Below are 115,343 nucleotides of genomic sequence, written 5' to 3'. Positions count from 1 at the left end.
GGTGTTCCCTGGAGGAAGCCGTCGCGTCGATTCCCGATGGCGCTTCGCTGGCCACGGGCGGCTTCATGCTCGGGCGCGCGCCCATGGCGCTGGTGATGGAGCTGATTGCCCAGGAGCGTCGTGGGCTGCGCCTCATCTCCCTGCCCAACCCGCTGCCCGCCGAGCTGCTCGTCGCGGGCGGTTGTCTGGCACACCTGGACATCGCCTTCGGCGCGCTGAGCCTGGAGGGCCGCGTGCGCCCCATGCCCTGCATCAAGCGGGCGATTGAGCAGAACACCCTCTCCTGGCGCGAGCACGACGGCTATCGCGTCGTCCAGCGGCTGCGCGCGGCCTCCATGGGACTGCCCTTCATCCCCGCGCCGGACGCGGATGTCTCCGGGCTGGCGAGCGCGGAGCCGCCGCGCACCGTGGTGGACCCGTTCACCGGAGAGCGCGTCCCGGTGGAGCCCGCGTACTTCCCCGACGTCGCGCTGATCCACGCGCGAGCGGCGGACGAGCGCGGCAACCTCTTCATCGAGGACCCCACCACGGACCTGCTCGTCGCGGGCGCCGCACGGCGGGTGATCGCCACGGTGGAGGAGCGCGTGAAGCGGCTGCCTCGCGCCACGATTCCCGGCTTCCAGGTGGACCGCATCGTCCTCGCACCGGGAGGCGCGCTGCCCACCGGCTGCACCGGACTGTATCCCCACGATGACGACATGCTGTCGCGCTACCTGGCGCTGGCGGAGACGGGCCGTGAGGCGGAGTTCCTCGCCTCGATGAAGACGCGGAGGGCGGCATGAGCACCACTCTCGACGCCACTCCCGCGGAGACCGTGGTCTCCCTGCTCGCGCTCCAGATTGAAGACGGCGCCGTGGTGGCCACGGGCGTCGCCTCGCCGCTGGCCATCCTCGCCATCGCGGTGGCCAGGGCCACGCATGCGCCGGACCTGACGTACCTGGCCTGCGTGGGCTCGTTGGACCCGGACATCACCACGCTGCTGCCCTCCTCCGAGGACCTGGGCTACCTGGAGGGCCGCTCGGCGGAGATCACCATCCCCGACCTGTTCGACCATGCGCGGCGCGGCCGGGTGGACACCGTCTTCTTCGGCGCGGCCGAGGTGGATGCCATTGGCCGCACCAACATGACGGCCAGCGGAAGCCTGGAGCGTCCCCGCACGAAGTTCCCGGGTGTGGCGGGCGCGGCGACGCTGCGGCAGTGGGTGCATCGGCCCGTGCTGCTGGTGCCTCGCCAGTCGCGCCGCAACCTGGTGCCGGAGGTCCAGGTGGCGACGACGCAGGACCCGCGTCGCACGGTGCGCCTCATCTCGGACCTGGGTGTCTTCGAGCTGGGCGCCTCCGGTGCGCGGCTGACGGCGCGCCACCCGTGGGCGACGGCGGAGGACATCGCCGAGCGCACGGGCTTCGAGTTCACCGTGGACGACGCCCTTCCCGTCACGTCGCTGCCGGATGCGCGCACCATCGCCGCCATCCGCGCGTTGGATCCTCGCGGCTACCGCGAACAGCTCGTCGGTCGCTGACCCTCGACATCACCCGTGTCTGGAATTGCTCTCGGAGGTATGGAGATGAAGGCTGTTGTTCTGCGCAGTTTTGGTGAAGCCGGGAATTTGAAGATGGAGAACGTCCCGGTACCCACTCCGGGCCGGGGCGAGGTGCTGCTCAAGGTGCACGCTTGTGGCGTCTGCTATCACGACGTCATCAACCGCCGAGGCAACCTGCCCCGCACCAGCGTGCCGGCAATCCTCGGCCATGAGGCCGCGGGCGAAGTCGTGGCGGTGGGCCCTGATACGCCAGGATGGAAGACAGGCGACCGCGCGGCGACGCTGCAAAGGCTCTCATGTGGCGAGTGCGGGCTGTGCCGCAGCGGGCGAAACAGCTTGTGCAAGGGAGACAATCGCTTCTTCGGCGAGGAGCTGCCCGGCGGCTATTCACAGTTCATGGTGGCGCCTGTCGCGGGCCTGGGCCGTGTGCCCTCATCGCTGCCCTGGGAGGAGGCCGCCACGGTCTGCTGCACCACGGGCACGGCGGTGCACACGCTGCGCACGCGAGGCAAGGTGCGTGCGGGTGAAACAGTGCTCATCACCGGCGCCAGCGGTGGCGTGGGAATGTCCGCGGTGCAGCTCGCGAAGCTGGACGGCGCGCGCGTCATCGCCGTGACGTCCGGCGAGGCCAAGGTGCAGCCGCTGAAGGAAGCGGGCGCGGACGAGGTCATCCTCTCGCGCGGGCTGGACTTCGCGGCGGAGGTCCGCAAGCGCACCAAGGGCGCGGGCGTGGACCTGGCGGTGGAGATCGTCGGCAGCGTCACGTTCGACCAGACGATGAAGTCGATGGCGCCGGGGGGCCGACTCGTCATCGTGGGCAACCTGGAGTCGGGGCTCGTCCAGCTCAACCCGGGGCTCGTCATCGTGAAGGAGCTGGAGATCATCGGTGCGTACGCCACGAACCAGGCGGAGCTGGACGAGGCGCTCCGGCTGACGGCCACCGGTGGAGTGCGGCAGTTCGTCACGGACAAGGTGCCGCTCGCCGAGGCGGCGCGGGCGCACTTCCGTCTGGAGAACCGGGAAGTGGCGGGCCGGCTGGTGCTGGTACCGCCCGAAGCCTGAGCAGCGGTCGAGACAGCACAACGAGGTTTGAGGCACGAATTGGAAGCGAGGAGCCCCATGAAGAAACGGGTTGGAATCGAAGCGCTGGCGGTGGCCGTGCCGTCCCGATACGTGGACATCGAGGACCTGGCGCGCGCGCGCGGGGTGGACCCGGCCAAGTTCACCGCGGGCCTGGGCGCCAAGGAGATGGCCGTCACGGACCCGGGCGAGGACACGGTGTCCCTGGCCGCCTCTGCGGCGGCGCGGCTCATCCAGCAGCAGGGCGTGGACACGTCCCGCATCGGAATGCTGGTGGTGGGCACGGAGACGGGCATCGACCACTCGAAGCCGGTGGCCTCGCACGTCCAGGGCCTGCTGAAGCTGCCGCGCACCATGCGCACGTATGACACGCAGCATGCGTGCTACGGCGGCACCGCGGGCCTGATGGCCGCGACGGAGTGGATTGCCTCCGGTGCGGGCGCGGGCAAGGTGGCCATCGTCGTGTGCTCGGACATCGCGCGCTACGGCCTGAACACGGCGGGCGAGCCGACCCAGGGCGGCGGCGCGGTGGCGCTGCTCGTCTCCGAGCAGCCGGACCTGCTCGCGTTGGACGTGGGCCTCAATGGCACGTGCACCATGGACGTCTACGACTTCTGGCGGCCCATTGGACGACGGGAGGCGCTGGTGGACGGGCACTACTCCATCAACTGCTACCTGGAAGCCCTGTCGGGCGCGTACCGGGGCTGGCGCGAGAAGGCGCTGGAGCACGGGCTGGTGCGCTGGTCGGGTGCCCTACCCGGCGAGCAGCTCGCGCGAATCGCCTACCACGTCCCCTTCTGCAAGATGGCTCGCAAGGCGCACACCCAGCTTCGCCTCTGTGACTTGGAGGACGCGGTGGGTCCAGGGCCCGGCACGCCGGAGGCTCGCGAGGAGGTGGCGAAGTCGGCGGCCAGCTACGACGCGCAGGTGGCGTCGTCGCTCGGGCTCAACTCGCGCATCGGCAACGTGTACACGGCGTCGTTGTATCTGGCGCTGGCGGGGCTGCTCCACCGCGAGGGCGCGCAGCTCGCGTCGCAGCGCATCGGCCTGCTGTCCTACGGCAGCGGCTGCATGGCGGAGTTCTTCTCCGGCGTCGTCGGTGAGAAGGCAGCGGAGCGGATGGCGCGCGCGGACCTGGACGGCGTGCTGGCCCGGCGCGAGCGCGTCTCCATCGAGGAGTACGAGCGGCTGATGAAGCTGTCCTCGGACGCTCCCGAGGCCAAGGCCCCGGCGCCCGGCGCGTTCCGCCTCGCGGAGATTCGCGACCACAAGCGCCTGTATGTCGAGGGCGGCGCGGCCTGATAGCAGCACCGTGACGGCCGCCCTGACTCCCGGGGCGGCCTGCTCAGGGCGTGAACTCCTCCACGCCCCCGGACACCCTGCGGCCCCGGTGCCACACGCCAACGATGCGGTGGACGTCCTGGATGTCCTCGGCCGGGTTCCCCTCTACGAGGATGAAGTCAGCGCGCTTGCCAGCGGCGAGCGTGCCCCGGTCCTGGAGCTTCAGCAGGCGGGCCGCGTCCCGCGTCGCATGGGTCAGCGCTTCGAGCGGCGTGAGCCCCGCCTGCACCATCAACTCCAGCTCATGGTGCTCCGCGAAGCCGGGGATGCGCAGCGGGTTCGCGCCGGAGTCCGTGCCGAAGCCGATGGACACGCCAGCGTCATGGAGCGCCTTCAGGTTTCGCAGGTTCATCGCCACGGAAGCCTTGTTCTCGGCCAGGGCCTTCGCGTCTGCGAGCGCCTTCGCGCGCCAGGCGGGGTCCGCGAACTGAGCGGCGAGCGCGGGCTGCACGGAGTGCTTGAAGAAGGGCGTCCGCATCCACTCGGGCTGCTCGGCGAAGATGTAGAACGTCTCATCCAGGCCGAGCGTCGGCACGTACCACGTCCCGCGCGCCTTCATCTCCCGCACCAGCTCCTCGTCCACGGGACTGTCGCGGATGCCGTGCGCGAGGATATCCACGCCGTCGCGCACCAGTCGCTTCGCGTCCTCCAAATAGTAGACGTGCGCCGCCACGCGGAGCTCCCGCTGGTGGGCCTCATCGATGATGGCGGCATAGATGTCTGGCGACATCTTCGTGGACAGACTGCCGTGGAAGTCATCCACCCAGATCTTCAGCAGCGCGGGATTGCGCGAGGCGGACTCTCGCACCGCCGCCCTCGCCTCTTCGACGGTGCGGGGCCGGTAGAGCTGGTCCTCGCCCACGCTCACCGGCGGCGCCGCCGATGGCACACCGAGTCCCCGGTCCGCGCCCAGGAGGTCCGCGCCTCGCGGTGCGCCCGCGTTGAACTCCTCCTGGAGCGACGAGAAGAGCGTGGTGTTGAAGCCCAGCGACATGACGGTGGTGACGCCGTACACCTCGTACTGCCGCGCCTGTCGCTCCACGTTGTCGCGCGTGTAGTGACCCGCGCCGGACTGCGTCCCATCCACCACGCCCAGGTGCGAGTGATTGGCGATGAGCCCCGGCAGCACGCTCTTCCCGCTCACGTCGATGACTCGCGCCGCCTCGGGCACCGCCACGTCGCGGGAGGGCCCCACCGCGCGAAGCGTCTCGTCCTCGATGACGAGCGTGACGTCCTCGATGGGCGGACCGCCCTCCCCGTCAATGAGCCTCGCGCCCTTCAGGACGACCACGGAAGGGCCCGAAGTGCCCTCGCCGCCACGCACCGCCTCCGGTGCATGGCGCGCGCAGGCGAGCGTCCCGAGGAATCCAACGAGCCACCAGGACTTCGGGCGGAAATGAAGCGTCGACCAGGACACGCGGGCCTCCGGAGCGTCAGCAAATTGGAAGGCCAGGGGTAGCGCGCCCGAGAGGGCTTGGGCGAAGGGGAATGCAGGCACACAGTGAGGAGCGTTCAACCCTCGACATCGGCCCGCGGTGGACCCTGGCGGCGCGGAGGCCCGAGCGCCTTGCATTCTCCGCTGCGCCCACGAGCACGCCCCGCTACCTTCGCCCCTCCAGCTGACAGGAGCCAACACATGACGCAGATGACCTACCGCCGCCTGGGCCGCTCCGGCCTCACCGTCTCCGCCGTGGGGTTGGGCTGCAACAACTTCGGCCTGCGCATCGACGCCAAGAGCACTCGGGCCGTCGTGGATGCCGCCATCGACGCGGGCATCACCCTGTTCGACACCTCCGACTCCTACGGCACCTCGGAGGAGCTGCTCGGAGAAGCCCTGGGCACCCGTCGTCAGGACATCATCCTGGCCACCAAGTTCGGCAGTGACTTGAAGGGTGAGAACGGCCCGGACTGGGGGGCGCGCGGCTCGCGGCGCTACATCCGGCGCGCCATCGAACGCTCCCTGCGGCGCCTGCGCACGGACTGGATTGACCTCTATCAGCTCCACTGGCCCGACCCCGCGACGCCCATCGAGGAGACGCTGAGCGCGCTCACGGAACTGGTCCGCGAGGGCAAGGTCCGCTACCTCGGCTCGTCGAACCTCCTGGGCTGGCAGGTGACGGACGCGGAGTGGACGTCCCGCACGCGCGGCCTGGAGCGCTTCATCAGCGCCCAGAACGAATACAGCCTGATTGGCCGGGGCGTCGAGCAGGACCTGGTGCCCGCGCTGCAACAGCACGGCATCGGCCTGCTCCCCTACTTCCCGCTCGCCAGCGGCCTGCTCACCGGCAAGTACAAGCGCGGCGCGGCGGCTCCGGAGAACACCCGCGTGAAGCACTGGAACATGGGCGGGCTGCTCACCGATGCGATGTTCGACGCCGTCGAGCGCCTGGAGGCCTTCGCTCGCGAGCGCTCCATCTCCCTCATCGACGTGGCCATCGGCGGGCTGGCCGCGCGCCCCACCGTGGGCTCCGTCATCGCGGGCGCCACCTCCGCCGAGCAGGTGAAGACCAACGCCAAGGCCGGCGCCTGGACGCCCACGACCGAGGACCTCACCGCGCTCGAGAAGCTCCTGCCGCGCGGACGCGGCATCAGCGTCAACGACGTGCTGTACAAGTAGCCCCGCCCCCTGGGGGACCGCGGGCTACAGCTTGATGACCTCGGTCCCTCGGCGCGGCAGGCTCACCCGGAACTCGGTGTAGAGGCCGGAGCCCGACTCCACCTCCACCTGACCGTGGTGGGCCTGGATGATCTGCTGGACGATGTAGAGGCCCAGGCCCAGGCCGCCCGTGCGCCCGCGCCGCTGGGCCCCGCCCCGGAACGGGTCGAAGAGGTGGGCCTGGATGGCCTGCGGAATCACGCCCAGGTTCTTCACCGAGAAGCGCACCGCGTCCGCATGCGTCCCATCCAACCGGAGCTGCACGGGCGCGCTCGTGTCCCCGTGCTGAATCGCATTGCCGATGAGGTTGGAGGCCACCTGCGCAAGCCGGTCCGAGTCCCAGTCCCCCACCAGGTCTCCCTCCTGGAAGACCTCGATGGGAGGCCTGGGTGACGCGGACTGGTGCTCCTGCACCATGCGCTGGACCAACGCGCCGAAGTCCGTCTCCCCGCGTCTCAAGGGGATGCCTCCCGCGAGCCGGGCGCGCGCCAGGTCCAACACGTCTTCAATCATCCGGCCCATGCGCTTGCCGCTGGCCAGCATGCGGCCCGCCGTCTTCTTCACCGCCTCGTCCTCGGAGCGCCGCTGGAGCAGGTCGGCCGCCGTGAGGATGGCGCTCAGGGGATTGCGCAGGTCATGCCCCAGCACCGCGGTGAACATCTCGTTGAGCCGCAACGTCTCCGTCAGCTCGTCGAGCTGGCGCGCGAGCTGCTGCTTCTGGCGGTGGAGCTGGAAGAAGACCTCCGCCTTGTTGCGCAGCACGAGCGGCTCCAGCGGCTTGTAGAGGAAGTCGACCGCGCCGGAGTCGTAGCCCTTGAAGAGGCGCCGCTTGTCGCTGGAGCCCGCCGTCACGAAGATGATGGGGATGTGCCGGGTGCGCTCCATGCCTCGCATGAGCTCCGCCAGCTCGAACCCATCCATCTCCGGCATCTGCACGTCGAGGAACGCCAGCGCGACGTCGTCGTGCTCGAGCAGCAACTCGAGCGCCGCGGCACCCGAGCGCGCCTGGAGCAACTCCACGTCGTCGCTCCGCAGCAGCGCCGCGAGCGCGATGAGGTTCTCTTCCAGGTCATCCACGAGCAGGCACTTCACCCGCGGCGCCGCATCCACTGCTTCCTTCCCGGTAGCGTTCAACGTCTACCCCTTCTGGAAGATACGGTCGTCCCGGGAGATCACCGAGAACGCCGTTTCATGCTGAGAGAAGCGCAGGGACTCGCGGGCGCCCAGGCCCAGGAACCCCTTGCGACACAGAGAATCCTTGAACAACCCCAGCGCCCGCTCCTGCAAGTCCCGGTCGAAGTAGATGAGCACGTTGCGACAGGAGAGGAACTGGACCTCGGCGAACACGCTGTCGGTGGCCAGGCTGTGGTCGGAGAACACGATATGTTTCTTGAGAGCGCGGTCGAACACGGCATTCCCATACGCCGCCGTGTAGTAGTCGGAGAGCGAGCTGCGAGCCCCCGAGGCGATGTGGTTCTGCGTGAAGGTGGCGATGCGATCCACCGGATATACCCCTGCCTCCGCCTTCTGGAGCGCGCCGGGGTTGATGTCCGTCGCGTAGATGAGCGTGCGCTCCAGCAACCCTTCCTCCCGCAGGAGGATGGCCAGCGAGTACACCTCCTCGCCGGTGCTGCACCCCGCCACCCAGAGCTTGAGGGACGGGTACGTGCTCAAGAACGGCACGACGGACTCTCGCAGCGAGCGGAAGTACGTCGGATCCCTGAACATCTCGCTCACCTGCACCGTGAGGTAGTCGAGCAGGGACGGGAAGATGAGCGGCTCGTGCAGCAGCCTGTCTTGGAGCTGCGACAGCGTCCGGCAGCCGAAGTTCTCCGCCGCCAGCAGCAGTCGCCGCTGCATCGACACCGTCGCGTACTGCCGGAAGTCGTAGTGGTACTTCAGGTAGATGGCGTCGAGCAGGAGCTTCAGCTCGATATCCAAGGCGTTGGAGTCCATGAGTGAAGCGATGACCTACGCCTTGGGCATCCAGACGCGGATGAGCGAGAGGAGCTTCTCCACGTCCAGCGGCTTGGCGATGTAGTCGTTCGCCCCCGCGGCCAGACACTTCTCCTGGTCGTCGCGCATGGCCTTCGCCGTCAGCGCGATGATGGGCAGCTTCTGCCACTCGGCCCGCTTGCGAATCTCCCGCATGGCGGTGAGCCCATCCATCTCCGGCATCATGATGTCCATCAGGACCAGGTCCACGCCTTGCGACACCTGGGCCAGGCTGTTCGACAGCCGCTCCAGGGCTTCCCTGCCATTGCGGGCGATCTCCACCTTCGCGCCCCGAGGCTCCAGCACGCTGGAGAGGGCGAAGATGTTCCGCACGTCGTCCTCCACCACGAGGATGCGCCGACCATCCAGCGCCGCCTCGCGATCTCGCGCCACCTGCAACATGCGCTGCCGGTCCGGCGGCAGCTTGGACTCCACCTGGTGCAGGAAGAGTGAGACTTCGTCCATGAGCCGCTCGGGAGAACGGGCGCCCTTGATGATGATGGACTTGGAGTAGCGCCGCAGCCGCTGCTCCTCCTCGCGCGTGAGCGATCGCCCCGTGTAGACGATGACGGGCGGGAAGGAGACCGTCTCCAGCTCCGCCATCTGCTCCAGCAGCTCGTAGCCGCTCAAGTCCGGCAGGTTGAGGTCCATCACCATGCAGCCGAAGGTGTTGTGCTTCAACAGCTCCAGCGCCTCGGTCGCCGTGGCCACCCCGTCGATGCGCACGTCCTCGCTCTCGAGCAGCTTCTCGATGCTCTCGCGCTGCCGGGCGTCGTCCTCCACCACGAGCACGCGCTGCACGCCCGGGGTCAGCCGCGTCTCCAGCTTCCGCACGGCCTCCATGAGCTGCTCGCGCTTCACCGGCTTCACGGCGTAGCCCACCGCGCCGCGCTCCAGCGCCTCGCGCGAGGCGTCCGTCACGGAGATGACGTGCACGGGGATGTGCCGTGTCCGCGGGTCTCTCTTGAGCTGGTCCAGCACCATCAACCCCGACTGGTCCGGCAGGTTCATGTCCAGCAGGATGGCGCTCGGCTGGTAGGCGACTGCCGCCTCGTACGCCGCGCCGCCCTGGTCCGTCGCGACGCACAGGAAGCCCAGCTCCCGCGCCAGGTCGCGGAGGATCTCCGCGAAGCGCGCGTCGTCCTCCACCACGAGGATGAGCCGTGCCCCAGGGACGAGCCGCTCCCGGTCATCCTCGATGGGCGCGTGGAGGGTCCTCATCGGCGCCTCCGCGAGGTCCGGCGCCGGCAGCTTCGCCACGGCCCGCGCGGCCCGCTCCGTCGGAGTGGGGGCGATGAGCTCGCGCTTCGGGAGCGTGGGCAAGGAATGCGACGTCGAAGCCTGAGCGGCGGCGGAGAGCGCCACCGGCACCGTCACGGTGAAGGTGCTGCCCTGCCCCGGCTCGCTCACCACCGACACGTCGCCGCCCAGCAGGCGCGCCAGGTCGCGGGAGATGGACAGGCCCAGTCCCGAGCCTCCGTACTTGCGGTGGGTGCTGCCATCCGCCTGACGGAAGGCCTCGAAGATGAGGCCCTGCAGGTGCGTGGGAATGCCGATGCCCGTATCCCGCACGGAGAAGGAGAGCAGCCCCGGGCCTCCGGGCGAGACATGCAGCGACACCTCGCCCTTCTCCGTGAACTTCAGCGCGTTGGCGAGCAGGTTCCTGACCACCTGGCCCAGCCGCTGGGGGTCGGTCTCCAGCGACTCCGCGCTGGCCGGGTCCACCTTCGTGGAGAAGCCAATCTGCTTCTCGCGCGCCAGCACGTGGAAGGAGCGCGACACGTTCTCCACGAAGCGCGCGACGCTGACGACCTCGGGCTCTATCTCCACCTTGCCCGCCTCGATGCGAGACAGGTCCAGGATGTCGTTGATGAGCGCGAGCAAGTCGTTGCCCGCCGAGGTGATGGTCTGCGCGAACTTCACCTGCTCCTCGGTGAGGTTGCCCGTCTTGTTGTCGGCCAGCAGCTTCGCGAGGATGAGCGAGCTGTTGAGCGGCGTGCGCAGCTCGTGGCTCATGTTGGCCAGGAACTCCGACTTGTAGCGGCTGGTGCGCTCCAGCTCCGTCGCCTTCTCCGTCAGCTCCGACTGGGCCACGGTGAGCGAGTCGCGCTGGCGCTCCAGCAGCCGCGTCTGAGTCTCCAACTGCGCGTTGGTCTGCTCCAGCTCCGCCTGCTGCTGCTCCAGGCGGCTCTGCGAGTCGCGCAGGACGCGGCTCTGCTCCTCGATCTCCTCGTTGGAGGCGCGCAGCTCCTCCTGCTGGGCCTGCAGCTCCTCGGACTGACGGCGCGTCTCCTCCAGCAACAGCTCCAGGCGCGTGCGGTCATTGGCCGAGCGCACCGCCATGCCGACGGACTCGGACACTCGCTGGAGCAACTCCAGGTCCGACGCATGCACCGGGTGGAGGAAGCCCAGCTCCACCACCGCGTTCACCTTGCCGTCCACCACGGTGGGCACCACCAGGAGGTGCCTCGGCTTGCCCTGCCCCAGGCTGGAGTTGATGGGCAGGTAGCCTTCCGGGACGTCGCGAAGATGGAAGACGCGGTTCTCCTTGATGGCCTGCCCCACCAGTCCGTCACCCGGCCGCGCCTGGGCCGCGGGGTCCAGGAACGAGGGCGGCAGCGCGTAGCCGGCGAAGCGGTGGAAGTTGTCCAGGCTGTCCGCCAGGTAGATGGCACCCACCTGGGCATCCAGGTACTGGGCGAGGAACTGGAGGACCTGGTCCCCGAGCTGTTCCAGTCGAGGGCCGCCTTGAATGCGCGTGGCCAGCAGCGTCTGGCCTTCCTGCATCCAGGCATGGATGGAGCGCGCCCGGAAGTCCCGCGACGTCATGAACGCGGAGATGCTCACCAGCGCCAGCAGCAGGGCAGAGCCGAGCCAGGTGACGATCAGCGACGTCGTCGCGGAGCTCTGGAAGGCGCCGCTGCGTTCCGCCAGCAGCCGCCGCTCCTCGTTCTCCATCTGCTCGACGAGCAGGCGCATCCGGTTCATCAGCTCGATGCCCTCGTTGGTGCGCACCCGCGTGAGCGCGGCTTCGGACTGGCCCGCTGTCTTCAGGTCGATGGTCGCCTGGAGTTCGGCGAGCTTGGCCTCGACGAGCGGCTTCAGGGCCTCCAGACGCTGGAGCTGGGAGTCGTTGTCGGACACGAGCTCCCGGATGCGCTCGAGCTGCGCGGGGAGCGCGCGACTGGCGCTGGCGTAGGGCTCCAGGTAGGTGCGCTCGCCCGTCAGCAGGAAGCCTCGCTGCCCCGTCTCCGCGTCCTTCAGCGTCGACAGCAGCGTCTTCATCCGCTCGCTGACCTCCATCGTGTGACGGACCAGCTCCGCCGCGTCCGAGTGCGACTCGAGCGAGCGGTAGGACAGGATGGCGATGACGAAGATGGCGAGCGCGGCGACGATGAAGCCGGCGAACGTCCCGGGAGGAAGCGGCGGTCCGAAGCGCGAGGCGCGCGCGGGCCTGGCCTCATGGGGAGACGGAGTCACTGGAGAACACCTGTCATGAAGAGCGCGTCCAAGGCGGGGGGGCGAGACGCAACGACGCTCACCTACCATGGCCTCCCAGCCACCTCGTGCGCACGGGGGCACGCCTCCATGCACGATGTCAGCTTTTCTACGTTACGCGACACCGCCGGGCACGCGGCCCCGGTCCGCTCCGACTCGGAGTGCTTGCCGCCGATGCCTCGCGTGCAGCTGGGTACTCCCGCGGTCGTTCCTCTGGACTCTCCCGGACTGACATAGGCTGCGGGTCGATGAAACTCACCCGGCTCCGGGTCTCCGGCTTCCACTCATTGCGCGACGTCGACCTGCGCCTGAACGACTTGTGTGTGCTGGTGGATTCGGAGGAGACCGCCACCCGGAATCTCTCCGCGCTGCTCGCGCTGGTCCAGGCGCTCTCGGAAGGACGACTGCAACAACACCTGAGCGCCTCCGGGGCGCTCGCGGAGACCCCCGCGACGCAGGCCGTGAAGGTGGAGCTGAGCTTCTTCGACGACCACTACGGCGTGGAGCTGCGGCGGCAGGCGGACGGCACGTGGCGGGTGACGTGGGAGTCCGTGGACCTCAACGTCGGCCTGTCGGCCCTCCTCATCGACCCCGGCCTCGACGCGCCCCGCTCGGAGGCCTCGCTGTCCGAGCTCGCGCCCCACGAGCCCCCCACCGAGCCCCCCAGGGGCGGCGGCCAGGCCGATCTGGAGGGATGGTACGTGGGCAACGTGCTGGAGCGCTGGCTCTGGTGGATGCGGCGCTTCCTGCGTGGCATCCAGTTCGACGACGGAGTGACGCCGGACGAGCCGACGCTGCGCTTCCGCGTGGCGCCCGAGCGGGACCCGCCTCCCAACGCCATCTGGGAGAATGCCCGAGGCGCACAGGCCGCCGCGCGCCTGTCGCAGGTCATGCTCTGCACGCCGTCGGAGTCAATGGCGGAGTCCTTCGACCCGCGCGAGGTCATCCGCGTGGACACGCACGAAGGCACGGCGCGCTTCACGCCGCTCATCCGCTCCGAGCCCACCTGAGCCGGAGCGGAGCCCTGGCCCTCACGGCGTGAAGTGCCAGACGCGCAGCGCGGCATCCCCTCCACCGGTGGCCACGACGTTCCCATCGCGCCGCCAGGACACGGTGGAGACGTTCTCGTCATGGAAGCCGATGACGGTGGCCGGCAGCGAGGGCAGGCTCGTGTCCCACACGAAGACCTGGCCTCCCAGCCCTCCGCCCGCGACGCGGCGCCCATCCTCGCTCCAAGAGAGCCCCTGCGGAGAGAACGCGAACGGCGTCTGAGCGAGCAGCTTCCCCGTGGAGACGTCCCACAAGGACAGGCCCGGACGCCCGCCGAAGGCGAGCTTCGTTCCATCCGGGCTCGAGGCGGCGGCCAGCGACGTCGTACCCGCCACGGACGCCACCGGCGTGATGGCCCGCGTCAGCGGATCCCACACGTCCCAGCTCATGTCGAAGTAGGCGACCAGGAGCTTTCCCTCCGGAGTCCACGCGAGCGACAGCACCCGCCTGGAGCTCCCCGGGAAGCGGAACAGCTCCGTGCCACCGGGCACCTGATGAATTCGGATGACGCCGAGCTCGGAGACGATGGCGGTGGAGCCCATGACGCTCGCCACCCATCTCCCATCCGGGCTCGGCGCGACGCGGTAGAGCTGAAGGGAGGAGGTCGGCTCCCGACGGATGGGGAGCTGCGCGAGCGTCCCGTCGTCCGCGCGCCAGATGTTGAGGACCCCATCGTCTCCGCCAGTGGCCAGCCGAGCTCCATCGGCGGTCCACCCCAGCGCGCGAACACGCTGCCCACCATGTCCTGAAATCAGCCTCCGAGGTTCGCCATCGCGACCCCAGAGGCGCACGTTGCCCTCGTATCCGCTGGAGGCCAGCACGTCACCCGTCGGGCTCCAGGCCGTCGCCTCGACGGAGTAGTCGTGAGCCAGCAGCTCGCGTCGAACGTAGGTCGCCGCATCGGCTGCCACCGTGAAGATGTCGAGGGTCATCGGCAGGTCATCCACGACGACGAACTGGGGCTTCGTCGGATGGAATCGCAGCGCGTCGTACCCTCGGGTGGTCCCCGGTACGGCGGGCTGGCTGACATCCACCACGACAGCGCCGGAGGCCGCGTCGAGCACGAAGAGCTTGCGCGAAGCTCCGCCCACTCCGAGCCAGCGACCATCCGGGCTCCAGTCCACCTGCGTCACCACCGCCCAGCTCCCGGGGTACGTGGCCTCCACGCGGAAACCGGCGGTGGAGTACACCTTCACCTCGTCCTCGAGCCCCACCGCGAAGCGCGTCCCATCCGGGCTCCAGGCGAAGCCCGCCGCATCCAGCAAGAGCTCTTCCAGCGCCTGCGTCTCCACGGAGTGGAATTCCACACGCTGCAAGAGGCCGCCGCCTTGCCCTGTCTGTAGCGCCAGCAGTGAGCCATTCGGGCGCCACGCCATGCCGCGCACCCTGTCCACCGCCACCACCGGCGCGCCCTCCTTCGCCCCCGTGGCGGCATTCCAGAAGTGGACTTCGTTGCTGGTGTCCGTCGCGGTGGCCAGCCGCGCGCCATCCGGGCTCCACGCGAGGGCGCGGACGACGCCGGCCTGCACGGGCCACTGGCGAAGCGTCTCTCCCGTCGTTGAATCCAGCAACACCACACCGCCTGTCGACAACCCAGCGGCCAGCACCCCTCCGGCCCCGGGCTTCCAGGCCAGCGTGCTGAATCGACCCGGGGGCGGTGGTGCCACCACCCGCGCCACGCCTCCCGTCTCCGCGCCCCAGATGCGCAGCAGGCCGATTGGCGACACGCTGCCATCGAGGGCGGCGAGCAACGTGCCATCCGGGCTCCACGCCGGCGAGGTCGGCAAGCGAGCCCCCGTGCGCTGCCAGGACAACGCCGAGTCGAGCGCCGGCGCGAAGCGCACCGTGACGACCTTGTCGGCCTCGAGCAGCAGCTCACAGTGACTGACGGCGCCCTGGCACGCGGAGGTCCCCAGCAGTTGCCAGCCCGGCGCGGGAACGGCCGCCAGCGTGAGCCGCGTCCCGGAGGGCTGCCGGACGGTACAGGCGCCAGGGCAGTCCACGCCCGAGGGCGTGCTCGTCACCCGCCCCTGTCCCACGACCTCGACCTGGAGCCCCCAGGTACCATCGGGCCGAGGGTCACCGACGATGAAGGTGAGCTGCGGCGACCACGCGCCCACGGTGCCGGCCGAGTCCACCGCGCGGCACCGCGCCTGATAGGTGCCCTCCCGGGAGATGGGCACGTCCACGCCGGATGTCGTCCCGCTGTCGACCTGGGGAGACTGGGGCAGCGTTCCACCCGAACCCCAATCGAAGACATAGACGAGCCGGTCTCCGTCCGGGTCCTCCGCCGTGCAGCGGAAGCGAACGGGCACACCGGACGCCGCCTGCGCGTTCTCTATCTGGAGCAGCGCCACCCCGGGCGCGCGTGACGAAGGCCCGGGCGGCGGTTTCTCGTCGGAGGTACACGCGCCCAGGACACAGGTCAGGACCAAGCCGAGGGACAGGGATGCGATGCGGGCGGTGCGCAGGGACATGCGACGCGAAGTCATGGGCATTCTCCCGCGCGTCCCGGCCCCCCAGATGCGCGTGAGCGCCTTCCCTAATCTTCGACCCACGCGGTGTCAAAGCCTGTCTGGGTCTCCCATGGAGAAGTCCTCTCCGGGAAACCATCGCAGGCAGCCTCACGAGAAGTTTCCCACGCACACCTCGCCGAGGCTGTCATTGCGACTTCATGTAGGGGCCCGACTCACGCCAGCCCTTGCTGACGAGGGCCTCCGGCGCCCTTGAAGTAGTCCGCGAGCTTGCCGCTGTTCGCCGATGCGCCAGGATTGCCCATCGCCACGACGGGCTTGGCTCCGGCGACGACCTCCACGGCCTTCTTGAAGATGAGGGGCAGCGCGGCGCCCAGGACCAGGTACTGCCGCATGGGAATCTCGCCGTCCCCCCCGAACCACGCCCACACCGCCACGCCGGAGCCGATGATCATCAGCGCGGTGATGACCCAGTAGGGAGCGGACCGCATGAGCGCCTTGTAGCGCCCCGTGCCCAGGTGCTCCCGCAGTCCGTACCAGTGCAGCAGCTCCTGCAGCGCGCTGCCCAGCATTCCAATGAGGATGATTTGAATGGCGCTCATGTCGGCCCTCCCGAGGTCTGGTCTCCACGAGGCAGGAGTCCCCTTCGTCGGGATGTGACGTGGAGCAGCCGGGCGCGCGGCCCCCCTTCCGTTCGCCAGCCCTGGCGACACAGCGACTGGCACACCTGGCACACCTGTGTCAGGCGCCGACGGGATGCGGGACACAGTGCTTTCAGCTGCTTGCCTTTGAGCGACCTGGGCGGAATGAACGGCATTCGCGTTGCACATGCGGTCCTGGGCACCAAGACGGTGCTTCTTGTGAAAAAGGACCCGCTGAACATGAAGAAGACCTCGCTTCGCGCGCTGTTCTCCGCGCTGCTGCCCGCGCTCCTGCTGGCCCCCTTTGCTTCGGCCGTCGCCGCCGAGCGAATGACCTCCACCTTCGCCTGCTTCCAGAGCACCGAGGACCGGCCCGAGGCGGACTTCGACGGGACGTCGCACGGCGTGCGCAACCGGTCGGAAGGCATCAACTGGCAGTGGATCGACCTGCGCTGCCCCGTGGTGACGGACACGACGTTCGCGATGAACAACATCTACCAGGTCAACGTCCAGGGGTTCGACGGCCACAGCGGCCACGACGTCTATGCGATGGCCTGCACTTCCTGGAAATGGGCCACGGGAGGCCGCTGCGGCAACGCCGTGCGCAGCGCGGCAACGGGCTATTACAACGTGACCATGACGAGCGGCTCGGGCGTGGACGCGCTGTACTTCTGGCGGACGGCGCCGTGGGACTATCCCTACGTCCTCATCCAGCTCCCGGGCCGTGGCGACGTCGGGTTCACCTCGTCGGTGGGCTACACCCTCTACACGCCGTGAGTTGAGGGCCCGGCCATGAAGACTCGCACCGTCCCCTTCCTTTCCGGACGCGTGCTCCTCGCGCTGGCGGCATGTGCCGTCGGCGCGGCGGGAGCCACGCTCACCCTCCGCTCCACTTCCGGCGTGAGCCACCCCGACGCGGCACCGCCCGCGCTCCAGCAGGAAGTCACCGTGCGACCTTCTCCGCCGGCCCCGGTGGACCCCGCCGAGGAGCAGCGGCGGGTGCTCGCCGAATACGAGGGCGAGCTCCAGCGCCACGGCATGCAGCCCATCCAACCCGGCTGGGCCGTGCCCACCGCGACGGGGCTCCGCGCCGACCTGGACACGCTGCGCACACGCCGACCGTTCTCCGTGCTGGGCGTCGATTGCAGGACACGGACTTGTGTCATGACGTTGGAGTGGTCCAACTACGAGCGGGCCACGGAGACAGCATCGGCCCTGCTGCACCACCGCTTCGTGGTGCCATGTGCTCGCACGGTCCTGATGCCGGAGCCGCCTCAACGGGACAAGCCCTACCGCACGCAGGTGCTGCTCGACTGCATGAGCGGGTGACGACTGCTGGAGGTCAGGAGCGCTAAGAGCCTATTTCGGTAGGGAAGAAGTCGGCCAGCCTGCTGCGTTCTGACGGCAGGAGGGCAGACGTATGGGGCTGGTGAAGAAGGACGATGGTTGGAGGATGCCGGACGAGCTGTGGGCGAAGCTGGAGCCGTTGCTTCCCCGCCGGCCTACTCATCCGCTGGGATGCCACAACCCGCGAGTGCCCGACAGGCTGGCCATGGACGCCATCCTCCTGGTGCTGCGTACAGGCATGCAGTGGGGCGCCCTTCAGGCCACCGGCCTATGCCACCCCTCTTCCGCCTACCGGCGCTTCCGCGAATGGCTGGCCGCCGGTGTCTTTCGAGAATTCTGGCGGCAGGGGCTGCTGGCCTACGACGGCCTGGCGCGCATCAACTGGAGTTGGTTGGCATTGGATGGGGCGATGGGGAAGGCACCGCTGGGTGGGGGAAAAAACCGGCCCCAACCCCACCGACAGAGCGAAAACAGGAACCAAGAAGAGCCTGCTGACGGACTCGCGGGGCGCCCCCCTCGGCCTCGCGGTCGGTGGCGCCAACACGAACGATTTCAAGCTGGCGCGCACCACGCTCGAATCCATCCCAGTCGCCAGGCCCACGCCCACTGAATCCGCACGTCAGCACCTCTGGGTGGACAGAGGCTATGACTACGACGTGGTGCGCCAGCTGGCGGAAGAGTTCCACTTCACGCTGCACCTGCCTCGACGCGGGCGCGGCGTGCGCACCAGGACAAGCAATTCTCGGAAGAAAGCACGACGGTGGATGGTGGAGCGCGGGCACTCCTGGCTGAACCGCTTCCGTCGGCTGCTGGTGCGGTGGGAGAAGCGCGAGGACACCTACCTGGGAATGCTGCACTTCGCGCTCGGCATCATCACCTGGTTCCACGCGCTCCTACCGAAATAGGTTCTAAGCTGGGGGAGTCAGGGGCCGACGCGCCAGCCTCCCCTGGCGTCGTCTCCGGAGAACAGCCCTTGACCGCCCAGATCAGCGACACGGTCCTCTATCGCGACCAGACCTTCAACCTCGCCGGAGTGAAGGGCACCGAGCTCTTCGTGCCCAACCAGCACGGACTCAAGCCCGTCGGAATGTCGACCGCATGCTGGCGCGGCTTCTTCTGCATCTACCGCGTCTCCGAGGAACGGCTGTTCCTCGAGAGGCTTCATATCGGAGTGCACCCGGACGACCAGCCGTCCGTCCGGGACGGGAAAGGCGCTCCCTTGTTCGGCAACGCGCCCCGGTATGACCCGGCATATGACGAGTGCGCCGTGTACGAGCCACGCCATGCGCGAGTCACCTTCACGGGGAACCTGCTCATCGGCACCGGCTTCATCCGTGAGCTGGCGGTCCACATGGGCTTCGCGCCCGCCTGGAAGTTCCGCGAGGTCCACGAGCTGACTTTCGACGCGGGCCACCTGACGAGCGCCCAGGACCACTCCAAGGCCATCGCCCACACGCGAGAACAGCACCTGGGTCGCCCTCTCACACCGGGGCCTTCCGCCAGTCACCAGGAGATCGAGGCGTGGATCGAATCGACCTTTCGCCTGGACCATGAGTAGCCATCGAAGGGAGCACGGAGCCTCGGAGTCTCCGCGCTCCTCCGTGGGTGGCACGTCTTCTCACGCCTTCTTCGGGTATCGCGCCTGGTACTCCGCGTAGAGCGTCCGCTCCTCCCGGAACGCCTGCGCGATGCTCGGCCGCTCCCGGAGGCGCGAGACGTAGGCCACCAGCGACGGCCACTTGTTCAGGTCCACGGGGGTCGCCACGCACCAGCCCAGCACGGCGACCAGGTAGGCGTCGGCGACGCTGAACTCTTCCAGCAGGAACTCCCGACCACGCAGGTGCTTCTCCAGCAAGTCCATCCGCGAGGTCGCCTTCCCCAGCGCATAGGACTTCGCTCCTTCCGGAGCCGTGGCGTCCAGCAGCGGCGTGAAGACCGCCTTGTGCAGCTCCGTGCCGATGAAGCACAGCCATTGCTGGAGCCGCGCAAGGGCCTTGCGCTCCGTTGGAGCGAGCTTCGCCTCCGGCCAGCGGCCCGCGACGTGCTGGAGGATGGCGGCGCTCTCCGTGAGGATGTCGCCCTCATCCGTCCGGATGGTCGGCACGGAGCCCAGCGGGTTGATCTCCCGGTAGTCCTGACCGTCCTGAGTGCGCTTCGTCTTGGGGTCCACCTCCACGAACGAGGCCTCCGCACCGGCTTCGTAGAGGGAGATGCGGGTCGCCAGCGAGCAGGACAGCGGTGAGAAGTAGAGCTGCATGGTCATTCCTCCAGGACATCGAGCACGTTCCCCTCTGGGAACGCCGATGACTCTGGTCCTCGCCCCCCTATGCGTCCAACGCATCGTTCGCATAGGCTCGATGCATGAGCGACATTGCCGGCCCGCCCAACACCCGCCTCGACATCAAGGACCTGCGAGTCGTCGTCGCCCTGGCCTCGGCGGGAACGACAGCACAGGCCGCCACCCTGCTCCACCTCACCCAGCCAGCGGTCAGCCGCGCCCTGCTGCTCGCGGAAGACAAGCTCGGCACCCGCCTCTTCGACCGCACACACCGCGGACTCGTCCCCACCGACGCGGGCAGGCAGCTCGTCACCGGCGCCACGCGATTGCTCCTCGAACTGGGCGACCTGGAGCGCTCTGTCCTCACTCCCGCCACCCCACCCGTCCGCCTGCGACTCGTGTGCGAGTGCTACACCGCGTACCACTGGCTCCCCTCCCTGCTCGTCGACCTGCGCAGGAGCATGCCGGGGCTCGAGGTCGTCCTCGCCGTGGAGCACACGCGCAACCCCATCCCGGCCCTCGAAGCGGGAGACATCGACGTCGCCCTCCTCACCCAGGCGACCATCCCGCGCGCCACGCTCGGGGCTCGCAAGCTCTTCTCCGATGAGATCGTCTTCGTCGTGTCCTCATCCCATCCGCTCGCGGGACGCAAGACGCTCACGCGCGATGACCTGCGCGAGCACACCCTGCTCACCTCCCAGACGCCGCCCGCGGAGGCCCACTGGTTCATCACCCAGGTCTTCGGCCGGGAGCGGCCCCGCCTGCGCTACGAGCGACTCCCGCTGACGGAGGCGATGTTCGACCTCACGCGCGCCGGCCTGGGCGTCGCCGTCATCTCGGAGTGGATCGCAGGGCCGCACCTCGGCAAGGGAGACCTGGTCGCGAAGCGGCTCGCGTCAGGGCCACTCCAGCGCTCCTGGCGCATCGCCTGGCGACGAGAAGCCAGCGAGGCCGCGCATCGCCTGGCGACAGCCCTGGAGGGACTCGCGCCCCGCCGACTCGCGGCGGGGTGAGCCACACGCTTCAGCTCACTCCACCGTGGGCGACGGCGCGTTCACCGGCTCCGGCGGCTCGATGGCCGGGCGGACGCTGAGCTGGTCGATGGACGGCCGCTGGCGCCGCTCGAAGGGCTCCAGCTTCACGGCCTGCCCCGTGCGCGCGGACTCCTGGAGCGCGACAATCACCCGGAGGTCCGCCAGCCCCTCCCAGCCCGACGGCTCGGGCTCGCGGTTCTCCAGGATGCACCGTGAGAAGTAGAGCAACTCCGGCGCGAACTGGTCCTGCTTCGCGAAGGTCCGCTCCTCCGTCTTCCCATCGACGGTGATGAAGTGCTTGCGCTCGGAGTCGTACCCGAACCCCGGGTCCGCGCGCAGGTCGCCCTTCGAGCAGATGACCCGGTAGCTGGAGACCGCGGACGCGGCGTGGCTGATGCCGAACTGGCCCATCCGCCCCTCGGAGAAGCGCAGCAACGCGAACGCCGTGCCGTCAACGCCCTTGAAGCGCGCGTCAGGGTCCTCCTGCGTGAAGCACACCACCTCCGTGGGTTCGGCCCCGAAGAGGTAGCGCGCGGCGTTGATGGGATACGGCCCCTCGTCGAGCAAGGCCCCGCCCCCCACGTCGGCGCGCGTGCGCGTGTCTCCCGAGCGCACCTGCTGCGTCATCACCGCGGAGAACATCCGAGGCTCGCCCAGCTTGCCCGAGCGCAACAGCTCGATGGCTCGCAGGTTCGCCTCCTCGAAGTGGAGCCGGTAGGCGACCATCAACCGGACGTCATGCTCGTCCGCGACGCGAATCATCGCCTCGCAGTCCTCCACCGTCGTCGCCATCGGCTTCTCGCACAACACATGCAACCCCGCCCGAGCGGAGCGCTCGGTGAACTCGCGGTGCAGCGTGTTGGGCAACACGATGTAGACGGCGTCGACCTCCGCATCCCGGCAGACCTGCTCGAAGTCCTCGTAGCCCGCGCAGTGTTCAACACCGTACTGCTTGCGCAGTGCCTCACGCTTCGTTCGGTCCGACGAGAAGATGGCCACCAGCTCGGAATTCTCTCCCGCGTTCTGGAACGCCGGGAGGATGGCCACCTGCGCCAGATTCCCCGCTCCCACCACCGCATAACGAATCCGCCGCGAGCCACGCTGAGCCATGGGCACACCTCCTCTGGAGGACACGCTGTGCGCCAGGGAGCAGGGTCACAAGTCCCCACCAGGGCTCCGGGCTTCCCGCACGACTGGACGGTGGGCTGACCAGCGACCAGGTCGCCGCGACGAAACGCGGTGAGGGAAGAAAAGGGGGCAGTGCCGTTCAGCCAGGGCAGGCCTCGGAATTCGCAGCCAGCTCCGCCGCTCGGGAGTGCCGTCTGTCGTTGTCGCACCTCCTTCCCCTGGACGACCCATGCGTAGAAATCCGCGGTTGACCCTTGTCCTCTCCGTCGCCATGGCGGTGAGCCTCTTCGGCTGCCAGAGCGCTGAGCCTCCCGTGAGCCCGGAGCCCTCTACCGAGGAGCGCGTCGTCACCTACGGCCACGGTGCCTTCATCGGCGAGGGTGGAAAGGTCCTCACCGCCGACCTCGGACTGGTGCGGCGCACCCAGCAAGAATTCCTGGAGACCTTGCGGCGTCAGGCCCTGGAGAAAGGTGGCCTCGACCTCGACGGCCCGCGCAAGGTCATCACCAGTCAGGTGGAGGACCAGGTCCTCGCCAACGCGCTGTACATCGACTGGCTGAACGACACCCTGCACTCCGAGGACTTCACTCGCATCCGCGCCCTCAACGGGGCCCTGCGCACGCACTACCTCAAACGCCTGAGCACCTCGAAGGTGGGGCGAGACGAGCAGCACGAGACGAAGGGCGTGGGCTCCGACATCGCACGGAAGCTGGAGGCCCAGGGCATCACCACCTTCTCCATCACGGAGAACAGCGGAGCCGCCTACATCCGCGAGTGTGCCGCCGCGGGAGTCCCCATTCCTCCGCCCATGTTCTCCGCGGGCTGGGTCAACCGAGGCGTCATCGAAGACGAGTTCATCAGCACCTCCGAGAAGGCGGAGCTGATGCACTACACCAGCGACAAGCCGCCGGGCGTCTGCCTCGCGCTGCCCCGCTACCTGCGTGACGACAAGTCCATCGATCTGCTCGGCATCATCTGCCTCGGCACGCTCAGCAACAAGGCGTGCTTCTGGGACAACCCCGCGAGCAAGACCTTCATCCGAGACGTGCAGGTGGACATCAAGGACTTCGTCGGAGGCTATGCCCTCGAAGCCAACGGCCAGGGCACCTGCTCGGATTGCCACGCGGGCGAGAATCCCTTCGTCGTCCACCCCGAGAAGCCGCCCTTCATCGGCTTGGACCTGTTCGGGACGGGCTGGTACGAGCCCATCGTCCATCCGAACTGGCCGCAGAACCCGGGCCCCTCGTATCTGCTGGAGGCGGTGTCCTCCGAGGGCCGCTGCGACACCTGCCACCGCGCGGGCGGCTCCGGTCGCCGCTTCCCCGCGCTCTCCAAGGAGCTGCCCGGCTACTGCGGTGTCGTCCTCGAGACGGCCGTGAGCGCTCCGCTGCCCGGGACGATGCCGCCTTACGGCGCGAACCGCTCGCAGTTCAACGCGCACGTGGATGCGCTGCGCAAGGCCTGCAAGGCGCCGAAGCCGACGGGGACCACGGTGCCCGGCAACATCCCGGATGACACGGGCTACCTCTCGCCGCCCGTGGTCATCGACCCGTTGTATGGCTGCGCGACGCAGGTCGCGGTGCGCGGCGCGGTGCTCGACGCGAAGGTGACGCTGACCATCAACGGCACCGACGTGGGCTCGCTCATCGCCAGGAACCCCGACCACGAGGTGTTCAACGTGCCGGCGCTGGTCGCGGGCGACAAGGTCACCGCTCGGCAGGAGAGCGGCGCGGCGGTCTCCGGCCCTTCACCGGAGATCAAGGTCCGCGACCACAAGGTCGACTACCCCGCGGGACTGCCCGCACCCGTCATCGACCCGGCGCTCATCTACGAGTGCGCGGAGGTCATCTCCGTGCGCCACGTCCCGGGCGCGAAGCTCACCGTCACGGTGAACGGCGGCTCGGCGGTGTCGTCGTCGACCAGCACGGACTGGACGGCCATCCGTCCGGGCAAGACGCCCTTCGTCGTGGGCGACGAGTACAAGGCGGCCATCAGCCTGTGCGGCGACAAGAGCCCGGAGTCCGCGCCCCAGAAGGCCGTGAAGGCGCCCGCGAGCATCCCCGCGCCCTCGTTCGACCCGCCGCAGACCTTCGCGGGACAGCAGCTGGTGAGCCTGGGCTCGCTGACGAACGGCGCCCGCACGAGCATCGACGTGCAGGGTGTGGGCTCCGCGGGCGGCTTCTCCACGCCCATCTCCTGGTTCCCGAACTACGACTTCGCCACGCCCCTGGGCCGGGCCCTGAACTCCGGCGAGGTCCTGGTCGCGCAGCAGAAGCTGTGTCAGGCGGGACCGCCGAACCAGACGCCTCCGGCGGGAAGCTGCAAGGAGCTGCAGGCGCCGCGCATCCTCCAGCCGCTCGCGGGCACCCACTTCGTCATCGTGTCGCAGGCCATCCCCGGCGCGCGCATCCGAGTCTATGACGCCAGCAACAAGGAGATCGGCGATGGCAGCGGCAACGTCATCCTGCTGAGCCGCGACCTGGTGGCCACGGACATCCTCACGGTGGTCCAGCAGGTCGGCAAGTGCACCAGCAGCACCGCGTATCGCATCAGCGTGCGCGGCGGGTAGTCACCGCTCGAAGCGAGGGAGGCCCGGTCTCGCCAGCCAACGGGCGTGGGCCGAGCCTCCCTGCTTCCCCGCCGAAAGCGGCGGGCAAGACTCCTCTCCCTGCCGGGGCATCCGTACCCTAGCCAGGACCGGCATCGAGGGGAGAGAGCCAATGAGTGAGCAAGCCCAGGCCAGGGCGGCCGTCGTGTGGAAGAAGGGCGGCCCCTTCCAGCTCGAGGACGTCACCATCGAGGCCCCCGAGGCGGACGAAGTGCTCGTCCGGATGGTCGCCACGGGCATGTGTCACACGGACATGGTTGTCCGTGACCAGCACTACCCCCTGCCGTTGCCCATCGTCCTCGGACATGAGGGCGCGGGCGTCGTCGAGCGCGTGGGCAGCCGGGTGACCAAGGTCGTGCCGGGCGACCACGTCGTCATGGCCTTCACCTTCTGTGGGAAGTGCGACCTGTGCCAGTCGGGGCGTCCGGCGTACTGCCGGGAGTTCTTCGCCCGGAACATGGGGGGTGGGCGGATGGACGGGTCCACCTCGATTCAGAAGGAGGGCAAGCCCCTCCATGACCACTTCTTCGGCCAGTCCTCTTTCAGCACCCTCGCCATCGCGACCGAGCGCAACATCGTGAAGGTGCGCAAGGACGTCCCGCTGGAGCTGCTCGGGCCCCTGGGGTGCGGCATCTCCACGGGTGCGGGCGCGGTGATCAACTCCCTGCGCATGACGGCCGGGCGCACGTTCGCGGCCTTCGGCTCCGGTGCGGTGGGGCTGAGCGCCGTCATGGCCGCGCGGCTGGTGGGGGCCACCACCATCATCGCCGTGGACACCAGGCCCAACCGCCTGCAACTGGCGCTGGAGCTGGGGGCCACGCACGCGGTGAATGGACAGAACGAGGACGCGGTGGAGTTCGTCAAGCGCGTCACCGGAGGCAAGGGCGTGGACTTCACCCTGGAGTCCACGGGGCACCCGAAGGTGCTGCGGCAGGCCATCGACTCGCTCGACATCCTGGGGACGTGCGGCGTCGTCGGCGCGCCGCCCGTCGGCACCGAGGCGAGCTTCGACGTGAATGACTTCATGATTCCCGGCAGGAGCGTGCGCGGAATCGTGGAGGGCGACAGCGTGCCGGATGTCTTCATCCCCCAGCTCATCGACCTGTACGCCCAGGGGAAGTTCCCGTTCGACAAGCTGGTGAAGTTCTATCCGCTGGAGCAGATCAACCAGGCGGCCATGGACTCGGAGAAGGGTGACACGCTCAAGCCCATCATCCGGATGACGCGGCCTGGCTGAGGCCCGCGCGTCACATCCCACGGAAGGAGACGTCATGGCGGACACACCGATTGCCGTCACCGGCTGCACGGGCCGACTCGGGGGACGTATCGCCCGACGGCTCGCGGACCAGGGAGTCGCCCAGCGGCTCATCGTCCGCGACGCGAAACGGGCCCCTTCCCTCCCTGGGGCCGAGGTCCGTGTCGCGACGTACCAGGACCGGGACGCACTCGCCCGCGCGCTGGAGGGCACGCGGACGGTGCTCTTCGTGTCCGCGAAGGAGGCTCCGACGCGGCTGGAAGAGCACTTCGCGTTCATCGAGACGGCGGCGGCGGTGGGCGTGGAGACGCTCGTCTACACGTCGTTCTACGGCGCGGCTCCGAACGCGACCTTCACGTTCGCCAGGGACCACTGGGCCACCGAGCAGCGCCTGCGTGAACAGCGCTTCTCCTCGGTGATGTTGCGCGACAACCTCTACCTGGACTTCCTTCCCATGCTGGCGGGAGCGGACGGGGTGATTCGAGGTCCCGCTGGCAATGGACGTGTCGCCGCGGTGGCCCAGGATGACATCGCCGACGTCGCCACCGCCGTGCTGATGAACGCTCGCGAGCACCGGGGCCGCACGTACTCGCTGACCGGCCCCCAATCACTGACGCTCGAAGAGGTCGCCGCCGTGCTCAGTCGCAAGCTGGGGCGCCCCATCCGCTACTACGCGGAGAGCATCGACGAGGCCTATCGCTCGCGCGCCCGCTACGGCGCCGAGCCGTGGCAGGTGGACGCGTGGGTGAGCACGTACACAGCCATCGCCGCGGGGGAGCTGGCGGAGGTGACGACCGACGTGGAGCGGCTCGCGGGACATGCGCCCATGAGCCTGGAGGCCCTGCCGGTGACGTGAGGTCAGGGCGCGGGCTTGCGAGCCTTCACCACCCGCCGCAGCTCCTCCGCGATGAGGTCGAGCTTCTGCTCCGTGTCGAAGCCCTCGCAAGTCGCGCGGTACTCGGTCTCCTTCGCGTCCGGGCTCGGGATGACCCAGAGCTTCTCGCAGTCACAGCGGAGCTTCGCGAGCAGCTTGCGTCCCTTCTTCGCGCGCAGCTCCGCGACCCAGCACGAATCCGCGCAGCCACATGAGCGGTACTCCAGCACCTGGGACTTGTTCTCCCAGGGAAGCGTATAGAGGGGGTGTTGCGCCACCGCGCGTCCTGGAAGCCCCAGGAGCGCGACACCCACCAGGCCCAGCCACGACACGGCACTCCGCTGCTGCATGGTCCACCCTCGGCCGAACAGCGCGCGCCCGGGAACGGGCTCGCACGGGCATGGAGCATAGCCGCTCGGGCTGTCGCGGCTCAGCGCCGTGGTGCGGGAGGAAAGCCGTGGCGCTTCGCCGACCAGACGACGAGCAGCGTCGGCACCAGCAGGATGACCAGCAGCCAGGGGAACGCGGTGGCGCCCAGCGTCTCGAGGAGCACGCCTCCGGCGATGCCACCGCCCGCGATGGCGATGTTCCAGGCGGTGACGATCATCGACTGGGCCACGTCCGCGGCCTCGCCCGCCGCCTTCGCGGAGGCGGTCTGGAAGAGCGTGGCGACCCCTCCATAGGCCAGCCCCCAGATCGCCACCCCCACGTAGACCACGGCGGGAGTGCTCCCCCAGAGGCCGAGCGCGAAGGACACCCCCAGGAGCAGCGCCGTGCTGGCGAGCACCAACTCGCGCAGCCACCGGTCAATCAACACACCGATGACCCAGATGGCGACGAGCGCGAACACACCAAAGACAAGCAAGACGACGTCGATGTCCTTCGCCAGGCCCGCCGGAGCGAGGAACGGGGCGATATAGGTATAGAGGACGTTGTGCGCGAGCACGAAGGCGAGCGTGGTGAACAACACGGACCGGATGCCCGGAAGCATGAAGACCTTCTGGATCGACATGTGACGCTCCCCGCGCTGGCCTGGGAAGTCCGGGAGCCGGGCGAAGGCCCAGCCCGCCAGAAGGAGGGACAGGACGCTCATGATGCCGAAGGTGACGCGCCAGCCGACAGCGGCGCCCAGGAAGGTCCCCGCCGGGATTCCGAGCGAGAGCGCCAGCGGAATCCCCACCATGGCGACCGCCATCGCCCTGCCCTGCTGGTGCTCCGGCACCATCCGAGCCGCGTAGCCCGCGACGAGGGCCCACAGCAGTCCCGCGAACATGCCGGCGAAGAACCGGGCGCCGAGCGTCAGCACGAAGTTCGTCGACACCGCCGTCACGGTGTTGACGACGGCGAAGCCCAGGATGGCGAAGAGCAACACGGGTCGCCGTCGCAAGCCCTGCGTCGCGGTCGTCAGCGGAATCGCCGTCAGCAAAGTGCCCAGGGCGTAGAGCGTGACGAGCTGGCCAACCAGCGCCTCCGACACCGCCAGGTCCGCGCTCATCCTCGGCAACAGGCCCGCGGGCAGCGCCTCCGTGAGCACGGTGATGAAGGCCGCCATGGCCAGGGCGAGCAGCCCGGCGATGGGCAACCGCTCGGACTTCTCGGGTGTTTCGTCATCGGAACGGAGGGCGGGCGCCACCTGAGCGCCGGTCGGAGTCGTCGAAGTCATGGATGCCGCCAGTCAGTGAAGTGGAAGGACGGGGCTGCCCACGCCCTCGGGGCGCGGCGACGCCCGTCAACGTCGATGACGGAGACAATAGATTCGGGATCTACGCGCGACCATCGCGCTACAGTTCCGAGCACATCGGACAAAATTGTCCGCAATCGAGGTATGGTGCATGGACAGTCTGGGGTCGCTCAACGCCTTCGTGCAGGCCGCTGACGCGCGCAGCTTCACGCAGGCGGGACGGCAGCTGGGGGTGTCGTCTTCGGCGATTGGAAAGGCCGTCGCCCGACTGGAGGAGCGGCTGGGCGTGCGCCTCTTCCATCGCTCCACCCGCACCATCACCCTGACGCCGGAGGGCTCGCTCTTCCTGGAGCGCTGCCGCCGCATCTTCTGTGAAATCGAGGCCGCGGAGCTGGAGCTGGCGCAGACCCAGGGCGCGCCGCGAGGCAGGCTGCGGGTCAGCATGCCCATCGTCGGCATGTTGATGATGCCGACGCTGAGCGCCTTCATGCGTGCGTATCCCGATATCGAGCTGGACCTCGACTTCTCGGATCGGCTCGTGGACGTGATTGATGAGGGCTTCGACGGTGTGGTGCGCGCGGGCGAGGTGAGCGACTCCCGGCTGATGGCGCGCGTGCTGGGCAGCTTCCGGCTCACGCTCGTCGGCTCGCCGGACTATCTGGCGCGGAGGGGAACGCCGCGAAAGCCCGAGGACCTCCAGTCCCACGCGTGCCTCCACCACCGCTTCGCGACCAACGGCAAGTTGGAGCGCTGGCCGCTGAAGCGCGGGCGCAAGGAACTGGAGCTGCCGACGACGGCGGTCGTGAACACCATCGAGCCACTCATCTTCATGGCCGAGCAGGGACTTGGCATCACCTGCCTCCCGGACTTCGCCATCCGCCGCCAGCTCGCGGACGGCTCTCTCGTGGCGGTGCTTGAGCAGCACACCCAGCACCAGGGCACGTTCCGGATGCTGTGGCCCTCCAGCCGCTATCTGTCCCCCAAGCTGCGGGTCTTCGTGGACTTCATGGCGAAACACCTCTTCGCCAGCAGCCGGTAGACTGGATCGACATGCGCACCGATGAGACCACGTTGCAGCGACTTCGCGAGCGGCTCCTGGCGGGCTCCTGGCGCCACATCGTGGTGCTCACCGGCGCGGGCATCTCCGTGGCCTCGGGACTGCCCACGTACCGGGGGCCTGGTGGCCTGTGGACGCGTCCCGGAATGGAAGAGGTCCCCGACGCGGAGCTGTTCGCAAGAGAGCCTTCGCGCGTCTGGAAGCTCTTCGGCTCGCTGCGCGGACTCGTGGCGAGCGCCCAGCCGAACGCGGCGCACCTCGCGCTCGCGGACTGGGCGCGCCGGTTATCGAAGGACCAGACCTTCACCCTCCTGACGCAGAACGTGGATGGGCTCCACACCCGCGCGGGAAGCCAGGAGGTCGTCGAGCTGCACGGCTCGTTGCTGCGCACCTGCTGTTCCCAGCCCACGTGCACGCAGAGTCCCTTCGTTGACGCGTCACAGCCTGATGAGGCCCCGGCGTGTTCCGTGTGCGGTCATGCCCTTCGTCCCGATGTCACCCTCTTCGGGGAACCCCTCCCCGTGGATGCCGAGTGGACGGCCAAGAAGGCACTGCGCGACTGTGACCTCTTCCTCGCCATTGGAACCTCGGGGACGGTGGCGCCAGCGGCCAACTTCGTCAGGGGCGCGAAGTACGCGGGGGCCTGGACGATCCTCGTCAACCTCACACCCATGGAACCTCGCCATCCCGACTTCGACGACGAGGTCTTCGGGCCCGCGGAGCAGGTCCTCCCGGTGCTGCTCGGGCACTCTTGAAGGGGCTGATCGTCTCCCCCCACGTGGGCGTGGTGATTCAATGAGAGAGAACATCCCGATCATCCGTCTCGAGACAAAGCGTGGCGTTCTGGTGGCTCGCGACGGAACTGGAGATGCAACGCGTCAGGTGCCCCCAGCAGGGTTGTCCGTTTGGACCCTTGAGGAAATCAGAACTCGGATGCCCCAGAATGGCGGGCATGAACTATCCGAGTCGTCTTGCCGCGCTGTCATGGATGACCACCGCCCTGCTCCTCACCGCATGCGGTGGAAGGGACGCCACGGGGGAATGTCGGGGCAATCACCTGGGCGAGTCCGTGAACTGGCCCATTGATGGTGAGAACTCCTGGGTGTCGGACGACTACTCGGCCAACACGGTGTACTTGACCTACCTCCCGCGCGGACAGGCGGGCCTGACGGGCTTTGGCGCGGAGATCGGCCTGACCGGCGGATCGATCAGCAGCTCGCGGACGGTGGCGCTCATCAGCACGGAGAGCGGACTTGAACTGGCGGAGAACTCGCTGGTGCTCGACTGGGATGGCACCGTGAGCACCTCGTCGGGTTACGGGACAGGCTTCCACGAAGTGTCCGGGATTCCGGCGGGGGGCTCCGTGACAATCGACGTGGTGGACGACGAGCGCGCCGCGGGGCGCTTCGTCTACCGCTATTCGAATGGCGACGAGCTGACCTGCACCTTCGACGCGCCGACGCCCGCCGCGGCCGAAGGCATCTTCGGCGGTGGTGGTGGCGACGATGATGACGACGACTGACCCTGCCCGGCCCCGGACGGCGTGAAGGCGCTCAGCCCGCGGGGAACCACCACGTCAGCTTGAGCGCGAAGGTGTGGCCCCCCGAGCTGAGCAGCGCATCGCCAAGGGCCCGCGGTGCCAGCGCATTTCCCAGCAGCGCGCTGGCGGAGCGGTCCTGCTGCCACACCGCGAAGAGCGTGCTGCCCGGGTGCCACTCCCAGCGCAGCACCACGTTGCTGCGGAACGAGCGCACGTTGAAGTTCTGGTTGTCCAGGTAGAACGAACGCGCGCCGTCCGTCACGTCCCAGCCGCCGTCGTCGCCTCGCACGAGCGTGGTGCCATCCTCGCCATAGCCGCGCAGGAGGCGCCCCCTCGCCCGGGCCAGCTCGCCCGGCGCGCTGTAGACGCCACTGGACGCGAAGGGCTCCGCGTAGGCCTCCAGGCTCAGGTCCGGCGTGAGGAAGAGGTTGGCGCGCAGCCGCAAGGCCAGCTCGCGGCGCCGCACGGTGCCGAAGACATAGCGCCGCCCATACGTCTCCTCCCGCCCGTCCTCCAGCGTGGCCATGTATTGGCGGGCCTCCGTGTAGAGCGAGCCCACGGGCTCTAGCGACAGCCGCAGGTTGCGCAGGGGCTGCACCGTGACGGCGCCCGTCACCGTGACGCCACGACTGCCGTCCTCGTACGTCCACCCCAGCGCGTCCAGGCTCCAGAGCTGGGTGCTGGAGACGTTGTTGTTCAAGAGGAGGTTCGCCTCCCAGCCCTGGGGCGTCTGCATCAGCGGCCCACCGCGCGTCAGCGCGTCCGAGAAGGCTCGCGGCAGGTACGTGAGCGACAGGCTGGCCTCCCAGAAGTTGAGGAAGGTCACCTCGCTGGAGAGCACGAATTGATTCACCGTGCGCACGCCGCCGTGGTTCCAGTTGCCGTAGCCCAGCAGGCTCAGGCTGTAGGCTCGCAGCAGCGAGCCCGGGTTCGTCTCGCGGTACGTCAGCCCCAGGTTGACGTCCAGGTCGTCCGTGGTGCTGAGCCGGCCCAAATCGTTCAGCTCGAAGCCAGGGGACTCCACACCCACGCTGCCGTTCCACAGCCAGTGCTCGCCACTCTGGCGAAGCACCTTCGCACCCACCGCATAGCCGGACATCGAGCGGGCCTCCGGATCCAGGTGGACATAGGTCTGGTCCGGACGCTGGAAGTAGCGGGCGCTGGAGCGCTGCAGGCGGAGGAGGGCCTCCGGCTCGCCTCGCACCAGGCTGCCACCCGCGAAGCCGGAGACGATGTACTCGCCCCCGAGCAGTCGCAGCCGGAAGTCCGCGCCGCCCGTGTACGCCTCGCGGGTCAGCTCCCGCGTGCGGCCCTCCCCTTCACCGATGTCGCGGTGGAGGGTGGTGAGGGTGGCACCCACCGTCGAGCCCTTGCTCAACTCCTGCTGCGCGCGCAGCACGCTGTAGCCCGTGCGCGAGTCCAGCTTCACCCGCGCCTGCTCGCGGGTGTCGTAATCGTAGGTGTCCGCGTAGCCATCTCCCGTGACGGCGCCGAGGACGCCCAACGACAGCCCCGAGGACAGCCGCCCGGTGAGCTTCGCCGCGCCCCAGATGGTGCTGGCCTTGAGCGGCTCGACGTACGCCGCGCTCGCGCCGAGCCGGGGCGCCGCGCCGATGCGCCGTGAGTAGAAGTACGCGGGCCCCGCGTTGTTCGTGTTGTTGTTGTTGAAGAGCTGCCGCCCCTCGGTGAAGAAGGGCCGTCGCTCGTCGAAGATGGCCTCGAAGTCCGTCAGGTTCACCTGGGCCGGGTCCGCGTCGATCTGCCCGAAGTCCGGGTTCACGGTGACGTCCAGGTTGAGATTGGGCCCGAGGCCCACCTTCCCATCCAGGCCCACGCGGGCCGAGTACGGGCGCCGGTTCTCGAACGGCGTCCCGGCGCGCGGGTTCTCCCCCGCGTCGGCGCGCAGGTCTCCCGCCACGTAGGGCAGCAGCTCGATGCGATGCGAGGGTGCCACGCCGCGCAGCCCGGAGAGCTCTCCGAAACGGGAGGACCAGCCGGTGATGTCGCGCGGCACCACCACCCAGAAGTCCTCCTCGTTGCGGCGAGGGATGACGCGGTTGATGTTCAGCCCCCACACCTGCTCGTTGGCGGCATCGAAGCGCAGTTGCGAGAAGGGGATGCGCAGCTCGGCGACCCAGCCGTCGGAGGTCTGCGTGGTGCGCGCCTCCCACACGGGGTTGAAGGACAAGTCCCTCACGTACTCGTGGTCATCCGGGTGGTACCAGTCCACGCGCACGCCGGCGGCTGTGACGGCGAAGCTGTAGGCGGTGCGCCGGTCCCGATAGGTGTCCAAGGAGATGATGAGGCGCTCGGCGGAGCCGCTCTCATCCCGCCGGGTCATCACCGTCTCGATGTCGTCCAGGCTCATGCTGGACATGCGCGCGCCCACATAGAGGGCGTCCGCGTCGTAGACGAAGGCCACCTCCGTCTTCAGCGAGGCGGGCAGGCCCTGCTCCGGCTCCTTCTGGAGGAAGTCACTGGTGAAGACGGCGCGCTTCCAGACCTCGTCGTCGAGCACCCCGTCCAGCACCGGTCCCTTCTCCACCTGCTGGGCCTGGAGGTGGCGCGAGTCGAGCGGTGCTCCCTCCTGCGCCCGCGCCGTGAGGGCCACCCACCCAAGCACCCACAGGCCCCTGGCGGCTCGCGCACCGACACCGCGCACTGTTGAAAGGAGGGCTCTCATGGTGAAGGCGCGAACCACGCATCCGCTCACTTCGCGCCGACGGCGGCCGGCGCGGGCACGGGTGCCTCGGCGACCGCCCCGGCGCGCAACGCGACCACCGCGCGGGACAGCCGACTCCCCGTCACCAGCGCCGCCACCAGCAGGATTCCCCCGGCGAGGCCGGTGACGTGCCGGGTGTCCACGTGGGCAATCAGGTAGCCCGCGCTGCTCGCGCCCAGCAACAAGCTGGCCGTGCTCACGGAGCGGAAGACGCCCATCACCCGCCCCAGCAGCCCCAGCTCGACATGGGTCTGCATGAGCGGCCCCAGCCCCACGTTGAGCAGCACGTTGCCCAGGCCAATCAGCACCATGCCGCCCATGGCGACCGCGAGCGAGGGCGCCACGGCCATCGTCAGCACGCCCGCGCCGCAGATGCCCAGCCCCAGGCCCGGCAGCCACTCCAGCCGCAGCCGGCGATGCAGGATGCCGGCGACGGCGAAGCCCGCGAACATCGCCACGCCCAGCGTCATCCCCAGCCAGGCCAGCCGGTCCTCCGGCAGCCCCAGCTCCCGGGTGACCAGGTAGATCTGCACCACCTCGATGAGCCCGGAGGCCGCCATGGCCATCGCCCCCAGCCCCAGCAGGCTGCGCACGAAGACGCTGCCTCGCACGTAGGCCAGCCCCTCGCGGGCCTCGCGCCACACCGAGGCCACCGCCTTCCCCGGCGTGCTCACGCAGCGGGCACGAATCGCCAGGTTGATGCACATGGCGACCAGGAACGACGCCGAGTCGAGCGCGAAGCTCACCCACGGCCCCAGCATGAAGAAGATGCCGGTGCCCAGCGCCATGCCCAGAATCATGATGGCGCTCGACGTGGCCTGGCGCAGCGAGCTGGCCGCCATCAGGTCCTCGCGCGGCACCGTCGTGCGAATCAGCGCCACGCGGGCCGGGTCATAGAGCTGCTCCACCGCGCTCGAGCAGAACGCCACCACGTACGCCAAGGGCAGGCTCTGCTTCGCCACCGCCACCAGCTGCAGCAGGCTCAGCACGCAGCGCGCGGCATCACAGAAGACCAGGACGCTTCGCCGCTCCCAGCGGTCCGCCAGGGTGCCCGCCGTCAGGCCCAGCAACAGCGCGGGGGCGGTGGTGGCCACGGTGATGGCCGCCGTGGCCACCGGCGACTCGCCCCCGGTGACGGAGAACACCCAGTACAGCAGCGCCATGTTGCGCAGCCAGTCCCCGAGTCCGGAGACGAGCTGGCCCGACCAGATGAGCGCGAAGTCACGATGTCTCAGGACCGCGAAGATGGAAGCCTCCTGCCGCTCAGCGCTCGGTGCGCATCTCGCCCATCGCCACGACGACCCGACGCGCTCCCACGAAGGGCGTCCGACCATGGGTCACGAGCATGTTGTCCAGCATCATCACGTCACCCGCCTGCCAGGCAAACGCGAACGTCGTCTTCCGGTACGCCTCTCGCACCTCGTCCAGCTCCGCGTCGGAGATGGGCGTGCCATCCCCATACAGGCTGTTGCGTGGCAGGTCCTGCTCCTTGAAGACCAGCCGCATCGCCGCGCTCACCCGCGCCCCCAGGTTGGACACGTGGAAGAGATGCGCCTGGTTGAACCAGACGGCCTCTTGCGTCTCCGGGTGGCAAAGGACCGCGGGCCTCACCGAACGCGTGCGCATCCGCTGGCCCCCCAGCCACTCGACCTCGATTCCCACCCGCCGACAGTATTCATCCACCTGGCCCCGGTCCTCTGTCTGGAAGACCTTCTGCCAGGGCAGGTCCACCCCTGTGCCGTAGTTCCTCACATACATCACCCGCTGCCGGGCGAACCGCTCCCGCAACGCGGGTGACAGCAGCGTGTAGACCTCGCGACTGTCGGCGATGGGTGTCGCACCGCCCTCCGCGGACGGCTGCACACAATGAAAGAACAGCTTCATGGGCCACGCGGACGCGTAGGACATTTCATTGTGTTGCGGAATGGTCTCGTTGGCGGGGTACTCGGTGGAGGTGTAGACCTTGCCACTCACCTCCGTGCGCGGCGTGGAGCGCTCCTGGTACTCGGCCAGGGTCGGCTGGATGGCCTCCGCGAAGCGCTCGAAGGCCTCTACGCCGTCCACCCGAAAGCCCCGGAAGAGCATGGCGGGCCGCTCTCGCAAGAGGTGCCTCAGCGCCTCGGCGTGCGCCCGTCCCCACTCCACCAAATCCGTGCCCTCCCGCTCCGGACTCATCACCAGGAGACAGGCCGGAGCACCGGCCAGGGGCCGCTGCACCACGTCCGACAGAATCCGCGAATCCACCACCAGCTCCTACTCGTGCCAGAGCCTTGCGGCTCCGCCGATACGGAGGACCCATTGGCACCCAGGCTCGGGAGAGGCGCCACGGACCCCACTTGACTTCCTAGCTATACCACTTAAAAGATTTAAAAAAGATTAGCAAGAATCACCGAGACTGAGTTGGACAAACACCGACTCGGGTCCCTACGGACGGCGTTGTCACAGCTCCGTCTTCGACTCAATCCACCAGGGAGTTCGCTTGGCTTACGCCAGCCATCAGCACCGACCCATCGCGGGTCGGTCTCACGCCGTCTTTGTCTCGCCTGGACAGAAGCGTTTCTGGTTTCTGGATCAACTGGAGCGGCGCAATCCCTTCCATAATCAAGTCGTCCAGGTAGAACTTCACGGTCTCGTCGAAACAAATGAGCTCAAACGACACCTGTCGGTCCTGACCTGGCGACATGAGGTGCTCCGCACCCGCTTCACGGCACGCGGAGGTAAACCCATACAATCCGTCCAGGCCGAGTTGCCCCCCGCCTTCAATCAGGTCGACCTGTCGGGTCTGTCCGCGGGCGAGCGAGAGGCGCGCGCAGCGGAGCTGGTGAACGCGGAGGCGCTGTACCCCTTCGACCTGGAGCAGGGTCCGCTGCTGCGCGCGACCCTGGTGAAGTGGGCCGAGCAGGAGCACCTGCTGGTGCTCGGCCTGCACCAGATGGTCTGCGACCCGGGCTCGGTGCCGGTGCTGGTGGATGAGCTGGCGGCGTTGCTGAGCGCGCGGGAGGACGCGCCGCTCCCCGCCGTCCCCCAGTACGCCGACCTGACGGAGCGGCAGCAGCACTGGCTGAGCTCCGGGGAGGCCCGGGAGCAGGTGGAGGCCTGGCGCGAGGTGCTCGACGGCGCCCCCCAGGTGCTGCTCCTGCCCACGGACCACGCGCGCACGGCGGTGCAGACGTACAACGGCGCCACGCTGAAGGCGGTGGTGCCCGGCGAGCTGTCACACGCGCTGGAGTCACTCGCCCGTGACACAAAGGTGACGCTGTCGGACACGCTGCTCGCCGCGTTCCAGGCCGTGCTGCATCACCACACCGGCCAGGACGAGCTGTGCATCGGGACGCCGGCCAGCTTGCGAGACGCGGACGCGGGCGGCGCCCTGGGCTGGTTCGGAAACATGCTCGTGCTGCGCGGAACGCCGCGCGGGGACTCGCCGTTCAGTGCGTTGCTCGCGCGGACGCATGAGACCCACCAGTGGGCCCTGCGCCACGCGGCCGTGCCCTTCGAGCATCTGGTCGAAGCGCTCCAGGTGGAGCGCAGCCTGGTGTTCACCCCGTTCTTCCAGGTCACCTTCGAGCTGGAGTCCTCGCCGCCTCCCGTGAGGATGCTGCCGGGACTCCGGCTGCACCAGCGGCCCCTGGAGTCGCGCTTCGCCCGGTATGACCTGTCGCTGGCCGTGACGGTGACGGAGCCGGGGCTGGAGCTGGCCTTCACCTTCAACACGGACCTGTTCGAGCCCGCCACCGTCGAGCGGCTCCAGCGGCACTTCGTGAACGTGTTGCGGCAGGTGGTGGCGACGCCGGACGCGCGCATCTCCGAGCTGACGTTGCTGTCGCCGGAGGAGCTGGAGGTGACGCTGCGTGCCTGGAACGCGACGGCGGCGGAGTACCCGCGCGAGCGCTGCATCCAGGACCTCATCACCGAGCAGGCCCGCGTGCGGCCCGAGGCGGTGGCCATCACGCTCGGAGCGGAGCACCTGACGTACGGGGCGCTGGAGCAGCGCTCCAACCAGGTGGCCCACGCGCTGGCGCGCCGGGGGATGGGCCCGGGACGGCTCGCGGGCATCTGCATGGAGCGCTCGCTGGAGCTGATCGTCGGACTGCTCGGAGTCCTCAAGACGGGCGGTGCCTTCCTTCCGCTGGACCCGGGCTACCCGCGGGAGCGGCTGCGCTACATGCTCCGGGACTCGGATGCGCGCGCGCTGTTGACCCAGGAGCGGCTGCTGGAGCGGCTGCCCGTCCAGGACACCCTCCAGGTGCTCGTGCTGGACCGGGAGCGGCTGGACGCGGAGCCCTCGGCGCCGCTGGACTCGCGCGTGACGTCGGACCATCCGGCGTACGTCATCTACACCTCGGGCTCGACGGGCAAGCCCAAGGGCGTGCTGCTGCCGCACCGGGGACTGGTCAACCACGTCACCTCGGTGCGGGGCGCGTATCGGCTCACGCCGGAGGACCGCGTCCTGCAGTGCAGCTCCATCAGCTTCGACATCTCGCTGGAGGAGATCTTCCCCACGCTGGCCAGCGGGGCCACTCTGGTCCTCCTGCCGTTCGAGCGACTGCCCTCCGTGGCGGAGTTCCTGCGGCTGGTGGAGCACGAGCGCCTCACGGTGCTGAACGTGCCCACGGCCTACTGGCACGAGTGGGTGACGGACGCCACGCTACGGCAGGTGCTCCCGCCGCCCGACGTGCGGCTGGTCATCGTGGGCGGCGAGCGGGCCTCGCCGGAGCAGCTCGCGTCCTGGCGGGCGCTCACGGGAGACCGGCTCGGGTGGATCAACGCCTATGGCCCCACCGAGGCCACAGTCACCTCCACCCTCTTCGCGCTGCCTCCGGGCGGCCCCGCGCCGAACGCGCACATCGGCATCCCCATCGGTCGGCCCATCGCCAACACGCAGGTCTACTTGCTGGATGCGCATCAACGGCCGGTGCCCGTAGGGGTACCCGGGGAGCTGTACATCGGCGGTGACGGCCTGGCCCTGGGCTATCTGGGCCGCGCGGAGCTGACGGCCGAGCGCTTCGTTTCGGACCCCTTCGGTGGCCGGCCCGGAGCGCGGCTGTACCGCACCGGAGACCTGGCCAGCCACCTGCCGGACGGGACGCTGCGCTTCCTGGGACGGGTGGACCACCAGGTGAAGGTGCGCGGCTTCCGCATCGAGCTGGGAGAAGTCGAGGCACGCCTGTCCGAGCACCCCGCGGTGCGCGAGGCCGTGGCGGTGGCGCGCGAGGATGCGCCGGGCCAGACGAGGCTGGTGGCCTACGTGGTGCCCGCGCCTCCGGGCGAGTCCTGGGGTGAGGCCGTCGACGAGGAGGTGCTCAACGCCGAGCAGATCTCCCAGTGGCAGACGCTCTATGACGACGCGTACAACCGCGCCGCCGACGAGGAAGACGCCGAGTTCAACACCGCGAGCTGGAACAGCAGCTACACGGGTGAGCCCATCACCGCCGAGGAGATGCAGGAGTTCGTGGACCACACCGTCCAGCGAATCCTGGAGCTGAAGCCCCGACGGGTGCTGGAGATCGGCTGCGGCACGGGCTTGTTGCTGGTGCGAATCGCGCCGCACTGCGAGCGCTTCACCGGCGCGGACTTCGCGCGGGGCGCGCTGCGCGGGCTGCAACGTTTCGTGGACCGGATGAAGCCTGGCCTGGGTGAAGTCGAGCTGCTGCACCGGGGCGCGGACGACTTCACGGGCATCGAGCCCGGCTCTCACGACACCGTCGTCATCAACTCCGTGCTGCAACACTTCCCCACGGTGGAGTACCTGGTGAAGGTGCTGGAGGGCGCGGTCGCCACGGTGGGCCAGCAGGGCCGCGTCTTCGTGGGTGACGTGCGCAGCCTGCCGCTGCTGGAGTCCTTCGCGCTGTCGGTGGAGTTGTTCCGGGCGCAGGACTCGATGACGCTCGAGCAGCTGTCACGCGATGTGCGACGTCGGGTGTCCCACGACAACGAGCTGGTGGTGGACCCCGCCTTCTTCCTCGCCTTGCAGGCCCACCTGCCACGAATCCACCGCGTGGACCTCTGGCCCAAGCGGGGCCAGCACCACAACGAGCTGACGTGCTTCCGCTACGACGTGGTGCTGCACGTCGGCGACCCCGCGGCGGCGGTGGAGCCAGACGGCGGACGCGTCCTGGACTGGAAACGCGACGGCTTCACGGTGGAGACGCTGCGGCGGATGCTGGAGGCCGAGCGGCCCGACCAGGTGACGGTGCACCGCATCCCCAACTCCCGCCTGGAGGAAGTGCTCCGCGTGCGGGAGGTGCTCGCGCGCGACGAGCCCCCGGCCACGATAGGAGCGCTGCGCGCCGAGGTGCGGGGTCAGCCCGCGGCGAGCTGCGTGAACCCCGAGGAGCTCTGGGCGCTGGCGGAGGAGCTGCCCTATGCGGTGAGCCTGCACTGGTCCGGCGGCGAGGAGGACGGAGCGTTCGAGCTGCGCCTGCTCCGGCATGGCGCGGTGGCCCCCGCCCGTGCGTCCGGGCGCGCCTTCACCCCGAAGTCCTGGCGCGCGTACACGAACCAGCCCCTGCAGGCGGCGCTGACGCGTCAGTTGGTGCCGCTGCTCCAGGAGCACCTGCGGCAGCGGCTCCCCGAGTACATGGTGCCCTCGGCGATCCTGAGCCTGGACGTGCTGCCGCGCACGCCCAACGGCAAGGTGGACCGCAAGGCGCTCCCCGCGCCCAGTCAAGCGAGCCTCGCGCGCCAGGACACCGCCGAGGCCCCCCGCACGCCCGTCGAGGAGCTGCTCGCGGGCATCTGGGCGGAGGTGCTGGGCGGCGGCGCCTTTGGCATCCATGACAGCTTCTTCGATCTGGGAGGACACTCGCTGATGGCCACGCAGGTCATCTCCCGCGTGGGCAGGGCGTTCGGCGTGGAGCTGCCGCTGCATGCGCTGTTCGAGACGCCCACCCTGCGGGGGCTCGCGGAGAAGGTCTCCACGGAGCTGAGGAGCCATCGGGGCGTGAGCGCGCCTCCGGTGAAGCCCGCTCCTCGCGGCGAGATGGTGCCCGCGTCCTTCTCGCAGCGGCGGCTGTGGTTCATGCAGCAGCTCCATCCGTCGAGCGTCTCCTACAACACACCCTTCGCCATCGGGCTGGAGGGACGCGTCGACGTGTCGGCGCTGGAGCGGAGCCTGCAAGCGCTCGCGCAGCGGCACGAGTCCCTGCGGACCACCTTCACCGAAGTGCAGGGCGAGCCGGTCCAGGTCATCCAGGCGTTCCAACCGCTGTCGCTGTGGGTCGTGGACCTGCGTGATCTGCCCGAGGCCGAGCAGCAGCGGCGACGCCAGGAGACCCTCGACGCCCAGGCGCGGACGCCGTTCGACCTGGAGCGGGGTCCGCTGCTGCGACAGGCGATCATCCACCTGACCGAGGACCGCCACGTCCTGCTGCTGACCCTGCACCACATCGTCTCCGACGGCTGGTCCATGGGCGTCATGCTCCAGGAGTTGGGGACGCTGTATGCGTCCTTCAAGGACGGGAATGAGTCGCCCCTGGGGGCGCTTCCACTTCAGTACGCGGACTTCGCCCTGTGGCAGCGGCAGTGGTTGCAGGGTGCGCCGCTGGAGAAGGGCCTCGCGTACTGGAAGGAGCAGCTGGGGTCGGCGCGTGGAGCGTTGGAGCTTCCCACGGACCGGCCTCGCGCGGCGGCGAGGCTGCACCCCTCCGCCATCGAGCGGGCATGGTTGTCCGCACCGCTCGTCGCGCAGCTCCAAGCGCTGAGTCGCAAGGAGGGCGTCACGCTGTTCATGACGCTGCTGGCCGCGTGGCAGACGTTGTTGCGGCGCTACAGCGGGCAGGAAGACATCAGCGTCGGCACGCCCATCGCCAATCGCAACCGCGCGGAGCTCGAAGGGCTCATCGGCTTCTTCGTCAACTCGCTGGTGATGCGCGCGGACCTGTCGGGCGCACCGACATTCCGAGAGCTGCTGGGCCGCGTGCGAGAGGTCGCCCTGGGTGCCTATGCCCACCAGGACATTCCCTTCGAGCAGATCGTCGAGACGGTGAGCCCCGAGCGCCGGATCGACCAGCATCCCCTCTTCCAGGTGATGTTCGCGCTCCAGAACGCGCCGCTTCAACTTCCACGGCTCGACGGGCTGAGCATGTCCTTCGAGGAGCTGGGGACTGGCACGGCCAAGTTCGACCTCATCCTCACGGCCGAGCAGGCCGGGAACGAGCTGGCCGTCTCACTGGAGTACGACACGGACCTCTTCGACGCGGCCACCATCGAGCGCATGCTGGGCCACTTCGAGACGCTGCTCTCCGCCGCCGTCCAGCAGCCCGACACCGCCATCACCGCGCTCCCCTTGCTCTCGGATACCGAGCGTCGGCAACTGCTCGTCGACTGGAACGCCACCTCCACCGACTTCCCTCGGCGGCAGTGCATTCACGAGCTGTTCTCCGCACAGGCCAGTGCCACTCCCGACGCGCTCGCGCTTCGCTTCGGTGACGACAGCCTCACGTACGCGCAGCTCGAGGCCCAGGCCAATCAGCTCGCCTGGCACCTCCAGTCCCTCGGCGTCGTCCCAGACACGCTCGTCGGCCTCTACCTGGAGCGCTCTCCTTCTCTCATCGTCTCCATGCTCGCCTGCCTCAAGGCCGGCGGCGCCTACCTCCCTCTCGACACCTCCTACCCTCCCGAGCGCCTCGCCCTCATGCTCCGGGACTCTCGCGCTCCTCTCCTCATTACCTCTCGCGCGCTCTCCCAGAGCCTCTCGCTTCCGAGCGACGTGCGCCTGCTGGAGCTGGAGGCCGAGTCCTCCGCAATCTCCCAACTCCCCACGCACGCGCCAGACAGCGCCGCGACGCCGGCGAATCTCGCCTACGCCATCTACACCTCCGGCTCCACCGGCCAGCCCAAGGGCATCGCCGTCCCCCACCTCGGCGTCGTCCGCCTCGTCCGCGACTCCGACTACGTCCAGCTCTCTCCCGCGGACAGCGTCGCCCAGGTCTCCAACGCCTCCTTCGACGCCGCCACCTTTGAAATCTGGGGCGCCCTCCTCAACGGCGCTCGGCTCGTCGGCATCCCTCGCGACGTCTCCCTGTCGCCATCGCTGTTCGCCGCGCGGCTTCGTGAAGAGGCCATCTCCACCCTCTTCCTCACCACCGCCCTCTTCAACCAAATCGCCCACCACTCCCCGAGCGCCTTCGCCACCCTCTCCTCCGTCCTCTTCGGTGGAGAACTCGTCGACCCCGACGTCGTCCGCTCCGTCCTCCTCCACGGCCCTCCCTCTCGCCTCCTCCACGTCTACGGGCCCACCGAGAACACCACCTTCAGCACCTGGCACCTCATCTCCTCTCCTCCTCCCCCTCTCCACACCGTCCCCATCGGCAAGCCTCTCTCCAACTCCTCCTGCTTCATCCTCGACGACTCGCTCCAGCCTCTCCCCCTCGGCGTCCCGGGCCAGCTCTACGTCGGCGGCGACGGCCTCGCTCGGGGCTACCTCCACCAGCCCGAGCTGACTGCCTCCCGCTTCATCTCCAACCCCTTCTCCCCCGACTCCCGCCTCTACAAAACCGGCGACGTCGCGCGCTTCCTCCCTGACGGCTCCATCGAGTTCCTCGGCCGACAGGACAACCAGGTGAAGCTTCGCGGCTTCCGCATCGAGTTGGGTGAAGTCGAAGCCGCTCTCCTTCGCCACCCCGCCCTCAACGACTGCGTCGTCCTCGCTCGCGAAGACTCTCCGGGCTCTCGCCGCCTCGTCGCCTACTTCTCCTCTTCCTCTCCTCCCTCCGGCTCCGAGCTGCGTGACTTCCTCAAGCGCTCCCTGCCCGACTACATGCTCCCCGCTGTCTTCGTCTGCCTCCCCTCCCTTCCCCTCTCCCCCAACGGGAAGGTCGACAGGAAGGCCCTTCCTCCCCCAGACGACTCCCTCTCCCACTCCGACTCTTTCCTCCCTCCTCGCTCTCCTCTCGAAGAGCTCCTCTCCAACCTCTGGGCTCAGCTCCTCGGCCTCCCTCGCGTCGGCGTCCTCGACAACTTCTTCGACCTCGGCGGCCACTCCCTCCTCGCCACCCAGCTCGTCTCTCGCATCCGCACCCGTCTCGGGAAGGAGGTGCCACTGCGCGCCATCTTCGAGAACCCGACCGTGGGCGGACTGGCGCAGGTGCTCGAGGGGCCCAAGGAGGACGCGGAGACGGGGCCGCTGCTGCCCATCTCGCGGGAGCAGGAGCTGGAGGCCTCCTTCGCGCAGCAGCGACTCTGGCTCGTCGACCAACTCCAGCCAGGCGCGTCTTTCTACAACGTCCCCACGGTGCTTCGATTGAAGGGGCCCTTCCAGGCGCACCTGTTGGAGAAGAGTCTCAAGGAGATCATCCGGCGGCACGAGGCGCTGCGCACGACGTTCGAGAACCGCGGCGGAAGGCTGGCCCTGCGAGTGTCGGGAGAGCTTCCCGCCCTCGATGTCGCCGTCGTCAACCTGACGCTCCTCGCGGAGTCCGAACGAGAGCCACGCGCCCGGGAGCTGATCGACGCCGAGGCAGCACGCCCGTTCGACCTCGCGCAAGGACCCCTCCTCCGCACGCTCCTCATCCGCCTGAACGAAGCCGAGCACCTCCTGTTGCTGACGGTGCACCACATCGTCGCGGACGGCTGGTCACTGACCGTCTTCTTCCAGGAGCTCGGCACGCTCTACGAAGCCTTCAGCCAGGGCACTCCGCCGAAGCTCGCCCCACTGCCCCTCCAGTACGCCGACTTCGCGCACTGGCAACGCCAGTGGCTCCAGGGCACGGTGCAGCGGACCCAGCTCGACTACTGGAAGAAACAGTTGGCCGGAGCCCCGCCGCTCCTGGAGCTGCCCACGGACCGCCCGCGTCCGCCCACCCAGCGGCACCAAGGGGCGACGCGCTGGTTCACGCTGGAGTCCTCGCTGGTCGAGTCGCTTCGTCGACTCAGTCGGCAGGAGGGCACCACGCTGTTCATGACGCTGCTCGCGGCGTGGCAGACGCTGCTGTCGCGCTACAGCGGACAGCATGACATCAGCGTCGGCACTCCCATCGCCAGCCGGAGCCGCGCGGAGCTGGAAGGCCTCATCGGCTACTTCATCAACTCCCTGGTCATGCGCACGGACCTGTCCGGCGCGCCGTCGTTCCGGGAGCTGCTGCATCGCGTACGGGAAGTGGCCCTCGATGCCTATGCCCATCCGGACATTCCCTTCGAGCAGGTCGTCGAGGCACTCCAGCCCCAGCGAGACCAGCGCTACACGCCGCTGTTCCAGGTGATGTTCAACCTCCAGAGCGTCTCCACGATGTCCCTGGTGCTGCGCGACTGCGAGGTCCATCCCGAGGAGATCCAGACGGGCGGCTCGAAGTTCGACATGCTGATGGCGCTGGAGGAGACCTCCGCGGGAATCGTCGGGGAGCTGGAGTACGACACGGACCTCTTCGACGCGACCACCATCGAGCGGCTCCTGGGCCACTTCCAGACGCTGCTCGCCGCTGCCGTCCAGCATCCCGACACCGCCATCACCGCGCTGCCCCTCCTCACGGACGCCGAGCGCCAGCAGCTCCTCGGGGACTGGAATCGCACGTCCACCGACTTCCCCCGGCGGCAGTGCATCCACGAGCTGTTCTCCGCGCAGGCTCGCGCCACCCCTGACGCGCTCGCGCTTCGCTTCGGTGACGACAACCTCACGTACGCGCAGCTCGAGGCCCAGGCCAATCAACTCGCGTGGCACCTTCAGTCCCTCGGCGTCCGTCCCGACACGCTCGTCGGCCTCTACCTGGAGCGCGCGCCCTCTCTCATCGTCTCCATGCTCGCCTGCCTCAAGGCCGGCGGCGCCTACCTTCCGCTCGACACTTCCTATCCCCCGGAGCGGCTCGCCTTCATGCTCCGGGACGCGCAATCGCCGCTGCTCGTCACGTCGCAAGCCCTCTCCAAGAGCCTGCTAGTTCCAGCCAGCGTTCACGTGATTGAGCTGGACTCCGACGCCCCGGCGATCTCCCGCAACCCCACGCACGCGCCAGACAGCTCCGCGACGCCGGCGAATCTCGCCTACGCCATCTACACCTCCGGCTCCACTGGCCAGCCCAAGGGCATCGCCGTCCCCCACCTCGGCGTCGTCCGCCTCGTCCGCGACTCCGACTACGTCCAGCTCTCCCCTGCCGACAGGGTCGCTCAGGTCTCCAACGCCTCCTTCGACGCCGCCACCTTTGAAATCTGGGGCGCCCTCCTCAACGGCGCTCGGCTCGTCGGCATCCCTCGCGATGTGTCCCTGTCGCCCTCGCTGCTGGCCACGCGGCTTCGTGAGGAGGCCATCTCCACCCTCTTCCTCACCACCGCCCTCTTCAATCAGATCGCGAACCACGCCCCGAGCGCGTTCGCCACGCTCTCCACCGTGCTCTTCGGCGGAGAGACCGCCGACGCGGGAGCCGTCCGCGCCGTGCTGCTCGCGGCCCCTCCCACGCGCCTCCTCCACGTCTACGGGCCCACCGAGAACACCACCTTCAGCACCTGGCACCTCGTCTCCTCCTCGTCGATGCCGGCGAACACCGTCCCCATCGGCGGGCCGCTCTCCAACTCCACGGCGTTCATCCTCGACGAGGCGCTACAGCCTGTCCCCATCGGCGTCCCAGGGGAGCTCTTCGTCGGCGGTGACGGGCTCGCGCGCGGCTACCTCCATCAACCCGAGCTGACCGCCACGCGCTTCATCCCCAACCCCTTCGCTCCGGACTCGCGCCTCTACAGGACAGGTGACCTGACGCGCTGGCGGCCCGACGGCGCACTCGAGTTCGTCGGACGACGTGACCACCAGGTGAAGCTGCGGGGCTTCCGCATCGAGCTGGGCGAAATCGAGACCGCCCTCTTCAAGCACCCGGCCCTCCGGGAGTGCGTCGTGGTCGTTCGCGAGGACGTCCCTGGAGATCGCCGCCTCGTCGCCTACTTCACGTCGGAGGCGCCCGTCTCCGGCACGGAGCTGCGCGACTTCCTCCAGCGCTCGCTGCCGGAGTACATGCTGCCGTCCGCGTTCGTCAGCCTCACGGCCCTGCCCCTCTCTTCCAATGGCAAGGTCGACAGGAAGGCGCTGCCGTCGCCTGACACCTCGGGCCCCGCGGCCGATGACCATGTCGAACCCAGCTCGCCCGTGGAGCACGTGGTGGCCGAGCTGATGGCGGAGGTCCTCAACGTCCCCCGGCTCGGCATCCACGATGACTTCTTCGCGCTCGGCGGACACTCCCTGCTGGCCACGCGCTTCATCTCGCTGGTTCAGGAGATTCTCCAGGTCTCGGTGCCGCTGCGCGTGCTCTTCGGCCATCCGACGGTCGCGACCTTCGCCGAAGCCCTCTTGAGTTCCCCGACGGACAGGGAGGAGCTCCTGCGCACCGCGGAGCTGGTCCTCTCGCTGACGACTCAACCTGACGACGCTCCTCAGGACTGAGCGCAGAGCCCTCCGTCTCACGTTTGACGAACGAGTCCCCCAGCCATGAGTAAGTTTTCGGACCGCATCCTCAATGCCAAGGCCCGTGCCTCCACCGCCGCGCTCCAGAAGGAGACGCCGTCGCGGAAGGCCATCCTTCCGAGCGCCGATCGAGGCAACCGCGTCCCACTGTCATCCGCGCAGCGGAGGCTCTGGTTCCTGGATCGACTGGAGCCCGGGCGGGCCCAATACAACGTGCCCATCTTCGTCCGCCTCCAGGGGCCGCTCGATGAACGCGCCCTGAGCGCGTCCCTGAACAAGCTCATGGAGCGGCACGAGTCGCTGCGCACCTGCTTCACCACCCTCCAGGACGATCCGCACCAGGACATCGCGCCAGCGCTGTCCCTGGAGCTTCACCACGTCGACCTGGGCCCTCTTCCCGCCGACGCGCGAGAGCAACGCATCCGGGACCTCGCGGGGGAAGAGTCTCGCAAGCCGTTCGAGCTGAGTCAGGCGCCGCTGGTGCGGGCCACCCTGATACGGGCCGAGGAGGAGGACCATGTCCTGCTCCTGTCGATGCATCACATCGTCTCCGACGGCTGGTCGATGGCCGTCTTCTTCTTCGAGCTGGGTGCGTACTACAGCGCCATGAGGTTGGGCACCGAGCCCAGCCTCCAGCCGCTCCGGCTCCAGTACGCGGACTTCGCGCTCTGGCACAACGAGTGGCTGCGTGGCGAGGCGTTCCGCGAGCAGCTCGATTACTGGAAGCATCAGCTCGCGGGTGCGCCGCCCCTCTTGATGCTGCCGACGGATCACCCGCGCCCCACCGTGAAGCGGAACCAGGGGGCCGCGCGCCGATTCGCCATTCCGGTGGAGGAGTTGAGCGCCCTGCGCCGCGTGAGCCGTGAAGAGAAGGCCACGCTCTTCATGACGGTGCTGAGCCTCTTCAAGGTCCTCCTCGGTCGCTACAGCGGGCAGAGCGATATCAGCGTCGGCACGCCCATCGCCAACCGCAACCGACCGGAGCTCGAAGGGCTCATCGGCTTCTTCGTCAACACCCTCGTGCTGCGCACGAACCTCACGGGAGCGCCCTCCTTCCGTCAGGTCCTCCGGCAGGTCCGCGAGGTCTCGCTCCAGGCCTTTGGCCACCAGGACATCCCCTTCGAGCACGTCGTCGAGGCGCTCCATCCCGAGCGCAACCTCGGCCACAACCCGCTGTTCCAGGTGATGTTCTCCCTTCAGGAGTCAGCCACCGCCTCCGCCGCGCTCGAAGGGCTCTCCGTCACCGCGCTTCCCGTCGAGACCGGAACGTCGAAGTTCGACCTGCTGATGTCGCTGGAGGAAACGCCCTCGGGCCTCACCGGCGAGCTGGAGTACGACACGGACCTCTTCGACGCGGCCACCATCGAGCGCATGCTGGGCCACTTCCAGACGCTGCTGACCGCCGCCGTCCAGCAGCCCGACACCGCCATCACCGCGCTCCCCTTGCTCTCGGACACCGAGCGTCGGCAGCTGCTCGTCGACTGGAACGCCACCTCCACCGACTTCCCTCGGCGGCAGTGCATCCACGAGCTGTTCTCCGCACAGGCCAGTGCCACTCCCGACGCGCTCGCGCTTCGCTTCGGTGACGACGGCCTCACGTACGCGCAGCTCGAGGCCCAGGCCAATCAGCTCGCATGGCACCTCCAGTCCCTCGGCGTCGTCCCAGACACGCTCGTCGGCCTCTACCTGGAGCGCTCTCCTTCTCTCATCGTCTCCATGCTCGCCTGCCTCAAGGCCGGCGGCGCCTACCTCCCTCTCGACACCTCCTACCCTCCCGAGCGCCTCGCCCTCATGCTCCGGGACTCTCGCGCTCCTCTCCTCATTACCTCTCGCGCGCTCTCCCAGAGCCTCTCGCTTCCGAGCGACGTGCGCCTGCTTGAGCTGGAGGCCGAGTCCTCCGCAATCTCCCAACTCCCCACGCACGCGCCAGACAGCGCCGCGACGCCGGCGAATCTCGCCTACGCCATCTACACCTCCGGCTCTACCGGCCAGCCCAAGGGCATCGCCGTCCCCCACCTCGGCGTCGTCCGCCTCGTCCGCGACTCCGACTACGTCCAGCTCTCTCCCGCTGACAGCGTCGCCCAGGTCTCCAACGCCTCCTTCGACGCCGCCACCTTTGAAATCTGGGGCGCCCTCCTCAACGGCGCTCGGCTCGTCGGCATCCCTCGCGACGTCTCCCTGTCGCCATCGCTGTTCGCCGCGCGGCTTCGTGAAGAGGCCATCTCCACCCTCTTCCTCACCACCGCCCTCTTCAACCAAATCGCCCACCACTCCCCGAGCGCCTTCGCCACCCTCTCCTCCGTCCTCTTCGGCGGGGAGCTCGTCGACCCCGACGTCGTCCGCTCCGTCCTCCTCCACGGCCCTCCCTCTCGCCTCCTCCACGTCTACGGGCCCACCGAGAACACCACCTTCAGCACCTGGCACCTCATCTCCTCTCCTCCTCCCCCTCTCCACACCGTCCCCATCGGCAAGCCTCTCTCCAACTCTTCCTGCTTCATCCTCGACGACTCCCTCCAGCCTCTCCCCCTCGGCGTCCCAGGCCAGCTCTACGTCGGCGGTGACGGCCTCGCTCGGGGCTACCTCCACCAGCCCGAGCTGACTGCCTCCCGCTTCATCTCCAACCCCTTCTCCCCCGACTCCCGCCTCTACAAAACCGGCGACGTCGCGCGCTTCCTCCCTGACGGCTCCATCGAGTTCCTCGGCCGCCAGGACAACCAGGTGAAGCTCCGCGGCTTCCGCATCGAGCTGGGTGAAGTCGAGGCCGCTCTCCTTCGCCACCCGTCCCTCAACGACTGCGTCGTCCTCGCTCGCGAAGACTCTCCGGGCTCTCGCCGCCTCGTCGCCTACTTCTCCTCTTCCTCTCCCCCCTCCGGCTCCGAGCTGCGTGACTTCCTCAAGCGCTCCCTGCCCGACTACATGCTCCCCGCTGTCTTCGTCTGCCTCCCCTCCCTTCCCCTCTCTCCCAACGGGAAGGTCGACAGGAAGGCCCTTCCTCCCCCAGACGACTCCCTCTCCTCCTCCACCTCCTTCCTGCCTCCTCGCTCTCCCCTCGAAGAGCTCCTCTCCAACCTCTGGGCTCAGCTCCTCGGCCTCCCTCGCGTCGGCGTCCTCGACAACTTCTTCGACCTCGGCGGCCACTCCCTCCTCGCCACCCAGCTCGTCTCTCGCATCCGCGAAACCCTCCGCGTCGAGCTTCCCCTCCGCCACCTCTTCTCTTCCCCCACCGTCGCCTCCCTCGCTCGCGTCCTCTCCGACTCCCTCTCCGGTCCTCACTCCTCCTCTCCCATCTCCCCCGCTCCCAGGGACTCTCTTCTCCCTCTCTCCTTCGCTCAGCAGCGCCTCTGGCTCATCGACCAGCTCCAGCCCGGCAGCGCCGCCTACAACGTCCCTCTCGCCATCCACCTCTCCGGCGACCTCTCCCTCTCCTCCCTCCAGCGCGCTCTCGACTCCCTCATCGAGCGCCATGAAGCACTCCGCACCTCCTTCGCCCTCCACGACGGCCAACCCTTCCAGCTCATCGCGACTTCTCTCTCGCTGCCGCTGACATGCGTTGATCTGCGTCACCTCTCCGACGAGGAGCGGACGCAGCGACTCAGCGAGCTGTCGAAAGAAACAGCGGAACAGCCGTTCGACTTGAGCCGAGGTCCACTGGTGCGCGCCGCGCTGCTACGGCCGGAGGAGCGCGAGCACATCCTGCTGCTGACGATGCATCACATCGTCTCCGATGGCTGGTCCATGGACGTGCTCTTCCGCGAGCTGAGCGCCCTCTACGCCGCCTTCGTTCGCGACGAGCCCTCACCCCTCGCGCCCCTGCCCATCCAGTACGTCGACTTCTCCGTCTGGCAGCGCGAGTGGCTCCACGGGGAACGACTCGACTCCCAGCTCTCCTACTGGAAGCAGCAGCTCGCGGGGGCTCCGCCCTTCCTGCCCCTTCCCACCGATTTCCCTCGTCCAGCGGCCCAGTCCTTCCGAGGCGCCGTCGCGAGTCGCGACCTTCCGCGACCGCTGCTCGACTCACTCAAGCGGCTCAGCCAACAGGAGAGCACCACCCTCTTCATGACGCTGCTCGCGGGCTTCCAGCTCCTCCTGCGGCGCTACAGCGGGCAGGAAGACATCAGCGTCGGCACGCCCATCGCCAATCGCAACCGCGCGGAGCTCGAAGGACTCATCGGCTTCTTCGTCAACTCGCTGGTGATGCGCACCGACGTGTCGGGCACCCCGTCCTTCCGGGAGCTGCTGCGCCGCGTGCGCGAGGTCGCCCTGGGGGCCTATGCCCACCAGGACGTTCCCTTCGATCAGGTCGTCGAAGCGCTCCAGCCTGAACGAGATCCAAGCTACTCGCCGCTCTTCCAGGTGATGTTCGCGCTCCAGAGTGGCGTCGCCCAACCTCCGACGGCAGCGGGGTTGTCCATGGAGTCACGCGAGGTACGGACAGCCACGTCGAAGTTCGACCTCCTGCTCGCCACGGTCGAATCACCCGAGGGACTGCACTGCGCCGTCGAGTACAACACCGACCTGTTCAGCGCGGCCACCATCGAGCGCATGCTGGGCCACTTCGAGACGCTGCTCTCCGCCGCGGCTCGCCAGCCCGACAGCTCGGTGACCTCGCTCCCGCTCCTCTCGGACACCGAGCGCCGGCAGCTGCTCGTCGACTGGAACGCCACCTCCACCGACTTCCCTCGGCGGCAGTGCATCCACGAGCTGTTCTCCGCACAGGCCAGTGCCACTCCCGACGCGCTCGCGCTTCGCTTCGGTGACGACGGCCTCACGTACGCGCAGCTCGAGGCCCAGGCCAATCAGCTCGCATGGCACCTCCAGTCCCTCGGCGTCGTCCCAGACACGCTCGTCGGCCTCTACCTGGAGCGCTCTCCTTCTCTCATCGTCTCCATGCTCGCCTGCCTCAAGGCCGGCGGCGCCTACCTCCCTCTCGACACCTCCTACCCTCCCGAGCGCCTCGCCCTCATGCTCCGGGACTCTCGCGCTCCTCTCCTCATTACCTCTCGCGCGCTCTCCCAGAGCCTCTCGCTTCCGAGCGACGTGCGCCTGCTGGAGCTGGAGGCCGAGTCCTCCGCAATCTCCCAACTCCCCACGCACGCGCCAGACAGCGCCGCGACGCCGGCGAATCTCGCCTACGCCATCTACACCTCCGGCTCCACCGGCCAGCCCAAGGGCATCGCCGTCCCTCACCTCGGCGTCGTCCGCCTCGTCCGCGACTCCGACTACGTCCAGCTCTCTCCCGCGGACAGCGTCGCCCAGGTCTCCAACGCCTCCTTCGACGCCGCCACCTTTGAAATCTGGGGCGCCCTCCTCAACGGCGCTCGTCTCGTCGGCATCCCTCGCGACGTCTCCCTCTCCCCCTCACTGTTCGCCGCGCGGCTTCGTGAAGAGGCCATCTCCACCCTCTTCCTCACCACCGCCCTCTTCAACCAAATCGCCCACCACTCCCCGAGCGCCTTCGCCACCCTCTCCTCCGTCCTCTTCGGCGGGGAGCTCGTCGACCCCGACGTCGTCCGCTCCGTCCTCCTCCACGGCCCTCCCTCTCGCCTCCTCCACGTCTACGGGCCCACCGAGAACACCACCTTCAGCACCTGGCACCTCATCTCCTCTCCTCCTCCCCCTCTCCACACCGTCCCCATCGGCAAGCCTCTCTCCAACTCCTCCTGCTTCATCCTCGACGACTCGCTCCAGCCTCTCCCCCTCGGCGTCCCGGGCCAGCTCTACGTCGGCGGCGACGGCCTCGCTCGGGGCTACCTCCACCAGCCCGAGCTGACTGCCTCCCGCTTCATCTCCAACCCCTTCTCCCCCGACTCCCGCCTCTACAAAACCGGCGACGTCGCGCGCTTCCTCCCTGACGGCTCCATCGAGTTCCTCGGCCGACAGGACAACCAGGTGAAGCTTCGCGGCTTCCGCATCGAGTTGGGTGAAGTCGAAGCCGCTCTCCTTCGCCACCCCGCCCTCAACGACTGCGTCGTCCTCGCTCGCGAAGACGCTCCGGGTGCTCGCCGCCTCGTCGCCTACTTCTCCTCTTCCTCTCCTCCCTCCGGCTCCGAGCTGCGTGACTTCCTCAAGCGCTCCCTGCCCGACTACATGCTCCCCGCTGTCTTCGTCTGCCTCCCCTCCCTTCCTCTCTCCCCCAACGGGAAGGTCGACAGGAAGGCCCTTCCTCCCCCAGACGACTCCCTCTCCCACTCCGACTCTTTCCTCCCTCCTCGCTCTCCCCTCGAAGAGCTCCTCTCCAACCTCTGGGCTCAGCTCCTCGGCCTCCCTCGCGTCGGCGTCCTCGACAACTTCTTCGACCTCGGCGGCCACTCCCTCCTCGCCACCCAGCTCGTCTCTCGCATCCGCGAAACCCTCCGCGTCGAGCTTCCCCTTCGCCACCTCTTCTCTTCCCCCACCGTCGCCTCCCTCGCTCGCGTCCTCTCCGACTCCCTCTCCGGTCCTCACGCCTCCTCTCCCATCTCCCCCTCTTCCAGGGACTCTCTTCTCCCTCTCTCCTTCGCTCAGCAGCGCCTCTGGCTCATCGACCAACTCCAGCCTGGCAGCGCCGCCTACAACGTCCCTCTCGCCATCCACCTCTCTGGCGACCTCTCCCTCTCCTCCCTCCAGCGCACTCTCGACTCCCTCGTCGAGCGCCATGAGGCCCTCCGCACCTCCTTCGCCCTCCACAACGGCCAACCCTTCCAGCTCATCGCGACTTCTCTCTCGCTGCCGCTGCCCCTCATTGACCTGTCAGCGAACGCCAACGCGTCCGAGCAGGTCCTCACCCTGGCAACCGAGGAAGCAGCGAGACCGTTCGACCTCGCACGCGGCCCCTTGATCCGCGCGGCGTTGCTGCGCACGGCTCCGCGGCACCATGTGCTGCTGCTGACGATGCATCACATCGTCTCCGATGGCTGGTCCATGGACGTGCTCTTCCGCGAGCTGAGCGCCCTCTACACGGCGTTCTCGAACAACCAGCCGGCGACCCTCGCGCCGCTGCCCATCCAGTACGCCGACTTCTCCGTCTGGCAGCGCGAGTGGCTCCACGGCGAACGCCTCGACGCCCAGCTCTCCTATTGGAAGCAGCAGCTCGCGGGGGCTCCGCCCGTCCTGGAGCTCCCCACCGACTTCCCCCGCCCCTCGTCCCAGTCCCTCCGAGGCGCCGTCGAGAGCCTCACGTTGCCGCTGTCGCTGCTCGACTCGCTCAAGCGACTCAGCCGGCAGGAGGGCACCACCCTCTTCATGACGCTGCTCGCGGGCTTCCAGCTCATGCTCTCCCGCTACTCGGGGCAGGAGGACATCAGCGTCGGGACGGCCATCGCCAACCGCAACCGCGCGGAGCTCGAAGGGCTCATTGGCTTCTTCGTCAACTCGCTGGTGATGCGCACCCAGCTCTCCGGCGCCCCCTCGTTCCGTGAGCTGCTGCGCCGCGTGCGGGAGGTCGCCCTGGGGGCCTATGCCCACCAGGACGTCCCGTTCGAGCAGGTCGTCGAGGCGCTCCAGGTCCCGAGAGATGCTCGCTACTCCCCGCTGTTCCAGGTCCGCTTCAACCTCCAGGACAGTCCCTATGCGCACCTGAAGATGGCGGGGCTCGACCTGTCCGTCCTGGAGACGGAGTGGAACTACACCAAGTTCGATCTCCACCTCTTCATGAGCGAGAGCGCCGAGGGGCTCCAGGCCTCGTTCGCCTACAGCACGGACCTCTTCAAGCCCGACACCATCCGGAGGATGCTCGGCCACCTGGGTCGACTGCTGGAGGGCCTCGCCGCCACACCGGACCAGCCCATCACCGCCGTGCCCATGTTGACGGACCCGGAGGTGCGCCAGCTCTCCCTGTGGAATGCGGCCACCCTCCTGGACGAATCGTCACGCTGCTTCCACACCCGCTTCGAGCAACAGGCCCAGGCCACTCCCGAGTCCACGGCGCTCGTCTTCGAGGACCACTCCCTCACCTACCGCCAGCTCAACGAGCGCGCGAACCGGCTCGCCTGGCATCTCCAGTCCCTGGGCGTGGGTCCGGACCATGTGGTCGGCCTGTACCTCGAACGCTCACTCGACCTGCTCGTGGGCCTGCTCGCCATCCTCAAGGCCGGTGGCGCGTATCTCCCGATGGACCCGGGACTGCCCCAGGAGCGCCTCGCGTTCATGATGTCGGACCTGCGCCTCGGCGTGCTGCTCACGCAGGAGTCCTTGCGCGCGTCGCTCCCGGCGAATGAAGCCCACGTGCTCTGCCTCGACACCCTCGACGCTCAGCTCGCGACGCGCTCCAGCGAGAATCCCATCAGCACCGTCGGGCCGGAGCACCTCGTCTACGTCATCTACACGTCCGGCTCCACGGGCAAGCCCAAGGGGGTCGGCATCACGCACGGCAACCTCGGCCACTACCTCGCGGGCATCTCCCGCGTCCTCGACGTGCCCTCGGGGCTTCGCTACGCCACCGTCTCCACGTTCGCCGCGGACCTGGGCAACACCATGGTCTTCCCCGCGCTGGCCTCCGGAGGCGCCCTCCACGTCATCTCCGACGAGCGCTCCGCCAATCCCGAGTCCATGGCCGAGTACATGCACACGCGGCGCATCGACTGCCTCAAGATTGTTCCCTCGCACCTGACCGCGCTGCTCACCGCGTCGCGACCCGAGCAGGTGCTGCCGCGCCAGCGGCTCGTCCTCGGTGGCGAGGCGTCGCGCTGGGAGCTGATGGAGCGGGTGCGGGCCCTGGCGCCCGACTGCCGGGTCATCAACCACTACGGCCCCACCGAGACGACCATCGGAGTCCTCACCTGGGCCGTACCGCCGAGCCTCACCGACAAGCCCGCGACCACCGTCCCGCTGGGCTTCCCCATCGGCAACACCACCACCCACGTCCTCGATGCCCACCTTCGGCCCGTGCCCGTGGGCGTGCCCGGCGAGCTGTTCGTCGGTGGCCCGGGCGTCACGCGGGGCTACCTCGGCCGGCCCGAGCTCACCGCCGAGCGCTTCGTGCGGCTCGGAGGGGAGCGCGTCTATCGCACCGGAGATGTCGTGCGGCGCCTGTCGGATGGCGCCCTGGAGTTCCTCGGCCGCATCGACAACCAGGTGAAGCTTCGTGGCTTCCGCATCGAGCTGGGCGAAGTGGAGGCCATCCTCTGCCAGCAGCCCGAGGTGCGGGACGCGGTGGTGCTCGCGCGCGAGGACCTCCCGGGCACGAAGCGGCTCGTCGCCTACCTGGTTCCCCACGCGGGCCAGGACCTGTCCACGGAGCCACTGCGCGAGCGCCTCTCCCACCAGATGCCCGAGTACATGGTGCCGAGCGTCTTCGTCGTGCTGGAAGCGCTGCCCCTCACGCCCAATGGGAAGGTGGACCGCAAGGCCCTCCCCGCGCCGACAGCGCCCGCCGCGCCGAGCGAGTCCACCAGCGACGCGCCCCACTCGCCCACGGAGCTGCTCCTGGCCGACATCTGGAAGCAGGTGCTGCGCGTCGAGCACGTGAGCCCTGGGGATAACTTCTTCAAGCTGGGTGGAGACTCCATCCTCAGCATCATGGTGGTCGCCAAGGCCATCCAGGCGGGGCTGCAACTGACGCCCATCGACATCCTGGAGTGCCAGAGCCTCGCGGAGCTGGCGGCCCGCGTGCGCACTCCCGCCTCCGAGTCCGGGGAGAGCGTCTCCGGAGCCCTGCCGCTCACGCCCATCCAGAGTCGCTTCTTCGAGCTGTATCCGACGGAGCGCCACCACTGGAACCAGGCGTTCCTCTTCGAGGTGCACCAGCGACTGTCTCCGGCGCGGATGGAAGAGGCCGCGGGACACTTGATGCGGCACCACGACGCCCTGCGCTTGCGCTTCAGCCAGGGCGCCACGGGCTGGGAGCAGACGTACGCCCCCGCCGACGTGGCCGTGCCCTTCAGCCACCATGACTTGAGCGCCCTGCCCGACGCGGAGCGCCTCCTCGAGCAGGAGCGACTCGCGACCGTGCTCCAGCGGAGTCTGGACCTCACCGAAGGACCGCTGCTGCGCGTCGCGCACTTCGACTGGGGTACGGAGCAGCCTGGACGGCTGCTGCTCATCATCCACCACCTGGCCACCGATGGGATTTCGTGGCGCGTGCTGATGGAAGACCTGCAGACGTTGTGGGAGCAGCTCGGCGCCGGCAAGGAGCCACGGCTTCCCCCCAAGAGCACGTCCTACCAGGAGTGGGCGCGAAGGCTGGCTGAGTACGCCCAATCCGAGGCGGCCCACCAGCAGCTGCGGGCCTGGCGCCCGGAGGTCTACCGCGAGGTGGCCCCCATTCCGCGAGACCTGCCCGATGGGCGCAACCTCGAAGGCTCCACGCGACTGGTGGAGGCGTCGCTCACGCAGGAGGAGACGCGCGTGTTGTTGTACCGGATGCGCGACGTGCACGGCGTCAACGTGGACCACGTGCTGCTGGCCGCGCTCGTGCGTGCGCTCACCGAGTGGACAGGCCGCGCGTCACACCTCCTGGAGCTGGATAACCACGGCCGCGAGTCCATCCTCGAAGGCGTGGAGCTGTCGCGCTCCGTCGGCTGGTTCACCGCGTTGAGCCCCGTAGTGGTCCGAGCGCCCGAGGGCGCCTCCGCCCCCGCACTGCTCCAGTCCGTGCGAGAGCAGCTCCAGGCCGTGCCCGACCGAGGCGTGGGCTTCGGAATCCTGCGCTATCTGAGCCAGGACACAGCCGTGCGCGAGCAGCTCTCGCGGCTGCCGAGGACCGAGGTGTGCTTCAACTACCTGGGACACTTCGACCTGGTGCGCTCCGGAGATGCGCCGCTGCGTCCCTCCTCGGAGCCCATCGGCCCCGAGCGGGGACTCGACGGCCCTCGCTCGCGGGTGCTGGACATCACCGCCTATGTCTCCGAAGGCACCTTCCATCTGGTCTGGGCCTACAGTGAGAACCTCCACCGGAGGGAGACGATGGAGCGGCTGTCCTCGGCCTACCTGACGAACCTGCGCGCCCTGCTCGCCACCGTGGGCAGTGCCGGGGGCCTCTGACCATGAGTTCGCTGTCTCACCCGCGTTGACGGGTTCCGGGCGCCCGACGTCATGTGAGCTGGTTCAAGACCGTGGGCTCCTGGAACGTCAGCGTCCGTAGCGTGGGGACAGTCCTGCGTGCGAGGGAGGAGACGACCTTGCTGTCTCCGACCTCCAGCACCTGTGTCACGCCCAGCTCGACAAGCCCCTGCACGCACTGCGTCCACAGCACCGGGCCCGTGATTTGAGCCAGCAGGGACTTCCGGATGCAGACCAGCGTCTTCACCTGCTTCGCGGTGGTGTTGAGCAGCACGGGACACCGGGGCATCCGAAGCTGAAGGCCCGCGACGACGGCCCCCCACTCCTCATGAATCTGCCCCATCAGCGGAGAGTGGAAGGCGTGGCTCACCTCCAGCATCACGCACTCCTTCGCGCCGGCCGAGATGGCCACGTCCTTGAATCGCTCCAAGGCCCCCTGGTCTCCGGAGAGCACGAACTGTTGAGGGCTGTTGTGGATGGCCAGCACCACGACACCGTCTCTCGCGGCCTCGCGACACAGCGCCTCCAGCCTCGCGCCGTCGAGCCCCATGACGGCCAGCATCCCTCCCGGCGCCGTCACGCTCGCCATGAGCTGCCCGCGCTTGCGCACCGCGCGGACCGCCGTCGCCAGCGGCATGCATCCCGCCGCCACCAACGCGGAGAACTCGCCCACGCTGTGCCCCACCACCACGGAGGGCCGGAGACCTCGCTCCTCCAGCTCCGCCAGACACGCCACGCTCACCGTGACGATTGCGGGCTGGGCATTCTCGGTCGCCGTCAGCCGCTCGAAGGGCCCCTCCAGGCACAGTCGCGTCAGGTCCTCTCCAATCGCCTCCGACGCTTCCTCGAAGACCCTCCGGGCCGCGCTGGAGCGTTCGAGCATCTTCCGCCCCATGCCCACCTTCTGTGAGCCCTGTCCCGGGAAGAGCCACGCCCACGAACCCGCCGTTGTGTCGTTCATGAAGTCACCCCGCCGCGGCCCGGACCTGGGTCCCCACCGCGAGCCGCTCCACCTCGGCCACCCAGCGCTCGGTGAACTCGCGCGCCGTCTCGTCACGAACGGTCGGCGAGAGGTATTCGAGCACCCCGTGCACCTCACCACCGGAGTGGATGATGACGACCCCGAAGCAGGGACGGCCCGTGAGCGAGCCGCGCACCAGGACCCTCTCGGTGACCACTCCTTCGGGCAGGGCCAGCTCCTCGGGCTGTCGGATGGTGCTCACGAGGAGCGAGTAGTTGAACGCGGACGGGTCCGCGTCGTTGCGGCGCAACCCACCCCTGAACATCCCCGGCGGCATGAGCGTCAGCAGGCCCATGTTGACCATGAAGCTCACGGCCTCGTCGGGAGCGCGCAGGTTCTTGATGGACTCGGAGAGCGTCTTCTCCAGCTTCGGTGAGCGGATGTCCTCCGGGTTCGCCACGACTTGCAGCATCCCCAGGTAGTTCCCCAGCCCGGAGGAAACTCCCAGCGCGCCCCGCAGGTTCGTCGGCACGAAGGTCCGGAAGCGCAGGTCGGGCCATCCCCTCGCGAGACGAAGGGCGCTGGCCGCGCGAAACACGGCCCCCACCAGCAGGTCATTGCGGCTCACGCCCTCCGCGCTGGAGACCGCCTTGAGGCGCAGCCACGTGTCAGCCGGGATGCGAAGCAGATGGTGCCGCGTGTGCGTGGGGTGCGCGGCCACGTCGTCCGCGAGCAGGGCCGAGGCCCCCTTGTCCTTGTCTCCCGGAGCGAAGTGGCGGGAGATCAGCTTCCACATCCCCGCGAAGCCCCGAGGCCGCAGCAGCGCGCGCAGCCGCTGCCCACCGTGAACAGGGAGCTGGGGCGAGAGCGGCCTCCCCGCGCGCAGCTCGTTGTAGCGGCGCACGAGCAGGTCCAGCATCAACAGACCGCCCTCACCATCGACGGCACAGTGGTGCACCGTGAGGCACAGGCGGTAACCCCCTTCGGGCCTCGGCGCGTGAATCACCCGCCACGGCGGCAGTCGCCGCAGGTCCATGGGCGCATCCAGCAAGCGAGAGTCCTCCGCCTCCACCGGAGCATCGGACCAACACAGGAGCCGAGCCGGCTCCACCCAGGGGCGGCGGGCGACAAAGCGCGCCACACCCAGCGTCGCCTCGCGGACGAACGAGCGCGCCAGCGGAACCTCGTGCAGCACGGCGGAGACAGCGCGCTCCAGCGGCTCGCGCTCCAGCGGCGTGTCCGTGTCCACGAAGTGGTGCGAGTTCATCCGCGAGCCAGGACCGTCTTGCAGATAGAAGTAGCGGTCCAGTCCGTTCAGATGCAGCCCACCCGACTCGGGCGCGAGTGGAATCACGAGCAACATCACGGCGGCGGCCACCAGCGGAGGCCACCCGGGCGCCACCACGAGCAACAGCGCGGAGGCGACCGCCAGCTCCACGAGCAGTCCCCGGCGAGGCACGCGCAGCAAGCTCAGGGCCCCCCAGGCGAACCCGAGCCACGCCCACCCTCCGAGTCGCCAGGAGAGCAGACACAACAACAAGCCGGCCGCGCGAACTCCCACGAGGAACGGCACTTGAAAGGACGAAGGTGAAGACATGGTGCGAGTCATGACGGGCCCAAGGGGCTACACGCGTCCTGACATTCCTTTCTGGCGACCATCGAGGAAGGGCTTGAGCACCGGGCCCAGATGCCCCAGCACGCTGAAGCGGAGTCCGTCGATCTCGACGTAGACCTTCCGAGTCCGAGGATGGAAGGCGACGACGCGGAGCCGGGCGATTCCATCCTGGGACCCGAGATACGTGCAGTGGACAGCGACCTCTTCGCCCCGCGGAAGTGGAGCATGGAGCCGCAGGCTGTCCGCACCCTCCGGGAGCACGAGCGACTCCAGCGAGTAGTACGCCGTCATCCCCGCCGCGTGATTGATGGCATCGAGCGCGAGCGGCGACACCAGCAGACGCGGCTCCGTGGTGAACGAGAAGAGGTCGTGCGTCCCCTCCTCCTTCACCCACGCGGCCTGCTGAGTGGCCGACAGGAACCGCATGTGACGGCAGCCCTGCATGCGAGGCCCGAGGTAGGCCTCCTCACCCTGGTTGTAATAGGGCTGGAAGTCCTGGCGTCCCTCGGCGGTGAAGAGCGCCGCCGTTCCGGCATCCACCATCACGGCGTCACCGTCCGACACGGTCCGCCGCGCACCGAGCATCACGGTCCCCGTGTAGAGCTTGCGTCGGATGGCGGGCAGGTCCGCGCGAGGCTTCAGCTCCATGTCCACATGGAGCGCCACGGCCACGCGCCCGACGGCATCCGCCACTCCCGCCTGAGCGGTGACGAGCAGCCGCGTGGTCCGGCCCTCCCAGACCTTCGCCGCTTGATGGAAGCGCACGCCCTCCAGTCCCGTCACCTGGAGCCCCGGCCGCAGCAACTGAGCCGCCTCGGCCATCAACTCCATGCCGAAGGTACCTGGGAGCACGGCGACTCCATTCACCTTGTGCTCGCGCAGGTAGGGGTCCGTCTCCAGGCTCAGCTCACGCAGCGCGGTCAGCGAAGCCTCGGTGCGCTCCACCACGGAGCCCACCATCGGGAAGGACGAGGGACTCAGTGCCGAGTCGTCTTGCCGTCCCCGGTACTCCTCCACCACGAGGTGGTAGTTGGTGCCGCCCATGCCGAAGGCGCTGACACCCGCGCGGCGCGGGCCTCCGTCAGCGGGAGGGGCCCAGGCGCGAGGCTCGGTGATGACCTCGAACGGCACGGTGTCCCAGGCGATGTCCGGGTTCGGGCGCTCGAAGTTGAGCTGGGGCGGCAGCACCTTGTGCTCCAGGCTCTTCAAGACCTTGACCAGGTTGATGACACCCGCGGCCGAGTGCAGGTGACCAATCATCGACTTCACCGAGCCGATGCCCACCGAGCGCGGCGCCTGCCCCTGCATGACCTGCGAGTAGGTGGAGATCTCCGTGAAGTCGCCCACCGGCGTCGCGGTGCCATGGCACTCGATGTACTGGATGGATGAGGGTGCGACCTCGGCGCGCTCCAGGGCGCGTCGGACCGCGAGCTCCTGGCCCACCTGGTTGGGCGCGAGCAGCGACTTGCCCTTGCCGTCACTGGAGGAGCCAATCCCCTTGATGACGCCGAGGATCGTGTCCCCGTCCCGCTCCGCGTCTTTCAGTCGCTTGAGCACGACGACGCCCGCGCCCTCTCCAGGGATGAACCCGGAGGCATCCGCGTCGAAGGGACGGCTGCCGGTTCCACTCATGCCCCGGAAGGTGCAGTTGATGGCATACAGCTCGGGCGCCAGGTCCGCGAAGGAGCCGCCCGCGAGCACGACGTCCGCGAGGTCCAACTGGAGGTTGGCCACACCCGCCTCGATGGCGGCCAGCGACGACGCACAGGTGCTCTCGAAGATGCCCGTGGCGCCCTTGAACCCATACACATGGGCGATGAGCGTGGCCTCCGAGCTGCCCGCATACCCCGCGTGGGTATACGGCGTCATCGGCGCCATGTGGACCTTGAAGTTCCCTTCGGCCTGTCGGGCAAGCTGCTCCGTGGTGGCGGCGGTCAGTCCGCTGTCCTGGAGCACGCGCCGGAACAGAACATCCATCTCCGTATAGGCGATGCGCAGCTCCACCTCGCGCTCACGCAAGCGCCCGGGCATGTCCGCCATGAAGACGGCGGTCCGCTGCGGTGCCTTCTGCGGCGCGGTCGTCTTGCGGAGCGCCTCCGAGGCGGCCGTCAGCGCGAAGACGTGGGAGCGATCCAACTGGGCCGCCAGCGTCGGAGGAATGAGGAACGCCTTCTCGTCGAAGGTGAAGTCCTCGATGAAGCCACCGAGCGGGCAGTAGATCTTCCCCGTCTCTCCCTCGGGTCCGAAGTACCGGTCGATGTTGAACCGGTCCTTGGGGATTCGGATGATCTGGTTCTGCTTCGCCATCACGTTCTCGAAGAACGTGTCGCTGTTGTGGGCACCGGGCGCCAGGGCGCCGTACGCGACGACTGCGACAGGCTCGCGCTTCGGCGGAGGGCCGAGGCTCGCGACGAGACTCGCGTGGTACTCGGGCAGGTACTCCTCCAGCGTGAGGTGGTAGGCCTGTCCTCCCATCGCCAGCGAGTTCACGCCTGCGCGGCGAGGGACTCCGCCCGCGGGCGCCTTCCACGGAACGGGCTCGGACAGCACCTGGAACGGCGCGCCCTTCACGTGGAACTCGTCACGAAGCTGACGCACGTGAGCCTGGGCCGGCAGCGTCTGGTGCTTCAGGGCCATCAGCGTGCGGATGATGCCAGGCAGCGTCGAAGCCGAGAGGAGATAGCCCACCATGTTCTTGGTCGAGCCCAGCGTGAGGCCGCGCGGCGCATGGCCGCTGAAGACCTTGCTCATGGCCGCCAGCTCGGACGCCTCCAGGAACTCCACACCGTTCGCGTGGCACTCCAGGTACTGGACCGAGTCGGGCGCATATCCCGCCAGCTCGTAGGCCCGCTGGGCCGCCAGGACCTGGGCCTCGACGGGCGGGCTGATCAACGCGCCTCGGCGACCATCGTTCGCCCCGCTGATTCCCCGGATGACGCCGTGGATGGAGTCACCGTTCTTCAGCGCGTCGTCCAGGCGGCGCAGCACGAAGAAGCCCGTGCCCTCTCCCAGCAGCGTGCCCGTGGCCTCGGAGTCGAAGGGACGAGGCTGTGCATCGCGCGTCAACAGGCGCATGCGCTCGAAGGTGACGAAGGGCGCGGGCGTCAGGTACGGGCTGGTGCCGCCCACGAGCGCGACGTCGTAGTCCCCCAGCGTGAGTCCGTTGACCGCGCTCTCCAGCGCGGAGAGCACGGAGGAGCACGCGGAGTTCACGACGAAGTGGGGCCCCTTCAAGTCGAACAACGAGCAGGCACGCCCCAGGGCCAGGCTCATGCCGGAGACGGTGCCTCGAGTGAACTCGCGATGGCTGACCTCGCGGAACGTTTTCTCCGAGGCCTCCAGGATGCGACGGCGCGCTTCTTCGGGGAGGCCAGAACCATCGACGGCCGCCTGGATGGCCTCCATCAACTGGGGCAGGTGCCAGAGGAACGGATGGACGATGCGGGAGTCGTAGCCCATCTCCGACCCGCCCATGATGACGGCGGTCCGCTCGCGAGCGAACTCACGCTCCAGCAGGCGCGCATCGGCGAGCGCGCGCCGGATGGCCTCCACGGTGTACAGCTCGCACCGGTGAAGCTCGTCGAGCATCTTCGGCCCGACCTTGTACTCACGCCAGGGCAGCTCCAGGTCGCCGAAGAAGGACGCCCGCCACACCTCGCCCTTCTCCGTCTCGGAGGAGTCCTTGCTGTAGAAGCTCTCCCACCGGAAGCGCGACGCGGGCACCTGTGAGAACCGAGGGGTCCCCGCGACGATGTATTGCCAGAGTTGCTCGGGCGTTTCGGTGCCCGCCACCATGCACGAGGCCCCGATGATGGCGATGGGCATGGACGTCCTGGTGGCAGCCTGAGGTTGCGAGGTCATCTCACGGACTCTTTGAAGAAGGTGCTTCCAGTCCGGTCACGCTCGGGGAGCGCGCGGCGGACGGCAGCAAGCGGTGGACATCACTGAACGCCAGGAGGCGTTGGAATCGTTCGACGTCACCCGCTCCAGCGGAGTGACCCAAGTGGACGGTGTGCGGAGCGTCGCCGAGGGCAGCGCCCAGCGCATCGCCGGAGCCGGCCTCGATGAAGACGCGCACGCCGTCGTCATGGAGGCGACGCACGTGCCGCGAGAGTCGGGACGGCTGCGCATCCAACAGGGCGAGGTGCCGCGCCAGGAAGGCCTCCTGGAGCGGTGCTTCGTAGTATCGGCCATGCACGGCGGAGAGCACCGCGACCTCCGGAGCCCGCCAGGTGAGCTGCGACAGCTCCGCTCGGAGTCGCTGGATGGCCTCCACGGAAGTCCCCCCGGAGCGGGCACGCTGATGCAGCGCACGCAGCGCGTCCTTCACCGAGAGCATCCCGCTCGCGACCAGCGCGCTGTACTCACCAGTCCCCTCCCCCAACACCACGTCGACACGGAGGCCGAGGGAGCGCAGGAGGCGGTAATACGCCACGCTCGCCAGCACTTCGGCCACGTCGGCGATAAAGCCGTCCCGCACTGGAGAAGCTCCGAACACTTCGTCGAGCCGCTGGCCTGTCAGCACTTCAAAGGCCGAACCGAACTCCGTGACAGTCTCATCCACGGACGGGAACCGTGCGGCCAACGCCCGCAGCAGGTTCGAGCAGCGCGCACCGCGCTGAGGGAACACCCACGCCACCTTGTGCTCGTGCGGCCCACGTGAATCCCGAGCATCGAAATAGAAGAGTCCGTCCTCGGGTCGCGCGGGCGGGCCGGAGCCCGCCAGTACTTCCCGAGCCCGCTCCAGGGCTCGCCACGAAGCGGCTCCTTGAGGCAGCGGCATCGCGAACCGACACGGAAGCTCCCGCTTTCGCCGCACCACCTCGGTGGCGCACCGTCGCTCGCGCAGCAAGCGCTCCACCTGAGCGAGCAGCGCGCCTCGCTCCGCTCCCTCCAGACGCAGCACCGAGGCTCGGGGAGAGAACTCCTCCACGACGGCGTGATAGCTGGTGCCTCCCAGACCCAGCGAGGTGACTCCAGCGCGACGGAGCCCCTGCTCCGAAGCGGTCCAGGGCTCCACTTCCGTCGGCACTCGGAAGGGCAGCTCGCGCCAGGGAATGGACGGGTTGGGCGTCGCGAAGCCCACGTTGGGTGGAACCTGTCCACAGTGCAGCGCCAGTGCGACCTTGAGCAGCGATACGGCGCCCGCTCCTGAGTTCAAGTGGCCCAGGTTCGACTTGATGGAGCCCAACAGCACCTGCTTGCCCGGACGGCCTTGTCCGTAGACGGCGCGGTACGTCTCCACCTCGACGGGGTCTCCCACCGGGGTTCCCGTGCCGTGGCCCTCCAGGTACTGAAGGTCCTCCGGCGAGACACCAGCCTTCTCCACGGCCCTGCGCACCGCCTGGACCTGTCCCTCCGAGGACGGCGCCCAGATGGACGCGCTCTTCGGGTCCGTGGCGCCCGCGACAGAGCGAATCACGGCGTAGATGCGGTCACCCGCGGCCTCCGCATCGGAGAGCCGCTTCAGCGCGAGCACCGCCGCGCCTTCACTCGTCACGTAGCCATCGGCCCGAGCATCGAAGGGGAAGGAGCCGCTCTGGGACAGGCCACCGAACGAGCACCACTGGACCAGCCCATCCACGCCGAGCGACGCGTACATGCCGCCCGCGAGCGCCAGGTCACACTCCCCCGTGTTCAGGAAGTGCGCGGCCAGCTCCACGGCCGCGAGGCTGGAAGCACACGCGGACTCCACCATCATCGCGGGCCCCTGGAAGTCCAGGTGGTGGGCAAGACGTCCCACCGCGAGGCTGCCCAGGTAGCCGGGCAACGTCTCCTCGGTGATGGGGGGCAGGTCCTTCTTGTAGTCCCGCTCCACCTCGCCACGAATGGCCGCCGCCGTCGCGTCGTCGACCCCACGCTGGCGCAGGTGCTCCGCGAGGCGTCCGTCGAACTCCGCGAAGTACACACGCGCCTGCGTCAGGAACTCACGCTCGAGCGGCGGCATGTAGCCCATCGCGACCGCGACCCGCTGGGTGTCGACCTCACCGGCCCGAAGGCCCGCATCGTCGAGTGCCTGCAACGCGGCCCTCATCGTCCAGCTCTGCCCGCGGTCGATCTGCGACGCGGACTCGGCGGAGATGCGGACCTGCTCCTGAGGCCAGCTCCCGTCGACGACCGTGCCCACGAGGTTCGTGTAGGGCCGAGCCTTGCTCTTGCGCGTGGGGTCCAGGTAGCGGGCCGTCTCCGCGCGCTCGGGCGGCATGGCGCCAATCGCGCAGTGCTTCGCCAGCAGGTTGCTCCAGAGCTGCTCCACGTTCGACGCCCCCGGAAACACGCCGCCCAGCCCCACGATGGCCACCGGCTCGGAGGGCCGAGGCGGAGACAACGTGCGCGCCAGCCGCGCATGCGCGTCGGAGGAGAACTCCTCGAGCGTCAGGTGATAGCTCAGCCCGCCGAAGCCGAACGCGCTGACAGAAGCCCTTCGCGCCCCGTTCGCGACCACCGGCCAGGGCGTGCCCTGCTTCGCGAAGTAGAACGGTGTGCCATCCAACCGGACACCGTCCGCGCCTTCCCGGAACGAGTGCTGCGGTGGCAGCGCCTGGCGGCTCAGCGCGAGCGTCGCCTTGAGCAAGCCCGCCGCGCCCGAGGCCGCCTGGAGGTGCCCGGTCAGCTCCTTGACTCCTCCCAACATGACAGGAGGCGCACCGTCCCCGTCGCCCCAGAGCGCACGCAGGCTCTGGAACTCGGTGGCGTCCTCCTGGGGAATCCCCGCCGCATGGCACTCGACGTACTGCACGTCGCGAGGGCCATATCCGGCCTGGGCGTAGGCCCGGCGCATCGCGAGCACCTGTCCCTTCGAGCTCGGCACCACCAGGGAACTGCCGTGGCCCTCGGAGGCAGCGCCGATGCCTCGGATGACCGCGTGGACCTTCGTCCCACCAGTCAGCGCATCGTCCAGACGGCGGAGGACGAACACTCCGACGCCCTCGCCCAGCAACGTGCCGCTCGAACGGCGATCAAACGGCGCCAGCACCGTGGTCCCCAGCCCGCCCATCTTGCTGAACGCCACGAGGTCATGCGGCGTCAGCAACTGGCTGCACCCCGCCACCACCACCGCGTCACAGTCACCGGCGTTGAGCTGTTGGCTGGCGCTCTGGATGGCCGCGAGCGTGGACGCATACCCCGCGTCCACCGCGAAGTGAGGGCCCCGAAGATTGAAGAGCTTGGCGGCCCTTCCCGCCCAGATGCTGCTGAACGATGCGGTCGCCTCCGTCTCGCTGGTGCCGGCCAGCTCCGCGTCGAGCTGTCGGCTGAGCGCGTCCGCCAGCTCGGCATCGAGGCCTGGGTGACGCGCTCGCAGCGTCGTCGACGCGGACAGCGAGCGCAGCATGTCCACGAGCCGGGTCTGCACGCGCGAGCCAGGACGCAGCCCCCCGCCCAGCGAACCCAGCACCAGACCGATGCGCTCCGGATCCACCGAGCCGAGCCCGCTCCAGGCATCGTCGAGCGCCTGGGCCGTGGCCGCGAGGAACACGAGCTGCATCCGGTGCATGTCCCGGAGCACCTTGGGAGGAATGCGGTACTTCTTCGCATCCAGCCGAGGCTCATCCACGAGCGCACCGTGGAGGCAGTGCGTGCGGTCAGGCGCCGAGCGCTCGGCGTCGAAGTACCACTCCGGCCGGAACTCCCGCGCGTCCAGCGCACCGAGCGCCGAGGCCCCCGTCGACACCTGCGTCCAGAAGGACTCGACGTCATTGGCCTTGGGGAAGACGCAGCCCACGCCCACGATGGCGACAGGTCGGAAGCGCGCGGGGTTCATGGCACCTCCCGCACGACGAACCCGCGAAAGAGGGCGACCCGTCGTCCCTGGAGGTCCCAGGCGACGACATGGAAGGCCTGCTTGCCATCCCGCGCGGAGGTCCTGCGCGCGAACACCTGGACCTCTCCGTGCGGAATCGCGTGCAGGTCGGCGGACTCCAGCTCCAGCGGGAGCACCGTCCGCTCGCGACACAGCACGCCCAGCGAGAACGCGACATGGAGGATGGCGTTGAGCAGCGTTGCGGGCCAGCCCGGTGACTGAGGATCCGGCTGCCAGCCGTTCGGAGAACGATCCGGAGGCGCGACGACAGCGAGGAGCTGGTCCGGCGCCGGACGCCGATACCGCAGCCCCGCGAGGAAGGTGGGCCCGTGCTGAATCTCTCGCGGCAACCGGTACAGCGCCGAGTAGTCGTCGGCATCCGTGAAGTCCACCCGCTGGAACGATGCGGGCTGCTCCACGCGCTCGCCCATCCGGACCTCGCCCGAGGCATGGGTCCTGTGGATGCGAGGGAACCCCTCGCGAGGAGGCGCCATGCTTGACGAGATGCCCACGGTGATTCGATTCGTCTCCGACGCCTCCGCCGTGACGGAGAACTGGAGCGCTCGCGTGTCCTTGAAGCGAGCCGCCTGCACGAAGCGCACGTCGCGCACGCCGATGACGTTGCTGCCCGGCAGCACCCGGTGAGCCGCCTGGGTCATCAAGCCCACGAGGTACGCGGCGGGAAACACCGGTGCGCCTTCGACGACATGGTCCAGTAGATAGGGGTCTGTCCGGACGTCGACGCCGCGCTCGAAGCGCCAGCTCCCGTCAGAGGTGCTCACGTCACCGAGCGTCGGCTCATGCACTCTCATGTCGATGTCACCCCCGGGGCGAGTCGCCACCCCTGTCCCACTCGACGCCAGTCCTCACGCGTGTCGTGGAGGACCGCCAGCGCATAGCCCTGCCCCGACACGAGCAACCCCGAGACCGCCAGCTCACGGCGCCCCGGGAGGTCCAGGTGGATGACACGAACGAACGCGTCGGGACCCTCTGTTAGCGGAGCGAGCTGCACGCCCTGCTCCTCAGCCTCCCGCCAGCCCGAGAACGTCACCTGCTGAAGCGCTGCCCGCAGGCCCTGCCCGGTGCACTTCACCAGGGCTTCCTTGAGACACCAGCCCAGGTTCCACAGCTCATCCGGTGCACGCTGATGGAGCCGTGACTGGCCTTCGAGCCACGTCCGCTCGACCTGGGTGAACACCTCGTCCACGAACGCGGCGGCCCGAGGCACGACACGCTCCAGGTCCACGCCCACGCGCCCGCCAGTCGTCACCACCGCCATCGCGAACCCATGCGAGTGGGTGATGGACACGTCACACGCGGGCACTCCGGCTGGCAACTGCGCCACGGGACGTCCCTGCTCCGGCCCGGCCAGCATCTGAGTGAGGCCCACGTCCAGCGGCGCCAGCGAGTGCCCCAGGTCCTGCAGGTGCGAGCACAGCGCGAGCTTCGCGGCGATGCGGCCCGCGAGGTGCGCGAGCCTCCGTTCGAGCACCGCATGCATCCCACTCACCGCCAGCTCCGCCTGGGTGAGCACGCGGGAGATGGGCCCATCGGGCCGCGCTGGCCAGGCACCGCGCACGGAGTCCAGCGGCACCACCATCAAGGTGATGCGCTGCCCACCAGGCAGCACCATGGCGACGGGGCTGTTCCCCGTGTCCCAGCTGAGGTCAGGGCGCGTCACGGTACTCTTCGAGGATGAGGTGGTAGTTGGTCCCGCCAAACCCATACGCATTGACGGCCGCGCGGCGGGGCGCGCCGTCTACCCGCCACTCGCTCGGCTCACGGGAGAAGGCCAGTGGCCCTTCGCACGAGGCCAGTCGCGGGTTCATCGTCGCGCCCGTGAAGAGGGGCGGAAGCACACCTCGCTGGAGCGCGAGCACGGCGCGGATGACTCCCGCCCCGGCCGACGCGATGTAGGAATGGCCGATGAGCGGCTTGAGCGCCCCGACCTTCACGGGATGCGCCGGTCGGCCATAGACCTTGAGCAGCGCGCCCGCTTCGGGAAGGTCTCCCTCCAGCATCCCCGTCGCATGGGCTTCGACGTACTGGATGCTCTCGGCCCCGACGCCGCTGTCGTGGAGCGCGCGACGCATCGCCAACTCCTGACCGCGCTCCTGGCTCGCGAAGATGGACTTGCCCCGCCCGTCCGTCGAGCCGCCCACGCCCTGAATCAAGGCATGGATGCGGTCCTCGTCCCGCTTCGCATCCGAGAGCCGCTTCAGCACGAAGATGCCGCAGCCCTCGCCGTGGACGAACCCATCCGCCTCCTTGGAGAACGGCCGGGTCTCCCCCTTCGGAGAGATGGCTCCGACGAAGCACATGTTCACGCAGTAGGGCGCGGTGATTTGCGACCACACCCCACCCACCACGGCCACGTCCCACCGGCCGTCTCGCAGCCCCTGGATGGCCAGGCTCAGCGCGGTGAGCGTCGAGGCACAGGCGGACTCCACCGTGAACGCTGGGCCTCGTGCGTTCAGGGCCCGCGCCACGCGAGTAGCCGGTGCGCTGTTGAGGATGCCGGGAAGCGTGTCGGAGGTGATGGGCGCCTGCTGTCCTTGGAAGGACTGACGCGCCTCCGTGATGAAGCGCTCCACCGCGTCGGAGGAGACACCCGCGCGCAGCAGCACCTGTCGATAGATGCTCGCGAACTCCGGATAGGCCAGCCGCGTCTCGACGGCGATCTCCTGGAGATTGCCCGGCGTGGTGGCGACGATGACGGCCGTGCGCTCCGAAGGCAGCGCGCGCCCAGTCCCATAGCCCGCGTCACCGACAGCGGCCTTCGCCACCTCCAGCGTCCAGCGCTGCGCCGGGTCCATCTGGGCCACCGCGTTCGGAGGAATCCCGAAGGCAGCGAAGGGAAACGGCGCGTCCGCCACCAGCGCGGCCTTCGGCGTGTACACGCGGAAGAACGCGTCGCGACTGCTGTCGCCCCAGGCCCGCGAGGCGTCGTGGTAGAGCGACACCGGCCAGCGCGATTCAGGGATGTCCCCCACCGCGCAGCGCCCCTGGAGCGAGTTGTCCCAGAGGTCCTCGGGACTCGGCGCACCGGGGTACTTGCACGCGAACCCCACCATCGCGATGGGCTCCGCGCGGGGGCGAGGCACGCTGGCGGCGACTACGGGCCGAGGTGCCTCTGGTTCATAAGCCTCCACCACCGCGTGGTAGGCGACACCGCCGAAGCCCGCGGCATGGATGGCCGCCCTGCGCGGTCCTGCCGCCAACCCGGTCTGCTCCGTGTGGATGTGAAACGGAGTGCCCTGCAACGCGACGTCCGGGTGTCGCGTCTGGAAGGACCGCTGGGGAACGAGCGTCCGCTCGCGCAGCATCAGGATGACCTTGAGCATCGCGGCGAGGCTCGACGCGGTCTGCAAGTCACCCACCGATTCGGAGACGGCACCGAGCGACACGTGTCGGGCACTCCGATACGCGCTCGACAGTCCCTCGACGAGGTGGGCATCCCACGTCGGGACACCCGTCGCGCCCGTCTCCACGAAGGAGACGGAGTCGACCTCCACCTCCGCGCGCCGGAGCGCCTCCTCCGCCGCCCGCTGATGCGCGTGAGGGTCGGTGGCCGTCATGGCGGGACCCGAGCCCCGGTTCACCCCGCCCACGCCTCGAAGCACGGCCTGGATGGGGTCACCATCCCTGCGCGCGGCCTCCAGCGGCTTGAGCAGGAACATCACCGCGCCTTCGCCCAGCGCGGTGCCATCGGCGCGAGCATCCAGCGGGAACACGCCGCGCTTCGACAGTCGGCGAAGCTTGCCGTGCAGCACGTACTCCATGGGAGACAGCGCCGGACTGGCCGCGCCAACGAGGGCCATGTCCCACTCGCCGCTCATCAAGCCCTGGACTGCCGTCTCCATCGCGGCGAGTCCCGACGCGGCATGAGCATCCACGCAGAAGTGCGGCCCGTGCAGATCGAACAGGCTGCACACGCGCCCCAACACCGGGCTCATGAAGCCCCAGAAGGCCCAGTCGTCCGAGCCGTCGATGTGCTGCTGGATGAACTCCTCCTGGACCTGCTTCGTGACCTGTCCGGCCTGTTCGGACGAGAGCCCCTCCCAGGCCCGGGTCTGACGCGCGGCGCGCAGCAGCTCGGGCAGCCTCCACTTGGTGTTGAAGCCCAGGTTGCTCTTGCGGCCCATGCCACTGGAGCCAGCAATCACAGCGACCCTGTCGCGAGCGAACTCGCGGTCCGGGGTGTAGCCCGCGCTCGTCATGGCCTGGAAGGCGGACTCCAGCACCATCATCTCGATGCTGTGCAACAGCCGGGTCTCGATGGGCGGGACCTTGAACTTCTTCCAGTCGAACTTCAGCGCCTCGACGGGTGCGCCCATGAAGGAGTTCGTGCGGTCGACCGCGCTCGGGTCGTCGCTGCCATACTCGCTCCAGTCCCAGCGCGCGCCCGTGAGCTGGCGCACCGCCACGTGCCCGGCCTGGAGGTTGCGCCAGAACGTGGACACGTCATGGGCATCCGGCAGCACACACCCCATCCCGATGATGGCGATGGGCTCCTGACGAGCGCTACGCATGCGCGCGCACCTGGGGCTTGGGGTGATGCAGCGCACCGGAAGGGTCCAGGGACGTCCGCAGGAACACCTTCTGCTCGACGGTATAGGCATCCACGCTGATGGAGCAGTAGTCGTGGGCCTCCAGGCAGATGCGCCCCTCCGCATCCCAGACGGTGAAGTCGTAGTAGAGCAACTCGCCCACTTCACGGTTCAGTCGCGCCCGGCAACCGAGTCGCTCGCCCGGAAGCGGCGTGCGCCCCAGCACCAGTCGGCTGGCGCCCTTGGGCACCGGAGCCCGCAGGTTGTGGAGGATGCCCAGCGTGCCCGCGAGCTGGAAGCAGCCGTCCAGGACGAAGGGGTCCATCCAGAAACGAGCCCACGGCACGGAGGCGAAGTAGCCCGTTGGCTCGGGGACTCGCAGGCTCGCGATGGCCTCTCGCGGCGCGGGGTAGCTGATCCAATCGACGATGCGGAACGGCGCTCCCACGTGGAAATAGGCGTCCTTCACATAGGAGCGACTGAAGGCCAGCTCCCCTTCCACGCCACGTGCATCCGCGAACCCAGGGGGAATCTTCCGCTGGTGGCGAGCCCCCAGCCGCACCTCGGCGCGGTAGTGCAGCACGTCCGAGCGCAACACGGCGCCTCGGGGGTTGAGCAGGTCCGCGTAGGCGGAGACCTCCAGCACGTCCTCGCGCTGAACAGTCCTGACACAGGCCTCCGTCGGGCGCTCGGGCCGGACGCGGATGAACTTCTCCAGCGACACGTCGCGAACCTCGGAGACGTCACCCTCGCCCGCGATGGCGGCGACCTCGGCGAGCCACTCGATGGCCGCGGCACCGGGCAGCACGGGGATGCCGTTGACCCGATGCTCATCCAGGTAGACATCCTCTTGGAGCGCGAAGGTCCGGGACCAGCAACCGTGCTCGCGCGCCCTGCCCTGCATGGGGAACGTCCCCCGCTCGGTGGTCACGTGGCTGGGTGTCTCGCGCGCTTCGTGAGCCGGGGCCTGGAACAAGGGCCCGAGCTGCAAGCGTCGCCGTGTGGCCAGCGCTGCCGGCACGCTGCCCGCCGCGAAGTCCAGTGTCAGCGTCGCGGGCTCGTAGGCCATGCTCAGCGCGTTGTCTGCCCGGCAGATGGTCTTCATCGACGCCGCGCTCGGGGGGCCCTCGCAGTCGCGAAGGAACTCGACGGCGGTGTCCAGATTGATGTCTCCCGTTCGCTCACGGACGAGCTGCTCCAGTCGCCGATAGCGATGGAGCGAGTCCTCCTGCATGTCCTGGAGCATCTCCAGCGCGACGCCTTCGTGGCCTCGTGCCGCCTTGTGCGCGACGCGGAGGTGGTTGGTGGAGACGACGAAGTCCTCCTCCGGGTGAGCGGAGTACTGGCCGGAGTGAGTCCCCACCTGCTCCCAGACCATCGCCTGGCCCGAGCGATGGGTGAGCATCAGGTTCCAGCTCCCACCGCGCGGGGTGCCTTCCAGCACGGTGCGCGCCTCGTCGAGCGTGCGTGCGCGCGACAGCACCTCCCGGTTCTGGAACGTGAGCGGATAGAACACGCGCGGATCCAGAGGCGCGACCGGGACGTTGACGCCGAGGCTCAAGCCCTCGGCGTTCATTCCGGAGCACACGCCCAGCGCCGCGGGCCAGAACGTGACGGACACGTACGGGATGCGCCCCTCCAGGCGATAGACGACGCACGTGGGGCGCAGGAACTTCGCCAGCGAGGGATACGGAACATCCAGGTTGTGACCATGGATGACCTTCCCGTCCACCGTCGCGCGTCCGAAGGCCGCGAACTGCGAGCACCCGATGGGAGCGCCCGAGAGGATGTCGAGGACGAGCGTGTGGTAGAGGATGGTCTCTTGCGGAAAGCCGCTCGCGTCCGCGACGCCGCGGACCTCCTCGTGAATGTCCTTGGGCAGCAGGGCCGCGAGCGACACCATGCGCTGTCGCATGGCCTGCTCCGTCACGCCGATCTTCTCCAGCATGGGACGGATGGACACGTCTTCGATGGAGACGGCGTGGGCAATCTCCTCCCGCATGAGGGAGCCGTACTGTCGGCCCACCTCATAGGGACGGCCCGACAGGACCACCAGCGGGAGGGATGTGGACGAATCAGATGGCATAGCGGGTTCCGCCAGCCTCCTTGCCGACGACGCGGAGCGCTTCCTTGTCGTGGCGAGGCAGATTCAGGGTCTCGAAGGTCCGGTCATCCGCGATGACGACCTCGCCCGCAGAGCCGCCGTACAGCAGCTCTCCGACGAACCAGTACGCGCCCTCGTCGACATGGATGACGCAGATGCCCATGGCGCGCAGGCGCTCCAGGTAGTCCGCGTTGTTCTCCACGATGCCGGCACCGACCCACACGGGCCAGTCGATGGTGACGCTCCGAACGCCGGGCCGCAGGGCGCCGTAGACCAGGCCCGCCTTGGCGACGAGGTAGTTGGCGAGGGAGTAGTCAGTCTGCCCCTTGTTGCCGTAGCGACCGCTGCCCGAGCCGAAGTTGATGAAGAACTGGAGGTCGTCGTTCCAGGTCTCCTGCACGAGCAACTGCCAGAGGTGCGCCTTCGACGCGAGCGTCCGGACGAACATGTCCGAGGACTTCATCGGGAGGCTCTTGGACTCCTCGATGGTCGCGCCGTGCACGATGCCGTCGATGCGTCCGTGCTCGCGACGGACCTGCGCCAGCAGGGCCCGCACCGCGTTCACGTCGGTCATGTCACAGACCTTGTACTCGAGTGAGATGCCCTGGCTCCGGCAGTCCTCGAGGTTGCGGTGCAGCTCGCGGCGGTTGGCGATGTCTGAGTCGAAGATGCGGCGGGCCTGCACGGGCGTCTTCCCGGGATGCTCCGCGATGTAGCGCTTGATGAAGGACATCCGGTAGGCGGGCAGCTCGGCCTCGGGCACCTTCAGCCACTCCTCGTGGCCCTGGGGAGGCACGGTGCGGCCGGTGATGATGACGCGAGCGCCGGTGGACTTCGCCAGCAGCTTCGCGCACGGGTAGACGACGCCGCGTCCGCCTCCCGAGACGACCACGACGGAGCCGGGCTTGAGCGACACAGGCGCCGTCTCCTTCGGGAAGGACGTCTCGATGTCACGGAAGACGTAGCGCCGACCGCTGGTGTAGCCGACCTCGACGTCGAGGTCCGCGCTGACCAGCTCGTTCCACACCTGCCGCGCCCACAGGGACGCGTCCTGGCTGTCCAGGTCCACGACCTTGCAGCGCGAGCCCGGCAGCTCCCGCTTCAGGCACTTGACGAAGCCACCCGCGGCTCCAGCCAGGGGGACGCGTCCCTGGGCGTTGGAGTGACCGAAGAGGCCACCGCCCGCGGTGGCCACCAGATACCAGCCGCCACCGGGCAGCGTGTTGATGCGGTCGTAGACGGCGAGCCCGCTCTGGTAGAGCCCGAGGGAGAAGGTGTTGACGGTGGAAGCCCACGCCGAGGCCTCCTGCTCCAACAGCTTCGCGGTGGGCGCCGTGGTGTGGAGGAGGATGAGGCCGTCGAGCGGCTGCTTCTCCTGAAGCTCCTTCAGGGCAAGGCCGACGCTCTCGGGGTGACGCCAGTCCAGGGACACACCGTGCTCGGGTGCGGGCCCCGAGGACAGGATGACCACCCGAGCCCCCGCGGCTTCCAGCATCTGCACCAGGGCCTTGTAGGCGCCCTGTGCATCCGTGGAGATGCCGATCGTCTTGCCCTTCAGGTGGGCGACGCTCTCCGCGTTCACCTGCGCGGCCAGCTCCACGGGATGGACTTCGTACCGCTTGCCCGCGAACTGGGCGGGCGGAGTCACCGACTGGACGGGAGTCCGCAGGCGTCCCTCGAGGTGCTCGGCCAGTCGCCGCAGCGAGGCGGTGTCCCCTCGGGCCTCGCACTGCGCGATGAAGCGGCGGACCGCGTCGAGTTCGAGCGTGCCCTGGCTGGCAGTGGGAGCCGCTGCGGATAATGAGGGCGTCGAGACGGCGTTGCTGACCAGGTACTCCGACATCTTCCGCACGGTGTTGTAGTTCCGCACCCGGAACTTCTCGTTGCGCGCCACGCCGAACTTCTCGCGGGCCATGGCGAACGCTTCAATCTGGGTAACGGTGTCGACGCCCAGGTCGACTTCCAGATCGAGGTCGGGCTGGATGAGCTCGATGTTGTAACCAGTCTTCCCCTGGAGCACGGAGACCAGGAAGGACTGCACCTCCTGCACCGTGGGGCCCGAGACCGGAGCGGTGGTCACCACCTGCGCACGCGGCGCTTCGGCCTGAGGCGCGGGGGCAGCGAGGCCAGGAGCCTTGCTCGTCAGGTACCGCACCATCTTCCGCAGTGTGTTGTGGTCACGCAGCCGGAAGTTCTCGTCCTTCTCCACGTTCAGGTACACCCTCGCCATCGCGAAGGCTTCCACCTGCTTCACCGTGTCGATGCCCAGGTCCGCTTCCAGGTCCAGCTCTGGTTCGAGCATGTCCGCCGGGTAGCCCGTCCGCTCCACCAGAGCGCCCACCAGCAGCTTCATCACCGCGTCGCCATCCACCGCGCTCGCGGCGGGTGCATGCCCCTGCGTCTCCACGGGCGAAGGCTTCACCGCCGCAGCCACGGGCACAGCGGAGGGCATCGCAACCACGGGTGTGGACTTCACTGAGTCGGCCACGGGCGCATGAGTCGCCTCAGCCACAACGGCGGGCTTCGCGGCGACGGGCGCGACCGTCACGGCGTCACCCACGGGCGCATGAGTCGCGGCGGCGGCAGTCGCCCCGGTGGCCCTGCTCGCCAGGTACTCCGCCATCTTCTGGAGCGTGTTGAAGTGCCGCACGCGGAACTTGTCGTCGCGCTCGACGCCGTGGGTCATGCGTGCGTGAGCGAAGACCTCGACCTGGGTGATGGTGTCGATGCCCAGGTCCACTTCCAGGTCGAGCTGCGGCTGGAGGATGTCCAGGCTGTAGCCCGTCTTCGCGGCCATGGCGTCCCGCAGGAACTCCAGGATGCCGTCAACGCTCGCCGCACCCGCGACAGGCGCCACCTGCGCTCGCGCGGCATCAGCCAGCGGCGAGGGCGAGGCCACAGGGGTCACCGCGCCAGGAGCCTTGCTCGTCAGGTACCGCACCATCTTCCGCAGCGTGTTGTGGTCGCGCAGCCGGAAGTTCTCGTCCTTCTCCACGTTCAGGTACACCCTCGCCATCGCGAAGGCTTCCACCTGCTTCACCGTGTCGATGCCCAGGTCCGCTTCGAGGTCCAGCTCCGCCTCGAGCATGTCCGCCGGGTACCCTGTCCGCTCCACCAGCGCGCCCACCAGCAGCTTCATCACCGCGTCGCCATCCACCGCACTCGCCTGCGGTACGGCCTTCGGTGTCACAGCGGCCAGCTCGACCTGCGGACGCGCGGGCGCGAGCGCGGGCCCCGTCGCGGCATCGAGCCGGGCCAGTGCCCCGCGCGTCTCCACGAGAACGGTCTCCAGGACAGGGCGGTCGCTTCGCGCCGCGCAGTCGTCGACGAAGGCAAGCACCTGCTCCAGCGAGATTTCGACTTCCCTATCCATGGGCGCTCCTTTGTCCGGGTGCTTCGAGAGTCCCCTCGCGATGGTCGCCACCGTCGCGCCTTCCACTCGCGCGCTGGCCGAGAGCTGGAGCTTGCGTTCGACGGAGACGACCGCGTCCTGGACCTCCGAAGGAGTCAATCCAAGTTCCTCCACGAGGCCGACATGGGGCGCGAAGAGCTCGGGCACATACCCGGTCCTCTCCACCAGGGCGGCCACGAGCTCCTGCTGAACTGCTTCCTGATTGGCGATGTTCATCTCGAGATACCTATTCACGAAGCAGATGGTGGGCGTAGCTGAAGGCGAGGAGGCGGTGGAACTGCTCGACCTCGCCCAGCTTGGGGTGATTGCTGGCTTGGGCCAGGTACGGCAGACCCTTCAGCGTGGATTGGATGAACGCGGTCAGGGACCACTTCGGCCCCGCTTCGATGAAGAGCCGCGTTCCCTCGTCATGCAGCTGGCGCACGTGCTGACCGAAGCGAACGGGCAGGACGTACTGCAGCGCGAGGTGCCGGGCCATGAAGCGCGCATCCACCGACGACGCGTAGTAGCGCCCGTGGACGCTGGAGAGGACCGGAAGCTCCGGAGCATTCCAGGTGAGCTGCTCCAGCTCCGCGCGCAGCAACGGAATCGCGCCAGCGATGATCTGCGAGTGGTACGCGTGGGACACGGGGAGCACGCGGACCTCGAAGCCATTCGCGCGGCACCACCGCGTGACGAACTCGACCGCCTGGACCTCGCCCGCGACGATTCCCTGGCCCGGCGCATTCTCCGCGGCAATCGTCACGTATCCACCCGCTTCGGGGAGGACTCGACGAAGCCGGTCGAAGTCGCCACTGACGCTGATCATCCGACCCGGAGAAGTGACCGGCAGTCGAGTCACCGCCCGAGTGCGTCGATACACCGCGCGCAGCGCCTGCTCGAAAGAGAGCACTCCGCTCGCGGCGAGCGCCGCGTACTCGCCCGCGCTCTGGCCCAGCAGCACATCGACGCGGATGCCCTGCGCACGGATGAGCCGGTAGAGCGCCACGTTCGCGACGAAGACAGCGGCGTGGACGGTGTCGTCGTCCTGGCGATAGGCCTCTTCCGTCCCGGGAGGCACCCAGAAGGTGCTCGAGAGGGACTGCCCCGTCATCGACGCGAAGGCCTCGTCCGCCTCCGCGAGCGTGCTGGCGACAATCGGGTACTCCACCGCGAGGTCGCGAAGCATGTTCGCGTACTGCGGCCCCTGCCCCGGAAAGACCGCCGCCACCTTCCCCGTGTGCAGTTGGCGCGGGTCGCGGGTGTCGTAGAAGAAGATGCCCTGCTCGGGAAGGCTCGGCGCACCCGCGCCGGCCAGCAGCGTCCGGGCGCGCTCCAGTGCCTTGCGTGCTCCCGGCCCTCGGGGAAGCGTCATCGCCAGGCGGCACGGCAAGGAGGCATCGGCCCTCTGACCACGAGGCTCCAATCCCGGCTCTCGGTCGAGCGCCTGGAGCAGCTGCTCCACTTGCCGACAGATGTGCTCCCGGCTCGTGCCGGAGAGGCCAAGGAACGGAGGCCGGGTCGGCTCGGCGCTCGTCACGCGGGGCGAGTCGTGTCCCGGCTTCCGCACGTACTCCTCCAGCACGGCGTGGAAGCTCGTCCCACCCAGGCCGAAGGAGGTCACTCCGGCACGACGAAGTCCCGGCCCGTTCATCACCCAGGGCCGCACTTCCGTGGGCACCTCGAAGGAGACTTGCGCCCACGGGATGCGCGGGTTGGGAGTCTCGAAGCCGATGTTCGGAGGCACCTGCTTGTGGTGCAGCGCCAGGGCGACCTTCGTCAGCGCGACAGCACCGGCTCCCGAGTTGAGATGGCCGACGTTCGATTTGACGGAGCCCAGGAACAGCTTTCCGTCGGAGAGGGCGCGTCCGTAGACGGCTTGATACGTCTGGACCTCGATGGGGTCGCCGACAGGTGTCCCCGTACCGTGGCCCTCCACGTACTGCACGTCCGCCGGAGAGATGCCCGCCTTCTCCACCGCCCTGCGGACCGCCTGGACCTGTCCCTCCGAGGACGGTGCCCAGATGGATGCATTCTTCGGATCTGTCGCGCCGGCCACCGAGCGCACCACCGCGTATATGCGGTCCCCCGCCGCTTCCGCGTCCGACAGGCGCTTCACGGCGATGAGCGCCGCGCCTTCGCTCGTGATGTAGCCGTCCGCCCTCGCGTCGAACGGGAACGAGCCCTTCTGTGACAAGCCGCCGAACGAGCAGCACTGGCTCAGGGCATCCACGCCGAGCGACGCGTACATCCCGCCCACCAGCATCAGGTCGCACTGCTTCGTGCGGAGCTGATTCATCGCGATGTCGAGCGCCGCGAGACTGGAGGCACACGCCGACTCGACCATGAGCATCGGCCCCTGGAAGTCCAGGTGATGCGCGACACGCCCCACGGCCAGACTGCCCAGATACCCCAGCAGGGTGTCTTCCGTGATGGGCGGCAGCTCGCTCTTGTAGAGCGCCTCCGCCTTCTCGCGGAGCTTCGCGCCAGTTCCCGCGTCGATGCCGTGGCGCTGGAGCTGCTCGGCGAGGCGACCGTCGAACTCGGCGTAGTACACGCGCGCCTGGGTCTGGAACTCCCGCTCGAGCGGAGGCAGGTATCCCATCACGACACCCACGCGTGACGGGTCAACGGTCTCCCGCGTCACACGGGCATCGTCGAGCGCCTGGAGCGCGGCCTTCATCGTCCAGCTATGTCCCCGGTCGATCTGCGAGGACATCTTGGGTGGCACGCGGACCTGCGCCTGAGGCCAGGAGCCATCGACGATGTAGCCCGCCAGGTTGGTGTAGGGCCGGACCTTGCTCTGCCGAGTGGGGTCCAGGTAGCGGTCGATGGGCGCGCGCTCGTTCGGAATCTCACCGATGGCGCAGCGCTTCTGGAGGAGGTTCTCCCAGAACGCCGCGGTGTTCTCCGCCTGTGGGAAGACACCGCCCAGCCCGACGATGGCAATCGGCTCGGCCGCCTGGGGCGCGGAGAGCGTGCTCGACAGGTGCTGGTGATACTCGGGAGCGAACTCCTCCAGCGTCAGGTGGTAGTTGATGCCCCCGAAGCTGAACGCGCTGACGGAGGCCCGGCGCGGCCCGTCAGAGACCTCCGGCCAAGGCATCCCCTGATTCGAGATGTAGAAGGGAGACTGCTGAAGGTCGATGCCCTCCGCCGGCTCCTGGAATGAGTGCTGCGGCGGCAGGAACTTGTGGTGCAGCGCCAGGGCGGCCTTCATGAGTCCCGCCGCGCCCGAGGCCGCTTGCAGGTGGCCCGTCAGCTCCTTGACGCCGCCCAGCCGGATGCCGCCAACCGCCGACTGCGCGCCGAACACTTCCTTGAGGCTCTGGAACTCGGTGACGTCGCCCAGGCTGGTGCCGGTGGCGTGGCACTCCACGTACTGCACCCGATTCGGCGCGTAGCCGGCCTGCTCGTAGGCCCGGCGCATCGCGAGGACCTGGCCTCGGGAGTTGGGCGCCATCAGGGACTTGCCTCGTCCATCGGAAGCCGCGCCGATGCCACGAAGCACCGCGTAGATCTTCTCGCCCCCCGCGAGGGCGTCATCCAGGCGCCGCAGGGCGAAGACCCCCACGCCCTCTCCCAGGAGCGTCCCGTTGGCGCGGCGATCAAACGGAGCCAGCGTGGAGACCGACAGACCACCGAGCTTGCTGAACGCGATGAGGTCGTGCGGGGTGAGCAGCTGGCTGCAGCCCGCGGCGAGCGCGAGGTCGCAATCTCCCGCGTTCAGCTGGGCGCTGGCGGTCTGGATGGCGGCGAGGGAGGAGGCGTAGCCCGCGTCGACGGTCGCGTGGGGCCCCCTGATGTTGAAGAGCTTGGCGGCCCTGCCCACCCAGACGCTGCTGAAGGAGGCGATGGCTTCGTCCTCGGTGATGCCGGCCATCTCCCGTTCGACTTGCTGGGAGGTCGCCGCGAGCACCTCGGCGGCCACGGAGGGCTCCAGGCCGGCCTCGGCCATGGCTCGGGAGAGACACTCCTTCATGTCCAGCAGCCGGGTGCGGACACGGGTGTCCGGGCGCAGCCCTCCACCCAGCGAGCCGAGCGTGAAGCCGATGCGCTCCGGCGCGACACCGTCCACCACGGCCCGCGCATCCGTGAGCGCCTGCGCGGTCGCATCCAGGAACGCGAGCTGCGTCCGGTGCATGTCCTGCGCGACCTTGGGCGGGATGCGGTACTTCCGGTAATCGAGCGTCAGCTCATCCAGCAGCGCGGCGTGCTTGCAATAGGTGCGGTCCGCGACGGTCCGGTCCGCGTCGTAATACCAGTCCAACCGCAGCTCACGCTCGGTCAGCTCGCGAATGGCCGTGGGCCCCGTCAGCAACCGCTCCCAGAAGGCCTCGGGGTTGGCTGCCTTTGGGAATACGCCGCCGATGCCCACAATGGCAATCGGCCGGAAATGCCGCTCCTCCATGAGACCCTGCCCCCAACACGTTGATGCCTTGCACCCTGGCAATGGCTTTTCACAAGGGCACCGGCCGTCCCCTCGATTACAAGGTAGACGATATTGTTCAACCAGATCAATCCCCCCTTGGGTTTCTCACAATCAACCAAACCGGACAGTGACAATGCGGGCTTGTAACGCAAAAAGACACACGTGTTTCACCCCCACTGAGAATGGCGTCACGCCCCTGGGGACCTCCTGCGGGGTCTCAAAGCCTCACCACGAACCGTGGGGTGCTCCAACCCCGCACGCGCAGTCCAACCCTACACATGGGGTTCTCGGGGCAAATTCAGACATCGAGCGACTCATGCCTTGAGACGTCGCAGTGATGTCTCGCCCAGGACACAAGGACGACGTGCGAAGTCGCAATACCGCTCGCGATACTCCCGGGACGCCTTCACGGATCGTGCGGCATGCCGTCCCGGGTGACACCCGGAGGCTCCGCCCCCGCGCTGTTTCAACGAGCGTCGATCCCCGCTGGCGCCCGAAGTTCACGCATCGTGACGCCTATCCCCTCCTCACCGAGGTGTACCGGCAGGTCCTCGCCACCACTCCCGTGAAGCAGGTGGCGCTGGGCGGGGACTCCGCCGGACGGCGGGCTGGCGCTCGGGCAGGCGTTTCACTTCAGGGACCTCGGGCTGCCGCTCCCGGGACGAATCATCCTGTTCTCGCCCTGAAATGAATGGGCCTGCTCGGTGCTCGCCGAGCAGGCCCGAGTCGCTCAGGCGCCGACGAGGCCCTGGCCACAGACACGCACGGTGTTGCCCGTCACACCGTAGGCGCCGGGGCTGGCGAAGAAGGTGACGAGCTCCGCCACGTCGCGCGGCTGGCCGCCCTGTGACAGGGAGTTGAGCCGTCGGCCCACCTCGCGCGTCATGAGGGGCATCTTGGCCACCATGGCTGTCTCGATGAAGCCTGGAGCCACCGCGTTGGCGCAGATGCCTCGCGAGGCGACTGTGGGAGCGAGCGCCGCCACGTAGCCGATGAGGGCGGCCTTCGTTGCCGCGTAGTTCGCCTGTCCGAAGTTGCCCGACACGCCGCTGATGGAGGAGAGGTACACGAGTCGCCCCTCGTCCCGCAGCGCGCCGGAGGAGAGCAGCGCTTCGTCAGCGGCGATGATGGCGGCGAGGTTGACGGACAGCACCTGGTCCCACGCCTCGGGCGTCATCTTGGCGAGCGTGCGGTCACGGGTGATTCCCGCGTTGTGCACCACCACGTCCACGCCGCCGTGGCGCCCTTGCAGCTCCGCCACGAGACGCGCGGGCGCATCGGGGGCCGTGATGTCGAGCGCCAGGGCCTCTCCGCCCACGCGTTTGGCCGTGGCCTCCAGCGCATCCTGGAGCGCGGGCACATCCAGGAGCACCACCCGCGCGCCTTCCTGCGCGAGGCGCTCCGCCGTGGCCGCGCCGATGCCACGCGCGGCTCCCGTCACCAACGCCACCTTGCCCTTCAGCGCGGCCACCATGGGCGCCGAGGCCAACGGGCGTACAGCGGACGTCACTCGCGCCGCCTGCCCGGAGACATAGGTGGCCTGAACGCCGCAGAAGAAGCGGACGGGTCCGGCGAGCCGATCCTCGGCGCCGCGCGCGACGTACACGAGGTTGGCCGTGGCACCGCGACGGCCCACTTCCTTGCCCAGGCTGCGCACGAAGCCTTCAGCCCCGCGCGCCACGGCAGCCGCCGCGGGCCCCTTGGCCTCCTCGGGAAGACCCACCAGCACCAGCACCCGCGCGTTGCGAGCCAGTCGAGGGACCAGCGGATGGAAGAAGTCGTAGAGGGCGCGTGCATCGGCCGGAGTGGTGAGCCCCGTGGCGTCGAAGAGCGCCACATCCACTCGACGGTCCTCTTCCACCGGCAGCGCGTCCAGCACCCGCGCGCCCGCGCCGGAGAGCGCTCCCCGAGCAGCCTCCGTCGCGAAGCCGCCGGGCGCCGCGCCCAGCAGCACCACGCGGTCCACGAAGGGCTGAGCCACCCAGCCTTCCTTCGCCCGTGCCAGCGGCGGCGGGGTCGGCAGGCCCAGGGCCCGCACGAGTCCTCCCGTCACCGGGTTGTTCGCCAGCGTCATCAGTTTGTCGGCCATGAGGTCGTCGCTCCCTAGGTTTCGAGGATGGCGGTGACGGCCTGACCGCCCGCCGCGCAGATGGAGATGAGGCCCTTCTTGCCGGAGCCCGCCTCGGACAGCGCCTTGGCCAGGGTACCCACGATGCGACCGCCCGTGGCGGCGAAGGGGTGTCCGGCCGCGATGGAGCTGCCCTTCACGTTGAGCCGTGCACGGTCGATGGCCCCCAACGCGCCCGAGAGCCCGAGGCGCTCGCGGCAGAAGGCATCCGACTCCCAGGCCGCCATCGTGCACAACACGACGGAGGCGAAGGCCTCGTGAATCTCGTAGAAGTCGAAGTCCTTCAGCGCGAGCCCGCGCTTCTGGAGCATGCGGGGGACGGCGTATGCGCCGCCCATCAGCAGGCCCTCGCGCTCGTCGACGAAGTCCACGGCGGCCACCTCTCCCGCTGTCAGATACGCGAGCACGGGCAGGCCGCGAGCACGCGCCCACTCCTCGCTGGCGAGCAGCACGGCCGAGGCTCCATCGGTCAGCGGAGATGAATTGGCCGCGGTGATGGTGCCCTTCTCGCGGTCGAAGGCGCCCGGCAGCTTCGCCATCTTCTCCAGCGTGGTGTCCGGGCGCAGGTTGTTGTCGCGCGTGAGGCCCTGGTACGGCATCACCAGGTCCGAGAAGAAGCCCGCGTCGTAGGCACGTGCGAGGTGCTGGTGGCTGGCCAACGCGAGGGCGTCCTGGGCCTCGCGGGAGATGCCGTAGCGGTCGGAGGTGCGCTGGGCATGCTGGCCCATGGACATTCCCGTGCGAGGCTCGGCGTTGACGGGGATCTCCGGCACGAAGGCGCGCGGGTCGAGCAGCTTCAGAGCCGCCGCGATCTTCGCCCCCTGCGTCTTGGCCCCATTGATGGCCATCAGCGCGCGCTGCATGCGGCGACTCACGGCCACCGGTGCGTCCGACGTGGTGTCGGTGCCACAGGCGATGCCCGCGTCGATCTGCCCAAGGGCGATCTTGTTCGCCACGAGGATGCAGGCCTCCAGGCCGGTGCCACACGCCTGCTGCACGTCATAGGCGGGTGTGGCCGCGTCCAGGCCACTGGACAGGGTGCACTCACGCACCAGGTTCCAGTCGCGCGAGTGCTTCATCACCGCGCCACCCACCACCTCACCCAGCCGGACGCCGCCCAGGCCCGTGCGCTCGACGAGTCCGCGCAGGACGTCTGTCAGCATGTCCTTGTTGGAGAGGCGCGCGTACGCGGTGTTGCTGCGAGCGAAGGGGGTACGGAGCGCCGCGACGATGGCGACCCGGCGGAGAGGACCGTGGTTCATGGGGCGTTCCTATCAGCCATGCCCCGACGAGGACACACCCGCGTACAACCGAACTCCGGGGCATCAAGCTCTGGCCAGTTCGTTCGGCCCTGTCACTCGCTCGAACGACACTCCCAGGTTCCCGATCTGTTCCAGTGCGCTCCTGACTTCCTCCGACACGATGAACGCGACCTTGAACTTCTTCAGCCGAAAGACATGCGCGCCCTCGGTCTTCGCGGGGTCGATGCGCAGTCCGTAGATCCAGTTGTACTCTCCTGGAAAGTCCGGGGAGGGGTCGTCCTCGTCGTAGTGATGCACCTCCCGGCACCGTGCCTCGTCTATGGCATCAACCACTTTGATTGCATTGACGACGAAGTACGGCTCGGCCTCTCCCTCTATCGACACCGGAAAGAGCTGCACGTCGCCAGGTGCAAGTGTCCTGAAGACGTTCGCGACCCCCTCGCTGACCATGGGGGCCATCTCGATGACAGAGAACACAAACGCACGCCCTCTACCGGGATGTGAAATCCGGGCCTTGAGGCGCCCAGGGTCTTGAAGCACGCGGCCATCCGCGAACATCCAGGGCTCGTCAAATGACTCACCAGAATCCCGCGTTGGCGTCTCAAGGAGCCACTGGGGCACATCACCCATTTCGACCCAATAAAATTGAGACTCCACTTCACCCCTCCACCTTGACAATGAAGCTTCGCAATTCAGAGCCTTGCGTCAGAAGCTCATTAGCAATTCTTGCAAGCTCCTCCATCAATCTCGCCTTACATGCCTCAGTTGTCTTGCAGCGACCGACGGCACCCTGGAGCCGCCCCACGACCTTCCTGTGATACAGCTCGGGGTGAGGCCCTTCGTGGCCATTGAGCCGTACCTTGTTTGATACATCCTCAAGCGTCATCCCTGCCTTCTTGAAAATCTTCTCGCATATTGGCGTCCAAGGACCACCTGTCACATCCGAAATCGGGTTCTTGTTCGTGCAGATGTGATGAGTGGGCCCCACCTCGTCACCGGGAAACCGCCCATCCGAGTACATCGCCAGCGCGGCAGCAGCTCCGGGCGCAAGGGTGACATTGAGCACGCCGGCAGCGGGAAGCGCGATGGACGTGACGCCGCCGCTCATCGCCGCTCCAAGCTGGAATCCCGCCTCGGCCTCTGCGCGAACCACCGCGTGAGTGAAGCCAGCGAGCCTGGGACCCTGAGCCGCCATCGCGCTCCTTCCACCCAAGGCCGCGGTGACCAACAGCACCAGGACCCGCGTGCCGTTCGTCCCCAGCACCCGCCCGAACCGATGCCCGATGTCCTGTAGCTCGATCACGCTCATCGCCTTCCCAGAATCATCCCACAACCGTACGAAGCCGCGCCCCATCTCCCAGACCGGCATGACACCGAGGTAAGCCACCATCGCCGCCGTCAGCGCGACCGCGATGCCCTTGGTGATGGGCTCGGGCAGGGTGATGGTCAGCAACACCGCCAGGGCCGCCGAGGTCACCATCGCCTTGAACGCCGCTGGGTTCAGCGTCTTGCCGACTTCCGCCTCGACGCTCTCCCACACCGTGTCGAGCGCGAACGAGAGCGCCATCAACGTCCGGTCCTTGCGCGAGAAGGTCAGCCCCGTTCCGCCCACCAGGGTCAAGCAGTCGTCCGCGTCGGGACAGATGCGTGCGTACAACGACTCTGGGGACTCCCCAGAGCCCGAATCCGCAAGCCCCTTCGAGGAGGCGAGCAGCGTCTTGGATCGCACCCAACGTCGTGCATCCGCTTCTTCCGCCTCCCGGAACGCAACGTGCATCCGCATCTCGAGAATGAGCCGAGCGAGGGCCGACCTGAACTCCTCTTCGCTCACCTCGACCGGGGCGACATCCACAGACTCGTGGACGACTTTCTGGCCATTCCCCTTGTCCACGTGGACCACGCGGGTGGTCGCACACCCGGTTGCCCAAAGGCTCACAAGAACCAGCGCAATGAACCTCATGAAATCCCCCGCCAATGCCCCCAGAATGAGAAGGGAGCTGCATCCTGGCTTTAGGGTGGATGCCTATCGCCCTCCCTGGCAGGTTGTCTAGATTACGGGGCCCGCTTCGCCCAAATGGTCTGCACTGCCCTCCCTCGTTCTGGCCACGACCACCGCACCAGCCGACTCCACCCGCGAACGACCCGCGGGCTGGACCCTCTTGTGGTCCGGGCACCCGGCGAACGGTACTCGCCCACTGAGACCGTGCGTGAAGAGGACCTTGGGCGGATTGAACGCCCAGCTCGACTCGTCACGAGTCGGGGTCCAGGTCGTGGACGGGTACAGGCAGCTCGACGACCAGAAGACCCACATCGAGCCCGCCGACACCAGGCCGCCCATCCGGCGGCCCCAAAGCAAAAAGGGCCGGCTGCCTCGCGGCAACCGACCCTTTTCACTGTTTGGAGCCGACACCCAGGCTTGAACTGGGGACCTACTGATTACGAATCAGTTGCTCTACCGCTGAGCTATGTCGGCGCAAGGCGGCGCGCTGAGTACCATCGCGTTCAGAGTGGGGCAAGGAGAAATGATGTGCCCCCTCTTTTTGATTTCGGACACCCTGCTTCGAACACCAACGAACGGCCTCTTCACCGTGACAGCCATGACACAGCGCATCCGCCGTCGGTGACACAGCGCGTTGCCATAAGTACCCGTCATCGCTCCGCTTTTCGGGATGGCCAGAGGGCGCCTCGGCGGTTGACCCCCTGTTTCGCATATGCGCATAAGGGCGACGCTATCCCCGCGTCTCCGGCCCCATGAGGCTGGGACCACAAGGAGCCACTTTCATCATGGCCAGCGAAGAGAACTTCATGCGCGCCCCGGCGCCCACGCCCACGCCGAAGCGCACCGTCTACACCGAGGCGATGGAGATCTTCCATCGGGCGGCCGACCTCATCAAGCTGGACAAGCGCGTCCGCCTGGAGCTGGAAGAGCCCGACTACGAGCACATCTTCTACGTCACGGCGAAGCTGAAGGACCGTCTGGTCCCCCTCATCCCGGAGCGGGCGCAGACGTTCGCCGACCTGCCCGAGACCCAGGTGCGCAACAAGGAAGGCCTGGAGCTGCTCGCCAACGGCAGCATCATCCTCAACGGCCGCGCCCTCTTGGGCTCCGACGTCGCCATCCGCCAGGGCCACCTGCGCCTGCCGGACGGCAAGGTCTACCAGCTGGTCCCCGGTGAGTCCCAGCGCTTCAAGGCCTACCGCGTCCAGCACAACCAGGCCCGTGGCCCCTACAAGGGCGGCCTGCGCTACCACCGCGAGGTGTCCCTGGACCTCTTCAAGGCCCTGGCCGCGGAGATGACCTGGAAGACGGCCATCGCGGAAGTGCCCTTCGGCGGCGGCAAGGGCGGCATCCAGATCGACCCGCGCGAGTACGGCCGCGAGGAGCTGGAGGCCATCACCCTGCGCTTCATGTACCGGCTCAAGAGCCTCATCGGGCCGAACATCGACATCCCCGCCCCCGACGTGGGCACCAACCCGGAGATCATGGCGCTGCTGTACCGCCAGTTCTCCGACGGTGAGCGCGAGCGCCACAACCTGCGCGGCATCGTCACCGGCAAGGACGTCCGCATCGGCGGCTCCGAGGGCCGCGGCAAGGCCACCGGTCAGGGCGTCGCGTTCTGCATCGAGGACTACTACGCGGACCGCGGCGAGAGCGTGAAGGGCAAGACGTTCGTCCTCCAGGGCTTCGGCAACGTGGGCAGCCACGCCGCCATCATCCTGGGCGGCATGGGCGCGCGCCTCCTGGCCGTCAACGACTCCGACGGCACCATCTACAATGGTGACGGCATCGACGTGCAGGCGCTCACCGCCTACGTCCAGGACCCGAAGAACCTCAAGCGCAGCGTGCTCGGCTTCCCCGGCGCCCAGAAGATCGAGAAGAAGGACCTCTGGGACGTCCAGGCCGACATCCTCCTGCCCGCCGCGCTGGGTGGCGAAATCACCGCCGACATCGCCGAGCGCCTCAAGGTCAAGCTCATCGCCGAGGGCGCCAACGGCCCCACCACCCCGGAAGCCGACCGCGTCCTCCAGAAGCGCGGCATCGAGATGATCCCGGACATCATCGCCAACGCCGGCGGCGTGACGGTGAGCTACTACGAGTGGATCCAGAACAAGCGCATGGAGCGCTGGAGCGAGGCCGAGGTCGACCAGCGCCTGGAGCGCGCGATGAAGCGCAACTACCGCATCATCCGCGACATCTCCCGCAACACCCCGCGCAAGACGGACATGCACGACAGCCGCGGCTACTGCGCCGGCGAGCCCGTGGACACCCGCTGCGCCGCGATGATCCTCGCGCTCAAGCGCATCGAGGCCCACTACCTCCTCGAGGGCTTCTCCCAGTAGGCCCCGGGCACTTACGCCCCTGAAACACCAAGGGCACGGCTCCTCACTTTCCGAGGACCGTGCCCTTGTCATGTGCGGTGGGTGCCTCGGAAGACGGCCGTCGCGGCCCCCTGTCACGGGAGTGTCGGGCCACCCGGGCCCTTCCGGGCCCCCACTCGAAACCTCAGTGCATCACCCGCTCGCGGTCCACCAGGAGCAGGGGCGCGTCGTCGTGCGTCTCGTACGCCACGATTCGCAGGCCCACCCCGCGGCTGCTGCCCTCGCGCCCGTCCTTGCGGCCAAACGCCAGCGCCACCTGGTAGCGGACCTCGCACAGGCACGTCATCTCCGTGCCGTCCTCACCCGCGAAGGTCACCTTCAGCTTTTCGCCGAGGCCCACCTGATCCCGGACTTCCACGAACATCCCGCGAGCGCTGATATTGCGACCGACGCCCCTCATCATCCCGTCCTGGGTGGTGAGGTAGACGGTGAAGACCTTGTCGAAGCGCAGGTGATTACGACGCTCTTGCGGACGCTCGAACACTGGGGGTGCCTCCCGGCAACAGGTGGTGACAGGCACACCCTACATGGTAGCCATATGTAGGCAATTTATTTACCTACATCCACCCTCACCCACCCACGAGAAGGCATCCCCAGGAGTTTCCGGGACATGGCACCATCTGCCTCCCCCCAAGCCCTGGAGTTCCCCGTCTTGAGCCGCCTTCTGGTCGCAGTCGCCGCCCTCCTCCTGCCCACCCTGGCCCTGGCCGACGTGGACGCGCGCTTCGCCAAGCTGCGCGATGACTCGGAAGCCCTGGGCGGCCTGGGGGCCTTCCTGGAGAAGTACATCGGCGCGTGTGAAGGGGCGCTGGTGGACCCGAAGTGCAAGTCCGACGCGGAGGCGTTCCGCAAGAAGTACCAGGGCAAGCAGCTGTACATGATTGTGGGTGAGGACGACGCCACTATGCTGTCGCCGGGCCCGTACTCCCCGGGGTCGGGCGAGTACACCATCAACATCACCCCGTTCTTCCCCGGTGGCCGCTACGCCATGACTCACGGCGCGCCGAAGAAGTCGGACGGCAACGGCAACCCGGTGCTGCCCTACCTCACCGTCACCGGCACGGTGCCGGAGGGATGGAACGGACAGATTTTCGCGCGCATGTTCTCCATGCGCGCGGTGCGCGCCCAGGTCGTCTTCACGCCGCAGGGCGTGTGGTCGCTGCCCAAGAAGGGCGGCGGGAAGAACCACGGCGTGACGGCCCGCATCGACGGGCTCATCGTCACCGAGGGCCGCACCGGCATGCAGCTCGGCCTGTGGCTCAACGGCAAGGACGCCAACGCGAGCCGCTAGGCCCGCGCTTCGGGACTCCCTCTAGCGGGCGATGGCCACGTACTGGAGGGAGTCGCCCCGCTTCACCCGGAGCAGGATGCTCGCTCCGGAGCTGCCCTTGGACAGCGCCGCGCGCACCCCGGCCGCGTCTTTCACCCGCTTGCGGTTGACCTCCGTCACCACGTCACCCACGCGCAGGCCCGCCTCGTCCGCGGGGCTGCGCGGCGTCACCGCCGACACGAGCGCCCCCGCCCAGGCCTCCTGCCCCAGCGGCGCGGCCACGTCCGGCGTCAAGTCGCGCAGCGCGAGCCCCAGGTCCTCGTCGCTGGAGGTGCGTTGGACCAGCCCTTCCGTCGCCTCCTGCGCGGGGCGCTCCACCAGCCGCACGGACACCTCCTCCTGCTTGGCCCCCGGGCGCAGCAGCGTCAGCTTCGCCTCCGTGCCCGGCGCCAGCAGCGCCACCTTGCGGAGCAGCTGGAGGTAGGAGCCGATGGTCCGCCCGTTCACCGCCACCAGCCTGTCACCCGCGCGGATGCCCGCGGTGTGCGCGGGACTGCCCCGGTAGACGTCCTTCACCAGGGGCGCGCGACGCTCGCCGTTCTCCCGGTCATCGTTGACGACGACGCCCAGCCAGCCGCGCTCCAGCTTCCCGTTCTCCCGCAGGTTGGGCAGCAGGTCCTTCACCAGGTTGATGGGCACCGCGAAGCCAATGCCCTGCCCCTGGCTGATGATGGCCGTGTTCACCCCCACCACCTCGCCCTTCATGTTGAAGAGCGGGCCGCCGGAGTTGCCCGGGTTGATGAGCGCGTCCGTCTGGATGAAGTCGTCGAACTGGCCCACGCCCAGCACGCGCTCCTTGGCGGAGATCATCCCGTGCGCCACCGAGTGGTCCAGGCCGAAGGGGTTGCCGATGGCCACCACCCAGTCCCCCACCTCCAGCCGGTCCGAGTCGCCCAGGTACAGCGCCGGCAGATCCCCCATGTCGGAGCCGCTCAACCTCAGGAGCGCCACGTCCGTGGACGCGTCCCGGCCGACGACCTCCGCGGAGAACTCGCGGCCGTCCGACAGGCGGACCGCGATCTTGCTCGCCCCGGACACCACGTGGCTGTTGGTGACGACGAGCCCGTCCGCCGTCAGCACGAAGCCCGAGCCCGTGGAGCGCTTCATCCCCGTCAGCCCGCTCTCCCGGGGGCTCACCGTGGTGATGTTGACGACGCCCGCCTCCACCGCGCGAATCAGCGGGGCCAGCGACGTGGGCGGCACGAAGTCGGGCAGGCCCGGCTCCCCCGCGGCGCGCTCGCGCCACAGGCCCATGGCGCCCGGACGGCCCTCGCCATGGCCCTGATAGGAGAACCAGGCGGCATGCTCACGCAGCCGCGCCTGGAGCCAAGGCCCCACCGGCCCCTCCTCCGCGGCACCCGCCGTCAGAGGAGACACCGCCAGGACGAGCAGAACGGACAGCAATCGAGAAGACACGGCGTGACAGCTTATACGGCGTCGCATGGCAAGCGGCGGGAACAACCCGGGTCCCCGCCGTCTTCCGCGTTTTTCGAGCAACCGGCCGTCAAGCCTGGGCGGGGGCCACGTACTTGGCCACCTTCACCCGGGCCGGGCGGATGACCCTGTCCTTCATCCGGTAGGCCGCCCGGAACTCCGCCACCACCTTCTGGTCCTCGTCGGGCGAGGTGGTGATCTCCATGTCCGTGGCTTCCGCCACGTTGGGGTCATACGGCTGGCCCAGAACGGTGACGCGCTCGATGCCCAGGCCCTGGGCCTTGGCCAGGAGCGAGTCGCGGATCATCCGCACGCCCTGGGCGAGCGCCGAGGTGTCCTGCGCGCTCATGGAGAGGGCGCGGTCCAGCTCGTCGATGGCCTCCAGGAGCGACACGGCGACGTTGCCGCGCTCCACATCCATCATCCGCTCGCGCTCGCGGGTGAGCCGCTGCTTGAACTCCTCCCGGTCCTGGTTCACCGCCTGGTAGGCGCGAGCCAGCTCGTCCACCCGGCGGCGGGAGGACTCCAGGTCCGCGCGCAGGCGCTCCTTCTCCGCGTCGGCGGCCTCCGACACCACGTCATCGGCGGGCGCCCGAGCCTCGGCTTCCTCGGAGCGGGCACCGGCCCCTCCGGCGTCTGGGCCCGGCGGACCTCCGCCGTTGGCGTGCTGGGCTTCCTGGGAGGCGTCGGTGTGGGAATTGCCGGACATGTCGAACCTGAAGTCGAGGTGTGGAGGCGCTCGTGCGCGGGTAGGCTTTCCTGGCCGCAACCTAACCGCGCACGAGTGCGTGTCAACGCGAGGGGAGCTGGCTAGTGCTCCTGCGGCGCGGGGTTCTCGACCATGAACCCATGGTCGATCTGCCCCGTCACCTCGTCGATGATCTCCACCTGGGCGGCCCGCAGCGAGTAGTAGAGGAGCCAGCGCTCCGCCGCCGTCAAAGTCCCCGCGGGCAGTGCCTCCTCGATTTCCTGAACCGTGAGCCGCCCCTCCTTGAGCCCCTTCGCGAAGAGGGCCTTCCGGGCCAAATAGCTCTTGCCGATCCTGTTCTCCACGGCGTCGCCTCCTTTAGGTCTCAAGATAATTTCGCCCCCCGAACACCGCAGGAGCGTGCGGTGGCGGGGGGCGAGGGCCAGGCCGGAGAGCAGGCGTTCGGCCGTCCGTTACGAGTCCAGGGGCTTCTCCGCGTGCTGCGTCGGCGGCGCCTGCTCGTCGCTGTTGGTGTCCACCGGGTGCGCGGAGATGACCTGGCGGGCCTCGGGGTGCAGCAGCCCTCGCTGGGCCAGCACCTTGGGGCCGAGGATGCCCGTCATCGTGTCCTCCTCCACCACCTCCACGGCGAGCAGCCGCGCGGCGAGGGCCTCCACCTTGTCCCGGTTGTTGGTGAGCACCTCTCGGGCCCTGTCGAGCGCCTCGCTCACCAGCTTGCGGACCTCCTCGTCGATCATCCGCGCCGTCTGCTCGGAGTACGTGCGCGACTCGGGGATGCCCGCGGAGCGCAGGAAGTTGGGACCATGGTCGGCGCTCAGGGCCACCGGGCCCAGGGTGCTCATGCCGTAATCCCTCACCATCAACCGGGCGACCTCGGTGGCCTGGCGGATGTCATTGGAGGCACCGGTGGAGATCTCTCCGATGAAGATCTCCTCCGAGGCGCGCCCGCCCATCATCCCCGCCATCTTGTCGCGCAGCTCATCGAGCGACATGAGGTAACGGTCCTCCAGGGGCATCGACATCGTGTAGCCGAGCGCCGCGAGCCCGCGTGGAATGATGGAGACCTTCGTCACCCGCTCGGCGTGCGGCAGCATCCAGCCCACCACCGCGTGGCCCGCCTCGTGGTGCGCGACAATCTCCTTCTCGCGCTCGTTCATCCGGCGGTTCTTCTTCTCCAGGCCGGCGACGACGCGCTCGATGGCCTCCTCGAAGTCCGCGCGCATCACCGCGTCGCGGTTGCGTCGGGCCGCGAGCAGCGCCGCCTCGTTCACCACGTTGGCCAGGTCCGCGCCGGCGAAGCCCGGCGTGCGCGAGGCGATGGTCCGCAGGTCCACGTCCGGGCCCAGCTTCACGCCGCGGGCGTGAATCTCCAGCACCATCTCCCGGCCGCGCTTGTCCGGGCGGTCCACCAGCACCTGTCGGTCGAACCGGCCCGGCCGCATCAGCGCGCTGTCCAGAATCTCCGGACGGTTGGTCGCCGCCAGGATGATGAGGCCCGCGCGGCTGTCGAAGCCGTCCATCTCCGCCAGCAGCTGGTTGAGCGTCTGCTCGCGCTCGTCATGGCCGCCCGCGACGCCCGAGTTGCGGCTCTTGCCGATGGCGTCGAGTTCGTCGATGAAGATGATGCAAGGCGCCTTGGCCGTGGCCTGGGCGAACAAGTCGCGGACGCGGGCCGCGCCCACGCCCACGAACATCTCCACGAACTCCGAGCCGGAGAGGCTGAAGAAGGGCACGCCCGCTTCACCCGCCACCGCTCGCGCCAGCAGCGTCTTGCCCGTGCCCGGAGGCCCCACCAGCAACACGCCCTTGGGGATGCGCCCACCCAGGCGGCGGAACTTCTCCGGCGTCTTGAGGAACTCGACGATCTCCTTGAGTTCCTCCACCGCCTCGTCCACGCCGGCCACGTCCTTGAAGCCCACGCCGGTGTCGGCCTCGGCCTGGACCTTGGCGCGCGTCTTCCCGAAGCTCATGACGCTCTGCGGGCCCTGGCCCATGCCTCCGGCCACCCGCCGCATCATGAAACTCCAGAAGAGGAAGAACAGACCCAGGGGCAGCAGCCAGATCCACAGCGCCTCCCCCAGCCCCGACTGCGGCACCGCCTCGAACTGGACGCCCTTCTGCTCCAACAGGGGGACGAGCGACTCGTCACCCTGGACCCGGTACGCCATCCACGGCAGCGCGCTGGGCTCGCCTCGCAACGGACGCTCCCCCTGCGCGGGCGGCGGTGGCTGCGCGGTGTCCTTCAGGAAACCCTTCACCCACTCATTGGAAATCTGGACCCGGCTGAAGTTGCCGGACTCCACCGCGTCGCGGAACTGGCTGTAGCTCACCCGGCGGACGCCCGCGTCCTGGAAGACATTCCGGAAGAGTAGGAAGCCCAGGACGAGCAGCAGGATGTAGCCCAGCGGCGAGCCGAACTTGAATCCCTTGCCCGGCGTCCCTGGCTTCTCGGACTTCTTTCCCCGCGGGCCCATCCCCGGCGGGAGCTCCTGTGGCTTCATCGTCGGCACGCTCGCCCTCCCCCTCCCCGCTCATTCGAGCCCCTTGCCCGGATGGCGTCACACTCAGCCGCGCAAAGATGTTCACCTCCGCCCGACCGTCAACCCGCTGGCGCGGCTTCACGCCACGTCTCGACTGAGGAGTCGCGAGATCAGCGACAACCCACCCGCCAAAAGGGTTGACCGGTGAACTCCGTGCCCAGGAGATACCCCTGGCCGTCCGCGAAGTAGGACACCGCCTCCGCCTGGGCCTGGCTTCCGGCCGGCACCTCGACGAGCGAGCCCTTCAACAGTGACTCGAGGTCCTCCGCCCCCGACTGTCGCAACTCCCACACCTTCGAGTAGGTGCGCACCAGCAGGCGCTGACCGGAGGGATGGAGCGACGCAGCCGTGGAGAGCCTGTCCAACCCCCGCGGCGCCTCCAGCGTGCCCAGCTTCGTCGCCTGGATGACGGTGCCGGGCCGCAGGCCGTCCAGCGCGTACAAATCTCCCAGCGAGCGACGCGTCTTGGTGAGCACGCCCAGCCTTCCCGAGCGCGCGTCCAGCACCAGCGACTCCGCGTCGTGCGAGCCGTCTGGATAGGTGAAGGGCATCGGCTCCACCGGCACGGAGGCGTCCGCGAGCGTCTCCGGCTCGGGCAGCCGGAACAGCCGCACCTGCTCGCGCAGCTCGAAGTTGTCGCCGATGTCCGCCAGGAACACGCACGTGCGGGTCTCCCCCGGCGCGCACGGCCCCACCGCCACGTCCTCGACGTCCCGGGGCTCCGCGCCGGTGAGCTTGAGCCGGGCCTTCACGCTGCCCGTCTCGTCGATGGCGAACACCTCGAAGTCGTTGCCGGAGTCGTTGTGCGCCCAGAACACGCCCGGATGGCGGACGCTGGCGGCCAGTCCGGACAGTTCCGGCAGCACTTCGGGCACCAGGCCCGTCTGCTGGGGGACTCCGTAGGCGACACAGCCGGGGATTCCGACCGCGGGCACCTGGGGGCCGGCATCAGGGACTTCGACTTCCGACTCGGACGGAACCGGCTTGGGGCGCGAGCAGGCAGTCAGCCCCATGCCCAGCAGCAGGGCCCAGGTCCACCGGGGCGCCACGTCAGGTGTCCAGGTCCAGCAGCTTCGCCAGCGTCTTGGCGTCGGCGTCCGGGAAGCGGTACTGCGACATCTCCTCCAACGTCACCCACCGGTGGTCATGCACGCGCAGGTGGCGGATGTGGTGCTCCGACTCCGCCAGCTGGCAGCGGAACACGCGGAAGTCGATGTCGTAGGTGGGATACTCGTGGCGGGTGTGCATGACCTGGTCGAGCACCTCCACGGCCACGCCCATCTCCTCGGCGATCTCCCGGGCGAGGGCCACGGAGTCGCTCTCTCCCTCCTCCACGCGGCCACCAGGGAACTCCCACAACAGGGGCAGCGACGCGGTGGGGGGGCGCTGGGTGATGAGGTAGCGTCCCTGCTCGTTCTCGAGCATCGCACCGACGACGCGGACGTGGCGACGGGCCATTCGCTTCTCCTGTCTCCTGGGCAGGCCAACGGGGAGGGCGGCCTAACACAGCCCCCCGCCCGTCGCCAATCCCACGGGCCCCTCCGTCAGCGTGAGCACGACCCGGGCATGCGCCCACCCCCACCCCGGGACGGCTCATGCGTTGGCCACGGGCAGGGGCCCCATCCCTCGGGGCCCCATCCACTGTTGGAGGCCATGCTTCGGACCGGTGGCATGTGGTGAATTGGGTGACGAGCGGGCCGGATGGCGTCATGCTCGCGTCCATGAAGACGAGTCGCGCGGAAAGGGCCGAGGTGCTCGGGGCGGCACTGAAGGCCGCCCGCCAGCAGGCGGGGCTCGGCATGGAAGTCGTCGCCGAGCGCCTGGAAATGCCCGTGGAGGTCCTCGCCAGGGTGGAGCGCGGAGTCATGGTACCGACCATCTCCACCCTGACCCGGTTGTGCGTCATCTTGAAGTTGGATCCAGACACCCTGCCGGACCTCCCCGAGATGAGCGACTGAGCCCTGCTCCGGGTGCGCGGCGGGAGGCGGCCTGACGGCCCCACCGACGTCCCCGGAAGCGGTGGCCGTCCCTCTGGGGGAGGCTTCCGTCCGCGCCGCCGAGAGGCGATGCTGCGACGGACCCGCACGCATCCCCCTCTCGTCGCCGCCATTGATGCGCTGTCCCTCCTGCCATCGCCGTGTGGTGGATAGCTGTCCCCTCCACCCCTCGGCCGCGCTTCCGCCGCGAGCACCGCCGGCCCGCCCGTCGGTCATTCCCGGCTACCACGTGGGCACCACCCTGGGCCGAGGAGGCTTCGGGAAGGTCCACGCCGCGCGTCGCGATGCGGACGGCCGGCAAGTGGCCCTCAAGGTGCTGGAGCCGCTCGCGTCGGAGCGACTGGCGCGGGAGCTGGAAGCCCTGCGCCGCATCGGACCTCCCGTCACGCCGGAGCTGCTGGGTGAGGCACGCACGTCGGAGGGAGAGCCCGTCATCGCGATGGAGCTCATCGAAGGACAGACGTTGGCCCGTCGGCTGGCGGAGCTGCCAGGCGCGGGCGCGCTGCCGTGGGACGAAGCGCGCGCGGTGATGGTGGCCCTCGCCCGGGCCCTCGCGAGCGTGCATGCCGCGTCGGTGGTGCACCGGGATTTGAAGCCCGAGAACGTGATGCTCGCCGGAGCGCGGCTGGTGCTCGTCGACTTCGGGCTCGCGCGCGTGGGCGCCACCCAGGATGAGTCCCCTGCCCCCACCGTGACGAGGACGGGGCAGCGCCTGGGCACCCACGAGTACATGGCGCCCGAGCAGTGCCTCGACGCACGCATCGTCGACGCGCGCGCCGACCTCTACAGCCTGGGCATCGTGTACTTCGAGCTGTTGTGCGGCCGGCCGCCCTTCGTCGGGGAGACGGCCTCCGTGCTCCAGGCCCATGTCTCCCGCCGTCCTCCCTCGCTCGCGAAGCTGGCGCCGTCGGCCGTGCCGGACGAGGTGGACTCGCTCGTGTCTCGCCTGCTGGCGAAGGCTCCCGAGGAGCGGTGGTCCTCGGCCGAGGAGGTGGCTGAAGCACTCGAACGAGTGCCGAAGGGAGGGCCAGGTTCCAGCTCGGCGCATCCCCCCGTGAGTCGAGGTCCCGAGAGCGGTGGAGCCTCCGCGCCCCGGAGCGAGGCCAGTCCGACAGGAGCACGGGAGATCGCCCTGCTCGGCGTCAGGACCTCGCTCGATGTTCCTACGTTGCTCGGGCAGCTCTCCGGCGTCGGCGCGGAGCTGGCGCGCGTGGACGCGGGACTCGCGCTCTTCGCCTTCCCTCATGCGACGGACGTGGAAGCAGGCGTGCGAGGCGCGCACAAGGCCGCGCAAGTGCTCGCGAGCGTGTTGCCTCCAGGCTCGACGCGCGCGGTGCATCGAGCGCCCCTTCGCGTGCGGGAGCGCGGCGGTCGGCTGGTGCTGGGCGGCGCCGCGCTCGAACACGTGGAGCGCTGGTGGCCGTCGTCCCCCGCCACCACCGAGACACAGGTGCAGGCCGGGCATGAGGCGTCGGGGCTCAGGGCCGACCACGCGTCGTTTTCGGCTTCCGCCGCGACCTTGCTGCTGACCCCAGAGGCGACGGCCTGTCTTGGGGAATCCGAGCCTGGACGCACGCCCACTCTGGAACTGGAGCCCCCGCGAGCCGTCGCCCTGCGGGGACGGGATGGAGAGCTGAACTGGCTGCGCGAGGGTGTGACGCGAGTCAGCGAGCGCCGAGCTCCTCTGCTCCTCACGTTGCTAGGCGAAGAGGGGCTCGGCAAGACGCGGCTGCTGGCGGAGTTCCATCGTGAGCTGCTGGGCGCGGGCGCGGTGTCCAGCGTGCTCGTGGAGGCCCACCGCGACGAAGCCAGTGCGACCGAGAGCGGTCTGGGCAACCTGCTCACCTCCGTGATGGGCCTGTCCCCCAACACACCGTCCGACGAAGCCGTGAAGCTCCTGCTCCAGAGCGCGGGCCTTACGCTGGACTTCACCACCCTGCACCCGGCGGCGCGGCGGCAGCACATCGCTCGAGCCCTCGCGTCGCGCCTGCGCCAACTCACGGAGGCCCGGCCCCTGGTGCTGCTCGTCGACGACGCGGAGACGTTGGACCCCACCGCGCTCGATGCGCTGGAGCTGGCCACGCTCGCGGGAGTTCAGGCGCCGCTGTGCATCGTCCTCGCGGGCCGCCATCGCCTGCTGGGACTGCGCCCCTATCTCGGCGAGCGCTCCGCCGACACCGCGCGCCGGGAGCTGATGCCACTGGAAGAAGGGGCCTCGCGGGAGGTCCTGCGCGAGCTGCTTCATCGGGTGGACGTGCCCGCCGAGGAGACGCTGCGGGAGCTGGTGGAGCGGTGTGGCGGCTCGCCGCTCCGACTGGTGGAGCTGGTTCGCACGCTGCGCGCGGCAGGTGCCATCCGGACACGCGTTGGAGGCGGCGGCTATCTCGCGGTCGGCGCGCTGGATGCACGCTCCCTGGACAGCCCGAGCCCGGACGAGCGACTGGCGGTGCGCGGCCTCGCGGCGCTTCCGTCCGGACTGCGCTCGCTGCTCCAGGTGGCGGCGGTGTTGGGCGATGACGTGCGCTGGGAGGAGCTGTCCGCCACGCTCGCGCTGCTGGAGCAGGAAGAGGGCCTGGACCTCTCGCTGGACCCGGGCGTGGGACTGGAGCGCCTGGCGCGCCTGGGCATGCTGGGGTTCCGAGGCCCCCGGCGCTGGCGCTTCGAGCACACCACCCTCCGCGAGGCCTTCGCCACCCAGCTCTCCGATATCCTGCGGCGGCGCATCTGTGGCTCCGCGCTGCGCGCCCTCCCCGACGCCCCCACGCTCCGCAGGGCCCGCTGGGCGGAGGCCGCCGGTGAAACCCTCCTCGCACTGGAGCTCCACCATGCGATGGCGGAGACCAGTCGGCGTGGACACCGACTGCTGGAGGCCGAGCGCCACTACTCGGCCGCGCTGTCACTGCTCCCGAGAGAGCACGACGTGCGCAAGCTGGAGCTGCTGTCGGGCCGGGGCCGCGTGCGCTATCGACTCCAGCGCATCGACGACGCACTGGAAGATCTGCGCGAGGCACGACGTGTCGCCGTCGCTCGTGGCTCCGTGGTGAGAGAGGCGGACCTGCTCCTGGAGGAAGCCACCGCGCTGGACTGGCGGGACGACACGGAAGACGCCATCACGTTGCAGGAGCAGGCCCTGCGGTTGCTGGGCGAGCCCGTGCCCTCGGAGCTGGCGGCGCGCCACGCGCTGGCTCGCGCGCGGGTCTTCGTGCGACGCGAGGACATCGCGGGAGCCATCCCTCCGCTGGAGGAGGCGGTGACGCTGGCTCGCGCCACGCGCGACGAAGAGACGGAGGCCATCGCCCTGGCCATGCTCGGCGCGATGCTGGGATGGACCGGCCAGCTCGAGGACTCCGAGCGGCGCTTCAACGAAGCCATCGCCCTGTGCGAGTCCACGGGCGACACGCTGCACCTGGGCGTCACGCTCAACAATCGGATGGTGTTGCACGTCCAGCGCCGCGACGTGGCCGGCGCGCAAGGAGACCTGGAGCGCGCGGTCAGCCTGGGGCGCGAGCTGGGCAACGTGCAGATCGAGCGGACCTCCGCGTTCAACCTCGCGGTGCTGCTGGGCTACCAGGGACGCGCGGCGGAGGCACTTCCCCTGGCGCGACGCGCGGGCGTGCTCAGCCAGCGGTACTTTCCGCGCTCCATGGCCCAGGACGCGCTGCTCGTGGCGCGGCTGTGCTGTGAGCTGGGAGACCTGGCGGAGACCTCTCGGCAGCTCACGTGGCTGGAGGAGTCGACATCGCTCGCGGGCATGACCCCGGCGGACCAGCTCATGTCCTCCGTGGTGCGTCGCGTGGTGGACGAAGCACAGAGCGAGCGGCCCTACGCCCGAAGCTTCTGGGATGACCGGGTGGAGTCCGCCAGGACGCGGATGACACCGGATGAGCGGATGGAGGTCCTCGTCTGGGCGGCCCGAGCCGCCCGAGCGGCGGACGATGACGAAGCCCTGCGTGCGCGAGTCGCCGAGGTCGAGGACATCGCCCACGAGGCTCCGCTGTGGAGCGAGCGCGTGCGAGGGCTCGTGACGGAGGGGCTCGGGAGGCGGCGGGAACCCGGTCAATGAGCGGTCGCCACGCGGGGAGCGGACGCCACGCGAGGTCCAGTGGCGGACGGTGCGAGTGCGGCGCGGGCCACTGGTCGGATGGTTCACGGCGGGGCGCTCGTGCCATGCAGGGATGGGAGGCGGGAGGAGCCCGGCCCGTGCTAGCAGGAATCGTGGAGAGCGGAGGGCGGAGATGAACGAGCGCGACAGCGCGGGGACCCACGGCCAGGTCTCGCTTTACGGAGACGAGTTGGAGCCAGGGGCCCTCGTCGGCCCATGGGTGGTGGAGTCCCGAGTCCACTCCGGCGTCACCGCGTCGCTCTACCGCGCCTCACATGTGGACACGCGCGCCCTGGCGGCCGTGAAGGTGGTCCGGGCCCACTTCAATCATGTGAGCGAGGTCCTCAAGCGCTTCAAGCAAGAAGCCGACACGCTCCAGGCGCTTCACCATCCGCACATCGTGCGAGTGCTCGAATACGGAGAGCTGCGCGACGGACGCCCCTGGCTCGCCATGGAGTGGCTGGAGGGAGAGAGCCTGGACCGGTGGCTCGCGCGCCGAGGGCCTTTCTCGCTCGCGGAGGCCCACACGGTGATGGAGGAGCTGGGGAGCGCGCTGGCCCAGGCGCATGGCCAGGACATCCTGCACCGTGACTTGAAGGCCCAGAACGTCATGCTCCTGCCTCGTGCCGAGGGCTTCACCGTGAAGCTGGTGGACTTCGGAATCGCCAAGGTCGCCCCCGCCGAAGGCAGCGCGGGCCTGACGAGCGCGGGCGCGGTGCTGGGCACGCCCGTGGCCATGGCGCCGGAGCAGATTCTCGGACAGGCCGTGGACGCACGCGCGGACCTGTATGCGATGGGCGTCCTGCTCTACCAGTTGCTCACCGGAAAGCTCCCCTTCACGGGTGAAAGCGCGGTCGAAATCGAGGAGCAGCACCTGCACGCGCCTCCGCCCCGGCTCAGTGAGAGCGTGCGCGTTCCTCAAGGACTGGAGGCCCTGGTCCGACGCTGTCTCGCGAAGCGGCCCGAGGAGCGCTGGCCGGATGTCTCCACGTTCCTCTCGGCGCTGCGCTCGGCGCTCGCGCCCGTGGACGAAGCAACGTGGGCCGCGGGGCTCTATCTGGACCTGCGCTTCCCCGCGACGGACGAGGACCCCTCGGACGAAGCGCTGGACGCGAGAGACGACGCCCTGGGGTCGAGCCGCGAGCTGCTGGAGTCCTCGGGCTGGAGGCTGGCGGTGGAGGGCGGCAATGCGCTCCTCGCGTGGCGGGAGCTGCCTTCCGAAGCAGCGGCGCGGGATGTCGAGCGCGCGAGGTGCCGGAAGCTGGCCCACCAGCTCCTCACCAGGGCGATGGACCTCGGTGGCGACGCACTCGAAGCACGGCTCTATCTCCATGCCGCGCCTGGCGAGCTCAACACGGACTCGCAAGGTGGGCGACGACTGGTGGGCGGCCCCTTGTCCCGGCTCGAAGGCTGGGCCACCGGGGGCACGCCCGGCGTGGTGACGGAGCGCGCCGACGACTGAGTCGGCTCAGGTCCGCAGGCCGCGTCGGCGCAGCAGGCGGTACAGGTACACGCGGTCCATCTCCGCGGCGGTCGCGGCCTGCGACACCTTGCCACCGTGGAGCTGCATCAGCGCGTCCAGGTACTCGCGCTCGAAGACCTCGAGCGCCCGGCGACGGGCCTCCGCGTACGGCTGCTTGGGGTCCACCATGCTCCCGAGGACGCCCTGCGTGCCCACCTGCTCCGTCGTGGGCGGCATGGCGTCCTGGAACACGAGGCAGCGCTCCAGATGGTTTCGCAGCTCGCGAACATTGCCGGGCCACGCGGCGTGCTGGAGCTGGTCGATGAACTCCGGCGTGCTCAGGGCCGCGACGTGCTCGGGCTCGGCGCCGAACGCGGCCAGGATGCGCTCGGCGATGAGGGGGATGTCCTCGGGACGCTCACGCAGCGCGGGAATGAGGATGCGCACCACCGCGAGCCGGAAGAACAGGTCCGGCCGGAAGCGGCCCGCGTTCACCTCCGCGCGCAGGTCCCGATGGGTCGCCGCGATGACCCGCACGTTGACGGGTTGATACGTGTTCGCGCCGAGGCGGCGAATCTCGCGCTGCTCCAGCACGCGCAAGAGCTTCGGCTGAAGCTCAGGCGGCAGCTCCCCTACTTCGTCGAGGAAGATGGTGCCGCCGTCCGCCTCCTCGAAGGCGCCGATGCGCCGCTGGAGCGCGCCGGTGAATGAGCCCTTCTCATGGCCGAACAGCTCGCTCTCCAGCAGGTTGCCGGGAATGGCGCCGCAGTCGACGGTGAGGAACGGGCCTGACGCACGGGCGCCCGCGCGATGGATGGCCAGGGCCGCGCGACTCTTCCCCGTCCCCGTCTCGCCTTCGAGCAACACCGTTGCATCACTGGCGGAGGCGCGCTCCATCAGCGCGAAGCTCACGCGGGAGACGACGGAGGTGCCGACCAGCTCACCGAAGGAGGGGCGCTCGGAGATCTGGAGGCGATTGCTCTCGGGGCTGAAGTCGAAGCGCACGCTGACGCGGCCCAGGCGCAGCACGCTGCCACCGCGCAGGAACGCCTCACGGACGTGGACGCCGTCGAGCACGGTGCCGTTGAGACTGTCCAGGTCCTTCGCGCGCGCGCCCTCGCGGTCGACCCGCACCTCGCAGTGGAAGCGCGAGACGGTGGGATCCTCGATGACGAAGTCATTGAGGGCGTGCGAGCCGATGGAGAAGGTATCCGCGTTGGAGTCCTTGGACTGCCCGGGCTGGGGGCCCTCCAGGACGGTGAAGCGGAAGCGACGGACGGCGCCGGTGAAACCAGGGCGGCCGGAGCCGGTGGGCCGAGTCTGCTGGGCGTCCTCGCCCTTCGAGGGGGTTCGGTCGGCCCCGGGGGGCCGCTCGGAGATGCTCATGGGCGCCCCACGCTAGCACGGTAGGATGGCGCCCATGGCCTCCCTCCAATTTCTCGGTGCCGCTGGAACGGTGACGGGCTCGAAGTTCCTCCTCGAGCACGACGGCAAGCAGGTCCTCGTGGACTGTGGGCTCTTCCAGGGCCAGAAGGAGCTGCGACAACGCAACTGGGAGCCGCTGCCCCTGCCTGCTCGGGACATCGACGCCATCGTCCTCACGCACGCCCACATCGACCACACCGGAGGGCTCCCTCGGGTGGTTCGCGAGGGCTACAAGGGGCCCATCTACACCACGCCGGGCACTCGGGATTTGACGGCGTTGTTGCTGCCGGACTCCGCGCACCTCCAAGAGGAGGAAGCCCGCTACGCGAACAAGGAGGGCTACTCCAAGCACCACCCCGCCCTGCCCCTCTACACGGTGCCCGACGCCGAGCGCGCGGTGGAGCTGATGGAGACCTTCGGCTACGAGCGGCCGAAGGAGATCCTCCCGGGCATCACCCTCACCTTCTACCGGGCGGGCCACATCCTGGGCTCGGCGGTGTGCGTGTTCGATTTGAAGAGCACGCGACAACGGGTGGTCTTCAGTGGGGACCTGGGGCGCTACAACGCGCCCATCCTGAGAGATCCACAGAGCGTGGACTCGGCCACGACGTTGGTGGTCGAGAGCACCTATGGAGACAGGCAGCACCGCGACACGAAGCCCGTGGATGCGCTGTGCGAGGCGGTGACGGGCGCCTTCGCGCGAGGAGGCGTGGTCGTGATTCCCGCCTTCGCGGTGGGACGTACGCAGGAGCTGCTCTTCCACCTGCGGAATCTGGAAGAGGCGAAGCGCGTCCCGGAAGTGGATGTGTTCGTCGACTCGCCCATGGCGTGTGACGCGACGCCGCTGTACCTGATGCACCCCGAGGAACACGACATGACGATGAAGGCAATCGTCGAGCGCGGGGCATCTCCGCTGGCGACTCGGAGGACGCGGTTCGTGACGTCCGCGAAGGAGAGCAAGCAACTGAACCAGCACCGGGGCCCCGCGGTCATCATCTCCGCGTCTGGCATGGCCACGGGTGGACGGGTGCTGCATCACCTGAAGCACCGGCTGCCGGACCCGCGCAACACGGTGCTCTTCGTGGGCTACCAGTCCGTGGGCTCGCGAGGTCGACGGTTGCTCGATGGCGAGAAGGAGAGCGTCATCCACGGGCAGCGCGTGCCGGTGGCGGCGGAGATCCTCACGGTGAGCGGCTTCTCGGCGCATGCCGACTGGTCGGAGACGATGCGCTGGATGGAGGGCTTCGACACTCCGCCGCGACAGACGTTGTTGGTCCATGGTGAGCCGGAGGCACTGGAGGCGCTCCGGCGGCGCGTGCAGGCCAAGAGCTGGAACGCCTATGTGCCCAGGTACATGGAGAAGGTGGAGCTGGATCTGGCGGTCTGAGCCGTCGGCTAGGACTTCTCGGTGCGGGCGCCTGTCCGCACCGACCAGCGGACGATGAAATCCGGTCCGCTCCTGGCGTGACCGGACACGTGCTCCAGCAACGCGGGCCGCGCGTCGCCGGTCCAGAAGCTCACGAAGTCGCCCATCCACCAGTGGGCCAGGGAGCGCGCGGCGCGAGCCACCGTCTCCCGTGACACTTCAAACAGCGAGCGCTGGTCTTCCATCAGCTCGCGCACCAGTCGAGCGGGGAGCAGCCAGCACTCGGCGCGAGGGATGGGCGGCACGAGGAAGAGACAGAAGGCCGCATCGGTCCGCGAGAGCATCGCGTCGAGCTGCTCGCGTCCAAGTTTGAAGTGAGGCAGCCACTGCCCTTCACCGCGTTGCTCCAGCTTCACCACCTGCACGAGCACCGCGCGCTCCGTGCGCACGAAGCCGTCGACGTCAGCATCGAGGATGAAGGCCACCTCGGGTCCGGAGATGGCACGCGTGGCCGCGCCCTTCGCGGCTCGCTTTCTCCGCGACGCTCGTGGACGAGCCGGGACCTCCGTCTGCGTTGCCTCTTCGACCCACCGTGATTCGGAGGCGGAGGTCGTCACCGGAGCGAGCAAGGGAGGCAGTGCTTCCGTGCTGTCGGGCGGATTCTCGTCGGGTGTCACCGGTGAAGCCTGGGCCTCCGCGGCCTCGGCCACGGGAGAACCCGGCAGTGCTTCTTCGGAATCAGCCCCAGCATCCGGCGCGTCCGCCCAAGGCTCTTCAGCGCCCATTCCGCCATCGGACGCAGCACCGATAGGAAGAGCATCATCCTCGGAAGGACCCGCTTCCAGGGCGTCCGTCGTGCTTGAGTCCTCTGGCCCCGCCAAGGGGAGAGCGAAGTCCACGTGCGCCACTACGAGCGGCTGCTCGCCCTCTGTCCCAGCCACAGCGGCTTCGTCGCTCGCGACAGAAACGACGCCCGCTATGAGAGTTCCCACCTCTTCGAGAGCGGCGAACGGTGCGTCCGCATCCGGAAATGCACTGACCCCAGGATCCCCCACCGGTCCCTCCGTCGGAGGAAGCGGTTCCTCGGGCACGCTGTCCGCCACGCGGCGGACCGTCAGCTCGAAGTCCAGCGGCAGCGGCTGTCCCTGTGCCAGCAAGGTCAACAGGTCCGCCTTCACGCGGCCCATCTCTCCGCTCAGCCCCTCCAACAGCGAGGCCACCAGGTCCCCCGTGTCCTCGCGGAACCGCTCCGGGTAGCGCGAGGCGAAGTCCGTCTCCACCCGAGTCACCGCGCCCAGCAACAGCTCCTCCAGGTCGCGATCTCTCAGCCACGTCCGCCCGGCCAGCGGCACCGCGCGAGTCACATGCAGATGCCGCAGCGCCTCCGTCAGCGAAGCCGGAGCCACCGCGCCCGTGGGCTTCACGGCGGGCCCTTCCTTCCCCGCCCCCTGGAGCCACCGCTGCAATGTGCGCACCCGCAACCGGACCCGCGACGACGGGTGGTCCTTCAGCTTTCGCACCTGCCGTCGGTCCGTCTCCGTGCGCAACAGCGACAGCACCGTCAGCTCCGCCTCGGACGACGCCGCATCTGGCGCACACCACAGGAAGAACTCGATGGCCGCCTTGCGAAGCATGGGCTTGCGCCCCACCCGCTCCGCCACGTCCTCACGCCACGCCGCCAGCTCATCCATGCCCGGACGCGAATCCACCGCCACCAGACGAGGCCACAGGTCCGCGCACTCCTCCGCCAACCAGCACAGCTGCACGAAGCCAGGAGCGAGCGGCTCCAGCTTCGCCCGAGTCCGCTTGCGCCGCTCGAACGCATCCTTCAGGCCCCTGCGCACCGCCGCGCGGAACAGCCGCTCCTCCAGCCACAGCAGGGCCAACACGAGCCCAGGCTCACCCTTGCGCAGCGTGGCCTGACAGTGGTCCAGCACGAAGCGCGCGGGCTCCAGGCTCGCGGCCACCTCGAAGTCGCTGCCCACCAGCGCGCCCATCGCCCCGCGCAGCCCATCCACCGGCGGCGCATCGAACCGCGCGAGCAGCTCGCACAGGTTCTCCACCACGGACGTCGGCCCTCCGACCTCCAGCGTCCGAGCCAGCAACAAGCCCGCGCGAGCACACCACTCCGGCTCCTTGCGGCCATTCGGGTAACACGCAAGGAAGCCGCGCATCGCACCACGACCATCCGGTGACGTCGCCAAGGCGAACAGCCGCTCCGCCAGGACCTCCGAGGCCTCCTGCCACGGAATCCGCGAGGCGCGCGTCCGGATGAAGTCCGCGAGCCTGTCCCTGCCCGCCTCGGCGGTCGCCGGCAGGAGCGCGCGCAGCTGCTCCAGCATCCCGATGGCCTTCGCCCCGGTGGCCATCACCCGCTTGAGGTCCACCTCCACGGTGTCCTGGAAGCGCAGCGCCCGCCCGTCGAACGAGCACGAGACGTCACCCACCAGGGTCGCCAGCGAGTCCGGATGTCGCTTGAGGTAACGCGTCAGCACCGTCGACACGGAGGCCTCGGTCTCCCGACGGACCCGCGCCGCGACCTCCTCATCCCCCGCCGCGCGAAGCACCTCCAGCATCTGCGTCTGCCGCGTCAGCAAGCGCTCCAGCAAGCCGGGTGGAGGCGCCGCATACGGCCACAGCAGCTCGCTGCACGAGCCCACCAGGAACAACAGCTCCGCGAGCCGCCGCTCCCCGGAGGCAACGCGCTCCCACGCCGCGAGCTGCGCCTGGTTGCGCTCCTCCAGCGAAGCCCCTCGCACCCACTGCGCGAAGGACTCCGTCCATTGCACGGACGCCGACACAGCCTCCGCGTCGGGAGTAGCCGAGACTCCCTCATAGAGCGGCCGGATCGACTCCGGCCACGCGGCCTCACCGGACGGCTGCATGCGCGCTCACGGTCCTCATGAAGTCGAGCCCTCTGTCAGAGCCGGCGCGTCCACTGACGGCGCCACGGTGATGACCACGGACTTTGAAGCAGGGGTGCGACTCTTCTCGGCGTAGCTGTCCACCGGAACCAGCACGTTCGTCTCGGGGAAGTACGTCGCCGCACACCTGCGCGGGATGTTGTACGGCACCACCACGAACCTCCGGGCCACGCGCGTCTCGCCCTGGAAGTGACTCGTCAGGTCCACCACCTGGCCCTCCGCGAGCCCTCGCTCCTGGATGTCCTTCGGGTGCATCAGCACGACGCGCCGACCGCCGCGAATGCCTCGGTAGCGGTCATCCAAGCCATACACCGTGGTGTTGAACTGGTCATGCGTCCGCAGCGTCATCATCAGCAACTGCCCGGGCTCCAGTTCCTCGCGGGGCATCGCGTGCACCGTGAAGTGCGCCTTGCCGCTCGCCGTCGTGAAGCGGCCCTCACGAGGCCCGTTCGGCAGGAAGAACCCTCCGGGCTCGCGGACGCGACGATTGAAGTCGCCGAAGCCCGGGATGACGCGGGCAATCATGTCCCGGACGCGATCATAGTCCTCCACCATCGACCGCCACGGCACCTTCGAGCGCGAGCCCAGCACCGCGGTGGCCAGCCGCGCGACGATGTCCGGCTCGCTGAGCAGGTGCTCGGAGGCCGGAGCCACCGCGCCGCGCGTGGCATGCACCACGCCCATCGAGTTCTCCACCGTGACGAACTGCGCCCCACCCGCCTGCACGTCCCGCTCGGTGCGGCCCAGACACGGGAGGATGAGGGCCCGGCGCCCGTGCACCAGGTGCGCACGGTTGAGCTTGGTGGACACATGCACGGTGAGCCGCGTGCGCCGCAGGGCCTTCGCGGTGAGCTCCGTGTCGGGCGTGGCCGACAGGAAGTTGCCGCCCATCGCGAAGAACACCCGGACCCGGCCCTCGTGCATGCCGTGGATGGTGTCCACCACGTCCAGGCCATGGTGACGCGGAGGCTCGAAGTCGAGCTCCCGGGCGAGCGCATCCAGGAACTCGGCCTTGGGCCGCTCCCAGATGCCCATGGTGCGGTCCCCTTGCACGTTGCTGTGGCCGCGCACCGGACAGACGCCCGCGCCGGGCTTGCCGATGCTGCCTCGCAACAGCGTGAGGTTGACGATCTCCTGGATGTTGGCGACCGCGTTGCGGTGCTGGGTGAGCCCCATGGCCCAGCAGAAGATGATGCGCTCGGACCGGGCGAGCAGCTCCGCCGCCGCCAGAATCTGGGAGCGAGGCACACCGCTGCGCTCCACCACGTCCTCCCAGCTCACTTCAGCCAGGTGGGCCGCGTACGCCTCGAACCCGAGCGTCTTGTCCTCGATGAACGAGCGCGCCACCACCGTGCCGGGCTTCTGGGCCTCCAGGTCCAGCAGCGCCTTGCCCAGCCCCTGGAGCAGCGCCACGTCGCCGTTGATGCGCACCTGGAGGAACTGGGTGTTGAGCGCGGTGCCCGGGCCGATGAGCTGGAACACCTCCTGCGGATGCTTGAAGCGATTGAGGCCCGTCTCCGGCAGCGGGTTGATGCTGACGATTTCACAGCCCCGGCGCGCGGCGGCCTGGAGCGTGGTGAGCATGCGCGGGTGGTTGGTGCCCGGGTTCTGCCCGATGACGAAGATGGCCTGCGCCTGGTCGAAGTCCTCCAGCGTGACGGTGCCCTTGCCAATGCCGAGCGTCTCACCGAGCGCCGTGCCACTGGACTCGTGGCACATGTTCGAGCAGTCCGGCAGGTTGTTCGTGCCGAACTGCCTCACGAACAACTGGTACAGGAACGCGGCCTCGTTGCTGGTGCGCCCGGAGGTGTAGAAGCACGCGGCGTCCGGCGTCTCCAGCGCGTGGAGCTCCTCGGCGACGAGCGCGAAGGCGTCCTCCCACGAGATGGGCGTGTAGTGCGTGGCGCCCTCGCGCAGCACCATGGGATGAGTGAGGCGGCCCTGCTTGCCCAGCCAGAAGTCGGACTGGGCGCACAGCTCCGCCACGCTCCACTGGCGGAAGAAGTCGGGCGTCACGCGCTCCGTCGTCCCCTCTTCCGCCACCGCCTTCGCGCCGTTCTCACAGAACTCCGCCACCGAGCGATGTCCCGGGTCCGGCCACGCGCACCCTGGACAGTCGAAGCCGTCCTTCTGATTCACCTTGAGCAGCAGGCGCGTGCCACGCACGGCCCCCATCTCGCCCCAAGCGTGCTTCAGGGTGGAGATGACGGCGGGAATACCGCCAGCCACTTCGGATGGGAGGCCGACCAGGGGAGCCTTTGGCTCCTCGGGCGGTTGGACGGGAGGAAGCAGCGGCGTCAGCGCCGAGGCCGATTCGCCCTGCTTCTTCTCTTCGTCACGCGGTACTTCGGCCATGCCCCGCCCTCCGGATGCCATGCGGACGTCCGCCCGACCGTGGCGCGCCCGAGTCTACCCCTCCCGGGCTTCGCGGGTACGTCTGCTCGACGTGGCCCGTTCCCGGATGGCATTCCCGCCCGGCCCGTGCCCGGACGACCAACGGGGCAAGGACGCGTTGCCGTCGCCGCGCGCGGTCAAAACCCTCTGGAGACAGGGCCCAAGGGCGAGCCGATACGCGAGGAGACGCAAATCATGAGCAGGCGCCATGAGGACTCCGGCAGGCGAGGCGGAGAGCGACACGGTCGAGGGGCGGCACCCCACGAAGAACATCAAGCGAGGCCCCCCTCGGGCCCACCCCTCCATGAGCACCACGAGCACCACGCGAGGCCAGCCAGGGACTCCCACCGCTCCGACTGGGATGGACGCCGCGACTACGAGCACCCTTCGCGCGACTTCGCTCGGGACCGCGACTATCGCTCGATGCGGGGGGACCGGGGCACGCTCGACTACGAAACCGACCGCGACTTCGGGGACGCCGCGCGGGAGCTGGACAAGGCCCGGGAGTACGGCCGGGATTACGACCGGGAGCGAGAGCTGGACCGCCGCGCCCGACATTTCGACCCGGAGCGAATCGCCCAGCGGCCGGGCTACAGCCCCAGCGGCGCCTTCCGCTCCCTTGATGAGAGAGCCGAGGGAGACCCACTCATCGGACGAGCCGACGAGCGGCATCGACGGACGAGTCCCTCCGAGGACAGGGGCCGCCAGGGTCCTCGCGGGTCGCCACCCGGCGCGCATCGCCAGGGGGCCGTGGGGCATGGACACTCGCGCTACGGGCCGCGCGGCTCGGATGCGTGGGCCGAGCCCGAGGCCTGGATGGATGAGATGCGGGAGCTGCGACCTCGCGACCGACCGGCGGAAGCGGACGTGCGACTGGGCGGCACCCAGCCGTCGGGCCACGGACCGGGCATCGAGAACATGGCCCCGCCCCAACCAGGCTTCTCCACGAGCATGTCGCGCGGCGACGACCACGACATGGGCCACGGCGGCTTTCTCGGTGGCGGCTACCGCCCCGCGTCACCTCCCAAGGGACGCGGCCCTCGGGGCTACCAACGCGGCGACGACCGCATCCGCGCCGACATCTGCGACCAGTTGATGCGCGCGTGGATGGACGCCTCCGACGTGGACGTCCAGGTGGAAGGCGGTGTCGTCACCCTGCTCGGCCGCGTGCGAGGCCGCGACGAGAAGCGCGCCATCGAGGACGTCTCCGAGGCCGTGCTCGGCGTGAAGGAGGTCCTCAACCACCTGCGCCTGAACCGGAGCGAGGGGGCGCTGCACCCACCTTCGACCCAGGCTCCGCTCGATGCACCGGAGCAGGACTCGGACGAGGACGGCTCGCTGCACTCCTGAGCCGGGGCTCGGCCTCGCGCGTCATGAATCCGGACCCTTCCCCTGCTGGGGCGGGGCTTCCGGGCCTCCAGCGGACACTGTGGAAATGGGCCTCACGGTGCTGTCCCCGCGCCGCGCGGGTTCGGCTAGTGTGCCGGGCCTTTCCGTCGGCCACACCTCAGGAGCCTGTTCATGTCCCGCGTCATCCGCGCCCCCCGTGGTTCCACCCTCTCATGCAAGGGTTGGGTCCAGGAGGCCGCGCTCCGGATGTTGATGAACAACCTCGACCCGGATGTCGCCGAGCGCCCCGAGGACCTCGTCGTCTACGGCGGCACCGGCAAGGCCGCTCGCGACTGGCCGTCCTTCGACCGCATCGTCTCCAGCCTGCAGAGCCTCTCCGACGAGGAGACGCTGCTCGTCCAGTCCGGCAAGCCCGTGGGCATCTTCCGCACGCACCCGGATGCCCCGCGCGTGCTCATCGCCAACTCCAACCTCGTGGGCCGCTGGGCCAACTGGGAGCACTTCAACGAGTTGGAGAAGAAGGGCCTGATGATGTACGGCCAGATGACGGCCGGCTCGTGGATCTACATCGGCACCCAGGGAATCCTCCAGGGCACCTACGAGACGTTCGCCGCCGCAGGCCGCTTCCACTACGGCACCGAGGACCTCGCCGGTCGCCTCATCCTCTCTGGAGGCCTTGGCGGCATGGGCGGCGCGCAGCCGCTGGCCGCCACCATGAACAACGCCGTGTTCCTCGGCGTGGAGATCGACCCGTGGCGCGCCCAGCGTCGCGTGGAGACGCGCTATCTGGACGTGGTGGCCAAGGACCTCGACGAGGCCCTGGCCCTCGCGAAGGACGCCCAGCAGAAGCGCGTGGGCCGCTCCATCGGCATCATCGGCAACGCGGCGACGGTGTTCCGCGAGCTGTACCGCCGGGGAATCAAGCCGGACTTCGTCACGGACCAGACGAGCGCGCATGACCCGCTCAACGGCTACATCCCCACGGACCTGTCGCTGGAGGCCGCCGCCGAGCTGCGCGCCAGGGACCCCGAGGGCTACGTGCGCCGCGCGCGCGAGTCGATGATTCAGCACGTGGAGGCGATGAACGACTTCCAGCGCGCCGGCAGCCACGTGTTCGACTACGGCAACAACCTGCGCGGCCAGGCGCAGCTCGGCGGCATGACGAACGCCTTCGAGTTCCCCGGCTTCGTGCCCGCGTACATCCGCCCGCTGTTCTGCGAGGGCATGGGCCCGTTCCGCTGGGTGGCGCTGTCCGGAGACCCGGAGGACATCCGCCGCACGGACCGCGCGGTGCGTGAGCTGTTCCCGCAGAAGGCGTCGCTCCAGCGCTGGCTGGACATGGCGGACCAGCGCGTGGCGTTCCAGGGCCTGCCGGCGCGCATCTGCTGGCTGGGCTACGGCGAGCGCGCGAAGGCGGGCCTCGCGTTCAACGAGCTGGTGCGCAAGGGCGAGGTGAAGGCGCCCATCGTCATCGGACGAGACCACCTGGACTGCGGCTCGGTGGCGTCGCCCAACCGCGAGACGGAGGCGAT

The 115,343-nt window shown here is 68.8% G+C and carries 65 protein-coding genes and 1 tRNA gene (1 of these 66 running past the window's edge); 27 read left to right on the top strand and 39 right to left on the bottom strand.

Annotated elements, in window-relative coordinates:
• The 4 genes in view from ACN469_RS26465 to ACN469_RS26450 are tightly spaced (at most 57 nt apart) and all read left to right on the top strand, a layout consistent with a single transcriptional unit that may run on beyond the window.
• Nucleotides 1-782 carry the 3' portion of a CoA transferase subunit A gene (locus ACN469_RS26465; RefSeq protein WP_498772013.1) on the top strand. The gene continues 16 nt to the left of window position 1, outside the view, so 782 of the gene's 798 nt are visible here — the last part of the coding sequence; its start codon lies beyond the left edge, outside the window; the stop codon is at nucleotides 780-782.
• Complete coding sequence (locus ACN469_RS26460) at nucleotides 779-1,519, top strand: CoA-transferase subunit beta (protein ID WP_498772012.1); 741 nt, start codon at nucleotides 779-781, stop codon at nucleotides 1,517-1,519. The genes ACN469_RS26465 and ACN469_RS26460 overlap by 4 nt, the downstream gene beginning before the upstream one ends.
• A 45-nt stretch (nucleotides 1,520-1,564) precedes the next feature.
• Nucleotides 1,565-2,602 (top strand): alcohol dehydrogenase catalytic domain-containing protein, encoded by a 1,038-nt coding sequence (locus tag ACN469_RS26455; RefSeq protein ID WP_498772010.1) that lies wholly within the window; start codon nucleotides 1,565-1,567, stop codon nucleotides 2,600-2,602.
• A gap of 57 nt (nucleotides 2,603-2,659) precedes the next feature.
• A complete protein-coding gene (locus ACN469_RS26450; protein ID WP_498772008.1) occupies nucleotides 2,660-3,922 on the top strand; it encodes a hydroxymethylglutaryl-CoA synthase family protein in 1,263 nt (420 codons plus the stop codon).
• A 43-nt stretch (nucleotides 3,923-3,965) separates the two neighbouring features.
• Here the strand turns inward: ACN469_RS26450 and ACN469_RS26445 are convergent, their stop codons facing one another.
• Nucleotides 3,966-5,378, bottom strand: a complete 1,413-nt coding sequence (locus ACN469_RS26445; protein WP_498772006.1) for an amidohydrolase family protein — start codon at nucleotides 5,376-5,378, stop codon at nucleotides 3,966-3,968.
• A 219-nt stretch (nucleotides 5,379-5,597) separates the two neighbouring features.
• Between ACN469_RS26445 and ACN469_RS26440 the strand changes: the two genes are divergently transcribed.
• Nucleotides 5,598-6,578, top strand: a complete 981-nt coding sequence (locus tag ACN469_RS26440; RefSeq protein ID WP_498772004.1) for an aldo/keto reductase — start codon at nucleotides 5,598-5,600, stop codon at nucleotides 6,576-6,578.
• A 24-nt stretch (nucleotides 6,579-6,602) separates the two neighbouring features.
• Here the strand turns inward: ACN469_RS26440 and ACN469_RS26435 are convergent, their stop codons facing one another.
• Genes ACN469_RS26435 through ACN469_RS26425 form a run of 3 tightly spaced genes read right to left on the bottom strand, consistent with a single transcriptional unit; the run spans nucleotide 6,603 to nucleotide 12,092 of the window.
• Nucleotides 6,603-7,751 carry a hybrid sensor histidine kinase/response regulator gene (locus tag ACN469_RS26435; RefSeq protein WP_498772002.1) on the bottom strand — a complete coding sequence of 383 codons (1,149 nt, stop codon included), beginning with the start codon at nucleotides 7,749-7,751 and terminating at the stop codon, nucleotides 6,603-6,605.
• Nucleotides 7,752-7,754: 3 nt separating this feature from the next.
• The gene (locus ACN469_RS26430; RefSeq protein WP_498772000.1) at nucleotides 7,755-8,573 is read right to left on the bottom strand and encodes a CheR family methyltransferase; all 819 of its coding nucleotides are present in this window, start codon (nucleotides 8,571-8,573) and stop codon (nucleotides 7,755-7,757) included.
• 15 nt (nucleotides 8,574-8,588) lie between these two features.
• Nucleotides 8,589-12,092 carry a response regulator gene (locus ACN469_RS26425; RefSeq protein WP_498771998.1) on the bottom strand — a complete coding sequence of 1,168 codons (3,504 nt, stop codon included), beginning with the start codon at nucleotides 12,090-12,092 and terminating at the stop codon, nucleotides 8,589-8,591.
• Nucleotides 12,093-12,358: 266 nt separating this feature from the next.
• On the opposite strand from ACN469_RS26425, the gene ACN469_RS26420 reads away from it, so the two are divergent.
• Complete coding sequence (locus ACN469_RS26420; RefSeq protein ID WP_498771996.1) at nucleotides 12,359-13,120, top strand: AAA family ATPase; 762 nt, start codon at nucleotides 12,359-12,361, stop codon at nucleotides 13,118-13,120.
• Between the two features lie 21 nt (nucleotides 13,121-13,141).
• Here the strand turns inward: ACN469_RS26420 and ACN469_RS26415 are convergent, their stop codons facing one another.
• Both ACN469_RS26415 and ACN469_RS26410 read right to left on the bottom strand, forming a co-directional pair.
• A complete protein-coding gene (locus ACN469_RS26415; RefSeq protein ID WP_498771995.1) occupies nucleotides 13,142-15,652 on the bottom strand; it encodes a WD40 repeat domain-containing protein in 2,511 nt (836 codons plus the stop codon).
• A gap of 197 nt (nucleotides 15,653-15,849) precedes the next feature.
• On the bottom strand, nucleotides 15,850-16,236 hold the full coding sequence (locus ACN469_RS26410) for a hypothetical protein (RefSeq protein WP_498771994.1): 387 nt from the start codon (nucleotides 16,234-16,236) through the stop codon (nucleotides 15,850-15,852).
• Nucleotides 16,237-16,515: 279 nt separating this feature from the next.
• Between ACN469_RS26410 and ACN469_RS26405 the strand changes: the two genes are divergently transcribed.
• From ACN469_RS26405 to ACN469_RS26390, 4 genes are all read left to right on the top strand, one after another.
• On the top strand, nucleotides 16,516-17,052 hold the full coding sequence (locus ACN469_RS26405; RefSeq protein ID WP_498771993.1) for a hypothetical protein: 537 nt from the start codon (nucleotides 16,516-16,518) through the stop codon (nucleotides 17,050-17,052).
• 15 nt (nucleotides 17,053-17,067) lie between these two features.
• On the top strand, nucleotides 17,068-17,604 hold the full coding sequence (locus ACN469_RS26400) for a hypothetical protein (RefSeq protein WP_498771992.1): 537 nt from the start codon (nucleotides 17,068-17,070) through the stop codon (nucleotides 17,602-17,604).
• Nucleotides 17,605-17,728: 124 nt separating this feature from the next.
• A protein-coding gene (locus tag ACN469_RS26395) for an IS5 family transposase (protein WP_498765451.1) occupies nucleotides 17,729-18,527 on the top strand; the annotation gives its coding sequence in 2 pieces (ribosomal slippage) (nucleotides 17,729-18,052 and nucleotides 18,054-18,527; 798 coding nt in all).
• Between the two features lie 68 nt (nucleotides 18,528-18,595).
• Complete coding sequence (locus ACN469_RS26390) at nucleotides 18,596-19,180, top strand: hypothetical protein (protein ID WP_498771991.1); 585 nt, start codon at nucleotides 18,596-18,598, stop codon at nucleotides 19,178-19,180.
• Nucleotides 19,181-19,240: 60 nt separating this feature from the next.
• On the opposite strand, the gene ACN469_RS26385 is transcribed toward ACN469_RS26390, so the two are convergent.
• Nucleotides 19,241-19,879, bottom strand: coding sequence for a glutathione S-transferase N-terminal domain-containing protein (locus tag ACN469_RS26385; protein ID WP_498771990.1), 639 nt, complete (start codon nucleotides 19,877-19,879; stop codon nucleotides 19,241-19,243).
• Between the two features lie 104 nt (nucleotides 19,880-19,983).
• On the opposite strand from ACN469_RS26385, the gene ACN469_RS26380 reads away from it, so the two are divergent.
• Nucleotides 19,984-20,913, top strand: coding sequence for a LysR family transcriptional regulator (locus ACN469_RS26380; RefSeq protein ID WP_498771989.1), 930 nt, complete (start codon nucleotides 19,984-19,986; stop codon nucleotides 20,911-20,913).
• Nucleotides 20,914-20,928: 15 nt separating this feature from the next.
• Here the strand turns inward: ACN469_RS26380 and ACN469_RS26375 are convergent, their stop codons facing one another.
• Nucleotides 20,929-22,044: a Gfo/Idh/MocA family protein gene (locus ACN469_RS26375; RefSeq protein WP_498771988.1), complete on the bottom strand. Its 1,116-nt coding sequence runs from the start codon at nucleotides 22,042-22,044 to the stop codon at nucleotides 20,929-20,931.
• A gap of 247 nt (nucleotides 22,045-22,291) precedes the next feature.
• Here ACN469_RS26375 and ACN469_RS26370 point away from each other — a divergent pair, with 247 nt between their 5' ends.
• From ACN469_RS26370 to ACN469_RS26360, 3 genes are all read left to right on the top strand, one after another.
• Complete coding sequence (locus tag ACN469_RS26370; RefSeq protein ID WP_498771987.1) at nucleotides 22,292-24,631, top strand: hypothetical protein; 2,340 nt, start codon at nucleotides 22,292-22,294, stop codon at nucleotides 24,629-24,631.
• A 151-nt stretch (nucleotides 24,632-24,782) separates the two neighbouring features.
• Nucleotides 24,783-25,907: an NAD(P)-dependent alcohol dehydrogenase gene (locus ACN469_RS26365; RefSeq protein ID WP_498771985.1), complete on the top strand. Its 1,125-nt coding sequence runs from the start codon at nucleotides 24,783-24,785 to the stop codon at nucleotides 25,905-25,907.
• Between the two features lie 34 nt (nucleotides 25,908-25,941).
• A complete protein-coding gene (locus ACN469_RS26360; RefSeq protein ID WP_498771983.1) occupies nucleotides 25,942-26,781 on the top strand; it encodes an SDR family oxidoreductase in 840 nt (279 codons plus the stop codon).
• A 2-nt stretch (nucleotides 26,782-26,783) separates the two neighbouring features.
• Here ACN469_RS26360 and ACN469_RS26355 read toward each other — a convergent pair whose 3' ends face one another.
• A complete protein-coding gene (locus ACN469_RS26355; RefSeq protein ID WP_498771981.1) occupies nucleotides 26,784-27,149 on the bottom strand; it encodes a hypothetical protein in 366 nt (121 codons plus the stop codon).
• Between the two features lie 80 nt (nucleotides 27,150-27,229).
• Complete coding sequence (locus ACN469_RS26350; protein ID WP_498771979.1) at nucleotides 27,230-28,462, bottom strand: MFS transporter; 1,233 nt, start codon at nucleotides 28,460-28,462, stop codon at nucleotides 27,230-27,232.
• A gap of 169 nt (nucleotides 28,463-28,631) precedes the next feature.
• On the opposite strand from ACN469_RS26350, the gene ACN469_RS26345 reads away from it, so the two are divergent.
• The 3 genes from ACN469_RS26345 to ACN469_RS26335 all read left to right on the top strand — a co-directional run bounded on the left by ACN469_RS26345 (nucleotide 28,632) and on the right by ACN469_RS26335 (nucleotide 31,059).
• Nucleotides 28,632-29,519, top strand: coding sequence for a LysR family transcriptional regulator (locus tag ACN469_RS26345; protein WP_498771977.1), 888 nt, complete (start codon nucleotides 28,632-28,634; stop codon nucleotides 29,517-29,519).
• 11 nt (nucleotides 29,520-29,530) lie between these two features.
• A complete protein-coding gene (locus ACN469_RS26340; protein WP_498771975.1) occupies nucleotides 29,531-30,292 on the top strand; it encodes an SIR2 family NAD-dependent protein deacylase in 762 nt (253 codons plus the stop codon).
• Nucleotides 30,293-30,489: 197 nt separating this feature from the next.
• Nucleotides 30,490-31,059, top strand: a complete 570-nt coding sequence (locus ACN469_RS26335) for a hypothetical protein (RefSeq protein WP_498771973.1) — start codon at nucleotides 30,490-30,492, stop codon at nucleotides 31,057-31,059.
• A 31-nt stretch (nucleotides 31,060-31,090) separates the two neighbouring features.
• Here the strand turns inward: ACN469_RS26335 and ACN469_RS26330 are convergent, their stop codons facing one another.
• The 4 genes from ACN469_RS26330 to ACN469_RS26315 form a co-directional block, all read right to left on the bottom strand.
• Nucleotides 31,091-33,700: a DUF5916 domain-containing protein gene (locus ACN469_RS26330; protein WP_498771971.1), complete on the bottom strand. Its 2,610-nt coding sequence runs from the start codon at nucleotides 33,698-33,700 to the stop codon at nucleotides 31,091-31,093.
• An 86-nt stretch (nucleotides 33,701-33,786) separates the two neighbouring features.
• Nucleotides 33,787-35,133 carry an MFS transporter gene (locus ACN469_RS26325; protein ID WP_498771969.1) on the bottom strand — a complete coding sequence of 449 codons (1,347 nt, stop codon included), beginning with the start codon at nucleotides 35,131-35,133 and terminating at the stop codon, nucleotides 33,787-33,789.
• Complete coding sequence (locus tag ACN469_RS26320) at nucleotides 35,063-36,043, bottom strand: TauD/TfdA family dioxygenase (RefSeq protein ID WP_498771967.1); 981 nt, start codon at nucleotides 36,041-36,043, stop codon at nucleotides 35,063-35,065. Before ACN469_RS26320 ends, ACN469_RS26325 begins: the two co-directional genes overlap by 71 nt.
• Before the next feature lie 214 nt (nucleotides 36,044-36,257).
• The gene (locus ACN469_RS26315; protein WP_498772027.1) at nucleotides 36,258-36,425 is read right to left on the bottom strand and encodes a hypothetical protein; all 168 of its coding nucleotides are present in this window, start codon (nucleotides 36,423-36,425) and stop codon (nucleotides 36,258-36,260) included.
• Between ACN469_RS26315 and ACN469_RS26310 the strand changes: the two genes are divergently transcribed.
• The gene (locus tag ACN469_RS26310; protein ID WP_498772025.1) at nucleotides 36,366-47,156 is read left to right on the top strand and encodes an amino acid adenylation domain-containing protein; all 10,791 of its coding nucleotides are present in this window, start codon (nucleotides 36,366-36,368) and stop codon (nucleotides 47,154-47,156) included. The two genes, ACN469_RS26315 and ACN469_RS26310, sit on opposite strands and share 60 nt — an antisense overlap.
• A gap of 45 nt (nucleotides 47,157-47,201) precedes the next feature.
• Nucleotides 47,202-58,136, top strand: coding sequence for a non-ribosomal peptide synthetase (locus tag ACN469_RS26305; RefSeq protein ID WP_498771965.1), 10,935 nt, complete (start codon nucleotides 47,202-47,204; stop codon nucleotides 58,134-58,136).
• Between the two features lie 49 nt (nucleotides 58,137-58,185).
• Here ACN469_RS26305 and fabD read toward each other — a convergent pair whose 3' ends face one another.
• The 15 genes from fabD to ACN469_RS26230 form a co-directional block, all read right to left on the bottom strand.
• The gene (gene fabD / locus ACN469_RS26300) at nucleotides 58,186-59,115 is read right to left on the bottom strand and encodes an ACP S-malonyltransferase (protein ID WP_498771963.1); all 930 of its coding nucleotides are present in this window, start codon (nucleotides 59,113-59,115) and stop codon (nucleotides 58,186-58,188) included.
• Nucleotides 59,116-59,119: 4 nt separating this feature from the next.
• The gene (locus tag ACN469_RS26295) at nucleotides 59,120-60,712 is read right to left on the bottom strand and encodes a hypothetical protein (protein ID WP_498771961.1); all 1,593 of its coding nucleotides are present in this window, start codon (nucleotides 60,710-60,712) and stop codon (nucleotides 59,120-59,122) included.
• Between the two features lie 27 nt (nucleotides 60,713-60,739).
• The gene (locus ACN469_RS26290; RefSeq protein ID WP_498771959.1) at nucleotides 60,740-64,591 is read right to left on the bottom strand and encodes a polyketide synthase family protein; all 3,852 of its coding nucleotides are present in this window, start codon (nucleotides 64,589-64,591) and stop codon (nucleotides 60,740-60,742) included.
• A 1-nt stretch (nucleotide 64,592) separates the two neighbouring features.
• Entirely contained in the window at nucleotides 64,593-68,492 is a 3,900-nt protein-coding gene (locus ACN469_RS26285; RefSeq protein ID WP_498771957.1) for a beta-ketoacyl synthase N-terminal-like domain-containing protein, read from the bottom strand.
• Entirely contained in the window at nucleotides 68,489-69,343 is an 855-nt protein-coding gene (locus ACN469_RS26280) for a polyketide synthase dehydratase domain-containing protein (protein WP_498771955.1), read from the bottom strand. The genes ACN469_RS26285 and ACN469_RS26280 overlap by 4 nt, the downstream gene beginning before the upstream one ends.
• Nucleotides 69,340-70,212 (bottom strand): 4'-phosphopantetheinyl transferase family protein, encoded by an 873-nt coding sequence (locus ACN469_RS26275; RefSeq protein ID WP_498771953.1) that lies wholly within the window; start codon nucleotides 70,210-70,212, stop codon nucleotides 69,340-69,342. Before ACN469_RS26275 ends, ACN469_RS26280 begins: the two co-directional genes overlap by 4 nt.
• A complete protein-coding gene (locus ACN469_RS26270) occupies nucleotides 70,199-73,063 on the bottom strand; it encodes a beta-ketoacyl [acyl carrier protein] synthase domain-containing protein (RefSeq protein WP_498771951.1) in 2,865 nt (954 codons plus the stop codon). Before ACN469_RS26270 ends, ACN469_RS26275 begins: the two co-directional genes overlap by 14 nt.
• On the bottom strand, nucleotides 73,056-75,167 hold the full coding sequence (locus ACN469_RS26265) for a C45 family autoproteolytic acyltransferase/hydrolase (RefSeq protein ID WP_498771949.1): 2,112 nt from the start codon (nucleotides 75,165-75,167) through the stop codon (nucleotides 73,056-73,058). The genes ACN469_RS26270 and ACN469_RS26265 overlap by 8 nt, the downstream gene beginning before the upstream one ends.
• Nucleotides 75,157-78,813, bottom strand: coding sequence for an SDR family NAD(P)-dependent oxidoreductase (locus tag ACN469_RS26260; protein ID WP_498771947.1), 3,657 nt, complete (start codon nucleotides 78,811-78,813; stop codon nucleotides 75,157-75,159). The genes ACN469_RS26265 and ACN469_RS26260 overlap by 11 nt, the downstream gene beginning before the upstream one ends.
• 10 nt (nucleotides 78,814-78,823) lie before the next feature.
• Nucleotides 78,824-82,987: a beta-ketoacyl synthase N-terminal-like domain-containing protein gene (locus ACN469_RS26255; RefSeq protein ID WP_498771945.1), complete on the bottom strand. Its 4,164-nt coding sequence runs from the start codon at nucleotides 82,985-82,987 to the stop codon at nucleotides 78,824-78,826.
• A gap of 751 nt (nucleotides 82,988-83,738) precedes the next feature.
• A complete protein-coding gene (locus tag ACN469_RS26250; RefSeq protein WP_498771943.1) occupies nucleotides 83,739-85,097 on the bottom strand; it encodes a 3-oxoacyl-ACP reductase in 1,359 nt (452 codons plus the stop codon).
• A 14-nt stretch (nucleotides 85,098-85,111) separates the two neighbouring features.
• A complete protein-coding gene (locus ACN469_RS26245) occupies nucleotides 85,112-86,398 on the bottom strand; it encodes an acetyl-CoA C-acetyltransferase (protein ID WP_498771941.1) in 1,287 nt (428 codons plus the stop codon).
• 63 nt (nucleotides 86,399-86,461) lie between these two features.
• Nucleotides 86,462-86,875, bottom strand: a complete 414-nt coding sequence (locus tag ACN469_RS26240; protein WP_498771939.1) for an imm11 family protein — start codon at nucleotides 86,873-86,875, stop codon at nucleotides 86,462-86,464.
• A 181-nt stretch (nucleotides 86,876-87,056) separates the two neighbouring features.
• The gene (locus ACN469_RS26235) at nucleotides 87,057-88,358 is read right to left on the bottom strand and encodes an AHH domain-containing protein (RefSeq protein WP_498771937.1); all 1,302 of its coding nucleotides are present in this window, start codon (nucleotides 88,356-88,358) and stop codon (nucleotides 87,057-87,059) included.
• Nucleotides 88,359-88,796: 438 nt separating this feature from the next.
• Nucleotides 88,797-88,871: transfer RNA gene (locus tag ACN469_RS26230), tRNA-Thr, on the bottom strand.
• Between the two features lie 311 nt (nucleotides 88,872-89,182).
• Between ACN469_RS26230 and ACN469_RS26225 the strand changes: the two genes are divergently transcribed.
• The gene (locus tag ACN469_RS26225; RefSeq protein WP_498771935.1) at nucleotides 89,183-90,739 is read left to right on the top strand and encodes a Glu/Leu/Phe/Val family dehydrogenase; all 1,557 of its coding nucleotides are present in this window, start codon (nucleotides 89,183-89,185) and stop codon (nucleotides 90,737-90,739) included.
• 163 nt (nucleotides 90,740-90,902) lie between these two features.
• Here the strand turns inward: ACN469_RS26225 and ACN469_RS26220 are convergent, their stop codons facing one another.
• Nucleotides 90,903-91,262 (bottom strand): PilZ domain-containing protein, encoded by a 360-nt coding sequence (locus ACN469_RS26220; protein WP_498771933.1) that lies wholly within the window; start codon nucleotides 91,260-91,262, stop codon nucleotides 90,903-90,905.
• Between the two features lie 168 nt (nucleotides 91,263-91,430).
• On the opposite strand from ACN469_RS26220, the gene ACN469_RS26215 reads away from it, so the two are divergent.
• Nucleotides 91,431-92,069 (top strand): DUF6066 family protein, encoded by a 639-nt coding sequence (locus tag ACN469_RS26215; protein ID WP_498771931.1) that lies wholly within the window; start codon nucleotides 91,431-91,433, stop codon nucleotides 92,067-92,069.
• 21 nt (nucleotides 92,070-92,090) lie between these two features.
• Here ACN469_RS26215 and ACN469_RS26210 read toward each other — a convergent pair whose 3' ends face one another.
• From ACN469_RS26210 to ACN469_RS26185, 6 genes are all read right to left on the bottom strand, one after another.
• Nucleotides 92,091-93,551 carry a trypsin-like peptidase domain-containing protein gene (locus ACN469_RS26210; protein ID WP_498771929.1) on the bottom strand — a complete coding sequence of 487 codons (1,461 nt, stop codon included), beginning with the start codon at nucleotides 93,549-93,551 and terminating at the stop codon, nucleotides 92,091-92,093.
• 61 nt (nucleotides 93,552-93,612) lie between these two features.
• Nucleotides 93,613-94,251 carry a nucleotide exchange factor GrpE gene (locus ACN469_RS26205; protein WP_498771927.1) on the bottom strand — a complete coding sequence of 213 codons (639 nt, stop codon included), beginning with the start codon at nucleotides 94,249-94,251 and terminating at the stop codon, nucleotides 93,613-93,615.
• 101 nt (nucleotides 94,252-94,352) lie between these two features.
• Nucleotides 94,353-94,595, bottom strand: coding sequence for an RNA polymerase sigma factor region1.1 domain-containing protein (locus ACN469_RS26200; protein ID WP_498771925.1), 243 nt, complete (start codon nucleotides 94,593-94,595; stop codon nucleotides 94,353-94,355).
• A gap of 108 nt (nucleotides 94,596-94,703) precedes the next feature.
• Nucleotides 94,704-96,725, bottom strand: coding sequence for an ATP-dependent zinc metalloprotease FtsH (ftsH, locus tag ACN469_RS26195; RefSeq protein ID WP_498771923.1), 2,022 nt, complete (start codon nucleotides 96,723-96,725; stop codon nucleotides 94,704-94,706).
• 176 nt (nucleotides 96,726-96,901) lie between these two features.
• A complete protein-coding gene (locus ACN469_RS26190; RefSeq protein WP_498772023.1) occupies nucleotides 96,902-97,804 on the bottom strand; it encodes a hypothetical protein in 903 nt (300 codons plus the stop codon).
• Between the two features lie 37 nt (nucleotides 97,805-97,841).
• Nucleotides 97,842-98,249, bottom strand: a complete 408-nt coding sequence (locus ACN469_RS26185) for a (deoxy)nucleoside triphosphate pyrophosphohydrolase (protein WP_498771921.1) — start codon at nucleotides 98,247-98,249, stop codon at nucleotides 97,842-97,844.
• A 251-nt stretch (nucleotides 98,250-98,500) separates the two neighbouring features.
• On the opposite strand from ACN469_RS26185, the gene ACN469_RS26180 reads away from it, so the two are divergent.
• From ACN469_RS26180 to ACN469_RS26170, 3 genes are all read left to right on the top strand, one after another.
• Nucleotides 98,501-98,749 (top strand): helix-turn-helix domain-containing protein, encoded by a 249-nt coding sequence (locus ACN469_RS26180; protein WP_498771919.1) that lies wholly within the window; start codon nucleotides 98,501-98,503, stop codon nucleotides 98,747-98,749.
• Nucleotides 98,750-99,017: 268 nt separating this feature from the next.
• Entirely contained in the window at nucleotides 99,018-102,851 is a 3,834-nt protein-coding gene (locus ACN469_RS26175; RefSeq protein WP_498771917.1) for a serine/threonine-protein kinase, read from the top strand.
• Between the two features lie 172 nt (nucleotides 102,852-103,023).
• The gene (locus tag ACN469_RS26170; RefSeq protein ID WP_498771915.1) at nucleotides 103,024-104,352 is read left to right on the top strand and encodes a serine/threonine-protein kinase; all 1,329 of its coding nucleotides are present in this window, start codon (nucleotides 103,024-103,026) and stop codon (nucleotides 104,350-104,352) included.
• A 6-nt stretch (nucleotides 104,353-104,358) separates the two neighbouring features.
• On the opposite strand, the gene ACN469_RS26165 is transcribed toward ACN469_RS26170, so the two are convergent.
• Nucleotides 104,359-105,738: a sigma 54-interacting transcriptional regulator gene (locus tag ACN469_RS26165; RefSeq protein ID WP_498771913.1), complete on the bottom strand. Its 1,380-nt coding sequence runs from the start codon at nucleotides 105,736-105,738 to the stop codon at nucleotides 104,359-104,361.
• A 34-nt stretch (nucleotides 105,739-105,772) separates the two neighbouring features.
• Between ACN469_RS26165 and ACN469_RS26160 the strand changes: the two genes are divergently transcribed.
• Complete coding sequence (locus ACN469_RS26160) at nucleotides 105,773-107,164, top strand: MBL fold metallo-hydrolase RNA specificity domain-containing protein (RefSeq protein ID WP_498771911.1); 1,392 nt, start codon at nucleotides 105,773-105,775, stop codon at nucleotides 107,162-107,164.
• Between the two features lie 8 nt (nucleotides 107,165-107,172).
• On the opposite strand, the gene ACN469_RS26155 is transcribed toward ACN469_RS26160, so the two are convergent.
• Nucleotides 107,173-110,028: a hypothetical protein gene (locus ACN469_RS26155; protein ID WP_498771909.1), complete on the bottom strand. Its 2,856-nt coding sequence runs from the start codon at nucleotides 110,026-110,028 to the stop codon at nucleotides 107,173-107,175.
• 15 nt (nucleotides 110,029-110,043) lie between these two features.
• Nucleotides 110,044-112,422, bottom strand: coding sequence for an FdhF/YdeP family oxidoreductase (locus tag ACN469_RS26150; RefSeq protein ID WP_498771907.1), 2,379 nt, complete (start codon nucleotides 112,420-112,422; stop codon nucleotides 110,044-110,046).
• Between the two features lie 234 nt (nucleotides 112,423-112,656).
• Here ACN469_RS26150 and ACN469_RS26145 point away from each other — a divergent pair, with 234 nt between their 5' ends.
• Nucleotides 112,657-113,811: a BON domain-containing protein gene (locus tag ACN469_RS26145; RefSeq protein WP_498771905.1), complete on the top strand. Its 1,155-nt coding sequence runs from the start codon at nucleotides 112,657-112,659 to the stop codon at nucleotides 113,809-113,811.
• A gap of 171 nt (nucleotides 113,812-113,982) precedes the next feature.
• On the top strand, nucleotides 113,983-115,343 hold a 1,361-nt coding region (hutU, locus tag ACN469_RS26140), incomplete at its 3' end, for a urocanate hydratase (RefSeq protein WP_498771903.1).

The sequence above is a fragment of the Corallococcus terminator genome (genome assembly GCF_049194865.1).
Taxonomy (GTDB): domain Bacteria; phylum Myxococcota; class Myxococcia; order Myxococcales; family Myxococcaceae; genus Myxococcus; species Myxococcus terminator_A.
This window is presented reverse-complemented; position numbering and strand designations above follow the sequence as displayed.

Coding starts and splice junctions, on each gene's coding strand:
- ACN469_RS26460 (WP_498772012.1), top strand. CDS start 779: ATGAGCACCACTCTCGACGCCACTCCCGCGGAGACCGTGGTCTCCCTG.
- ACN469_RS26455 (WP_498772010.1), top strand. CDS start 1,565: ATGAAGGCTGTTGTTCTGCGCAGTTTTGGTGAAGCCGGGAATTTGAAG.
- ACN469_RS26450 (WP_498772008.1), top strand. CDS start 2,660: ATGAAGAAACGGGTTGGAATCGAAGCGCTGGCGGTGGCCGTGCCGTCC.
- ACN469_RS26440 (WP_498772004.1), top strand. CDS start 5,598: ATGACGCAGATGACCTACCGCCGCCTGGGCCGCTCCGGCCTCACCGTC.
- ACN469_RS26430 (WP_498772000.1), bottom strand. CDS start 8,573: ATGGACTCCAACGCCTTGGATATCGAGCTGAAGCTCCTGCTCGACGCC.
- ACN469_RS26420 (WP_498771996.1), top strand. CDS start 12,359: ATGAAACTCACCCGGCTCCGGGTCTCCGGCTTCCACTCATTGCGCGAC.
- ACN469_RS26415 (WP_498771995.1), bottom strand. CDS start 15,652: ATGACTTCGCGTCGCATGTCCCTGCGCACCGCCCGCATCGCATCCCTG.
- ACN469_RS26410 (WP_498771994.1), bottom strand. CDS start 16,236: ATGAGCGCCATTCAAATCATCCTCATTGGAATGCTGGGCAGCGCGCTG.
- ACN469_RS26405 (WP_498771993.1), top strand. CDS start 16,516: ATGAAGAAGACCTCGCTTCGCGCGCTGTTCTCCGCGCTGCTGCCCGCG.
- ACN469_RS26400 (WP_498771992.1), top strand. CDS start 17,068: ATGAAGACTCGCACCGTCCCCTTCCTTTCCGGACGCGTGCTCCTCGCG.
- ACN469_RS26385 (WP_498771990.1), bottom strand. CDS start 19,879: ATGCAGCTCTACTTCTCACCGCTGTCCTGCTCGCTGGCGACCCGCATC.
- ACN469_RS26380 (WP_498771989.1), top strand. CDS start 19,984: ATGAGCGACATTGCCGGCCCGCCCAACACCCGCCTCGACATCAAGGAC.
- ACN469_RS26375 (WP_498771988.1), bottom strand. CDS start 22,044: ATGGCTCAGCGTGGCTCGCGGCGGATTCGTTATGCGGTGGTGGGAGCG.
- ACN469_RS26370 (WP_498771987.1), top strand. CDS start 22,292: ATGCGTAGAAATCCGCGGTTGACCCTTGTCCTCTCCGTCGCCATGGCG.
- ACN469_RS26365 (WP_498771985.1), top strand. CDS start 24,783: ATGAGTGAGCAAGCCCAGGCCAGGGCGGCCGTCGTGTGGAAGAAGGGC.
- ACN469_RS26360 (WP_498771983.1), top strand. CDS start 25,942: ATGGCGGACACACCGATTGCCGTCACCGGCTGCACGGGCCGACTCGGG.
- ACN469_RS26355 (WP_498771981.1), bottom strand. CDS start 27,149: ATGCAGCAGCGGAGTGCCGTGTCGTGGCTGGGCCTGGTGGGTGTCGCG.
- ACN469_RS26350 (WP_498771979.1), bottom strand. CDS start 28,462: ATGACTTCGACGACTCCGACCGGCGCTCAGGTGGCGCCCGCCCTCCGT.
- ACN469_RS26345 (WP_498771977.1), top strand. CDS start 28,632: ATGGACAGTCTGGGGTCGCTCAACGCCTTCGTGCAGGCCGCTGACGCG.
- ACN469_RS26340 (WP_498771975.1), top strand. CDS start 29,531: ATGCGCACCGATGAGACCACGTTGCAGCGACTTCGCGAGCGGCTCCTG.
- ACN469_RS26335 (WP_498771973.1), top strand. CDS start 30,490: ATGAACTATCCGAGTCGTCTTGCCGCGCTGTCATGGATGACCACCGCC.
- ACN469_RS26325 (WP_498771969.1), bottom strand. CDS start 35,133: ATGGTCGGACGCCCTTCGTGGGAGCGCGTCGGGTCGTCGTGGCGATGG.
- ACN469_RS26305 (WP_498771965.1), top strand. CDS start 47,202: ATGAGTAAGTTTTCGGACCGCATCCTCAATGCCAAGGCCCGTGCCTCC.
- fabD (WP_498771963.1), bottom strand. CDS start 59,115: ATGAACGACACAACGGCGGGTTCGTGGGCGTGGCTCTTCCCGGGACAG.
- ACN469_RS26295 (WP_498771961.1), bottom strand. CDS start 60,712: ATGTCTTCACCTTCGTCCTTTCAAGTGCCGTTCCTCGTGGGAGTTCGC.
- ACN469_RS26290 (WP_498771959.1), bottom strand. CDS start 64,591: ATGACCTCGCAACCTCAGGCTGCCACCAGGACGTCCATGCCCATCGCC.
- ACN469_RS26285 (WP_498771957.1), bottom strand. CDS start 68,492: ATGAACCCCGCGCGCTTCCGACCTGTCGCCATCGTGGGCGTGGGCTGC.
- ACN469_RS26280 (WP_498771955.1), bottom strand. CDS start 69,343: ATGAGAGTGCATGAGCCGACGCTCGGTGACGTGAGCACCTCTGACGGG.
- ACN469_RS26270 (WP_498771951.1), bottom strand. CDS start 73,063: ATGCGTAGCGCTCGTCAGGAGCCCATCGCCATCATCGGGATGGGGTGT.
- ACN469_RS26265 (WP_498771949.1), bottom strand. CDS start 75,167: ATGCCATCTGATTCGTCCACATCCCTCCCGCTGGTGGTCCTGTCGGGC.
- ACN469_RS26260 (WP_498771947.1), bottom strand. CDS start 78,813: ATGAACATCGCCAATCAGGAAGCAGTTCAGCAGGAGCTCGTGGCCGCC.
- ACN469_RS26255 (WP_498771945.1), bottom strand. CDS start 82,987: ATGGAGGAGCGGCATTTCCGGCCGATTGCCATTGTGGGCATCGGCGGC.
- ACN469_RS26250 (WP_498771943.1), bottom strand. CDS start 85,097: ATGGCCGACAAACTGATGACGCTGGCGAACAACCCGGTGACGGGAGGA.
- ACN469_RS26245 (WP_498771941.1), bottom strand. CDS start 86,398: ATGAACCACGGTCCTCTCCGCCGGGTCGCCATCGTCGCGGCGCTCCGT.
- ACN469_RS26235 (WP_498771937.1), bottom strand. CDS start 88,358: ATGAGGTTCATTGCGCTGGTTCTTGTGAGCCTTTGGGCAACCGGGTGT.
- ACN469_RS26225 (WP_498771935.1), top strand. CDS start 89,183: ATGGCCAGCGAAGAGAACTTCATGCGCGCCCCGGCGCCCACGCCCACG.
- ACN469_RS26210 (WP_498771929.1), bottom strand. CDS start 93,551: ATGCGACGCCGTATAAGCTGTCACGCCGTGTCTTCTCGATTGCTGTCC.
- ACN469_RS26205 (WP_498771927.1), bottom strand. CDS start 94,251: ATGTCCGGCAATTCCCACACCGACGCCTCCCAGGAAGCCCAGCACGCC.
- ftsH (WP_498771923.1), bottom strand. CDS start 96,725: ATGGGCCCGCGGGGAAAGAAGTCCGAGAAGCCAGGGACGCCGGGCAAG.
- ACN469_RS26190 (WP_498772023.1), bottom strand. CDS start 97,804: ATGGGGCTGACTGCCTGCTCGCGCCCCAAGCCGGTTCCGTCCGAGTCG.
- ACN469_RS26185 (WP_498771921.1), bottom strand. CDS start 98,249: ATGGCCCGTCGCCACGTCCGCGTCGTCGGTGCGATGCTCGAGAACGAG.
- ACN469_RS26180 (WP_498771919.1), top strand. CDS start 98,501: ATGCTCGCGTCCATGAAGACGAGTCGCGCGGAAAGGGCCGAGGTGCTC.
- ACN469_RS26170 (WP_498771915.1), top strand. CDS start 103,024: ATGAACGAGCGCGACAGCGCGGGGACCCACGGCCAGGTCTCGCTTTAC.
- ACN469_RS26165 (WP_498771913.1), bottom strand. CDS start 105,738: ATGAGCATCTCCGAGCGGCCCCCCGGGGCCGACCGAACCCCCTCGAAG.
- ACN469_RS26160 (WP_498771911.1), top strand. CDS start 105,773: ATGGCCTCCCTCCAATTTCTCGGTGCCGCTGGAACGGTGACGGGCTCG.
- ACN469_RS26155 (WP_498771909.1), bottom strand. CDS start 110,028: ATGCAGCCGTCCGGTGAGGCCGCGTGGCCGGAGTCGATCCGGCCGCTC.
- ACN469_RS26150 (WP_498771907.1), bottom strand. CDS start 112,422: ATGGCCGAAGTACCGCGTGACGAAGAGAAGAAGCAGGGCGAATCGGCC.
- ACN469_RS26145 (WP_498771905.1), top strand. CDS start 112,657: ATGAGCAGGCGCCATGAGGACTCCGGCAGGCGAGGCGGAGAGCGACAC.